The sequence below is a fragment of the Nonlabens tegetincola genome, from assembly GCF_002954355.1.
GTDB classification, from domain to species: Bacteria; Bacteroidota; Bacteroidia; order Flavobacteriales; family Flavobacteriaceae; genus Nonlabens; species Nonlabens tegetincola.
The window spans coordinates 634385-720886 of sequence record NZ_MQVV01000010.1 but is presented as its reverse complement, the minus strand read 5'-3'; the positions used below and the strand labels follow the sequence as shown (position 1 = coordinate 720886).

At 36.2% G+C, this 86502-nt stretch carries 68 protein-coding genes and 5 tRNA genes (1 of these 73 running past the window's edge); 32 read left to right on the top strand and 41 right to left on the bottom strand.

All coding sequences use genetic code 11. From position 1 onward, the window contains the following. The 17 genes from BST93_RS03700 to BST93_RS03620 all read right to left on the bottom strand — a co-directional run. Positions 1 to 415 (bottom strand): GTP-binding protein (locus BST93_RS03700; RefSeq protein WP_146104973.1); only part of this gene is annotated, 415 nt, incomplete at its 3' end. A 107-nt stretch (positions 416 to 522) separates the two neighbouring features. After that, positions 523 to 594: transfer RNA gene (locus BST93_RS03695), tRNA-Thr, on the bottom strand. A 93-nt stretch (positions 595 to 687) separates the two neighbouring features. After that, positions 688 to 760, bottom strand: a tRNA-Gly gene (locus tag BST93_RS03690). Between the two features lie 42 nt (positions 761 to 802). After that, a tRNA-Tyr gene (locus BST93_RS03685) sits at positions 803 to 883 on the bottom strand. Between the two features lie 30 nt (positions 884 to 913). Then, positions 914 to 987, bottom strand: a tRNA-Thr gene (locus tag BST93_RS03680). 96 nt (positions 988 to 1083) lie between these two features. After that, positions 1084 to 1383, bottom strand: coding sequence for a ribosome hibernation-promoting factor, HPF/YfiA family (gene hpf, locus BST93_RS03675; RefSeq protein ID WP_042279744.1), 300 nt, complete (start codon positions 1381 to 1383; stop codon positions 1084 to 1086). A gap of 21 nt (positions 1384 to 1404) precedes the next feature. Continuing rightward, positions 1405 to 2286 (bottom strand): tyrosine-type recombinase/integrase, encoded by an 882-nt coding sequence (locus BST93_RS03670; RefSeq protein ID WP_105018120.1) that lies wholly within the window; start codon positions 2284 to 2286, stop codon positions 1405 to 1407. Positions 2287 to 2353: 67 nt separating this feature from the next. Beyond that, positions 2354 to 2548, bottom strand: a complete 195-nt coding sequence (gene rpsU / locus BST93_RS03665; RefSeq protein ID WP_042279738.1) for a 30S ribosomal protein S21 — start codon at positions 2546 to 2548, stop codon at positions 2354 to 2356. A gap of 88 nt (positions 2549 to 2636) precedes the next feature. Further along, positions 2637 to 3806, bottom strand: a complete 1170-nt coding sequence (locus tag BST93_RS03660; protein WP_105018119.1) for an acyl-CoA dehydrogenase family protein — start codon at positions 3804 to 3806, stop codon at positions 2637 to 2639. Positions 3807 to 3832: 26 nt separating this feature from the next. Beyond that, a complete protein-coding gene (locus BST93_RS03655) occupies positions 3833 to 4690 on the bottom strand; it encodes a helix-hairpin-helix domain-containing protein (RefSeq protein WP_105018118.1) in 858 nt (285 codons plus the stop codon). Between the two features lie 9 nt (positions 4691 to 4699). Continuing rightward, positions 4700 to 6784 carry an amino acid carrier protein gene (locus BST93_RS03650; RefSeq protein ID WP_105018117.1) on the bottom strand — a complete coding sequence of 695 codons (2085 nt, stop codon included), beginning with the start codon at positions 6782 to 6784 and terminating at the stop codon, positions 4700 to 4702. A 75-nt stretch (positions 6785 to 6859) separates the two neighbouring features. Beyond that, positions 6860 to 7861, bottom strand: coding sequence for a potassium channel family protein (locus tag BST93_RS03645; RefSeq protein ID WP_105018116.1), 1002 nt, complete (start codon positions 7859 to 7861; stop codon positions 6860 to 6862). Positions 7862 to 7865: 4 nt separating this feature from the next. Next, positions 7866 to 8093 (bottom strand): PspC family transcriptional regulator, encoded by a 228-nt coding sequence (locus tag BST93_RS14450; protein ID WP_042279727.1) that lies wholly within the window; start codon positions 8091 to 8093, stop codon positions 7866 to 7868. Between the two features lie 15 nt (positions 8094 to 8108). Beyond that, positions 8109 to 9377, bottom strand: a complete 1269-nt coding sequence (locus BST93_RS03635) for a DUF2851 family protein (RefSeq protein ID WP_105018115.1) — start codon at positions 9375 to 9377, stop codon at positions 8109 to 8111. Between the two features lie 82 nt (positions 9378 to 9459). After that, entirely contained in the window at positions 9460 to 10476 is a 1017-nt protein-coding gene (locus BST93_RS03630) for a PLP-dependent cysteine synthase family protein (RefSeq protein WP_105018114.1), read from the bottom strand. 64 nt (positions 10477 to 10540) lie between these two features. Next, positions 10541 to 11623 (bottom strand): amidohydrolase family protein, encoded by a 1083-nt coding sequence (locus BST93_RS03625; protein ID WP_042279725.1) that lies wholly within the window; start codon positions 11621 to 11623, stop codon positions 10541 to 10543. A gap of 87 nt (positions 11624 to 11710) precedes the next feature. Further along, on the bottom strand, positions 11711 to 12496 hold the full coding sequence (locus tag BST93_RS03620; protein ID WP_105018112.1) for an SDR family oxidoreductase: 786 nt from the start codon (positions 12494 to 12496) through the stop codon (positions 11711 to 11713). A 93-nt stretch (positions 12497 to 12589) separates the two neighbouring features. On the opposite strand from BST93_RS03620, the gene map reads away from it, so the two are divergent. Together map and BST93_RS03610 are read left to right on the top strand one after the other, a co-directional pair. After that, on the top strand, positions 12590 to 13399 hold the full coding sequence (map, locus tag BST93_RS03615; protein WP_105018111.1) for a type I methionyl aminopeptidase: 810 nt from the start codon (positions 12590 to 12592) through the stop codon (positions 13397 to 13399). A 42-nt stretch (positions 13400 to 13441) separates the two neighbouring features. Beyond that, positions 13442 to 14206: a class I SAM-dependent methyltransferase gene (locus BST93_RS03610; RefSeq protein WP_105018110.1), complete on the top strand. Its 765-nt coding sequence runs from the start codon at positions 13442 to 13444 to the stop codon at positions 14204 to 14206. On the opposite strand, the gene BST93_RS03605 is transcribed toward BST93_RS03610, so the two are convergent. After that, positions 14207 to 15253: an FAD:protein FMN transferase gene (locus tag BST93_RS03605; RefSeq protein WP_105018109.1), complete on the bottom strand. Its 1047-nt coding sequence runs from the start codon at positions 15251 to 15253 to the stop codon at positions 14207 to 14209. It lies immediately after the preceding gene. Continuing rightward, positions 15250 to 15609 carry a DUF8840 domain-containing protein gene (locus BST93_RS03600; protein ID WP_060523881.1) on the bottom strand — a complete coding sequence of 120 codons (360 nt, stop codon included), beginning with the start codon at positions 15607 to 15609 and terminating at the stop codon, positions 15250 to 15252. The genes BST93_RS03605 and BST93_RS03600 overlap by 4 nt, the downstream gene beginning before the upstream one ends. A gap of 166 nt (positions 15610 to 15775) precedes the next feature. Here BST93_RS03600 and BST93_RS03595 point away from each other — a divergent pair, with 166 nt between their 5' ends. The 6 genes from BST93_RS03595 to BST93_RS03570 all read left to right on the top strand — a co-directional run bounded on the left by BST93_RS03595 (position 15776) and on the right by BST93_RS03570 (position 21916). Then, the gene (locus tag BST93_RS03595) at positions 15776 to 17224 is read left to right on the top strand and encodes an aldehyde dehydrogenase (protein WP_105018108.1); all 1449 of its coding nucleotides are present in this window, start codon (positions 15776 to 15778) and stop codon (positions 17222 to 17224) included. Positions 17225 to 17228: 4 nt separating this feature from the next. Next, positions 17229 to 18032 carry a pyrroline-5-carboxylate reductase gene (gene proC / locus BST93_RS03590; RefSeq protein WP_105018107.1) on the top strand — a complete coding sequence of 268 codons (804 nt, stop codon included), beginning with the start codon at positions 17229 to 17231 and terminating at the stop codon, positions 18030 to 18032. Then, complete coding sequence (locus BST93_RS03585; protein WP_373420728.1) at positions 18032 to 19246, top strand: BaiN/RdsA family NAD(P)/FAD-dependent oxidoreductase; 1215 nt, start codon at positions 18032 to 18034, stop codon at positions 19244 to 19246. The genes proC and BST93_RS03585 overlap by 1 nt, the downstream gene beginning before the upstream one ends. 118 nt (positions 19247 to 19364) lie before the next feature. Next, entirely contained in the window at positions 19365 to 20879 is a 1515-nt protein-coding gene (gene gpmI / locus BST93_RS03580) for a 2,3-bisphosphoglycerate-independent phosphoglycerate mutase (protein ID WP_105018105.1), read from the top strand. 18 nt (positions 20880 to 20897) lie between these two features. Beyond that, a complete protein-coding gene (locus tag BST93_RS03575; protein ID WP_105018104.1) occupies positions 20898 to 21497 on the top strand; it encodes a thioredoxin family protein in 600 nt (199 codons plus the stop codon). Positions 21498 to 21556: 59 nt separating this feature from the next. Continuing rightward, complete coding sequence (locus tag BST93_RS03570) at positions 21557 to 21916, top strand: cupin domain-containing protein (protein WP_105018103.1); 360 nt, start codon at positions 21557 to 21559, stop codon at positions 21914 to 21916. Positions 21917 to 21925: 9 nt separating this feature from the next. On the opposite strand, the gene BST93_RS03565 is transcribed toward BST93_RS03570, so the two are convergent. Further along, complete coding sequence (locus tag BST93_RS03565; RefSeq protein WP_105018102.1) at positions 21926 to 23236, bottom strand: hydroxymethylglutaryl-CoA reductase, degradative; 1311 nt, start codon at positions 23234 to 23236, stop codon at positions 21926 to 21928. Between the two features lie 126 nt (positions 23237 to 23362). On the opposite strand from BST93_RS03565, the gene BST93_RS03560 reads away from it, so the two are divergent. The 4 genes from BST93_RS03560 (at position 23363) to BST93_RS03545 (ending at position 29468) form a co-directional block, all read left to right on the top strand. Next, positions 23363 to 25516, top strand: a complete 2154-nt coding sequence (locus BST93_RS03560) for a S9 family peptidase (protein ID WP_105018149.1) — start codon at positions 23363 to 23365, stop codon at positions 25514 to 25516. 24 nt (positions 25517 to 25540) lie between these two features. Beyond that, positions 25541 to 27085 carry a peptide MFS transporter gene (locus BST93_RS03555; RefSeq protein ID WP_105018101.1) on the top strand — a complete coding sequence of 515 codons (1545 nt, stop codon included), beginning with the start codon at positions 25541 to 25543 and terminating at the stop codon, positions 27083 to 27085. A gap of 6 nt (positions 27086 to 27091) precedes the next feature. Beyond that, on the top strand, positions 27092 to 28867 hold the full coding sequence (locus BST93_RS03550) for a peptide MFS transporter (protein ID WP_085775248.1): 1776 nt from the start codon (positions 27092 to 27094) through the stop codon (positions 28865 to 28867). A 76-nt stretch (positions 28868 to 28943) separates the two neighbouring features. Next, entirely contained in the window at positions 28944 to 29468 is a 525-nt protein-coding gene (locus tag BST93_RS03545) for a thioredoxin family protein (RefSeq protein WP_105018100.1), read from the top strand. Here BST93_RS03545 and BST93_RS03540 read toward each other — a convergent pair. Genes BST93_RS03540 through surE form a run of 5 tightly spaced genes read right to left on the bottom strand, consistent with a single transcriptional unit; the run spans position 29465 to position 34438 of the window. After that, positions 29465 to 31537: a ComEC/Rec2 family competence protein gene (locus BST93_RS03540; RefSeq protein ID WP_105018099.1), complete on the bottom strand. Its 2073-nt coding sequence runs from the start codon at positions 31535 to 31537 to the stop codon at positions 29465 to 29467. The genes BST93_RS03545 and BST93_RS03540 overlap by 4 nt on opposite strands. Positions 31538 to 31560: 23 nt before the next feature. Next, positions 31561 to 32235 (bottom strand): C40 family peptidase, encoded by a 675-nt coding sequence (locus tag BST93_RS03535; RefSeq protein ID WP_181072534.1) that lies wholly within the window; start codon positions 32233 to 32235, stop codon positions 31561 to 31563. A gap of 16 nt (positions 32236 to 32251) precedes the next feature. Further along, complete coding sequence (gene lpxB / locus BST93_RS03530) at positions 32252 to 33364, bottom strand: lipid-A-disaccharide synthase (protein WP_105018097.1); 1113 nt, start codon at positions 33362 to 33364, stop codon at positions 32252 to 32254. A 2-nt stretch (positions 33365 to 33366) separates the two neighbouring features. Further along, entirely contained in the window at positions 33367 to 33666 is a 300-nt protein-coding gene (locus tag BST93_RS03525) for a hypothetical protein (protein ID WP_060523864.1), read from the bottom strand. Continuing rightward, positions 33656 to 34438, bottom strand: a complete 783-nt coding sequence (gene surE / locus BST93_RS03520) for a 5'/3'-nucleotidase SurE (RefSeq protein WP_105018096.1) — start codon at positions 34436 to 34438, stop codon at positions 33656 to 33658. Before surE ends, BST93_RS03525 begins: the two co-directional genes overlap by 11 nt. Before the next feature lie 170 nt (positions 34439 to 34608). Here surE and BST93_RS03515 point away from each other — a divergent pair, with 170 nt between their 5' ends. Genes BST93_RS03515 through BST93_RS03505 form a run of 3 tightly spaced genes read left to right on the top strand, consistent with a single transcriptional unit; the run spans position 34609 to position 38671 of the window. Beyond that, a complete protein-coding gene (locus BST93_RS03515; RefSeq protein WP_105018095.1) occupies positions 34609 to 36744 on the top strand; it encodes a carboxy terminal-processing peptidase in 2136 nt (711 codons plus the stop codon). After that, positions 36744 to 37847, top strand: coding sequence for an ABC transporter permease (locus tag BST93_RS03510; RefSeq protein ID WP_105018094.1), 1104 nt, complete (start codon positions 36744 to 36746; stop codon positions 37845 to 37847). The genes BST93_RS03515 and BST93_RS03510 overlap by 1 nt, the downstream gene beginning before the upstream one ends. A 2-nt stretch (positions 37848 to 37849) precedes the next feature. Beyond that, positions 37850 to 38671 (top strand): DNA/RNA non-specific endonuclease, encoded by an 822-nt coding sequence (locus BST93_RS03505; RefSeq protein WP_105018093.1) that lies wholly within the window; start codon positions 37850 to 37852, stop codon positions 38669 to 38671. Between the two features lie 251 nt (positions 38672 to 38922). On the opposite strand, the gene arsM is transcribed toward BST93_RS03505, so the two are convergent. From arsM to BST93_RS03485, 4 genes are all read right to left on the bottom strand, one after another. Beyond that, positions 38923 to 39891, bottom strand: a complete 969-nt coding sequence (gene arsM / locus BST93_RS03500) for an arsenosugar biosynthesis arsenite methyltransferase ArsM (RefSeq protein ID WP_085775253.1) — start codon at positions 39889 to 39891, stop codon at positions 38923 to 38925. A gap of 62 nt (positions 39892 to 39953) precedes the next feature. Next, entirely contained in the window at positions 39954 to 41018 is a 1065-nt protein-coding gene (gene arsS, locus BST93_RS03495; RefSeq protein ID WP_042279682.1) for an arsenosugar biosynthesis radical SAM (seleno)protein ArsS, read from the bottom strand. Positions 41019 to 41103: 85 nt separating this feature from the next. Then, a complete protein-coding gene (locus BST93_RS03490; protein ID WP_146104972.1) occupies positions 41104 to 41718 on the bottom strand; it encodes an HD domain-containing protein in 615 nt (204 codons plus the stop codon). A gap of 53 nt (positions 41719 to 41771) precedes the next feature. Beyond that, on the bottom strand, positions 41772 to 42107 hold the full coding sequence (locus BST93_RS03485) for an arsenosugar biosynthesis-associated peroxidase-like protein (RefSeq protein ID WP_042279680.1): 336 nt from the start codon (positions 42105 to 42107) through the stop codon (positions 41772 to 41774). Positions 42108 to 42276: 169 nt separating this feature from the next. On the opposite strand from BST93_RS03485, the gene BST93_RS03480 reads away from it, so the two are divergent. Beyond that, positions 42277 to 42498 (top strand): hypothetical protein, encoded by a 222-nt coding sequence (locus tag BST93_RS03480; protein ID WP_105018091.1) that lies wholly within the window; start codon positions 42277 to 42279, stop codon positions 42496 to 42498. 65 nt (positions 42499 to 42563) lie between these two features. On the opposite strand, the gene BST93_RS03475 is transcribed toward BST93_RS03480, so the two are convergent. The 7 genes from BST93_RS03475 to BST93_RS03445 all read right to left on the bottom strand — a co-directional run bounded on the left by BST93_RS03475 (position 42564) and on the right by BST93_RS03445 (position 53902). Continuing rightward, on the bottom strand, positions 42564 to 43994 hold the full coding sequence (locus BST93_RS03475) for an alpha-amylase family glycosyl hydrolase (protein WP_105018090.1): 1431 nt from the start codon (positions 43992 to 43994) through the stop codon (positions 42564 to 42566). Positions 43995 to 44058: 64 nt separating this feature from the next. Continuing rightward, complete coding sequence (locus BST93_RS03470) at positions 44059 to 46407, bottom strand: alpha-amylase family glycosyl hydrolase (protein WP_105018148.1); 2349 nt, start codon at positions 46405 to 46407, stop codon at positions 44059 to 44061. Between the two features lie 52 nt (positions 46408 to 46459). After that, positions 46460 to 48376: a glycoside hydrolase family 13 protein gene (locus tag BST93_RS03465; RefSeq protein WP_105018089.1), complete on the bottom strand. Its 1917-nt coding sequence runs from the start codon at positions 48374 to 48376 to the stop codon at positions 46460 to 46462. Between the two features lie 61 nt (positions 48377 to 48437). Next, positions 48438 to 50741 carry a maltose phosphorylase MdxK gene (mdxK, locus tag BST93_RS03460; protein WP_105018088.1) on the bottom strand — a complete coding sequence of 768 codons (2304 nt, stop codon included), beginning with the start codon at positions 50739 to 50741 and terminating at the stop codon, positions 48438 to 48440. Next, positions 50741 to 51406, bottom strand: a complete 666-nt coding sequence (gene pgmB, locus BST93_RS03455; RefSeq protein ID WP_105018087.1) for a beta-phosphoglucomutase — start codon at positions 51404 to 51406, stop codon at positions 50741 to 50743. Before pgmB ends, mdxK begins: the two co-directional genes overlap by 1 nt. Beyond that, complete coding sequence (locus BST93_RS03450) at positions 51406 to 52755, bottom strand: MFS transporter (protein ID WP_105018086.1); 1350 nt, start codon at positions 52753 to 52755, stop codon at positions 51406 to 51408. Before BST93_RS03450 ends, pgmB begins: the two co-directional genes overlap by 1 nt. Before the next feature lie 124 nt (positions 52756 to 52879). Further along, entirely contained in the window at positions 52880 to 53902 is a 1023-nt protein-coding gene (locus BST93_RS03445; protein WP_105018085.1) for a LacI family DNA-binding transcriptional regulator, read from the bottom strand. 223 nt (positions 53903 to 54125) lie between these two features. Here BST93_RS03445 and BST93_RS03440 point away from each other — a divergent pair, with 223 nt between their 5' ends. From BST93_RS03440 to BST93_RS03400, 9 genes are all read left to right on the top strand, one after another. Then, positions 54126 to 57011, top strand: coding sequence for a SusC/RagA family TonB-linked outer membrane protein (locus BST93_RS03440; protein ID WP_105018084.1), 2886 nt, complete (start codon positions 54126 to 54128; stop codon positions 57009 to 57011). Between the two features lie 17 nt (positions 57012 to 57028). Then, positions 57029 to 58624 carry a RagB/SusD family nutrient uptake outer membrane protein gene (locus tag BST93_RS03435; protein ID WP_105018083.1) on the top strand — a complete coding sequence of 532 codons (1596 nt, stop codon included), beginning with the start codon at positions 57029 to 57031 and terminating at the stop codon, positions 58622 to 58624. A gap of 15 nt (positions 58625 to 58639) precedes the next feature. Further along, positions 58640 to 59758 carry a SusE domain-containing protein gene (locus BST93_RS03430; protein WP_105018082.1) on the top strand — a complete coding sequence of 373 codons (1119 nt, stop codon included), beginning with the start codon at positions 58640 to 58642 and terminating at the stop codon, positions 59756 to 59758. 63 nt (positions 59759 to 59821) lie between these two features. Beyond that, positions 59822 to 62557: an alpha-amylase family glycosyl hydrolase gene (locus BST93_RS03425; RefSeq protein WP_105018081.1), complete on the top strand. Its 2736-nt coding sequence runs from the start codon at positions 59822 to 59824 to the stop codon at positions 62555 to 62557. A gap of 284 nt (positions 62558 to 62841) precedes the next feature. Beyond that, the gene (locus tag BST93_RS03420) at positions 62842 to 63834 is read left to right on the top strand and encodes a M28 family metallopeptidase (protein WP_105018080.1); all 993 of its coding nucleotides are present in this window, start codon (positions 62842 to 62844) and stop codon (positions 63832 to 63834) included. Position 63835: 1 nt separating this feature from the next. Continuing rightward, positions 63836 to 64519 (top strand): SDR family NAD(P)-dependent oxidoreductase, encoded by a 684-nt coding sequence (locus BST93_RS03415; RefSeq protein ID WP_105018079.1) that lies wholly within the window; start codon positions 63836 to 63838, stop codon positions 64517 to 64519. Between the two features lie 230 nt (positions 64520 to 64749). Then, positions 64750 to 69096 (top strand): DNA polymerase III subunit alpha, encoded by a 4347-nt coding sequence (gene dnaE, locus BST93_RS03410; RefSeq protein WP_105018078.1) that lies wholly within the window; start codon positions 64750 to 64752, stop codon positions 69094 to 69096. A gap of 108 nt (positions 69097 to 69204) precedes the next feature. Next, complete coding sequence (gene trxA / locus BST93_RS03405; protein ID WP_042279663.1) at positions 69205 to 69522, top strand: thioredoxin; 318 nt, start codon at positions 69205 to 69207, stop codon at positions 69520 to 69522. A 174-nt stretch (positions 69523 to 69696) separates the two neighbouring features. Beyond that, a complete protein-coding gene (locus tag BST93_RS03400) occupies positions 69697 to 70626 on the top strand; it encodes a DUF58 domain-containing protein (protein ID WP_105018077.1) in 930 nt (309 codons plus the stop codon). A gap of 103 nt (positions 70627 to 70729) precedes the next feature. Here BST93_RS03400 and BST93_RS03395 read toward each other — a convergent pair whose 3' ends face one another. The 5 genes from BST93_RS03395 to porU form a co-directional block, all read right to left on the bottom strand. Further along, positions 70730 to 72388 carry a pyruvate dehydrogenase complex dihydrolipoamide acetyltransferase gene (locus BST93_RS03395; protein WP_105018076.1) on the bottom strand — a complete coding sequence of 553 codons (1659 nt, stop codon included), beginning with the start codon at positions 72386 to 72388 and terminating at the stop codon, positions 70730 to 70732. A 2-nt stretch (positions 72389 to 72390) separates the two neighbouring features. Then, positions 72391 to 73389, bottom strand: a complete 999-nt coding sequence (gene pdhA / locus BST93_RS03390) for a pyruvate dehydrogenase (acetyl-transferring) E1 component subunit alpha (RefSeq protein WP_105018075.1) — start codon at positions 73387 to 73389, stop codon at positions 72391 to 72393. A 149-nt stretch (positions 73390 to 73538) separates the two neighbouring features. Then, positions 73539 to 74024, bottom strand: a complete 486-nt coding sequence (gene cdd, locus BST93_RS03385; protein ID WP_060523808.1) for a cytidine deaminase — start codon at positions 74022 to 74024, stop codon at positions 73539 to 73541. After that, entirely contained in the window at positions 74025 to 75200 is a 1176-nt protein-coding gene (gene porV, locus BST93_RS03380; protein WP_060523806.1) for a type IX secretion system outer membrane channel protein PorV, read from the bottom strand. Between the two features lie 43 nt (positions 75201 to 75243). After that, on the bottom strand, positions 75244 to 79092 hold the full coding sequence (gene porU / locus BST93_RS03375) for a type IX secretion system sortase PorU (RefSeq protein WP_105018074.1): 3849 nt from the start codon (positions 79090 to 79092) through the stop codon (positions 75244 to 75246). 198 nt (positions 79093 to 79290) lie between these two features. Between porU and gldJ the strand changes: the two genes are divergently transcribed. From gldJ to lptC, 7 genes are all read left to right on the top strand, one after another. Beyond that, the gene (gene gldJ / locus BST93_RS03370; RefSeq protein ID WP_060523801.1) at positions 79291 to 80985 is read left to right on the top strand and encodes a gliding motility lipoprotein GldJ; all 1695 of its coding nucleotides are present in this window, start codon (positions 79291 to 79293) and stop codon (positions 80983 to 80985) included. 68 nt (positions 80986 to 81053) lie between these two features. Then, positions 81054 to 82316: a UDP-N-acetylmuramoyl-tripeptide--D-alanyl-D-alanine ligase gene (locus BST93_RS03365; protein WP_105018073.1), complete on the top strand. Its 1263-nt coding sequence runs from the start codon at positions 81054 to 81056 to the stop codon at positions 82314 to 82316. A gap of 54 nt (positions 82317 to 82370) precedes the next feature. Then, positions 82371 to 82443 (top strand) — tRNA-Phe (locus tag BST93_RS03360). Positions 82444 to 82625: 182 nt separating this feature from the next. Then, entirely contained in the window at positions 82626 to 83357 is a 732-nt protein-coding gene (locus BST93_RS03355) for a type III pantothenate kinase (RefSeq protein ID WP_105018072.1), read from the top strand. Beyond that, a complete protein-coding gene (gene bamG / locus BST93_RS03350) occupies positions 83350 to 84606 on the top strand; it encodes a BamG family beta-barrel-assembly machinery protein (protein WP_258150471.1) in 1257 nt (418 codons plus the stop codon). The genes BST93_RS03355 and bamG overlap by 8 nt, the downstream gene beginning before the upstream one ends. Positions 84607 to 84625: 19 nt before the next feature. Then, positions 84626 to 85981: a hypothetical protein gene (locus BST93_RS03345; RefSeq protein WP_042279647.1), complete on the top strand. Its 1356-nt coding sequence runs from the start codon at positions 84626 to 84628 to the stop codon at positions 85979 to 85981. Then, a protein-coding gene (lptC, locus tag BST93_RS03340) for an LPS export ABC transporter periplasmic protein LptC (RefSeq protein WP_105018071.1) crosses the window boundary here: on the top strand, positions 85981 to 86502 show its 5' portion. It continues 63 nt past the right edge of the window; only the first 522 of its 585 coding nucleotides appear in the window; its start codon is at positions 85981 to 85983; its stop codon lies beyond the right edge, outside the window. The genes BST93_RS03345 and lptC overlap by 1 nt, the downstream gene beginning before the upstream one ends.

Sequence of the window (86502 nt, the reverse complement as noted above, 5' to 3'; positions counted from 1 at the left end):
CAACCTTGTTAAGGAAAACAACAATACGAGGAATACCTACCTGACGACCTAATAGGATGTGCTCACGAGTTTGTGGCATAGGACCATCAGTCGCAGCAACCACTAAAATAGCACCATCCATTTGCGCAGCACCAGTAACCATGTTCTTTACATAGTCGGCGTGACCTGGACAGTCAACGTGTGCATAGTGACGGTTTTGAGTTTGGTACTCTACGTGCGAAGAGTTAATTGTAATACCACGCTCTTTTTCTTCAGGAGCATTATCGATCTGGTCAAAGCTTCTTGCTTCAGAATAACCAGCATCAGCAAGCACCTTTGTGATAGCAGCAGTAAGAGTAGTCTTACCGTGGTCTACGTGACCAATTGTACCTACATTAAGGTGCGGTTTGGAACGATCGTACGTTTCTTTAGCCATAATTATAGTCTTAGTTTATATTAGTGTTTCAATTTAAAAACCATTTAATTTACAAAATGGCTTATACCACAAATGGCCCCTAATTGAGACCTTTTTCATCTTAATTGAGCCAATGACGAGATTTGAACTCGTGACCTCTTCCTTACCAAGGAAACGCTCTACCCCTGAGCTACACCGGCTTTTATTATGCTTTCGCGAAAGCGTAATAGCCAAAGGCATATTTTAAGCATCACATCTCGTTAATGCTACATCACACCAAGGTGCAATAATTGAGCGGGAGACCGGGTTCGAACCGGCGACATTCAGCTTGGAAGGCTGACGCTCTACCAACTGAGCTACTCCCGCTTAAAGAAATTACTTTAACATAATTTCATAATAATGTGTTTGTGGGGAGAGCAGGATTCGAACCTGCGAAGGTTGCCCAACGGAGTTACAGTCCGTCCTCGTTGACCGCTTGAGTATCTCCCCAATGCTTACACATTTATTTCAAAAAACTTGAGCCGATAGAGGGACTCGAACCCACGACCTGCTGATTACAAATCAGCTGCTCTAGCCAGCTGAGCTATATCGGCTTTAAACTCTTTTTGTCTTCACAAAAACAGCCCGTTGTTTTAACGGACTGCAAATGTAAACCTATTTTTTAATTCACAAAAAAAAATTAAAAAAAATTAATGAGAAATTAATTTTTCCTTGCGGCGCTTGAGCTGACGCTCCAATGCAGCAGCACATTCGTCAATACATTGCTCAAAAGTTTTACATGTTTTTGTAGCAACCATATCGTCTCCTGGCACGAATAACCTTACCTCAGTAATCTTATTTTCCTTATTACTAGTCTTTTGAACTTTCAAATAAACATCGGCGCTTATAATTTTATTATAATACTGCTCTAATTTATCTAACCTTTTTTGAATGAACTCAATTAACTTGATGTCCGCATCAAAATTTACTGATTGCACGTTTACTTTCATAATCTTACGTTTTTGAGGTTACTATTTCTTTGAGCGCGGATGAGCATTTTTATAAACTCCTTTTAAACTAGCCATACTAGTATGTGTATAAATTTGTGTTGACGACAAACTAGAATGACCTAAAAGCTCTTTAACCGCATTTAAATCTGCTCCTTCATCTAGTAAATGAGTTGCAAAAGTGTGCCTCAATACATGAGGACTTACTTTTATCTTACTAGACACCTTACTAAAATACGATTTTATAATTCTATAAACAAGAGACGGGTATATTTTATCACCTTTAACTGTAATCAATAATGTGTCCACATCTCGTTTATCCATAAACACCCGCAACCTTAAATAATTGTCCAACAACCAATACAAACGATCGGTTACCGGCAGGATGCGTTGCTTATTTCTTTTTCCTACAACGCGTATTGTTCTAGCAGATTGCTCAAAGGAGCTGATTTTAAGACTAATTAACTCTTCTCGGCGAATTCCTGTTAAATAAAGTAACTCAATAATTAATCTATCCCTACAATTTTCAAAATCTTCTATATCGATTTTTTCATTAAGCACCTTCAACACTTCTTCTTTGGAAAATGGCAAGGTCAATCTTTTAGAAGTCTTTATACTTTTATGATGCAATAGTGGGTTTTCCTTGATTACATCAATTCTCTTTAAAAATTGAAAGTATGTTTTAAGCGCAGTTATTTTTCTATTTACAGATTGAGCTAGCAGTCCCTCTTCTAACAAGAATGCGATATAAGATCTTATCACCTGATAATTAACCTCATTTAAATTTACACCTTCAAATTCACAAAACTGTTTAAACTGGTACAAATCTCTATCATACGCCTTTAAAGTATGGGCTGAGTATCCCTTTTCAACTGATAAGTATTCTATGAAATTTTCAATAAACATAAAAAAACCGCTAGAAAGTAAATTTAAACATTTCTTTCTAGCGGTTAAACTTTAAACTAAAGAGTTCTTAGATATTCTCTTGATCTCTTAAGTGCTGAATGTATTCAGCTTTAATCTTTTGTGCTCTTTTTGCTACAGACGGCTTTGTAAACTGTTGTCTTCTTCTTAGTTCACGCATCTTCCCTGTACGATCAAATTTTCTTTTGAAACGTTTTAGAGCTCTATCGATATTTTCTCCTTCTTTAACTGGTATTATTAACATAGTGGCATCACCTCCTTTCTTTAGCGAGTGCAAAAATACATTTATTTTTTAATTCTAGTAATAAAAGATGTATTTCCTGGCAAATAAATTATTTAGCAGCAGGTTTGTAGTCTTTACCGTCAAGTTCCATTTTTGCTATTATCTCACGCATAATTTCACTCGTACCACCACCAATAGGCCCTAAGCGACTATCTCTCCACATACGTGCAAGAGGATATTCTTCTATATATCCATAGCCACCTAAATATTGTAAGCATTGATAGATTACCTCATCTGCTATTTTAGTAGATACTAACTTTGACATACTTGCCTCTTTAACAGGATAAAGCCCTTTATCTAGCTCCTCGGCAATGTTATAATTGAAACATTTTGCCATTTCAACCTCACTTAGCATATCGGACATTTTATGGCGTAATGCCTGAAATTTGTCCAATGACTTTCCAAACGCCTGTCTATCTCTCATATATTGAGCGGTGTATTCCAGCGCGTATTCTGCTCTAGCATGAGCATTGATACCCATTATTAATCTCTCAAGAGCAAAGTGCTGCATTATGTACGCAAATCCTTTACCTTCTTCACCCATCAGGTTTTCAACTGGTACACGCACGTTATCAAAACCTATCTCACCAGTATCACTTGCTCTCCATCCCAATTTATTTAGTTTAGTAGCGCTTATACCAGGCGTCTCACGATCCATTACGAATATGCTAATACCTCTTCCTTTTGCGTCAGGATCAGTTTTTGCAGCAACAACCAGATAGTCTGAATAGACTCCATTTGTTATGAAAGTTTTTGATCCATTAATTATATAATGATCTCCTTCCTTTACAGCGGTAGTTCTCATACCAGCCACATCACTTCCTCCAAATGGTTCTGTTATACCCAAACACCCTATTTTTTCACCTGTTAAAGTAGGAACAAGATATTCTTCCTTAATTCTCTCATCACCTTCCTTAAGCAAATGCTGTGCACCTAGAAATGCTTGTACCCACATCGCTGCCGCAAACCCACCTGAGTTAATACGCTGCATTTCTTCTAAAAAAATAACAGTATAGAAAAAGTCAAGATCAAGACCTCCATATTTTTCAGGATAATAAAGACCAAAGTAGCCCATCTCTCCCATTTTTTGGAAAATCTCTCTATCAATTTGACCGGTTTCCTCCCATCGTTCAATATGAGGAAGGGCTTCTTTTTGAAGAAAATCTCTAAAACTCTGTCTGAATGCGTTGTGTTCTTCGGTAAAGTATTTTGAGTACATATAAAATTATCGTATAATATTTCTAGTTAGTCGAGCGTCAAATATAACTGAATTAGGGCCAATTTCTCTTCAGGGAAACGGGAAGTTAACAGTACTTTATCCCAGCTCTTAAATCCATCTCGTAATGTGCGTTGCTCTATTAAAGCATCAACCAAGTAGTCGTTAAAATATGGAATGCTTAACAATTCTTCTCTTGTGGCGGTATTCAATGCTATTTTAATATGAGAAGCGTTGTTTGTCAAATAGAATTTTTCTTTGATCCTTATAAAAGTAGAATCAGGCAAACCATAAACTGATTGTACTTGCAACATATCAACAAAGCCACCTAATCTATCTCTTTCATTAATTATTTTCTTTGCTGTAGCAGGCCCTACGCCATACACCGACCTCAAATCATTATTAGTAGCTTGATTTATGTTTTTGCGAACATGGGTTCGTTTATTGGTGTAAGTCCTAGTTTGGTTTTTATTTTCTGTCACCCATTTAGGGAATTTAAAAAAGGGTCTTATACTATCCAACCATTTATCACTTACACCAGTCACCTCTTTAAATTGCCTAGTAGAGTTGATCCATTTTCCGCTTTCGCGAAAGCGTAATAATCTATCTATTTCCTCAACAGTCAACCCTAATTTATAGCCTTTAAAATCTGTAATGTAATTAGGATTGAATGGATAGATGGTATCACGTTTTCTTTTTTGTAAGGCTATTAAGGAATCTATCTGACCTTGATAACCTTCAATTCTAGACACGCTTAATTGGTTAGACGATTCAGTTGATTTTGTATATCCGTAAAATCCTATCGCAATTATTAATAAGATGCTTAATACAAAAATCCCTCTGAGCTGATTTTTAGTAAAAGCAAAGAGGGATTTAAATTGATTCATAAAACTGTATTATGCATCTTTTTTCAAGCCTAATTCTCCTGATTTAAGCTTACGCCAGTATTCATTAAGATCACGTTTAACTTCACCTGACATTAGATACAATCCAATAATATTAGGGAACGACATAGCAAGTATCATCATATCTGAAAAGTCTAGAACAGCACCCAACGATACAGAAGAACCTATAACTACAAAGATTAAGAAAATCATTTTATAAGCAATCTCTACCATACGACCTTTCCCAAAAAGATAGGTCCAAGCACGCATTCCATAATAAGACCAACTTATCATTGTACTAAATGCAAAAAGGAAAATTGCTCCTGCTAAAACATATGGGAACCAAGATATAACACTACCAAAGGCATCAGAAGTAAGTTGAGCTCCTGTAAGTCCTTCTACCTCGTGCATTCCTGTGAAGATTAATACTAAAGCCGTAAGTGTACAAACCACTACAGTATCGATGAAAGGCTCTAACAATGCAACAAAACCTTCAGAAGGTGGATGATGCGTCTTTGCAGCACTGTGAGCAATTGCAGCAGACCCTACACCAGCTTCATTTGAAAAAGCCGCACGTTGAAATCCAATGATTAACACCCCAATAACACCACCTTTTAATGCCGAAGGACTAAAAGCACCATCAATGATGGCAGAAAATGCAGGCCCTACATTCTCTATATTAATAATTATAACCGCTAGCGCTGCTATTATGTAGACACTAGCCATGAATGGAACAATTTTACCTGTAACTTTTGCGATACTTTGGATACCACCAATTATTACCACACCTACTAACACTGCTGTTATTATACCAAATATAAATCCATGTCCTTCTAGGAAAGTAAATTGAGTTGCTAGACCTTCAAAAGCTTGATTAGACTGGAACATATTACCACCACCAAAGGAAGCTCCAATTGCAAGTACTGCAAATAAAACTGCCAATACTTTACCTAATCCTTTTTTATTTTGTTTTTCAAGACCATATCTCAAGTAGTTCATAGGACCACCATAAACAGCTCCTGTACTTGAAATATCTCTATATTTTACACCAAGAGTACATTCCACAAATTTTGAAGACATACCTAGTAGTCCTGCTACTATCATCCAAAATGTAGCTCCTGCTCCACCTATTGAAATTGCTACAGCTACACTCGCTATATTTCCTAATCCTACAGTTCCTGAAACTGCTGTTGCCAAAGCCTGGAAGTGAGTAACCTGACCTGGTGCTGTTGGGTCATCGTACTTTCCTTTTGCAAGATCTATGGAATGCTTAAATCCTCTAAAATTGATGAATCCCATTCTCAATGTAAAGAATAAAGCCCCTAGCACTAACCAAATTACAATAAACGGAATAGGCTTTTGTTGAACATCACCATTAGGATGAAGTAAAGGAACCTTTTCATCATACTTAACTTGTGCAAACAAATGAGCTCCTGTTTCTATAACATCGCCACTGTTTTCTCCATTATAAATAACGTCCCCAGGATTAAGGTCTTTACCACGACTTTGTAAGTGGTTAAATTCACCACTAGCTGGTGAGGAAACAACCACATCTTGACCATTTTCTACTGCTACAATAGCAACCTCATCACCTTTTTTTACTTTTTCACCGTCGTTTTTCAACCATTGTTTAAGCGTGTACTTATTTGCATCTCCAGCTTCCCAGTTAGGTATAGAAATCTTTTTTGATTCTGCATAAACAACTGGATCGTAAATTCCAATTGCCGAAAATAAATCCCAGAACAGTACATTCCCCAAAGCTCCTACAGCAGGCACGGCAGCACCATTCAAATGCTCTACTATACTTTCTGCTTTAACTTCGTATACTCCTGCCACGTTATTTCCATCGGCATCTGTTACCTCAACTGTATAATTAATCCCTTCAGTAAGTGAAGTTGCGGTATTTGATTTTAATGGAGTGGATTGATTGGACCATTTGTAAGTATATGGTGCTTTACCACCTGACACAGTAACGGTAATAGAACCATCATTTATCTCTGATGTCGGGTTAGTAGTTTGAGCCTTTAAAATAAGCTCTTGTGCGTTACCTAACGTGGTTATAAGAAAGGCAGCAACCAGTATGTAAATACTCCTCATATATTAAATTTGATTAAACAAGGCAGCAATATCTTAAAAAATATTGCTAATTAAAAATTTAAAAGTGATAAACCCTTAGTCTCCTATGCGATATACCTTTTGTAAATGTTGTATTTGATTGGTATTTCCAACTACTATTATTTTTGATCCAGGAACTAATTCTATCGAGGGATCAGGATTTACAATATAATCTCCATTAGGATTTTTATACCCAATAATTGTACAACCAGTTTCTTTTCTTAGGTTTAAATCTAGAATATTGCAAGACCTTTGGTGATCAAACATTTGCTCAAATGAAACTTGTTCTAGATTAACTCCATCATTACCACCATAACTCAAATTATCCCAAAACTCTATTAAGTCTGGACTTACAATTAATGAAGCCATATGCTGCCCGCCTATTAAGTCAGGTAGGATAACGTTATTGGCTCCTGCGAGTTTAAGTTTACGCACAGTTGTCTCTTCACTTGCTCTTGATATAATCATCAACTTACTATTCAACTGCCTAGCACTTAAAACTACAAAGAGATTATCTGCATCATCAGGAAGAGCTGATATTAAAACACTGGCACGTTCGATTCCAGCGTTAAGCAAGGTTTCATCCTCGTTAGCATTACCCCTTAAAAAGTATTTACTATCCAAGCTAGCTTCATCTATAACTTCTTGATTTTTTTCAAGAACTATAAAATCACGATTATAATCTTGTAACTTCTCAACCGCTTGACGCCCGTTGCGACCATAACCGCAAACAATAACATGATTCTCCATGTTCTTAATTTGTTTAAGTTGTCTTTTAAAAATAATATCTCGTACTGAACTTCGTGAAATTAAATACTCTGTAAAAACACTTACTGCATATCCCACTGCAACTACACTTACTAAGATAAGCGCTATGATGAATAACTTAGCTTGCGGCGATGGATTTCCAATTTCTCGATAGCCTACAGTAGTAATCGTAATCACCGTCATATATAGAGCATCGATCACGTCTAGATCCATGGTTACCATGAATCCAATCACACCAGCACAAAGAATACTAAGAAGTAAAGTAAGTGCAATTTTTATCTTCCTACTCATTAGCTTAAAGATCAAAGACAGAACTTCGCTTTACGTATACTAAGTCTTTTATTTTTAACCAAAAAGCAATAATTAAATATACCGCAAATCCAGCACCGAGCGTAGCAAACGTAAAGTATATAAAAGTAATTCTTACACTGCGCGCTCTCATCCCTAAACGATCTGCTAACCGTGTAGAAACATAAAACCCGTATTTTTCTAGATAAGTTCTTAAACTAGCTACCATTCCCATAAAGTAAAAATACTATTAATTCCTGACTAGTGAAACACCTACATCACATTGCAAACACTTATTTCTATCGCAATAGTTAGGTTTTAATTGCAACAGTGATTGTGAAGTTAATGCCGATTTTACATTAATCAACTTTTTAAATCCATTTATAACAGCGTTACTTTCTGCTTTAACGGAATCCATAAGTGCGAGTAATTCCTCGGTATTTTCCTTACCCATTTGTTGACCATAATAAAATTTTATAGGCACGATACAATTGATAATGATTAAATCTATAAAAGCCTTAGTTAATCTTTTAGGCTGGTCATTAGTCTTCTTATCAAAAACATGATGATCATCCCAGTATTTAGATGCCTTTACTTCAAATAAATCATACACATCCTCTTTAGTTACAGCAAGCAAAACCTCAGCAAATAACATAGGTTTTCTATGGTATAACATGGCCAACTGTGAAATTCTCACCGTAGGAAAATTTGCTGGTCTCAATCTGAAAAACTTCATAGGTGTGAGCGATGGCTGTATTTGATATTTCGCTTTCGCGAAAGCGTACTCTTTAACACACAATTCGTAATACCTATCTTCCTTTTTCTCATCCAATAATCCTGACTGACCTAATAGTGCACTTTCTAACTGAAAAGAATCACGAGCCAATTTGCGCACGGTAGCCTGATCGATGCTTTGTGCTAACTGTTCAAAAGCATCAGCATTTGTTTTTGTACCAAAACTGCGAGCCAATAACTGAAAAAAAGCTGCTTCCCAGTCGTTATTGGATTGTTTCAAATAGTGTTTAATCCTAGCAGATTTTTGTTGCAATCTATTTATAAATAATTTTTCCAGCCATAAGTTGAGTTTAAATTCATTTACTTGCGGTAAATCCTGCTCACAGTTTATAAACTGATTGTTTTTATGTGCAAAAAGCTTGCGGTAGGACATCACTAGATTTTCTGGAACAAATCTTGAAACTTCCAGAACAGGTATTTTAATTCCATCTCGAGTTGAAATTTCAGCATCGTGCTGCCACACCACGTGTAAAATCACGTTATCATAAGCAGGATCATCGTCGTGACCGTGAAGAAACCAATCACTAGCTTTTACATGCATTTCTACATTACCTGCCCATTGTTGATTTCCTATTTTAAGTCTAGCATTAAAGAAATCTGGACCACTTTCAAAATTATGGGAACCTAGGGATTGAATAACAAGATCAACCCCATCTGTGGTAGTTAAAGGAATACCTGATAACTTTTTAAACTTCCATAAGTAATGAATAAAATCTTCTTGCATAAAAAAAGGTCATAATCTTTGTAAACTTAGAACAAAAATTATAACCTTTAACAGTACCTCACATACCTATAGGTGAAGTAAATTATTTTTCATCTGGCAAATAACTACCATCTTCATTTAACCATCCTTTTTCTTGCATCCAGTCATCGTTAAAAAACTTACCTACGTAACGGCTTCCGTGATCATGGAATAGAATAACTACCACATCATCCTTATTGAATCCAACTTGCTCATGAATTTGGCGTAAACCTTTAATGGCCGCACCTGCACTATTTCCTAAAAACATTCCTTCTTCTGCAGCAAGTCTTCTAGTATAAACCGCTGCATCTCGATCAGTTACTTTAGTAAAACCATCGATCACTTCAAATCTTACGTTGAGTGGTAAAATATCTTCACCTATACCTTCTGTTACATAAGGATGTATCTCGTTTTCATCAAATATTCCTGTTTCATGATATTTTTTGAAAACTGATCCGTAGGTATCAATTCCCCAAACTTTGACATTTGGGTTTTGTAATTTTAAATAGGTTCCTACTCCCGAAATGGTACCACCGGTTCCTACTCCAACGACGAAATGAGTAACCTTACCTTCTGTTTGTTCCCAAATTTCTGGCCCAGTAGACTCATAATGCGCCTTACAATTAGAAGGATTATCATATTGATTAACATACCAAGAGTTAGGAGTTTCCTCGCTTAATCTCTTACTGGTAGAATAATAAGATCTAGGATCATCAGGAGCCACATCAGTTGGGCACACATGCACTTGAGCACCTACAGCTCTCAAAATATCCATTTTTTCTTTCGACTGCTTATCACTTAATACACAAACTAATTTGTAACCTTTTATGATGGCAGCGAGTGCTAGTCCCATACCTGTGTTTCCACTGGTTCCTTCAATGATAGTTCCACCTGGTTTCAGTCTTCCGTCAGCCTCCGCATCTTCTATCATTTTAAGTCCCATACGATCTTTAACGCTGTTTCCTGGATTAAAAGTTTCGTATTTAGCTAGGACTAATGCTGGAATATCCTCAACTAGCTTGTTCATTTTAACCAATGGAGTGTCACCTATCGTCCCTAAAATATTTTCTGCGTATTTCATAAATTGCATTAAGAGGTTGCAAAAATACCGTTTTAAATAACGTAATCTAGCTTTTTAAAAAGCTTTAAGAGAGTATACGCTGGTAGAATTCTTTTTTTGCGTTTTCATCTTTTCCAAACAACCATCTTACCACATGCTCATCCCACATGCCTTCATAATCAGATTGTGTTATAATCTTGCGATCAATGGCCAAATCAAGAATTTTCCCAGGATAACTACTTTGTTTTTCACTATCCATTTCTCCTAATGGATATGGATCATCCAGACCTACAAGAATTTGTTGAGCACCTTGATTTTTTACTAAAAGTTCTAGAGAACCAGTATCGTGGACTAGTGTGTCAAAGAATATATTAGGATGTCCTACACTTTTACGAGGATGTGTTTTACCCTCAAATAAATCTGGTCGACCATCAAAACCTTGAATCCTGCGACCTAAGTTCATTTGGGCTAACTGACCGCCATGTGCAAAACAAACTCTCATACCTGGGTACTTTTGGGCGTATCCATTAAGAGTTAAAAAATGATAGGCATCGGCGCATTGTGCAAGCATCCAGATAAGATGAAAACGCCATGCTGTATTTTGAAGTTTGATAAACTTCTCTCCATCATACGGATGAATTTCTACAGCTAGATTGAGCTCACTTGCAAGTTCAAAGATAGGTTCATTCTCCTCATCAAAAATACAACGCCATTGACCTATAGTATCCATATAATGAGTAGGTAAGCACAGTAATCTCATGCCTAGAACTTTTACACATCGTTCTATCTCCCACAAAGCACCACGTATAAAACCTGGATGCACTACAAATCCACAGGTGAATTTATTAGGGTGATCGTGTTGCACTCTTGCGTTAAAGTCGTTTTGAAATCGTAAGGCTTGTTTCATTTCCTCCAACCTCAAACCATTTCCATACAATTGACTTAAATTTAAAATAACCGCATGATCAATCTTGTATTTGTCCATCCACTCTAGTTTCTCTTTCAAGAAAAAGCTAGAATCCGTAACGGGTCTCTCCCAATCTTTTTGGAGCATTTTTTTACGATCCTTATCTACCCAAAAGATTCCTTTTTCACGCATGAAATCAGGTATCTCCTCTGGATAAGGAAGTAAATGTGAGTGACCGTTTATACGTAGTTTTTTGGACATAATATTGTAGATGGTTTATAAAATTAGTAAAACAGATTGCTTATTTAGAATATTAACAAAATTATTCTTCTTAAAATCTTTCTTTTGCTACAAACTCTTAGTTCGCCCACCATCGACTGGCAGATTTATACCGTTGATATATCCTGCTAGATTACTAGATAGGAACAACACAGCATTGGCTACTTCTTCCGGTTGTGCAAAACGTCTAGCAGGAACGTAATTTTTCATAATTTCTGCAGCTTGTTCCTCGCTATGACCAGCTCTATTTGCTTTACCTGCGATAATCTTGTCCAATCTTTCGGTAGCTGTAAAACCTGGTAGTACATTATTCACTGTGATACCATATGGTCCTAACTCATTACTCAATGTTTTTGCCCAATTTGCAACGGCTCCTCTTATTACATTAGATACTCCTAGAAATTCAATGGGCGCTTTTACACTTGTTGATATGATATTTATGATTCGCCCGTAGCCTGCTTCCTTCATCCCAGGAGCACATGCTTTAACTAATACTTGATTACACTTTATATGCTGTGTGAATCCATCTTCAAGCGCCTTAACCTCGGCATCTATTAAATAGCCAGGTGCAGGTCCGCCTGTATTATTGACTAAAATGTGAATTGGGTTCGCTTTCGCGAAAGCGGAAACTACCTCATCCACTTCCTTATAATTTAAAAAATCGGCAACAAGATAGGTGTGGTCATCTCTATGCGTGGTATCCAAAGTAGACAATACTTTTTGAAGTTTATTAGGATTGCGGGCGAGAAGGACAACTCTAGCACCTGCTGCAGCCATTAACCTTGCTGTAGATTCTCCTATTCCAGTACTACTACCGCATACTAGGGCGGTTTTATCTTTAAGATCTATTTTCATGTAGCGAATTTACAGAAATTAACCAGCAAACCCCTTATGTAGTTCTATGCAAATCTCTTAAATAGGAGTATTTTTGCAGTATATTTCAATCTAATGATCGTAACAAAAACAAAGGAAGAACTAGAGATAATGCGTAAAGCAGCCTTAATGGTAAGTAAAACTCTAGGAATGGTAGCAAGTGAAATTAAACCAGGTGTAACCACATTAAGACTCGATGAACTCGCTGAACAGTTTATCAGAGATCATGGTGCAATTCCAGGTTTTAAAGGATTGTACGATTGTCCTAGTACTTTACTTATTTCTCCAAATGAAGAAGTTGTCCATGGGATTCCTAAAAATGTTGAAATTAAAGAAGGTGATATACTATCTGTAGATTGTGGTGCTATCGTTGAAGGTTTTTATGGTGATCATGCTTACACCTTTGCCGTTGGAGAAATCCCACAAGAAACTCAAGATTTATTAGACCGAACTAAGAATTCTCTCTATCTAGGAATAGAGCAATTTAAAACTGGAAACCGTGTAGGTGACGTGGGATATGCCATACAGAATTATTGCGAAAGCTTCGGATACGGTGTTGTACGAGAATTAGTCGGTCATGGAATAGGTAAAGTGATGCATGAGGATCCTCAAATGCCTAACTATGGTAAAAGAGGTAGAGGCAAGAAATTTGTAGAAGGAATGACAGTAGCTATCGAACCTATGATTAATTTGGGAACCAAAAACATCAAGCACCATAGTGATGGATGGACGATAACCACACGGGATAAAAAACCAAGTGCGCATTTTGAGCACGACGTAGCTATTGTTAATGGAGAACCTAGGTTACTGAGTACTTTTGACTACATCTATGAGGTTTTAGGCATTACATCAAACGAGGAAGATCCTTATCGTTGGGTCGATTAATCGTTTACCTTGATTCTATTTAATTTTTAGATTAATCTCATATTGAAAAAACTTTTCAAATTTTTCCTTAACCTAATACCTAGAACATGGCTCATTAAAGCAAGTTATTGGGTGCGCCCAATTATTGCGTGGTGGTATAAGGGTAATAAATATGAAGATCCTATCGATGGTAAAACTTTTTCTTCATTTTTACCTTATGGGTATGAAAATGTAAGAGAAAATGTGTTGTCACCTAGCACACTTTCATTAGAAAGGCATAGGCTTCTATGGCTTTATTTAAACAGGGAATTACAAGTATTTACCAAACCTTTAAAACTATTGCATTTTGCTCCTGAGCAGTGCTTTTATAATCGTTTTCGCAATAGCGACAACATAGATTATACTACGACAGACATAGAATCACCACTTGCTGATGTTCAGGCAGATATTTGTGACTTACCCTTTGAAGATAATCAGTATGATTTAATTCTGTGTAATCATGTATTGGAACACATTACCAATGACACAAAAGCCATGCAAGAGCTTTATAGGGTTTTAAAACCAGGTGGCACCGCTGTTCTCCAAATACCGCTGGACATGAATAGAAAGGAGACCTTTGAAGATGACAGCATTACCGATCCTAAACAACGAGCCCAAATTTTTGGGCAGTATGACCACGTTCGTGTATATGGAATGGATTATTTCAATAAATTAGAATCTATTGGTTTTAAGGTGGAAGCTGTTGATTACACAACTACCCTTAATAGCAAAGAAATTGACCGTTATAGACTAGCCGCAGGTGAACTTATACCAGTTGTAAGGAAATAATTAAATCGCCTTTTTTACATACTGTTTAAATCCTGGAGTAGTTTCAAACCTTAACATACCATTTTCATCTATATACATTATTATAACCTCTATTTCGGGCAAGTTTTTAAGATGAATTCTAGATTTTTCTAATGGCATTGCCATAAAGGCTGTAGCATAACCATCAGCTAAAGTACATGAATTTGCTATCACGTTTACACCTATAACCTGTGAAGGCTGTGCTTTACCAGTTAATGGATTTACCGTGTGAACATACTCTTGACCCGAGCTTGAGTCAATTTTAAACTTGCGATAATTACCACTACCTGCCATAGCCTTATCGGTTAACTCAACAACAGATAAGTAACTGGTCTTATTCCCTTTTTTCTTAGGGTCCTCAATTCCAACGGACCAACTACCGTTGCGTTCTAGATTTTTACCTTTGGCATATACTTCTCCACCTATATCCACTAGGTAATTTTCAACTCCTTGTTTAGTGAGCCACCTAGCAATGTAGTCTACTAATGTTCCTTTACCTATAGCATTAAAATCCATGTAAACACCAGGCTTTTCTTTTTTAATATAGACACTATCTTGGATTTTTGATGGAACAAGTGACAAGTTATGAAAACCCACAAATCGCATTAAACTGTCTATTTCTTTTTCAGTAGGTATTTTTTCTTGCTCTCCATTTGCTCCAAAACCATAAGCATTTACAAGATTACCTACCGTAGGGTCAAAATACCCATCGGTTTTACGATAAATATCGCTTGCCTTTTCAAATACTTCTTTAAATGGCTTGCCTACAAGTACACTATCAACCTCGTTATTAAGTTGATTAATAAGCGAGCCCTTTCGCCAGGTACTCATAGAGGAGTTGAACATTTCAATTATACTATCCACGCTTTTTTCTACTGCTACTTCATTTTCATGAAACAGGGTAATATTATAATAGGTACCTATAGCATTACCCGAGAATTTTTGAGCTTGAATATCGTTTTCTGGTGTTTGATTCTTGCAACTTACTGTTGCTAACACCACAAGCAACAAAAAACTTAAATACCTCATTTTATTTCAATTAATCCAGCATAATTAACCACATAATCTTCATCATGGTGTACTGGAATTTCATAATTATTCGAATTTGCAAGACCTACTCCTGCATAAAAAGTACGGGCTTTAAATTTAACAGCATGATCTCTCATGGTTATCATTAAATCTTCATCATACTCTACAGGATTGTTGGGGTAACGTATTGCTCTAACTACAACAAAATGTAGCTTCCCTTTTTTTAAAGCCACAAATTGAGGATCTTTTTTAGGTTTTGAATTAATACTTAAAAACTCAAAACCTTCCTCTTCCATTTCTTTACCTACTATATTCATAGCAAGTTGATGTAATTCTTGATCTGTAAGTGGATTCATGTCACAAAAGTAAGGTTAATTCAAAGAGTATAAAGTGATATAATACAAAATGATAGTCGCAAATCTAACCTATACTTACTGTAAGGTTTTGTTTATATTTAAAGTAACATTAAGGGAAAATTCCTTGTGAGTTCATTAGCTTGCATGCCCGTGAATACAACCAATTATGGATATAAAAAATTTTATCAATAATGAAGAGCACATACCTTTAAGTGGTATGTGGATGGATAATTATGATCCTGCTACCGGTAAAATATATGGAGAGATTCCTAGCTCTAACCACACTGATGTTGAAAGCGCTTATCAAGCTGCTGCAAAGGCTTTTCCATCATGGTCTAATACACCTATTGACACTAAATCCAAAATACTTTCAAAAATAGCCGACTTAATTGAGGAAAATCTAGAAGATTTAGCTAGAGCAGAGTCTCAAGATAATGGCAAGCCCTTATGGCTTGCTCAATCAGTAGACATTCCACGAGCATCTTCAAATTTTAGATTCTTCGCTCACGCAATAACACAATATGCTAGTCAATCCCATGATAGCACAGGTAGAAATACCTTGAATTATACGTTACGCAAACCTTTGGGAGTTGTAGGCTGCATATCTCCTTGGAACTTACCGCTTTATCTTTTTACATGGAAAATAGCACCAGCCATCGCAGCAGGAAATTGCGTAATTGCAAAACCCAGTGAAGTAACTCCTGTCACTGCCTATCTTTTAGGTAATATTTGTAAAAAAGCTGGATTACCTGCTGGTGTTCTTAATATAGTACATGGAACTGGCCCAGAATGTGGACAAGCTATTGTAGAACATCCAGGTATAAAGGCTATAAGTTTCACCGGTGGCACAAATACTGGCGCTAGGATAGCAGCAACAGCAGCGCCTATGTTCAAAAAACTATCTCTAGAATTAGGAGGAAAAAATCCCAATCTTATCTTTTCAGATTGTGATTATGAAAAAATGCTACACACTACCGTAAGATCATCATTTGCAAATCAGGGACAAATATGTTTGTGTGGATCTAGAATATTTGTTCAAGAAGAAATCTACGACAAGTTTAAAATAGACTTCATTAAACTAGTTCAGGAACTTACTGTGGGACATCCCATGTCTAGTACTACCAAAGTCGGCGCCGTGGTTAGTGCTTCGCATAGAGATAAAATATTGGATTATATCGCTTTCGCGAAAGCGAACCCAGAAGAATACACCATTTTAACAGGCGGCAACACACTTCAAATACCCAATTACGAGGATGGCTATTATATTGAGCCTACTGTAATTGAAGTTTCTAACAACACTTGTAAATTGAATCAAGAGGAAATCTTTGGGCCTGTAGTTACCCTTATGACTTTTAAAGATGAAGAGGAAGCTATCACCCTTGCAAATGGTACAAGATATGGCCTAAGCGCAACTGTTTGGACAGAAAACCTCAACAGAAGCATTAAGTTAGGAAATGAGCTCGAGGCAGGAATTGTTTGGGTAAATACATGGTTAAATAGAGACTTAAGAACCGCTTTTGGTGGTGTTAAGGACAGCGGTATAGGCCGTGAAGGCGGTTTTCATGCGCTCGACTTCTTTACCGAAACAAAAAATATATGTATAGAATACAAATAGAATTATGAGAGTATTAGTTATAGGAGCAGGTAACATGGGACTTACCTATGCAATGGGTATGTCACAGTCCAGTCTTTTAGGAAATAAAAAAATACAGATTTACGACACAGACCCAGATAAAATAAAAACTCTTAAAGAAGAAGGTGTTTTTGAAGTGCACACCTCGCTTGAAGATTGTCTAGGAAAAGTTGATATCGTTTTTATAGCCGTTAAACCATATCATAGCACAAGTTTATTTGAAGAAATGAAGCCCTTAGTAAGAAATGAACAGCTATTCATTTCTCTTATGGCAGGTGTTACTATTGAAACTATACAAGAAGGATTACAAATTGATAAAGTTATTCGAACTATGCCTAATCTACCTGCCAAAGTAGGTAAAGGAGTAACCTCTTATACAGAGTCCAATAGTGTATCAAGAATTGAGTTATTGACAGCAAGACATTTGCTGGACACAACAGGTACATCAATTCATGTGGATACTGAAAAATTTATTGATGCCTCAACAGGAATATCTGGTAGTGGTCCAGCTTATGTCTTTTATTTTATGCAATCCATGCTAGAAGCGGCATTAAAAATGGGTTTTTCAGATTACGATTCAAAAGTCCTAGTGAGCAATACATTTGAAGGAGCCATTGAATTATTCAATCAATCCGATATTTCACCAGAACATTGGATTGATAAAGTAGCATCCAAAGGAGGAACAACACAAGCTGCAATTGATTCCATGGAAGACAATAATGTTAAACAACTTATTCAAGATGCTGCCTATGCCGCTTTTGATAGAGCTGTAGAATTAGGAAAAGAATAGTGAACACAAACTACACAACCATCATAATCGGAGGCGGCGCGGCTGGTTTTTTTACCGCGATCAATCTTGCAGAACAAAATCCAAATGAACGGATAGCTATATTAGAGCGAGGTAAAGAAGTGCTACAAAAAGTAAAAATTTCCGGCGGTGGTCGTTGTAATGTCACACATGCTCAATTCATTCCTAGAGAATTATCAAAAAATTATCCGCGTGGTGAGCGTGAATTACTAGGACCCTTTCACACGTTCATGACAGGCGATACCATAGCCTGGTTTGAAGAACGTGGTGTAGAATTAAAAATAGAGGACGACGGTCGCATGTTTCCTACAACAGATTCTTCACAAACGATTATAGACTGTTTCAGCTCGCTTGGGCGAAAGCACAATATCGACATCCTTACTAGTCACAATGTAACAGCCATTCAAAATTCTAACAACAACTGGGAAATCACGACAAAACAACAAACCTTTTCTGCAAAAAATCTAGTAGTTGCTGCAGGAAGTAGTCCAAAGATCTGGAAGATAATGAAAGACTTAGGACACACTATTGTTGATGCAGTTCCTTCTCTATTTACTTTTAACGTAGTTAACAAGAAAATCACACAGTTAGCTGGTATAGCAGTTAATACCCAACTAAAAATCCCAGCTCTCAAACTTAAATCAGAAGGACCGACATTAATTACTCATTGGGGATTTTCAGGACCAGGAATATTAAAAATGAGTGCTTGGGGTGCTAGAGAACTCAATGATGCGCAATACAAATTTGAACTGGTAATAAATTGGACCGGATACTACAGTGAACAAGAATGCTTTGAAGAACTTCTAGAGCAAAAGAACAGCTCTAAAAAGCTTATTTACAATGAATGGCTATTTGATCTCCCTAAAAGGTTATGGAGGTATTTAGTTGAAAAATCACAGTTAGACAGCACCAGTTGGTCACAAGCAAGTAACAAGCAATTACAACAACTAGCACAACTTTTAACAACTAGCAGTTACACCATAAATGGTAAAAGTACATTCAAAGAAGAATTTGTTACTGCTGGCGGAGTTGATTTAAAGGAAATAAATTTTAAAACATTTGGTTCTAGAATTCATAATAACCTCTATATGGCTGGTGAAATATTGAACATAGACGCCATTACTGGCGGATTTAATTTTCAAAACGCCTGGACTGGTGGTTATTTAATTGCCCAATCCATCGCAAAAAACGGGTAGTTTTTAGAGAGTTACTATAAAGGCTCAATCGGTTTCGTAAATAAAATACCTATGGATTTCTTAAAAATCAACCTTAAGAATATCGATTTGTTACTTTTGATATTTAAATCTTAAGATTTTGAACAAGAAAACCATACTCATGATACTGGACGGTTGGGGAATTACCCAAGACCCCAAAGTAAGTGCCATTGCACAAGCTCAAACTCCTTTTATAGATAGCCTTTACCTTAAATATCCCAATGCACAATTGCGAACAGATGGAGAGCATGTAGGGTTACCTGATGGACAAATGGGAAATAGCGAGGTTGGCCACATGAATTTAGGTGCTGGACGTATTGTTTATCAAGATTTAGCTAAAATAAATAAGGCCATTAATGACAATAGTCTCAAGGATAATGAGGTGTTGATTAACGCTATCACTTACGCGAAAGCTAACTCTAAAAAGATTCACTTCCTAGGATTACTATCTGATGGCGGAGTTCACGCTCACATAAATCACCTAAAGGCTTTACTGGATATAACAAAGGCTAATGAGCTAGAAGATGTTTTTATACATGCCTTTACCGATGGTAGAGATGTTGATCCAAAATCAGGTATACAACATATTCAAGAAATCGAAAAACATATAAAAGGAAGTAACGCGCAGCTAGCAACGGTCACGGGCCGTTACTTTGCCATGGATCGTGATAATAGGTGGGAACGAGTAAAAAAGGCTTATGATGTTATGGTAAATGGACTGGGTACTCCTACTCACGATGCTATTCAATCCATTAAACAATCCTATGAAGACGGTATAACCGATGAGTTTATTGAACCCATGGTCATTCTTAATGGCACTGAGCCTGTAGCTACTATCCAAGATGATGATGTCGTTATTTTCTTTAATTATAGGACCGATAGAGGTAGAGAACTTACCGACATGTTATCGCAAAGAAACTTTGAAGAGGTTAATACCAAGAAATTAAATCTACACTATGTCACAATGACCAAGTATGATGACACATTTAAGAATGTGCAAGTCATGTTTGAAAAAGACAATCTTAAAAACACACTGGGAGAAGTACTTTCAAAGGCAGGCAAAAAGCAAATTAGAATTGCCGAAACTGAAAAATATCCACATGTAACCTTCTTTTTTAATGGTGGTCAAGAAAATCCTTTTGAAGGTGAACAACGCATTATGTGTAATTCACCCAAGGTAGCCACCTATGATTTACAACCTGAAATGTCTATTAATTGCGTTCAGGATAAAATTATACCAGAGATTGAATCTCAAAAGGCAGATTTCATTTGTTTAAATTTTGCCAATCCCGATATGGTAGGCCACACTGGCTCCATGGATGCAGCCATAGCAGCTTGCGAGGCTGTGGACAGTGCAGCAAGCCATGTAATAAATAAGGCAATAGATAATAATTACTCAATTCTTGTGATTGCAGATCATGGTAATTGTGAGGTTATGATCAATCCAGATGGCTCTGTAAATACGGCTCATACTACAAATCCAGTACCTTTGATATTAATAGATCAAGATATAAAAAGCGTAAAAAATGGTATTTTGGGAGACGTCGCTCCTACTATACTAGAGTTAATGGGAATAGAACAACCTGATGAAATGACTCAAAAATCCTTACTTTAGAAATTTAAATTAGATAGAATGAAAAAGATCCTAATAGCAATAATTGCTTTGGCAACCATTTCTTGTGGAACCCAAAAGACAGCTCAAGATAATTCAACAAAACCAGTAAAAGAAACGGTAAACACTCCGGAATTTAAAAAAGCGCCTGAACCTGAAAAAAGTTTAGCACAAAAAGTAAATGGCCATCTCCTAGGTAAAGCGACTAAAGCCGATTTGATGAATAATCCATATAATACATGGTTTAATTCTAGGTACGATGCATATCAGGTTGATTCAAGCATCGCACAAGAAATCGGTACTTACATGAAGGATGTTGATGTAAGATTGTATATGGGAACCTGGTGCGGCGATTCTAAACGTGAAACACCTATGTTTTATAAGTTAATGGAGGAAGCAGGAGTAAGCGAGAGCAAGATTACACTTATAACTGTTGATCGAACAAAATCAAAACCTGTAGACCTTGTAGAAGGATATAACGTTGTAAGAGTTCCTACTATAATTTTTTATCGTGACGGACAAGAATTGGGTCGGTATGTTGAGCGCCCTAGAGAATCGCTAGAAAAAGATATTCTTAAAATAGTTTCTGGTCAAGAATACAAACACTCTTACCAAAATTAAATTCAATTTGTTATCTTTAAAAAAGAGGCTGTACGCCTCTTTTTTTTATACCGTATTTTATGCGAATCGTAAACTTAGAACAAAAACTCAACCTTTTCACAGAGACATGGACACCAAAAATTATCGGTGAACTTAATGGGCAGCATGTTAAACTAGCTAAACTTCAAGGAGAATTCGTTTGGCACAGTCATCAAAATGAAGATGAGCTGTTTTACGTCTTAAAAGGAACTTTAATCATTAAATTAAAGGATAAAACTGTTACCCTTAAACCAGGTGAAATGTATATTATTCCTAAAGGAATAGAGCATAAACCTATTGCTCATGAAGAAGTACATGTCATGTTGTTTGAACCAGCTGCAATAAAGCATACTGGTGATGTAACGCATGAACTTACAAAAGAGAAATTAGACTGGATTTAAGATTAAGTATTATCCTCTCAACTTCTCCAAACTTTCCTTAAGGCTAGAGAAACTTGGTGTTTTATCTGCGTATTCCTTTTTAAGAAGTTCCTTTTCTGGATCAGTAGCGCCTATTTGTTCAAGCATGTTTACCAAGTGCATTTTCATGTGACCAGCTTGTATTCCCGTAGTCACTAATGAATGTAAAGCTGCAAAATTTTGTGCAAGACCACATACTGCTGTATATCTCATAAGCTGCTCGGCAGTTGGGTTTTCAAGAATTTGTAAGGCCAATTTAGAAAGAGGATGTAACGAGGTTAAACCACCTACTGTTCCTAGTGCCAGAGGAAAATCAGCCTCAAAAATAAACGTGTCGTTTTCAACCCTAGCTTTAGTCAAACTTCTATATTGCCCATCTCGTGCTGCGTAAGCATGAACACCAGCCTCAACCGCTCTAAAATCATTACCAGTCGCTATGACTACTGCGTCAATTCCATTCATGATTCCCTTATTATGAGTAACAGCTCGATAAGGTTCTACAGTAGCAATTTCTACTGCTCTTGTGAATTTACGTGCAAAATCGGCTCCAGAGATTCCATTTACTTCACCTATTTCATCAATAGGACAACTTACCTCAACATGGACAACACACTCGGGTACATAATTACTTAATATACTCATAACTACCTCGGGCAACTCACCATTAAATGGTTCATAACTCACCGATAGTTCTCTAAATTTAGTTGCAATTTGTTCTAGAGTTGTGTTTATAAAATTAGCACCCATTGCGTCCTTTGTTTCAAAAGTGGCCTGCAATTGATAATACCCAGGCATGGATGCATTTTTATCGACAAGTTTCAGGTCTAAAATTCCTCCACCACGTTTTTTCATCGATGCATTTATTTGCGATAAGGAGTTAATTAGTTCCGCTTTCGCGAAAGCGAAAAAATCAACCATCACTTGTGGATCACCTTCATAGGTAAGGTGCACCTGACCCGATTTTACTGTTCCTTTTATAGTAGTTTTAAAACCGCCTCGTTTCAACCAAAACTTTGCTGCTTTACTTGCTGCCGCAACGACACTACTTTCCTCAATTGCCATGGGTATGGTTACCAATTTCCCATCTACCAAGAAATTAGGCGCTAGACCAAATGGAAAGTAAAAATTTGTTATCGTATTCTCACTGAAACCATCGTGTAATTCCTGAAGTTTGTGATCATCATTCCAGTATTGAGTGAGTATTTCTTTGACTTGTGAATCGTTAGAAAAATACTCTTGTATCAACCAGTCTATCTTTTGTGTCTTTGATAGTTTTGAGAAACCAGAAATGGGCTTGTCCATGCTTTAGGGATTTAAACAGCGGCAAAGATAAATGATATTATTATAGGGCTTTCACTAGAAATAACACCGCAATTAATTGCCATATTTTCCTTATTATTGGTGTTTTGATTTATGAAAACGATTGATATGAAAAAAATCACGGCTATTGCAGCCTTCTTCTTGCTTGTTTTTCAAACAAGCATTGCACAGCAAAACATTACTGTTGAGGACATTTACACTGGTAAATTTCGTACTGCTGGCTTACAATCCTTACGTTCTTTAAATAATGGTACCGAATATATAGTACTTAACTATAACCGCAACCGTACTCAAACACTTGATAAATACAGCTATGCTACAGGTGAAAAAACAGGAACTATCTTAAGTAGTGAGGAGATCGGGATTCCCATCTACAGTTATGAAATGAATGATAGTGAAAACAAGATTTTAATTACTTCTCAAAGCGAGTCTATTTTTAGATACAGCAGTTATGACAAAGTACATGTGTATGACCGCAACACTAAAGAACTAACCCCAATAAGCGATCACCTTGTACGCAGTGCTGCCCTGTCACCTGATGGGACTAAGGTAGCTTACGTGTTTGAAAACAACATCTATTATCAGGACTTGAAAAACAATACCACTACTCAAGTAACTAAAGATGGAAAAAACAACGAATTGATCAATGGTGTAACTGATTGGGTAAATGAAGAAGAATTCGGTTTTGTAAGAGCCTATCAATGGAGTCCAGACAGCCAGCAAATAGCTTTTTTAAGTTTTGATGAAAAAGAAGTTCCTGAATTCTCGATGGATGTGTATGGGAATGATTTATACCAATATCCGTACGTTTTTAAGTACCCAAAGGCTGGTGAAAAAAACGCTAAGGTAAAATTGCATGTATATAGTTTGCTTTCGCAAAAGCGTAAAGAAATAAACTTGAATAGAAATGAAGAGTATTACGTGGCAAGAATTAACTATGCTCCTACAGGTACTCTTACAGCACAAGTTCTTAATCGACACCAAAATGTTCTTGATTTCTATTATGTAGATACAGCTGGAAATGCTAGCATAGCATTTACTGAAAAAGATGATGCTTATGTAGATGTAAGTGACGATTTAACGTTCTTACAGGACGGGTCCTTTTTATGGACTAGTGAAAAGGATAACTGGAAACACATTTATTTATATGATAAAGACGGCAAAGAAAAACGCCAAATCACCAGTGGTGAATGGGATGTTACAGCCTATTATGGATATGATGCAAAGAAACAGCGTATCTATTTTCAAAGTACAGAAGATGGATCTATAAACCGTGGAGTTTATTCTATTTCTTTGACGGGTAAGAAAAAGAGAAAACTAAGTAATAAGATAGGAACAAATAGGGCTTCCTTCAGTAAAAACTTTACTTACTTTATAAACACTTATTCCAGCGCAACAACTCCACCAGTGTATACCTTACACAAGGCTAAAGACGGTGCATTAGTTCGTGAGATAAAGAATAATAATCAACTTAAAGAGGTTTTAAAGGATTATCAATTCTCTGAGAAGGAATTTGTTACTATTCCAGTTAATGGAAATGATCTTAACATGTGGATGATGAAACCTGTAGATTTTGATCCTAAAAAATCTTATCCTTTATTAATGTTTCAATATAGTGGTCCTGGATCACAGCAGGTTGCAAATAGCTGGTATGGAGCAAATGATTACTGGCACAGTATGCTAGCAAATGAAGGCTACATTATTGCTTGTGTTGATGGTCGAGGTACAGGATATAAAGGAGCAGACTTTAAAAAAGTTACACAAAAAGAATTAGGTAAATATGAAGTGGAAGATCAAATAGCTGCTGCCGAAGTATTAGGTGAAATGGACTACATTGATGCAAGCCGCATAGGTATTTGGGGTTGGAGCTATGGTGGATTCATGAGTTCAAATTGTATTTTAAAAGGTAATGATGTTTTTAGTACAGCAATTGCTGTTGCTCCTGTAACTAATTGGAGATTCTATGATTCAATTTATACAGAGCGTTATATGACAACTCCACAGGAAAATGCTAGTGGATATGACGAAAACAGTCCTATAAACCATGTGGATAAATTAAAAGGAAAGTATTTACTCATTCATGGTAGCGCCGATGATAATGTTCACGTACAAAATACCATGCGTATGATAGAGGCACTCGTTCAAGCAAACAAACAATTCGACTGGGCTATATATCCTGATAAAAATCACGGCATTTACGGTGGAAATACTAGAATTCACCTTTTCAACAAGATGACTAACTTTATCAAAGAAAACCTTTAAACTACTTAAACCTAAATAAAAATCATGTCAACAACCCTTAATCAAAAAGAGCTATTTGGACATCCTGTAGGTCTATATATTTTATTCCTTACTGAAATGTGGGAACGTTTCTCATATTATGGAATGAGAGCAATTCTAGTTCTTTATTTAACTAGTGAAGTGATTTCAGACAATCCTGGATTAGGATGGACTGATCCCGAGGCTTTAGCGCTTTACGGTTGGTATACTATGCTAGTTTACGTAGCCTCTATTCCAGGCGGTATTATCGCAGATAAAATTATAGGTCAAAAAAGATCTGTTTTGTATGGTGGATTATTATTGTGTGCTGGGCATGGAGTGCTTTCAATTGAACAAAATTGGGCCTTCTTAACTGGACTGGGTTTAATTGTGGCTGGAGTTGGATTGCTTAAACCTAATATTTCCACATTAGTGGGTGGTTTGTATGCTCCTGGAGACGACAGGAGAGATAAAGGGTTTAGTATTTTCTATATTGGAATTAATGTTGGAGCGGCAGTTGCTTCTATAGTAGTAGGTCTAGTTGCTAAATCGTATGGATGGCATGCTGGATTTGGGTTGGCAGCGATAGGAATGGCGCTAGGTCAAATAATTTACATGTTGGGACAAAAACATTTAAAACATGTAGGAAACAAACCTACTAAAGCTAAGAAAGATGATGGAAATGTATCAATTCCAGAGCTTTTTAAAGATATGATTAGTAATAAACTATCGCTAACCGTTTGGTTAATTTTATCAGGAATATCCATAGCATTAATTATTCTTTGGGATTGGGGTTATGGTTTATTATTCTTGTTCCTATCCTTTGTTGTTGGAATGATGATGGCCATTTATCAGGATCTAAACACTAAAATCGAAAAGGACAGATATATTGTTTTGTTGCTTAGCTTTTTAATTGTAATTGTATTCTGGGGCGCCTTTGAACAAGCTGGTGGATTAATGAACTTATATACAGAAAGTAAAACAGATCGTTTTATAGGTGGATGGGAAGTTCCTAGTGCAGTAATGCAAGCCTTCAATCCAGTTTATATTATTCTTTTTGCAATTCCAGTAGCTAGTGCCTGGATGTGGTGGAAAAATAGAGGTAAGGAAGCTTCTTCTTTATTTAAAATGGCATTTGGAGTTATCATTATGGGATTAGGTTTTGTATTCATGATAGGCGCATCTTTACAATATGAAGAGTTAGGAAAATCAGGTTTATACTGGTTAGCATTTGCTTATCTACTTCATACGCTTGGAGAATTATGCGCGTCACCGGTAGCACTTTCATTTATTACCAAACTAGCACCTGTTAGATATGGCGCTCTTATGATGGGTGTTTATTTTGCCGCTACTGGATTAGGAAATAAGGTTGCTGGAATTATTGGTGAAAGTGCCGATGGTGCTGGTGAGCTTACAGTATTTACATCTATTACTGTTTTTTGTGTTCTTTTTGGATTATTGGTTATAGCTCTTCTTAAACCTTTAAAAAGACTAACTCACGGCGCCGAAGAAAAAACTGCGGAAGAATTAGAACAAGAAAATTATGAACTTGCAGATTCAGACATTAACTAAATAGCAATGAATACTACCACTGAGAATTTTTTTAAAAACAAAGTAATGGGACACCCAGCTGGTCTGTTTGTCCTATTTTTCACCGAAATGTGGGAAAGGTTTTCCTATTATGGTATGAGAGCCATTTTAGTAATATTCCTGACAGGTGCAATTACTGGAGAAAATCCAGGTTGGGGTTGGGAAAAACCTGCTGCCTTATCACTCCTAGGAACCTATGCTATGTTTGTATACCTGACTCCTATTGTAGGTGGTTGGCTAGCCGATAATAAAATAGGTTATCGCTCTGCCGTTGTAGTTGGCGCGTTGCTTATGACTTTAGGTCACGCATCAATGGCAATTGAAACACCTACATTTCTATATATCGGAATATTTTTTCTTATCATAGGAAACGGATTTTTTAAACCGAACATGACTTCTATAATTTCAAAAATGTATGAAGGACATGATGAGAAAAAAGATGGTGCTTACAACATCTTCTATATGGGAGTCAATGCGGGAGCGTTTTTAGGTATTATGCTCTGTGGTTGGTTAGGTGAAAATGTTGGTTGGAGTTATGGTTTTGGACTAGCAGGAATTTTTATGTTATTAGGTATGATCCAATTTTATTTCGCTCAACCGTTATTTGGAAACATTGGAGAAAAGCCTAAAAATGAAAAAAAGGATATGATCGACACTCTACAAGAAGATCTTATCTCAAAAACTGAAGGAGTTAAGGAGAAACTTAATCGATTTGTTTCAATTGATTACATATTGATAGGTGCCTTTATTATTTCAGCATTAATATTTATTGTAAATGACCCTTTAAGTAAAATAGGTGATATTAATACATTAAATTTTACCGTATTTGGACTTGAAAACTCTTTATTCTTTGCATTATTGGCTGCGATATTATTTATTTTGATTCTTATAGTTCGCATTCCAAGGTATGACAAAATTGTAAGGGATAGAATGATAGCTTTTACCATCTTCTGTATTTTTACAATTTTCTTTTGGGCCGCTTTTGAGCAGGCAGCAGGATCATTACCTCTTTACACAAGAGATTATACGGATAGGGTACTAGAAGGCAATTGGGCCACGATATTCAAAATTATAGATGCAGTAGTAACAATCGTTCCTATTGCCATAATTACCTATGTCTTAATCAGTCTTTTTAGAAAGACATTTAACCGTATTAGCTTATCCAATATTGTTCTTGCCATAAGTTTTATTATTGTTTGGGGCTTAGTGGTTTATAAGCTTTGGATTAATTTTAGCGCAGAGGCTAAGGAAGTAGAAATAACTTGGTTTGCTATTCTTAACTCTTTATTTATAATAATTTTTGCTCCACTATTTACTAAATGGTGGGATAGTAAATACAATCCACCAGCATCAGTTAAATACGGTTTAGGATTAATTGTTATGGCTATTGGTTTTGGACTATTAGCATTTGCCACACGTAACGTACCATTAGGAGCAGAGTCTGCAAAATTGAGTATGGTTTGGTTGGTTTTAGCTTACTTATTCCACACTTTAGGTGAGTTATTTTTATCTCCTATGGGTTTATCGTATTTGAGCAAATTAGTGCCGGCAAGAATGATTGCATTTATGTTTGGAGTTTATTACTTGGCCATTGCAATAGGTAATAAAATGGCTCACTATGTAGGTGGTGATATTGAAAAAATCACCGAAGAAAGTGGTTTGTCCTACTTCTTCCTAATTTTTACAGTCATTCCAATTGGCTTAGGTTTAATTTCATTTGCTCTTCATCCTTTACTTAAGAGATTGATGCACGGTGTAAAATAAGCTCCTTGTAAAATATTTGAAAAACGCACCAATTATGGTGCGTTTTTTGTTTACTTAGAGTTTGTAACTTTGTGCTATGAAAAAATTGCTTTTTATTCTTTTTATCGTTCCTGTTTTTGCCACTGCTCAAGTTAATTGGATGACAATGGACGAGGCTCTCGCTGCTCAAAAAAAAGAACCTCGTAAAATCCTTCTTAAAAGTTATACAGAATGGTGTCCTAATTGTAAATGGATGGACAAGTACGCTTTTTCAAAATCAGAATTAGCAGAATTTATTAATGATAACTATTATCCAGTTGCGTTTAATGCTGAAGGAACTGAAAGCATCACTTACCAAGGAACTACATACAGTAATCCTGACAAAAGACGAAACGATAGATCACCACATCAGTTTGCTGAAAAACTTAGAATTTTTGAATATCCGACTTTAGTGTTTTTTGATGAAAATGGTCAATTCATAAGCACCGTACCTGGTAAATTGGATTCAAAAAAACTAGAAATATATGTCACTATGCTTGTGGACGATAGTTATAAATCTATAAACACAGGTAAAAAGTGGAGCGATTACCAAAAAGATTTTGAATATAAACTACAAGGTTAATACGATAGCTCTACAGCTCCTTCCTCATAGGTATTTATAAAGGGAATGTTATATTTTAAACAGGTAGATTCCCAAGTAATGAAGTTGCTTCGATAATTCGAACCATCTGCAATGATTAATGTAGGTCGAACTTCGTTAATTAATCTTTCCAAGTTCACTCTTGCTGATTGAGTAAGCAACACTATTGGTTGATTATGAGTTTTCCTGTAAAAACCATCTTCTTTTATAATTACCAATTCAAGTTCATTAATCTTGATATCATAATGTAAACTATCTCTTAAAACTTCTCTATCGCGATGCGGTTCTATCCAACGTAATCTATTCCAAGTAATAGAATCACGGTTCTCTGTCATCTTATAAAAATCAGTAAACACTTGTGCTCGATGATTGTTATAAACACTTATTGCACTACCAGCAGCCTGGTGAAGAATTAAGACCTTAGAATCCTTTGTTAAAGTACTAATGGTAGAAATTACTAAACATAACAAAACGCTGAATAAAGACAAGTGTAAAAAGTTGTTCGGTTTTATAGGAATTAATCGCTCTTTTTTACTTCTACTAAGGACAGGAGATACAAATAGGGCTGTTCCATATAAAATGAAATACAATAATATGACTTGCCAAAGTTCTAAATAGACATGTTCTATTAACAAAAAGTCCCAAGAACCTACTTTGTGTATAAAATCAATCACCCATTCTAAAATAAAGTTTAGAAGTACATCCAGTTTAAAGGCGTTACCACAGACAACTAATAATGCCATCATTAATATGGATGCGGCAAGAAATATGGGTAAAGCAGGTAGTAAGACCATATTACCAATAAGAAAACCTAACGGAAATTGATGAAAGTAAAATAAACTAATAGGTGCCACACCTATTTGAGCTGCTAGCGTAACAGTAAAAATGCTAAATAAAAATCGAAGCACTCGGTTTCTAGGAAACCACAATGACTTGAACAACGGTTGCAAGGTAACTATGGCAAAAACAGCAGCATAACTTAATTGAAAACCTACATTAAAAATTAATCTAGGATTAATTAACAAAAGCACGATTGCACTCAACATCAAACTAAAATAAGTATTAGTCCGTCTAGACAAGGTCATACCAATTGCTACAAAAGAAAACATGGTTACAGCTCTCATGATAGAAGGGCTCATCCCTGTCATTAGGGCAAAACTCCATAGCACAATTAGTATCACTATCGTTTGTAAGTATGCCCCATAGGAATTCCATCTTTGCAATGGTCTAGTTAAAAATTCAATTATTAAAAGAATGATACCTACATGTAAACCACTTAATGCAAGAATATGAATGACACCAGCTTTACGAAATGAAACAGTAATCTCTTTATCTAAATGTTTACGTTGACCCAACAGCAATGCTTCAATCATAGCGATAGGTTGCTTTGACATATCAGATGAATATAAAGCAGTCTCTAATCGTTTTCTTACTTTAATGAAAAATGAGAGATCACTTGATTTAGGTAGCTCTTGCTTTAAAATTTTATCTTTATCTATATAAATTTGACCATGTACGTTAATACCTTCTAAGTATTTAGCGTAATTGAAATCACCTGGATTTCTTGCGTTACTGGGTAAATTTATGTCGTCGTACACCCATAATTTATGACCAAGAGTAAATTCTAAGCTATCAGTCGTTTTAAAAAGAACAAGCACATTTCCTGTTGATTGAGTAGCATTAACATTACGCACTCTAGCATAATAGCGATCATTAAATTGATTGGAAGCTAATTGTTCATATAACTCTAACTCTATAACTGCTTCACTACCTATCAAACCTTGATTCACATAGTGATTTTCGGGCAAGAATTGTTCTTGTTGGACTCGCCAAAAACCTAGTGAAACAAATAAAACAATTACCGATAAAGAACCTAACCACTTAAAAGGCTTTGACCATCCTTTAAAAAATATCGTAATAGCAAGTAAGCATAAGCTCGAGGATAATAATCCATAAATAAACACGGATTGAACTTTAAAAAAAGTAGCAATTACTATACCTATTACAAATGCAATGAGCAGTTTAAAAAAGGGATAAGACAAGTATCTCACCTCATAAAAGTAGGAAAAATCTATTATTTTATCCTACCAGCTTTCAAGAAACGTGTAAACCAATAAGCTTCATTAAAGCTAGTTATGATTACTCCGCGCGAGGTAGTACTATGAATGAACTCGATTCCTGCTGGGGTAACATCAGTAACAAGACCTACGTGATTCACTTTTTTCTTATTTCTACCAGTGGCAAAAAACAACAAATCTCCTTTTTGAACTTCCTTCACCTTTATTCGGTCGGCACTTTGATACAGGGCTGCACTTGTTCTAGGCAATTGAATGTTTTCACTACCATAAGCGTTGCAAATTAAACCACTACAATCAACGCCATTTTTATCATTACCACCATATCTGTATCGAGTACCTAAGTAACCACGAGCATGCGCGATTATCCTGTCTACCTCATTAGTCACGGTCAATTCTTCTTCTATAGTCTCAACCTCTTGAGTATCTTCCTTGTCCGAAACTGTTGAAAACACAGGTGCCTTAGGTTGATTTTTATTTAATTTACGTGCTTCTTTTTTTGTAGTAACAATTTTTGGTTTTGAACTACCACAACCCGATATAAGACTAGCCGTAAATAAAATAATTAATACATGTTTAGATATTTGTAGGTATTGTTTACGCTTTCGCGAAAGCGTAAAAATGCACAACCTTTCTGACAAAAAACACATAACATCTTTTATAAATTGCATCATTACTGCGCTATTTGTCTTATTGAATAGATTCATATATCAATTGTGCGGTTTGATCGCTAGCCCCTACTCCACCTAATTTATGTTCTAGTTCATAATAATTAGCAAAAACTCGGTTACGATGAGTGGCATCTAGAATAAGAGAAAGTTCGGTGCTTAATTTTTTCTCGTTGAAATCCGATTGAATGAGTTCGGTTACCACTTCTTCATCCATAATAAGATTAACTAAAGAAATGTAATTTAGGTTTATAATTCTTTTTGCTATTTGATAGCTTATGTTACTTCCTTTGTAACATACTACCTGTGGCACTTTAAACAGGGCTGTTTCTAGCGTGGCTGTTCCACTAGTAACAAGAGCTGCGTGACATAAACTGAGTAAATCATAGGTGCGATTCATCACTAGAGTTGCAGGATAGTTTTTGAGAAATTGACTGTAAAAACTTTCATCCTGACCTGGAGCACCGGCAATTATGAATTGGTAATCTGGAAATTTATCTGCCATGCGCAACATGACTTTGAGCATTTTCTTTATTTCCTGTTTACGGCTACCTGGCAATAAGGCGATTAACGGCCTATCGTCTAATTTATAAGTTGCTAGAAATTCATTATGGTCTACGGCTTTTCGTTGGGCGATGGCGTCTATTAATGGATGGCCAACAAAATGTACTGGATAATTATGTTTTTGCTCATAGAAATCTTTCTCAAATGGCAAGATTACATACATTTTATCTACATCTCTTTTAATAGCTTTTATCCTATTTTCTTTCCAAGCCCAAATTTGTGGTGATATATAGTAATGGTTGCGGTACCCTTTAAGTCGAGCCCATTTCATGATTCTAAAGTTGAAACCAGGATAATCAATATAAATAATAACATCCGGATTAAAACTTTCAATATCTTTTTTACAAAGGTTAATATTCTTAAGAATCGTGTTTAGGTTTGATAAAACCTCAACAAACCCCATAAAAGCTAGATCTCTATAATGCTTTACAAGTGTTCCTCCTACCGCTTGCATGAGGTCACCACCCCAAAATCTAAATTGAGCATTCTCGTCTTTTGATTGAATGGATTTCATGAGATTGGATCCATGCAAATCACCACTAGCTTCTCCAGCAATTAGATAATATTTCATAATCAGAATTCAAAATATAGTACTGCTAGAGCAGCTAGCACAGTTGCTAATAATACGCCACGCGCTTCGTAAAATTGAGGTTTCTTTTGGAATTTGCCCAATTTAGTAGTCAGGAAAAAAAAGAAAAGAACTAGATTAAACACGGCTCCTAGACCAATTAATCCACCCAAGAATCCTTGTTTATAACCTGCTTCAACAGCTTCAATGAAATGACTATCGGTCATTAAATAGATATAAATATAGGTTCCCGCAAGATTTGCCAGCAGTCCTAAAATGAATCCTTTAAGTATTTTAATTATCAAAATCCCAAGTGTTTAATTCGGCAATATAATGATGCGCTGTTAAATCATATTGAGTAGGCACTATAGATATAAAATTATGTTCTAGCGCCCATTCATCTGTATCTTCTCCTTTATCATCATTAACAAATTTACCAGTAAGCCAGTAATAATCCTTACCATAAGGATTTGTGCGTTTATCAAATTCTTCTACCCAGTAAGCATTTGCTTGTCTGCAAATTTTAACTCCTTTAATTTCGTCATGAGTAGCCTTTGGAATATTCACATTAAAAACAAGTCCCTTAGGCATCCCTTTGTCTAAGACGTTTTCAATAATTTGCTTTACGTAAGGTCTAGCTGGTTCAAAATCAGCATCGGCGCTATAATCACATAATGAAAAGCCGATTGATGGAATTCCTTCAATACCTGCTTCTACAGCTGCACTCATAGTTCCACTATATATGACATTAATAGCACTGTTACTTCCATGATTTATACCACTCAAACACAAATCAGGTTTTCTATCTAAAATTTCATGGCTTGCCATTTTTACACAATCTACCGGTGTACCGCTAGTGGTGTATTCTTTGTGATTATGAGAATGAGCAGTATACTCTTTTAAATACAAGGTGTTATTAATGGTTATAGCGTGTCCCATTGCACTTTGTGGGCTATCAGGTGCAACTACAACTACATCTCCTAACTCGGTAGCAATATCAATTAATGTACGTATTCCTTTTGCTGTTATACCATCGTCGTTAGTAACGAGTATTAATGGTTTGTTTGTATTAGGCATATAATTTTGAAGAATTTTTAATGAGATAACGCAAAATAACGCACGTTAACATACACTGGGGTTAAAATTAATTAAAATGACGTGACTTGTCGAATCATATTGTTAATTTAACCCGTTCAAAAAATGGCACGATTTTTAAGTGCTAATAGAAGGAATAAATGAAGTACATAATGAATTTTCTCAAAAATAATTTTGCAATAGGTATTATAACTCTGCTCGTGGCTACCGCCAGCTGTAGCTTTACAAATACTATTGACCCTGGAGATAAAGAAAAGGAAGAAGTTTTAATTCAGTTAGTAGGACAACTACTCAAAAGAAATCACTTTTCTCCTGCTGATTTAACAGATCAGTTTTCAGCAGATGTTTACAAGAACTTCATCAATGATCTTGACCCAGGTCGCAGGTATTTTCTAGCTTCTGATATTGAAGAATTCAAAGCCTATGAATACCAAATCGATGATCAAATACGAGAAGGTAATGTAGCCTTATTTACTCTAGCCTATGAGCGACTGCTCAAAAGGCAAGATCAATCTGAAAAAATCTATTTAGAGGTGATTCAAGAACCTCTTGATTTTGATAAACAAGAAGAGATCGATACAGATTATGAGAAAATGAGTTATGCCGAAAACAAAGCACAACTCAAAGATCATTGGAGAAAATTAATAAAACTCTCAGTGCTAGGTAATTACTACGACAAGATTGAAGAACAGGCTGATCTAAAAGATCAAAGCAAAGCAAAATCTGAAGAAACACTCAAAAAAGAGGCTATTGAAGAAGTGAGAAAATCTCTTGCAGAGAGCTTTGATTTAAATGATGATGTAGAGCGCATGGATTATTTCTCTTTATTCATGAATGCGATAACTACACATTTTGATCCACATACTAACTTTTTCCCACCTAGGAACAAAGATCGCTTTGATACCTCAATGAGTGGAAAACTAGAAGGAATAGGTGCTAGACTTCAAAAGAAAATGGATTACATAAGTGTAATTGAAATCATATCAGGTGGACCAGCATGGCGCAGCGAAAAAATTGAGATAGGAGATAAAATCTTAAAAGTAAAGCAGGAGAAAGATACAGTAGCAACAAGTATTGTAGGAATGAGAATTGCCGATGCTGTTGAACTTATAAAGGGACCTAAAGGAACTAAGGTAATTCTTACTCTTAAAAAGGTAGATGGAACTGTAGAGGACTTAACACTAACTAGAGATGTGGTAGAAATTGAAGAGACCTTTGCAAAATCTATGATCATTGAAAATGAAGGTATGAATTACGGTCTTATCGACTTACCTAAGTTCTATTTTGATATGGAAGATCGCAATGGTCGCGCAGCTGGTGAAGACATCGCAAATGAAATTATTAAGCTTAAAAAGCAAGGCATGCAAGGTCTAGTACTAGACTTAAGAAATAATGGCGGTGGATCATTAGGTGAGGTGATCAAAATGGCCGGTTTATTCATTGAAGAAGGTCCGGTAGTACAAGTTGCCTATCCTAACGGAAGAACAAGAATTCATGATGACCCAGATAATGGCGAAGTTCTTTGGGATGGACCTTTAGTAATCATGGTAAATGAGTTTAGTGCAAGTGCAAGTGAAATTCTAGCAGCTGCTATGCAGGACTATGATCGTGCTGTGATATTGGGTAGTAAACAAACCTTTGGAAAAGGTACGGTTCAACAGTTTCAAGACCTTAATAGATATATTACCAATGGAAATTTAGGTGACTTTGGATTTATCAAACTAACTACTCAAAAATTCTATCGAGTAAATGGTGGAAGTACGCAATTAGAAGGTGTAAAAAGTGACGTTGTTGCTCCAGACCGTTATTCTTATATCGATCTAGGTGAAAAGGACGAACAATTCCCTTTACCTTATGATGAAATACCAGCTGCAGAATATAATCGATTTACTGGTTATTTGAATTTAAGTGAAGCTATTAAAAACTCGCAAGAGCGTATTGACAACGATCCAAAATTCCAGCTTATTGATGAAAGTGCACAATGGCTTAAAAAGCAAAGAGAGGATAACGTTATACCTCTTAATCTAGAGGCTTATAAAAATAGGTTGGAAAATTTAGAAAATCAATCAAAGCGATTTGATCAATTTGAGGATTATAAAAATGAATTATCCTTCAAACTTACACCAGCCGATGAATTTGCTACAAAACAAGATAGCATTCTTAAGAAAAAAAGAGAGCGCTGGCAAGAAGGATTACAGACTGATTTATATTTAAACGAGGCTGTTAACATCCTTAAGGATTTAAAGATGAAAAACATTAAAAACAGCAATCTTACTCTTAAAGATTAATGTCAAGAAAATCACAGTCATTAGGACATCTAGCGCTCCAAAAATTTAAAAAGAATTTTTGGGGCGTTTTGAGTTTTACAGTGATTGTAATCTATGCATTACTAGCGTTATTTGCCTATGTGATTGCTCCTGATTCCACGCGCAATGCTAATCAAATGCATCTTTCCATTCATTCGCAACCACCTGGATTTTCTACTAAAATGATGATTTTACCTATACAAAAGGAAGATTCTAATTTTTGGTCCTTTTTATCCGGTAGCACATCAACTGTAGAAGAAATTCCATTTACTAAACTTAAATTGATCGATGGTATAATTCATTATACTCCTTTTGATCCTGACAATGAGGTAAAACCTTACCAGCCAGTGATGCATGAATGGGGCAAAGTGATGGATATGACACGCTTTCGCGAAAGCGCAACCGCAACAAAGACCTTTCTACTAGGAACTGATAAATATGGCCGCGATTTATTAAGCCGTATGCTCATAGGAGCACGTATTAGCATATCAATAGGCTTTATTGCTGTTCTTATTTCATTATTAATTGGAATGTCATTAGGAGCAATTGCAGGATATTACGGCGGTAAAATAGACAACGCCATTATGTGGTTGATAAATGTAACTTGGTCTATCCCTACCCTATTGATGGTAATAGCAATAAGTATAGCCTTGGAAAAAAGTTTTTTTACCGTTTTTATAGCGGTAGGCTTAACTATGTGGGTTGAAGTTGCGAGAGTTGTACGCGGTCAAGTTATAGTAGCCAAAGAATATCAGTATGTAACCGCAGCTAGAGCTTTGGGATTTAATGACTGGCGTATTATTACCCGACACATTTTACCCAACATAACAGCGCCTATCATTGTAATAAGTGCCGCAAATTTTGCGGCAGCTATTCTCATTGAAAGCGGACTTAGTTTTCTAGGAATTGGTGCGCAGCCACCCATGCCCAGTTGGGGTAGTATGATAAAGGACCATTATCAATACATAATTCTAGATAAGGCCTATCTTGCAATTATTCCTGGTATCGCAATCATGACGCTTGTAATGGCATTCATGTTATTAGGTAATGCTCTACGTGATGCCTTGGATGTAAAAAAGATCTAACTATGAGAAAATTCGTTTATCCTATTTTAATTTTTTTATGCGCCATAGGCTTTATTCTTTGGGAACAAAAAATAGATAAACAAGAGTCACAGGATAATCTGGAACAAGAAGATTTTGCCAGTCGCGACTTTAATAATCAAGGTATTAAAAAATTGAGTAGAAAAGATTTCTTACCTACTTCTGGCAATCAGGTTGTTCATCATCACACTTATAGCTTGTCGTATAATGAATTACATGAACAAGCAGAATGGACAGCACACATTCTTAATAAAAGTGATATTAAAGAGGTTGATTTTAAAAGACCTTACTTTGAGATAGATGATAAAATCACTACTGAAGCTGCTCATTGGAAGAATTACAAGAACAGTGGTTATGACCGAGGTCATCTAGTTCCCGCAGGTGATCGCAGGGCGACAAAAGCAGCGTATGAAGAAACATTTTTAACCTCAAACATATCACCGCAAGAGCATGAATTCAACGCTGGTATATGGAATCGCCTAGAACAAAAAACAAGGTATTATGCAAAAAAGCATGACCAACTGTATGTGGTTACTGGTCCCGTATTAAAAAGAGGATTGAAAAGCATAGGGTTTGATAACGTAAGTGTACCAGAACAGTATTATAAAATATTATACCGACAAACTAACGATGGAGGAAAGATGCTAGCATTTCTTTTACCTCATCGTGCGTCAAATGAGAGTATTTATAAATATGTGAGTTCTGTGGATCAAATTGAATCGCTTACTGGAATCGATTTTTTCTCACAGCTACCAGATACTATTGAGAAGGAGCTAGAATCTAGTAGGGATACTCGTGGATGGTAATTACTTTTTATTGGACATTCTCAATTGACGCATACCAAACCAAATTGCCATTAAAAATAAAAACGCATACCATATAAAACTGCGATTTTGTTCTCCCGAAACGATGCGATAGCCTATTAAAATTAGGCATATCACACTCATTGTTATCAATAATTTATAAAACCAAGCTGGAATCATTTCTCGTTATATTTAAAAAGTAAAAGCGCAGAGAAGTAAATCTCTACGCTCTAAGTTACAATATATGTTGTCATCTAGCAGCAACCACCACCATCGTAATGGTAAGTACTTTCACTAATATAAATATCATCGCGACCTAATGCGGCAAGAGCACCAGCCGTTTTATCACAAATAGCTAGTGGCTGGTTTTGTAATAAAACATGTCCTTTACCATCATCAAACTGTCTTTCATCGCCGTAGTAAATAGCAGCTTTACCTGTGAATATACATGGTCCATCTTCTGGCATTGGATCTTTAATAGCAGCTACTTCAATACTTTCTATATAAATCAATTCATCGGTAGGATAATTTTTAGGATCCAAAATACGATAAGGTTTTCTAGCTCTTATTTCTATGGTACCGAAACCTACATCAGTCAGAGCTTTTACATATTGATCTATAGGTAATGAACCGCTTAAACAAAGTGCTCTCAACCTGTCGTCATTACGCAAGGTTTCATTCATCTCTTGCTCACATGTAGGATCGCTCATCACTAATCGACCATGCGGTTTTAATACACGGTACATTTCTTCTATAGCTTTCTTTAAATCTTCCTCCTTAAAAATATTGAACAAGCAGTTTTGCGCTGCAACGTCTATAGAGTTATCGGCAACTGGTAAGTTTAAGGCATCACCTTTGTGTAATTCAACAAATTCACTTTTGAACCAGTCGTTTTGTTCCTCGGCGATTTTAAAGTTTTTACGAGATGCTTCTAACATTTCTGGCACCACATCTACACCTACAACACCGCCTTTTTGTCTTGAGAAATAAGAGAATTGTAATAATTCCATTCCACCACCTACACCTACGTATAAAACCCTTGGACTATTTGTAAGATCCCTTGCATGAACCGTAGAACCACAACCGTAATTCATTTCTTGCATAATTCTAGGGATTTTTAGCCCTGGTAATTCCCATACTGGATTTGTAGTACAGCACAATCCCACATCTGGTGTTAGTGCTGCGTCTCTATATAATTCTTCTGTAGCGTTTAAATAACTCATTAATTTATTTTTTAATCTGTTTTGTTTACGCTTTCGCGAAAGCGTGATAAAATAATCAATAATTAGGCAACTGTTCCTTGACAGCTACTTCCTGCACCAGCGGTACATCCATAACAATGTTGAGAAATAACAATATTACGATCTAGAAGTAAATCTTCTTGATAATCTTTAATATGTTTTATTTTATGATTCACTTTAAGATCAAGCATTTGATTAAAATCACAATCGTATAACCATCCATCCCAAGACACACTAATTGTATTTGTACACATCACATTTTGTACAGCTGTAGGATTATAAGCCTCAACCAAGGCATACATGTAATCCTCATAATTTTCACTTGCTACTAAGTAATCTAAAAATCTGGATATAGGCAAGTTAGTAATTGCAAAAAGGTTATGAAACTGAATATTAAAATCTTCTAACAAAGCAGCTTTAAAATCCTTTTCCATACTCGCTTGATCACCAGGCAAAAAAGCACCACTAGGATTGTAAACCAGATCTAATTTAAGGTCGCTACCTGGCATTCCATATCCACGTTCATTGAGTTCTTGCAGCGCTTTAATGGATTTATCAAAAACACCATCACCTCTTTGCTTATCGGTTTTACCACGAGTCCAGTGTGGCATGGAGCTCACTACATGTATATTGTGTTTTTTAAAGAAATCTGGCAGATCGTAATACTTAGGATTTGCTCGTATGATAGTAAGGTTACTGCGTACGATAAAATCTTGAATACCTGCAGCGCTTGCTTGTTCTACAAACCATCTAAAATTAGGGTTCATTTCTGGGGCACCACCAGTTAAATCTAGGGTATGAGCACCAGTAGTTTTTATCACATCGAGAATTTGTGACATGGTTTCTCTAGTCATTATTTCCTTGCGATCGGGACCAGCATCTACATGACAGTGTGCACAAACCTGATTACACATATAGCCCACGTTGACTTGTAATATTTCTAACTTTTTGGGTCTAAGAGGAAACTGGTTTGTTTCTTTTATCTTATTTGCAAAAGTTGGTAACTCACCATCACTAAAAGGCTCTCCATTTAAAACCTCCATTTGTTTAGCAATTGCTGCTAGTTCACTTTCTCTCTTCTTTAAGGATACCTTAGTATTTACTGCCATATCTGCTTTTTGCTATTCTTAATTGAAAATATGTAGATAGCTGCATAGTTACAAACTACATATCACAAAATTGTAACTCTTTTTCTTAAACTAATGTTTGAAGTTCTCTCTTTAAATTTCTTTGTGCTTGTTTTTCATACTTACTTGTAAAGTAATCTGTTTGATAAATAGGTTTGTTTAGTAATGCTCTTAACACTTTTAATCTTCCTCTTCTATATAAGAAAGTAGGATATATTTGATATTCCTTTCTAATTAATCTAGTGTACTCGTCGTATTGGGAAGAAGAACTTCCTAAAACAGCTAAATCACTATCTAAAAAATACCTACTATCTGAATTAAGGGTTTTATCATGAAATTTTGTTGCTATTATCATTTCCTTGACTAAATCTACATGCTCAAAACGAGTCTTTGAAATCCTTTTTTCAAAAGCTTCTGAACTTTGCTCCTCGTTTTCTGTAGAAGTAACTTTATAAATTAAATCATGATAAAAAACTGCTAATCGAACGGAATCAATACTCTCTATAAAATCTTCAACCTCTTGTAATTCATTGAACATGTGTTGAAGATGATTCAAATTATGATAGAAACGTTTTTTATTTGAGTAGTTCTTTATTACCTCATCCCAGCACAAATTCATGTAATTTCTATCGTTACAATATTTCTCAAAGGTTTGATAAAATAAAGGTTTTAATTTTTCCAATATCAGTGTTAGGAGTTACCTGTTTTGCAGACTAGCCAAGTTTAAGGATGCATCTACATTTCTAATTTATTCACTTTATTCATCATTTGGACACCATGTACCAAAGTCGCTCCACCGCGTATAGCACCAGCTACATGAACCGCTTCCATCATTTCTTCTTTGGTTATTCCTCGCTGTAATCCATCACCTGTATAAGCATCAATACAGTAAGGGCATTGAACAGCATGAGAAACTGCTAAGGCTATTAGAGACTTTTCTCTAGCTGTGAGAGCACCTTCTTCAAATACTTTCCCGTAATAGTCAAAGAATTTTTCTCCTAGTTGCTCATTCCATTCACTTATTTTACCAAATTTCTTTAGGTCTTTAGGGTCGTAATATGTTTTTTGCATCTTAATTATAATTTTTCACTGCCAAGTTAGGGAATAGATCTCACAAATTGATGACCTCTAATCAGGAAAATGCTCTTATTTCCCACATGCCAAAACTATCTTAATATACTAACTACGAATAAAACTTTTGTCTAGTTTTAAATAATACTAACATTAACAAACCTGGATTATGAAAAAAAGTTTATTAATCGCCGGAATCACCTTATTGTGTTTAACCGCTTGCAGAGATGAAAAAACTCCTGAGGAGCAGGCTAATGATTTGATTGAAAATGCCGATGAAATTAAATCTAAAGAAGATAAGGTCAAGTTAGAAAATGAAGATGGTACAGATACTAAAATCAAGTACGATGAAGATGGTAATGTTGAAAAAATAAAAACAGACGATAATTAGTCGCTGGAACAAAAAAGGCCTGCTCGATATCGAGCAGGCCTTTTTTACTTGATAATTTTGAGCGGTTATTCATTAACTACTTCTAAAAATCTGAAGGCTCCAGAAGGCAAATCAATTATTTGATTCTCCCTTAATTGTGCTGTAGCTCCTGTCATAATATCACGCACTTTTATATCGCCCATTTTAAAGGTTGTGCTTGTTTTTACATCTGTTGGATTTCCCATAAAGTAAATAGTCGATTCACCGTTTACCCTTTTAAACGCAATAATTTCATCTCCACTTTCTTGTTGTAAGGTAATGTAATCTGCATCGTCCTTTCCACCATGTAAGGCAGGTATGGTTTCTTTAGCTTTAGCCAAAATCTCCATTTTTTTCCATACATCGCCTTTTGTTTTTGGAATAGTATCTTTTTCAAAGAATTTTAATCTATGGTCCATTCCATATTCTTGACCTGAATAAATCAACGGCATTCCAGGAATAGCATACTGAAAGGCAAGAAACAAGTTAGCCTTATTACCCATACGTTCTTTTACAGTACCATTCCAACTATTCTCATCATGATTGGTAATGAAGTTCATAAGAATATCATCGGCTTCATAGTTTTCTTTTACACGTTCCATATAATCAGACCACGCATTAGGTTTAACTTTTCCTTGAGCCATCTCATTCATAATGTGATGACCTTCCCAATTATAACCCATATCAAAAGCCTGCTTAAATAGATCTTTCTTTTCACTTTCTGCTAGCATAAATAAAGGCTTGATATTATGAAGTTGACCAGACGCTTCGTTCCAGAAGTCTGTAGGAACTTCATGTGCCACGTCACATCTAAAACCATCTACATCAAATTCTTTAACCCAATAAGACATCGCATCTATCATGGCTAATCTTAAGTTCTCGTTATCGTAATTCAAGTCTGCAGTATCGGTCCAGTCCGTTCCTTTAGGATGAATTATTTCTCCTTTTTCATTTTTTGTATAAAATTCTGGATGTTCATTAATCCACCAGTTATCCCAGCCAGTATGATTTGCTACCCAATCTAGAATAACATACATGCCATTATCATGTGCAGTGGTTATTAATTTTCTCAAATCTTCTTGTGTACCATAATCTGGATTAACAGCTTGGTAATCCGCAACGGCATAGTAACTACCTAGGTACTTTTCTCTTTCTTTAGGGTCTTTAATATCATGAACCATCAAATCACCTTTGGCCTTTCTATTTTTTTCTGAAACAGGAAAAATAGGCATTAACCATATGACTTTAACGCCTAGCTTTTTCAATTCAGGAATATCCTTAGTAAACTGATTAAATGTTCCCTCTTGAGAATACTGTCTTATGTTTGCTTCATAAATAATAGCCGTTTCTAATTCACTATCTTGAATAGGTGTATAAACCGTAGATTCTTCTTCAACGTTTACATCTTCCTTCTGTTTATCCTTTTCACAAGCTGTAAAGAGTAAACAGGCTAGAAACAAATACAATAGGTTTTTCATAGTTTTTAATTTTCTGGTATTATAAAATTGTAAGTTTAAATAGTGTAGTGCTAATATATTCCGATTATTGTTTTATTGGTACCTTTTTAGTTTGCACGATTGTAAAGGATTCAGGCTTTACCTGTATGTAATTAGGGTCTTCTATACCATTGATCACAATTTTCACCTCTTCCTTGTCATTGCGCTTGTAAGCATTTAATGAAATCTTATTTTCATTAAAGAATATATAGGTTGTTTCGTTAAAATAAGTTCTTTTTATTCCTAATATACCATTTGCATCTGATAAAATCTCGGTATCACCATACAATAGACTCATCGAATTACGTCGTAAATACACAAGTGATTTTACTTGATTTTTAAGTTCTTGTTCATTGCTTGATAGATTATCAAATTTCATCATTCTACGGTTATCAGGATCGTTTGCCCCTATACTACCATATTCATCTCCGTAATAGATTACTGGAACTCCTGGAATCGTCATATTAAAAGCGTGTAACATTGCCAGTCTACCATAAGATGATTCATCACTCATACCTATATCGCGAGTCCATCCAGCAGCTTTAGCGTCTTCTTCAAATTTCACATCACCACTTGCGTAACTTATAAAACGAGCGCGATCTTGATTACCCGAGATGTTCCCCATTAAATGGTGGTAACCGTAATAGTCGAGACCTTTTTGCAATATCTCGGTTAAATTACCGTAGGAATTGTCCGCTTTCGCGAAAGCGGAAACAGCAGCATCATACATATTGAAATCAAATTGTGCATCTAGCATACCGGTACTCACGTAGCTGCGTATAAGGTCGTAAGATCCATAAGTTTCTCCAATTTGATATATAGGCCTATTTGTTTGTTCTTTAATTTTCTTAGTTAATGTACGCCAATACAGCTCTGGAACATGCTTTGTAGCATCGTGTCTAAAACCATCTAATTGATAATTTGTCACCCAATGCAAGGCACTGTCAACCATAACCTCAGTCACCTCGGGATTCTCTAAATCCAGCGTAGGCATAAACGTATCAAACCAAGTGGTTAATCTATGATCGTCCCATCTTTCAGTATTTAAACTGCCATCTGGCAGATATAAATCAGTAGCCCATTCTGGGTGTTCTTGATAAACCGGATGTTCTTTATGAACGTGATTTGCCACATAGTCTAGTATAACATTAACATCTTGCTTGTGAGCCTCGTCAATCAATGCTTTCAAAGTTTTCTCATCACCAAATCGATAATCAATTTTTGTATTAGACACAGGCCAATAACCATGATAACCACTAAATTTAGTTTTAGGCTCTGGCCATAGACCATAAGCTCCTTCAGGGTTTTGAGTAATTGGCGACAGCCATATGGTATTGATTCCCATTTTACTGAAATAACCTTCTTTCAATTTTTGTAGCACACCTGCAAGATCTCCACCTTTATAATTTGCTTGTGGTAATATCTCTGGATCATCAACTGGTTTTGTATTACTAGTATCGCCATCTAGGAAGCGATCTACCATCATAAAATAAAGTACTTGATTATGAAAATCGCTGCGAGTTAATCTAGAAGGTTCAGTTACCACATGACCATCCTGAACAGGAATCAGTAAATCATTTGAGCGACCATTATTATCGCTTGCAAAAACGCGAACTAGTTGTGTGTGGTGAATATTGTTTGTAAAATCTTTTTTTGGCAATTTAACTTGGTACCTGTTTCCTTCTTTTTGAAAATCTATAAGTTGGTTTTCAAATAAAACAAGAACATTATCTAGTTGACCTGTTGCATTAAAGGTAAAACCACTTTCAATTACTTCACCATATTGCAATCTGGCTGGAGCAGCCTTACGACTATTATCTAGCACTCGATTGAAGCCACCCATTCCATTGCTTACCACATCTTCCTCCTGACCTGAAAGCAGTTCCTCCTGTCCATTTTTCATGAAAATATACTGAAACTTTCCTTGTGGAACAGTGGCATGATAGACTAATCTATTACCTTCTTTTTCAAGATCTACAGGCGCCCAATTAGTAAATTCTCCTTTAAGCTGTACGTTTTCATTATTAGCATCACCATAATAATTGATAGGTATAGTTTTAGACATTGACTTATAGACAGGTATATCATTGCGTATTCCATCAGTCCATAAAGTGATCAATGATACAAACGGTGCATTTTCTTCTAGAATAATCTTAATACTTTCATTGTTATCGACTTCTTCTACACCAGTTACGCCATTACCATAGGTAATACTATCAATAATAGTAACATCAGTAATGTAGTCAGTCAAAACCACTTCGGTTTTATCTTGACCAGCATAGATAGGAGTGGTAATGGTTTTTATGACACTTGATCTAGTATCGTATTGCTCTTTTTCGTTTGATGAACAACTTACGAAAAGAAAAACCAGCAATACATAAATTAAATTTTTCATAGTTTTTGGTTTAGTAAAAGACACGAGTGCCATTTAAATTTTTATTACTTTATTAGAAAAAGCGAGGTCCTTTTTTAGGTTTATCAAGATCGATGACCATACTAGTTTTACCCGAAACAGATAACGTATTTCCCATATCTATCTTTTTTCCTGAGAGTATATCTAGGCCTTCATTAACATCTTGTAATCCTTCTTTAAACCTATCTAAATTTAAAGTTACTTTTTCAGGATTGTTATTGATCACCACCATTACTCTGCTAGAATCAGAGTATCTAAAATATACATAACAATTGTTTTCTGGCACATAATGTAAAAACTTACCGTCGTGTAGAACAGGTTTTCCTTTTCTATAATTCAGTAGCTTTTTAGTAAATTCATAGAATGGTTTTTGGAACTTTGTTCTTTTTTTAAAGGCATTTACTTCATCATCCTGCCAGCCACCAGGAAAGTCGCGACGTATATCACCATCACCACTGGTATCACGATTTCCTCCCATTCCTATTTCATCGCCATAATAAATTTGAGGTATTCCACGAGCGGTAAGAACTAGTGTCAAAGCCAGTTTATAGTTATTTACATCGCCATCATATAATCCATCACCATTGATTCTATTTGTATCATGATTACCAGCGAATAGTAAAATATTGTTGACATCTGCATATAGGAAATCATTTACAAAGTTCTCATAAATTCTTACCATTCCCTTATCCCATTGCTGGTCGTTCTCTTTAAATGCTTTCATAATTGCATCGTGTAAAGTGAAGTCCATAACACTAGGTAATCCTGAATTATAACTTTGAATAGCTCCTATAGGACTATCCTTTTGCCAAAAAGCTATTTGTGATTGATCATGCATCCAGGTTTCTCCTACGATATTAAAATACGGATATTCCTTCATGATAGCTTTGGTCCAGTCTGCGATTCCTTTCTTTTCATTATAGGAATAGGTATCTACTCTGAATCCATCTAAATCTGCATACTCAATCCACCATATAGCGTTTTGGATAAGATAATTTAGAGCTAATGGTTCACTTTGATTAATATCTGGCATGGTACTTACAAACCAACCTTTCTCGGCATAGGTATCGTCAATTTGAGATTTATTTGGATCCATTTGTGTGGTTTGTCTATAGCTAGAATTTGCATACCCAGGAACTGGAAATTCCTTACCGTCGTTATCATCAAATTGATGAATCCATGTCGCCGTTGGTAAATCTTGCATCATCCAGTGCGTTGCACCCCAGTGATTTGTCACATAATCCATAATCAATTTCATATCACGCTTATGTAATTCACTGGCTAATCGTTTATAATCTTCATTGGTACCATAGCGAGGATCAATTTTATATAAATCACTTTGCGCATAGGTATGATAGGAATACTGTTTATCATTATCCTCTAGTAATGGAGTACTCCATATTGCGGTAGCTCCCAATTCACTAATGTAATCTAGATGATCAATAATACCTTGTATATCACCACCATGTCTACCACCTTTAAAACTTCTATTTAGTTTTTCAATAGTTTCTGGATGACTATCGTTTTCTGGATTTCCATTTGCAAATCGATCTGGCATTAAAAGATAAATGGCGTCACTGCTATCAAAACCTTTTCGATACTTTGAATTTAGACTGCGCTTCTTGAGTTCATATTTAGAGGTAAAGTAAGTGTCTCCTACATTCATGGTGATAGCGTATTCTCCATGATTTTGATTTGTCGTGTCAAATGTAACGAAGAGATAATTCAAGTTTTCAGTTCTTCGTATTTTAAGGATTGGTAAATCACTTTTGACCTCAGCTTTTCCAATATTTTGTCCATAAAACATTACCTCAACCTCGGCATGTTCCATATCTGCCCACCAGAATGGTGGTTCAATGCGGTCTATGGATGATTGTTGTGAGATCGCTTTCGCGAAAGCGAAAATCACAAATAATAAACTTACAATATGAACTTGTTTCAGTCTAATCATAATTCGAAAAATAAAAAACCTAGCCCATTCAAGGACTAGGTTCGGTTAAGCTAATTCATCATTAAGCGGTGATGACTTGTGGTTGTAGGGTTATTTTTTTACCGTTGACAACTACATCCTGTGGTTGATCGCCTTTAAGCTGTACTTGAGTTCCTTGCTGGGTCACTTGTACATTTAAAATTTGATCTCTAAAATTTATTTTGAATGAAAAACCTGCCCATTCCTTAGGTAATTTAGTGGTAAAATGAGGCGTGTCATCCTTAATTTGTAATCCACCAAAACCTTCTACAATACTCATCCAGGTTCCTGCCATACTAGTGATATGACAGCCTTCTTCAACTTCCTTATTGTAATCATCTAGATCTAGTCTAGAGGTACGTAAGTAGAACTCATAAGCCTGATCCATGCGATCAAGTTTTGCAGCCTGAATACTGTGTACACATGGAGAAAGTGAACTTTCATGAACCGTAAGTGGCTCATAAAAATCAAAATGCTTTTCAAGTTCTGCCTTAGAAAAATGATCTTCAAAGAAATAGAATCCTTGAAGTACATCGGCTTGTTTGATGTAACAGCTGCGTAGTATACGGTCCCACGACCATTTTTGATTAATAGGTCGTTGTGAATGATGTAATTTTGAAACTGGGATAATCTCCTTATCCATAAATCCATCTTGTTGTAGGTATACTCCATATTCTTCATCGTATGGAAAATACATACCATCAGAAACTTCTTGCCAAGAAGCACGCTCTGATCCAGTAAGTTTTGTTAGACTTATAATACGGTCATAATCTTCTGGGTAACCATCTTTCACTTTGTCTAAATGTTCAACAGCTTGGTCAATACACCATTTTGCTATGTAATTGGTATACCAGTTGTTGTTAACATTATTCTCATATTCATTAGGTCCAGTAACTCCTAATATCATGAATTTACCAGCTTTTTGAGAAAATGTAGCTCGTTGATGCCAAAACCTAGCAATTGCAATCATGACCTCTAGCCCCATTTCTGGAACATAACTGTAATCACCTGTATAACGTACATAATTGTAGATTGCAAATACCATGGCACCATTACGGTGTATTTCTTCAAAAGTGATTTCCCACTCGTTATGGCTTTCTTCACCATTCATGGTTACCATTGGGTAAAGAGCAGCACCATTTGTAAAGCCTAGTTTTTCTGCATTTTCTATTGCTTTATCTAATTGATCGTATCGGTATTTTAATAGATTACGAGCTACTTGTTGATCCTTTGTAGCCATATAAAATGGGATACAATATGCTTCAGTGTCCCAATAGGTCGAGCCTCCATATTTTTCACCTGTAAATCCTTTAGGACCAATATTTAACCTACTGTCTTTACCTAAATAAGTTTGATTTAACTGGAAAATATTGAAACGTATACCTTGTTGTGCCTTTAAATCACCATCAATAGTGATATCTGCCATTTCCCAAATATTAGACCATTCTTCTACTTGTTCATTAAACAACTTTTCATAACCATGCTCAGTTGCTAATGCTAATATCTTTTTACTTGCATCAAACAATTCGTATTTGTTATGATTAAGACTACTTACATAACCTGCATATTTTCTTAAAGTTAAGCTTTCGCCTTGAGCGATATCACCACTAGCTTCATGACGCACGGTTGTATCGTTTTGATCTAGATGAGTGGCGTATTGAATGTGTTCCTCATCTTTGAGCAATTCTGACTGCATGTAGGTTGCTACGTGAAAATTCGTCTTATTAGTGCGGCTGCGTATCATACCTTGATGTTGATCTGAGTATAACTCTTCAATAGCCCAAAATGCATCGTCCCAATTTGAATCTTCATTTGTGATACCAGCATCTATATAAGGCTGGAAGGTGATGCTTAAATCTCCTTTTACTGCAGTTACTTTATAATTTATAACTCCTAATTCATCGTGTTTAAGACTTAAGAAACGTCGTGATTCAACCTTGATTTCTTTGTCATCAGAAATTTGAGCTATAAAACTGCGCTCGTACCAACCTTCTTTCATGTTAAGCTCGCGCCTAAATTCTCTTACTTCTTGAACTTGAGCAAGATCTAGAGGTAAACCGTCTATAAAAACATCTATTCCTATGAAATTAGGAGAGTTCAATACTTTGGCAAAGTATTCTGGGTAACCATTTTTCCACCAGCCTACTCTTGTTTTATCTGGATAATACACACCTGCTACATAACTACCTTGAAATGTATCACCACTATATTGTTCTTCAAAATTTGCTCTTTGTCCCATTGCACCGTTTCCTATGGAAAAAAGGCTTTCGCTTGATTTAACCATGGAAGGACTCCATCCTTCTTCTATAATCGACCACGCATCTGGTTTAATATACTCTTGATTCATTATTTCTGTGTATTCAATAGTGTTTTTATGTAATCCGATGGCATTTCTTCAAAGGATTGAAATACAGCATCGGCTTCATTTAAGTTTGTTTGATCTCCCAATCCAATTGATATCATACCGGCAGTATTTGCAGCTTGAACTCCTGCTTGACTATCTTCAAATACGATACTATCTGCAGCCTTATATCCTAGTTGACTGCAAGCACTCAAGAAGACTTCTGGATTTGGTTTTGCCTTGGTTACGTTAGTCCCATCAACGATAACATCAAATAGGTCTATTATTCCCAACTTTTTTAGAATAGGACGAGCGTTCTTACTGGCACTACCTAAAGCAATAGGTTGAGATTTTGCCTTTAAATCCAATAAAAAAGAATGCACTCCTGGTAAAATATCGTTTACCGAGAGACCTTCAATTAAAGAGAGATACTGATTATTTTTTTCTATTAATTTTTGATCAAACTCTTCTTGCGGCAATGATTTATTACCCCATTCTAGAATTTTTTTAAGCGAGTCAACTCTAGAAACTCCTTTAAGTTGCTCGTTTTCCTTTTCTGTAAAATTTATTCCGATATCAGCCGCTAGTCGTTGCCATGCTACAAAGTGAAATTTTGCAGTGTCAACTACCACGCCGTCTAAATCAAATATGAATGCTTTTTTATTTTTCATTAGGCTGGTAAGTTTTGTGTGTCTTTAATTCTGAAGGCAAGGAATCCGGCGATGAGAAAGCTGATACCACTAACTACTAATGCATAAATCGCTTGATTGCCGTAGGCGTACTTAATTAATGGTCCACCGATGATACCGTTAATGATTTGTGGCACTACGATAAAGAAATTGAAAATACCCATGTAAACACCCATTTTTTTAGGTGAAATAGAACCAGCTAGCATGGCATAAGGCATGGATAAAATACTAGCCCAAGCAATACCAACTAATAGCATAGGTAGAATTAACCAGTTTTGATCTGGCATGACATAAATAAGCAACAGCCCTATTCCACCTAGAAGTAGGGAATAAGCGTGCGTGCGTTTTCTGGTAATGCGTTTTGCAATAACAGGTAATACGAAAGCAACTACTGCAGATACACCATTGTAAATCCCAAACAATATACCGATCCAGTTTCCAGCTTCTTGATAGCTTTCACTTTGCGTATCTGTATAAGGTAATTCATAAATGTGTTGTGCAACTGCTGGCGTTGCATAAACCCACATTCCAAAAAGTGCAAACCACGAGAAAAATTGAACCCAACTAAGCTGTTTCATCATCTCAGGCATTTTTGCAAAGTCAGAGAAGATGTCTGTTAATTTTGCCTCTCTAACTACTTCAGATTTGGCACCTGTATCGTTTACCTTTTCAAAAGCTTGCAATTCTTCTGGTGTGTATTCCTTAGTAGTAAAAATGGTAATAAGAATGGAGATCACTAAAACCAAAGCTCCTATTACAAAGGACCAAATCAAATTGTCTGGAACAGTTCCTTCTGGAGCGGTTTTTTCAACATTGAACCAATTAACTAATGCCCAAGGCAACCAGGATCCTACTACAGCACCTATTCCTATTAATACAGTTTGAATACTGAAACCTTGTGTAGCCTGCTCATCAGACAGGTTATCTGCAACTAGCGCTCTAAACGGTTCCATGGCAATGTTAAAAGAAGCATCCATGATCATTAACATTCCTGCGCCTACCCATAAAGCTGGAAGAAAGGCGATGAAAATATCTGCTTGTGGTATAAACACCATTCCTACTGAGGCTAAAACTGCTCCTAATAGAAAAAATGGTTTTCTTCTACCAAATCTGGTCCAGGTATTATCACTATAATGACCTATGATAGGTTGAACGATCAATCCCATAAAAGGAGCAATCAACCAAAACCAGGAAAGCTGGTGCACATCTGCACCAAAAATTTGAAGTATTCTACTTGCGTTTGCATTTTGTAACGCGAAACCCATTTGAATTCCCAGAAATCCGAAACTCATGTTCCACATTTCCCAGAAACCCATTCTGCGCTTTTGCATATCGTTTAATTTTAATTTAAAACGACAAGCCTATTTTATTTGTTAGACTTATCTTGGTGTGTGTGTGTGTGAAGAAAATAAGTCTGTATTTATGTAAAAACATAAACAATACAAATCTACTTTATTAAGGTGTACTTTCCCTTTCTATTAAAGAAGTTTTTACGATAACGGTTTCGTAGCGTTCCTCATCTTTTTGATCTTGTTCTAATCTATCAATTAATTTAGCCGCTGCAATCCCACCCATTTCGTACCCATTTTGACCTATAGTTGTAAGAGATGGGTTAGAGTATTTAGACAACATACCATCAGTAAAAGCAACTATAGCGACATCATCTGGGATTCTTTTTCCTTTGCGTGTTAGTATTTTACTAGCCGTTACTGCAAACAACTCATTCACAGCCACTATACCATCTAATGATGGATTATTATCTATAAACTTTTCTATCAATTCATCACAATGATCAATGTCTTCAATTTTCAAAATAAGATCTTGATTCACCTCTACACCGCGTTTCATTAAAGCCTCTGAATACCCTTGTGTACGCAATCTCCCAACATTGACATAATCTACTGTACTTAATATACCTACATTCTTTTTAGCCTTACGCATTAAGAAGTCCGTTGCCTCACTAGCAGCTGTTACATCGTCAATAATAATTTTGTCACCAGGAATATCATCGGCAACACGATCAAACATTACGATAGGCATTCCTTGATTAATCACCTCTCGCAAGTGGTGAAAATCCTGCTTTGACATTGTTTCTTTAGATAGACTTAGAATAAACCCATCAATACTTCCATTTGCCAGCATTTCCATATTAACTACTTCCTTATCAAAACTTTCACCACTTAGGCAAATAATCACTTGATAACCTTTTTCATTGGCAACATGCTCTACACCAGAAATAACAGTTGCAAAAAAGTGATGCACAATTTCAGGGATGATAATCCCTATTTTTTTCGTCTTTTGATTTTTTAAGGACAGTGCTATACTGTTAGGCTTGTAATTATACTGTTTAGCATATTCCTGAATTTTTTTTCTAGTCTCCTCACTTATTTCATAAGAGTCCCTTAGAGCTTTAGAAACTGTCGAAATGGAAACTTTAAGGTCTTGAGCTATTTTTTTTAGCGTTAATTTTTGAGCCATGCTACTTAAACAATTACTTGTAGTTCTTTACGATTATGCTAATATAAGGTGTTACGCTTTCGCGAAAGCGTAAATTCCATCTAAATATAATGATAAAATAACACTATAACGAGCCGAAAACGTTTTCGTAAAATCACAGAACGAAAACGTTCTCTTAACATTATGTTTACATAATTTCGTGGCGTGTGTGAAGAAGATTCAATACTAATTCAAACCATTATTCATGATTAGAAATTTTAAAATAGCATTACTTGCCCTATTGTTTCCAATTATTGCGCTAGCACAAAGCGCTGTAAAAGGGAAAGTTACAGATGCTCAAACCGGACTCCCAATTTTAGGAGCATCGGTTGTCGTAGAAGGTACACAAAATGGAACCTCTACCGACTTTGATGGAAATTACACCCTTAATAATGTGAGCGATGGAGCAGTTATCGTTTTCACTTACCTGGGTTACACCTCGCAAAGTGTAGCTTACACCGGTCAATCGACCATCAATGCAGCGTTGGAGGAAAGTCCTTCAGAATTAGACACTGTAGTTTTAATAGGATACGGTAGTACTACAAAAGCTAATGTTACCGCAGCTCAAACTACTGTAGACTCAGAAGAATTTAATAAAGGTGCCATTGTTTCACCGGGACAATTAATTGCTGGTAAGGCAGCTGGTGTACAAGTAACAGCCGCTAGTGGTAGTCCTGGAGATGGACCAGTTATAAGAGTACGCCCAGGTTCTACACTTGGAGGAAATGCAGATGCTCTTATAGTAGTTGATGGTGTTCCACTAGATCAACAAAATGCAAATCTTAATTCTATTAACCCAAATGATATTGAATCATTTACTATTCTTAAAGATGCCAGTGCAACGGCCATTTATGGTAATAGAGCATCAAATGGTGTAATCCTGATAACTACTAAAAAAGCTAAACTTAATAGCGATTTAAGATTATCATATGGAGTTCAATATGCTGTTGAAAAGGTGCAAAATTATATTGAAGTACTAGATGCAACAGAATTCAGACAATTGGTAGAGGATGAAGGTCGTGATACATCAATACTAGGTGATGCAAATACAGACTGGCAAAACGCCATTTATCAAAACGCAACTAGAGCTGTTCACAATATAACAGCTGAAAAGGGTTTTGAAAAAACCTCAGTACGTGCGTCATTAGGTTATACTAATGAGAATGGTACTCTTTTAAGATCTGGATACGAAAGATTGTCTTTGAGTCTAAACGCAGTTCATAGATTTAACAATGACATAAAACTAACGTTCACATCACAACTATCTCAAGAGGAACGCCGATTTGCTGATGCTGGAGCTGTAGGTGCTGCGGTGGTTTTTGACCCTACTCAACCTATCTTTAGTGGTAATGATATTTATGGTGGTTATTTTGAATTCACTAACGATTCTGGTCCAGAACCAAATGCGCCTCGTAACCCATTAGGTTTATTAAATAGCTTGGATGCTCAAAATGACAATTCACAAGCTCGTTTAAACATGAACTTAGATTATAAAATCAGCCAAATCCCAGGTTTAAGGTTTGTAGGTAACGCAGGTATCGATTACAATGAATACGATAGTTATTCTATAAGAGATGCTAATTCTGGAGCTGGTTTCAGATTTGCAAGTCAAAATTACAACAATGGGATAAGAAGAAACCAATTGCTTGATGGTCGCTTAGATTATAAACGAGCTATTGATGCAATTGACACAAAAATGGATCTTACTATAGGTGGTAGTTATCAGGACTTCTATCGTGCTGATGGTGGTAGAACACTTACAAACACCGGATTTCAAGACAATCCTTTCTCAGTAAATGAAACTACCTTGGTAACGGGTTTTGCTCGTGCTACATTCGACATTAAAGATCTTTTAATTTTATCTGGTAGTTACTCTAGAAACGGAAGTTCACGATTTTCAGAAAACAACCGTTGGGCAAACTTTTATGGTGCCAATGCTGCTATTAAATTAACTAATACTGATTTTGTTCAAAATAGTGGAGTTATTTCAAGACTTAAGATTCGTGGTGGCTATGGACAAACTGGACAACAAGATATTCCTGTGTCATTTGCCTTTTTATCTGTATTTACTCCAGGTCAAAATCAAGCACAAGTACAGTTTGGGAATGATTTTGTACAAACTATACGTCCTGAAGGAGCTATTGATCTTAAATGGGAAACAACCGATCAGTATAACGTTGGTATCGATCTAGGATTCTTTGATGACCGTTTAACTGGTACGGTTGATGCATTCTATCGAGAAACTAGTGACCTTCTTTTATTTGGACCTCTACCAGCTGGTGGATTAGAGAATGGTAGTTTTCAAAACGCAGGATCTACATTGAGTAGAGGTATTGAAGCTAGTGCAGCACTTGACGTAATACGCAATGAAAACTTTAATTGGAATGTTAGTGGTAATGTTACTTTCCAAGAAATTGAAATTACAGACCTAGCTGGTGCGACCAATGAACCTGTACAAGTAGGTGGAATATCTGGTGGAACAGGTAATAACATTCAAGAATGGGCTGTAGGATCAGACCCAACTACCTTCCATGTATTCCGTCAAGTGTACGATCAAGATGGTAATCCTTTAGATGGAGTTTTTGTAGACGTTGATCAAAACGGAATTATCAACGATGCTGATCGTATAAGATATAAAAAAGCTAACCACGATGTTTACTATGGTTTTTCATCTAGAGTAAACTATAAAAACTTTGACTTAAACTTTACTTTCAGAGGTGCTGCCGGAGGTTATAACTACAACAACGTAGCGTCAAATGCAGCAAACTTTGGTAGCGTTTTCCCAAGCAACACTCAGAACCCTATTTATCTAAATTCACCGACTGATATTCAAAACACAGAATTTAGTCAACAACGCTTGTTTTCAGATTACTACGTTCAAAAAGCTGATTTCTTAAAATTGGATAACATTTCGTTAGGATACAACTTCCCAGGCGACAAAGTTGATGTAAGAGCTTCTGTTACAGGTACTAATTTATTTGTAATTACAGATTACGATGGGATAGATCCTGAAGTATTCGGTGGTATAGATAACAATTTATTTCCAAGAAACAGAGGTTTGATTTTTGGATTAAACTTCAATATTAAATAACTCAATAAAGCAAGAATATGAAAATGTACAAATCGATAATCTTGTTATTTGTAGGAATGCTAGCTTTCACTGCATGTGATGATGCTTTGACAGTAGAGCCTAGAGATAACAGATTGACAGAACAACAGCTATTTCAAGATCCTGCAACTTACCGAGGACTAATTGCAAAGGCTTATGCCGGGTTAGCAGTTGGTGGGCAAGCAGGTGGAGATGGTGACGCTGATATTAGTGGTATCGATGGTGGTTTTTCAAATTACCTAAGATTATATTGGAACATGCAAGAGCTAACTACTGATGAAGCTATAATCGCATGGAACGATGGTACGATTAAGGATCTACACTGGCATGTATGGACAGATGGTAATGAATTTATCAACGCCATGTTCTCAAGAATTAATTACCAAATAGCAGTTTGTAATGAGTTCCTAAGACTTAGTACCGATGCTAAACTGGACGAATACAACATTCCTGCAGACTTAAGAGCTGATGTTGCTGAATACAGAGCAGAGGCAAGATTCTTAAGAGCTTACTCCTATTATCACGGTATGGACCTTTTTGGTCAAATGCCTTTTACAGATGAGAATAGCGATCCAGCGGCTTTTCCTCCAGTATTGTCAAGAACAGAGTTATTTGACTTCATTGAATCCGAATTAGTTGCTATTGAAGATCAAATGGTTGATGCTAGAGCTAATGAATATGGAAGAGCAGATAAGGGAGCTCTTTGGATGACACTAGCTAAAATTTATTTGAATAGTGAAGTTTATACTGGTAATGCACGATATGATGACGCCATTATTCAACTTAACAAAGTAATTGGAGCTGGCTATTCAATTCCTTCAGACCCTTATCATAACTTGTTTCTTGCAGACAACAATTCAAATGGTAGCCAAAATGAATTTATTTGGACCATCAATTTTGATGGATTAAACACTCAAACCTTTGGAGGTACTACTTACCTTACTCATGCGCCTATAGGTGGTGATATGAATGCTGCCAACTTTGGTGTGAATGGTGGTTGGGGTGGAATAAGAACCACAAAAGAATTTGTTGAATTGTTTCCTGGAATGGAAAATAGCGCTGATGGCCGCGAGGCATTCTTTACCGATGATCAAGAATTAGAAATTCAAGATGTTGGAAGATTCAAAGATGGTTATGCCATTGAAAAATTCCGTAATGTTACAGTAAATGGTGTGGCAGGTAGTGATCCAGTTGGCGACTTTGTTGATATCGATTTCCCTGTTTACCGACTAGCAGATGCGTATTTGATGTATGCCGAAGCAGTTGTAAGAGGTGGTTCTGGTGGTGACATCAACACTGCTGAAGGATATATAAACCAACTTAGAGAGCGAGCTTATGGAAATACAAGCGGTAACATAAGCGCGAGCAATATAGATTTAGATTTCCTTCTTGATGAAAGAGCCAGAGAATTACACTGGGAAACTCACAGAAGACAAGATTTAATTCGTTTTAACCAATTTACTACAGGAAAAGTTTGGACTTGGAAAGGAAACGTACAAAGTGGAACGACGACAGCTCCATTTAGAAACATTCTTCCTATACCTGCTCAAGAAGTAAGTCTTAACCCTAATTTAAACCAAAATCCAGGTTACTAACCTTTAATATAATTAATGATGAAAAAAATATCAGTTATAATGTTTGCATTCCTTGCCATTGCAGGAATCATATCATGTGAAGATAATGACAGTGAAGAATTCACAATCAATACTGCTCCTAGCGGAGAAGTAATGCTGTCGCCAGACGTTGTCAACTTTGAAGTTACAGAAACAAACGGTAATACTCTAGCAGAAAGATTTGTTTGGAATGATTTAGAAATGGAAGTTCCAGTTCAGGTTAATTACGAGTTACAAATGGACGTGGAAAACGGTGATTTTAGTGCACCAGAAGTAATAGGCTCTACTACTGAGAACAATTTAGCCATTCTGTACAGCACTTTAAATAATGCCGCAACTCAACTAGGTGGTGAACATGCTACACCAGGAAACTATTCTATCAGATTAGTAGCATCAGTAGCAGATCCTGCTGTTGAACCTGTTATTTCAAATTTAGTGAATGCAATTATTACTCCATTTTCTGCATACCCATTTACAGACTTATATCTAGTAGGTGCAGCAACTGCCCCAGGATGGAATAATGATAATGATAATCCTGCTCTTTACAGAGATCCAGCAAACGACAACGTTTTCTATTATTCAGGATACTTTGTAGGTGATGCTTTTAAAATTTTAACTTCACCTGGCTTCTGGCAACCACAATATGGTGAAAGCAATGGAGCTGTAGGTCTTAACGATGGTGCTGGATCTGATCCAGGAGTATTCTCAATTCCAGCAGATGGTTACTACGATTTCACTATCGACATTACAGGTGTAACTAACTCATCTCAAGGATCTTCAAGTTTCAGTATTGCCCCTAATGCAAATGGAGCAAGTGCAACTACCTATACTTCGGTAGGAATAATTGGAGATGGAACTCCTACAGGATGGGGATCTGACACAGATATGGTTCAAAGCACATTTGATCCTCATAAATGGAGCATCACAAACGTAAGTTTAATCAGTGGTTTTATGAAGTTCCGTGCAAATGATGACTGGGCTGTTAACTGGGGTTCTGATACTGAACTTACAGGTCAAGGTACTCAAGACGGGCCTAACATTCCTGTTGAGCCAGGAACATACGATATCTATTTTAATGACTTAGATGGACGTTATATCTTAATTCCTGTTAGATAATCATGTTTATTTATAACTTAAAAGGGCTGTTTATACAGCCCTTTTTTGATAACGATTAATTCTATGAAAAACTTTTACCTTTTATTAGCTGTGATTTTTGGGTTCGCTTTCGCGAAAGCGCAAGTAACCACAAACCCATCAATACCTACACAACAAGATCAAGTAACACTAATATTTGATGCAACAGGAACTCCTTTAGAAAACGAATCTGGAAATTTTTATGCTCACACAGGAGCCAACATTAATGGAACACGCTGGTCCAATGTAGTAGGAAACTGGGGTGACAACACTGCTCAACCACAGTTTGTCAATACTGGCGGTAACATGTATCAAGCAACCTTACCAGGAACTTTAGAAACTTTTTACAACGCACAGCCAGGAGACGTAATCTCAGAAATTTGTCTGGTTATAAGAAACGCTGCAGGAACTAATCAAACATCACCCGATATTTTTATAGACGTTTTCCTACCTGGTTTAAACACTTCAATCACCAGCCCACAGGACGGTGAGATTATAAATTTAAACCAAACCATAAACCTAAGTGCAGACTGTACCCAAAACGCAACATTAGATCTTGCCGTAAATGGAAATAGTGTAGCGACAACAAGTGGTTCTAGTATTTCTACTTCATACACATTTTCAAATCCAGGCAATTACACAATTGCAGTTAATGCAGATAATGGAACAACAACAGTTACCGATCAAGTATCGGTTTATGTACCAAATACTACACAAAGTATTGCTAGACCAGCAGGATTGAAAAACGGTGTGAATGAAAATGCGGACGGTAGTGTTACTTTCTTATTAGCAGCACCAGGCAAAACAGATGTAATGCTTTTAGGAAGCTTCAGCAATTGGGATTTGGATCTTCCTTATCAAATGAATAAGGATGGTGATTATTTTTGGGTTACCGTTCCTTCTACACAGTTTTCTGCAGGAACTGAGTTTGCCTATCAATACTTAGTAGATTACAGTATTAAGATAGCCGATCCATATAGTCGTTTGATTCTGGATAATGGATTTGACCAATTCATTAAGCCTGGTAATTTTGATAACATTTATCCTTATCCTACGGGAGAGACTACAGGAGATATATCGCTATGGACCTATCAAGCTACTCCTTATAATTGGAATGTGACTAATTTTCAACGTCCAGATCAAGAAAATTTAGTTATTTATGAAATTTTGGTACGAGATTTTTCTGAAAACGATAGCTACCAAGAAATAATTAATAGAATAGATTACCTAGCCGATTTAGGTATTAATGCTCTTCAATTCATGCCCCTAAATGAATTTGAAGGAGCAGATAGTTGGGGTTACAACCCTAAGTTCCACATGGCTATTGATAAAACCTACGGAACTCCTGTAAAATTTAAGGAACTGGTAGATTTATGTCATTCAAAAGGTATCGCTGTTATACTAGATGTTGTTTATAATCATGCCTTCTCTCAAAGCCCACTATGTCAAATGTGGTGGGATCAAGCAAATTTTAGACCAGCAGCAAATAATCCCTATTTAAATCCGACTGCTAGACACGATTTCAATGTAGGATATGATTTCAATCATGAAAGTAATTGGACTAGAGACTACGTTAAACAAACCCTACAATATTGGATAGATGAATATAAAATTGACGGTTTTAGATTTGATTTATCTAAAGGTTTTACCCAAAACAATACCCTAGGAAATATTGGTGCTTGGAATGCTTATGACCAAAGTAGAGTCAATATTCTGAATGATTATAAGAATACTATCTGGAACAATAATTCTAACGACATATACATGATTCTTGAACACTTAGGAGGACAAAATGAGGAAGCCGCACTAGCCAATGATGGATTTATGCTTTGGGGAAAAATGACCGACGAATTCAATCAAAACAGCATGGGATTCTCATCTAATTCCAATGTCTTTAGAAGTTATTACACATCAAGAAGTTTCAATGACCAGCATCTTATAGCCTATGCAGAGAGTCACGACGAGCAACGATTAATGTATAAAAACTTACAATTTGGTAATGCTGCAAACTCTTCTCATAACGTTCAAAATGTTCCTGTAGCATTGGATAGACAAGAAGCCATTTCAGCAATTCTTTACAGCATTCCTGGACCTAAAATGCTTTGGCAATTTGGTGAGCTAGGATATGAAATTGACATAGACCAAAATGGTAGAACAGGTCGCAAACCAGTAGCTTGGACATTAGGATACGATACTGACCAGGATCGATTAGACGTATATGATGCAACAGCTACATTTATAAACTTTAAAACCTTATATCCTGAAACTTTTAACAATACAAACAATAACTTAAATGTTTCTGGGCTGGTTAAAACCATCAATTTAAATGGACCTAATTTTGATGCAGTAGTTCTAGCAAATTTTGCAGTAACTGCGCAAACAGCAAATCCTAATTTTCAACAAACAGGAGTTTGGTATGATTACTTCAATAACAATGCGGTTGTGAACGTTACTAATACTACTACTGGAATTTCATTGCAACCTGGAGAGTACAAATTGTACACCACAACTCCTCTTAATAATCCGTTGAGTAATGAAGAAGTTCAGGAACAGTTAAAATCGTCTTTCATTATTTACCCTAATCCAGCTCAAAGTAGTTTCAACATTCAAAGCGATACTGAAATAGACCAAGTAATAATCTATAACACATTAGGTCAGGTAGTGAAAACATTTGAGCATGAAACTATAAATTATGATATCTCTGATCTTAAATCTGGACTATACTTTGTTCAAGCTAGTTTAAATGGAAGAATATCTCAAAACAAACTATATATCAAGTAATTAAACCTATAAAATTGATTTTAATCGATTTGAAAAGGCATCGATTCTACTTTTTATAGAATAAAATGATAATTAAAGAAATTCGTGTCCTGTTGGCTTGAAGCAGGGCAGCGATTCCCTAGTTCACTGATCTGTGGAAAGTCAACGCATTTCATAATTCATTTGATTATTAAAAGCTGCTATTTTAGCAGCTTTTATTTTTTCCATACTAATGTAAAATTTCTCAGCTCAGCCCTTTTCTTTAAACCTTAGTAAGTTATTATCTTTACACTCAAAACCATCCAATGAAAAAGATATTACTACTTTTTGTCGTTACAGTTTTAACGTTCTCATGCAACTCGAGCTCTAAAATAACCTCTGTAGAAAAAGCCGCAGAATCTGTAAAACAGTTATCCGAGATTAAAATCCCGATGGCAAAAAAAGAGAATTTAGAAAACATTGTTAACTATCTAGCACAAGATGAATTAGAAGGTAGAATGACAGGAACACCTGGAATTGCAAAAGCTGCAGATTACTTGGTTGATCAAATGACAATGATGGATCTAGAGCGTTACGGCGATAGTTATATTGATACATTTAGCGTTCAAGATTCTATAAAAGCCTTTAATGTAGTTGGTATTTTACCTGGCTCTGACAAAAACCTTAGTGATGAGGTTGTTGTTATAGGAGCTCATTACGATCACATTGGTATCATTAAAAATGCCCAAGGTGAAGATAAAATTGCAAATGGCGCCAATGATAATGCTACTGGTACAGCAACTGTTATGGAAATCGCTAGAATTTTCAGGCAATTAGACTTTAATAGACGAACCATTATTTTCGCCTTATTCAGTGCAGAAGAAATGGGCCTTTTAGGTTCTAAACATCTTGCTACACGTATGAAAAATGAAGGTGTAAACGTAGTGGCAATGGTCAATTTTGAAATGACAGGAACTCCTATGGTAGACAAAGATTACATTGCCTATCTTACTGGTTATGACACATCAAACATGGGTGAATTGTTCAATACCGCAAACAGTGATAAAATAGTAACTGGAAAACTTCCACAAGCTGAGCAATTCAATTTGTTTAAAAGGTCAGACAACTACCCTTTCTATGAGCAACACAACATACCAGCACAAACCTTTTGCACCTTTGATTTTACCAACTTTGATCATTATCACAAAGTAGGTGATGAAAAAGAATTAGTAAATACAGATCACATGGCACAAGTTATAAATGCTGTAACACCTGGAATCTTTCACATCGTAAACAAGACAGCACCTCAACTTAATTAAAATGAGTAAAAGAGTAATTATAACGGGCGCCAGTCGTGGGATTGGGTTTGAACTAGTAAGACAATTTTCAAACGCTGGACATGAAGTTATAGCGCTTTCGCGAAAGCTAGATTCCTTAGAAGCAATGGAACGTAATACAGTTCTAGCGATATCAACAGATCTTACTTCTACAGGTAGTATAGAGGATACAGCTAAAACCATTAAAAATAAATGGGATCATGTTGATATAGTGATTCATAATGCAGGAATGCTAGTAAACAAACCTTTTGATCAGCTTACTAATACTGATTTTCAAAATTGCTATGCTGTCAATGTATTTGGAGTTGCCGCACTTACGCAATCCTTATTGCCAATTTTAAGTAAGGATAGTCATGTAATTGCAATAAGTTCGATGGGTGGCATTCAAGGTAGTGCAAAATTTCCTGGTCTTGCAGCATACAGCAGCGCCAAAGCTGCCGTAATCACACTATTCGAATTACTAGCTGAAGAATATAAAGAAAACGGTCCCTCGTTTAACACACTTGCTCTAGGTGCGGTACAAACCGAAATGCTCGAAGAAGCTTTTCCTGGCTACAAAGCACCCTTACAGCCTGATGACATGGCCGCCTATATCATGAACTTTGCACTCACAGGTAATCAATTTTACAATGGTAAGGTACTTCAAGTAAGTAGTAGCACACCTTAAATCAAGCATTTGTTTTATTACTGATAATTGGGTCATTTCGATTAAATACATAACCCCTTATTTCATTCAAAACTGTTCATAACTATATTTTAAAAAACAGTACTTCTCTCCTATCTTTAAAAACTGCTTTTTTATATAACAAGTGTTGATTATCGATCAGATAGTCAGGTCTTTAATATAAAAGAGTTAACGCATTTTTACGCCACACAATTACCCTAGGAGAAGGATTTATGTACTTAATTTTTGATACTGAAACTACCGGTTTACCCAAACGATGGGACGCACCTATAACCGATACAGATAACTGGCCACGTGTAGTTCAAATTGCATGGCAGTTACATGATGAAATGGGTAATCTTATTGAACATGAAGATTATTTGATCAAACCTGATGGATTTGACATCCCATATGATTCAGAACGTGTACATGGAATATCGACACAACTAGCCCAAGAGCAAGGAATAGCGCTCGAGGAAATGCTAGAAAAATTCAATATTGCCCTATCAAAAACAAAATTTGTGGTAGGTCAAAACTTGAATTTTGACTTAATGGTTACTGGATCAGAGTTTGTGCGAGCACAAATAGCCAATCAGCTTCAAGAAATTCCAGTTCTAGATACCTGTACAGAACATACTGCACAGTTATGTCAAATTCCAGGTGGACGTGGAGGAAAGTTTAAACTTCCTACCCTTACCGAATTACATGAATTTTTATTTGGAGAACCATTTAGTGAAGCACACAATGCAACTGCCGATGTTGAGGCAACAACACGATGCTTCCTTGAACTGGTTAGAAAACAACAGTACACAAGGGAACAACTAGATGTTGAAGAGGATTATTTCCTTAGATTCAAACAAAGCAACCCATCTACTATCGCTCCTGTAGGATTAAAACATGTTAATCTACAAAAAGCAAGTGCTGCGCTTAAAAAGGATGAGGAACCTGTAGTATCCAATCAAGAAATAAAAGAAAATTTAGCTGAATTAAGTGATGCGCCCTTTGTTCATTTACACAATCACAGTCAATTTTCTATTCTACAATCAACAGCTAGTGTAAAAGACCTTGCCGAAGCTGCAGCAGCCAATAACATGACCGCTGTTGCCATGACCGATCATGCAAACATGATGGGTGCATTTCATTTTGTGAGAGCCATTCAAGCAGTAAATAAAACACTTGCAGATGGTGAAGAGGAGCGTGAACCGCTTAAGGCCATAATAGGTTGTGAATTTCAGGTTTGTGAAAACATGAATGACAAGTCTATTAAAGACAATGGATATCAAATCGTTATTCTTGCCAAGAATAAAAAGGGTTACCATAACCTTGCAAAACTTGCTAGTAAGGCTTTTACCGATGGGTTTTACTACGTACCGCGTATCGATAAAGAATTATTGCTTCAGTATAAGGACGACCTAATTGTGCTTACCGGTAACCTATACGGTGAGGTCCCTTCAAAAATTTTGAATATTGGTGAAAAGCAGGCTGAAGAAGCTCTGCTTTGGTGGAAACAAAACTTTGGCGATGACCTTTACATTGAGATTATGAGGCATGGTCAAGAGGATGAAACTAGAGCAAATCAAGTTTTAATTGCGCTTTCGCGAAAGCATGATATCAAAATAGTTGCAACCAATAACACGTACTACATCCACAAAGAAGATGCAAACGCTCACGATATCTTACTATGTGTAAGAGATGGAGAAAAACAATCTACACCTATAGGTCGTGGACGTGGTTACAGGTATGGTTTACCAAATAATCAATACTATTTTAAAAGCTCTGAAGAAATGAAAGAGCTTTTTAAAGACCTGCCAGATGCTATTCTTAATATCAAGGAAGTAATTGACAAAATTGAACCCTTTGAACTTGCTCGTGATGTATTATTACCTGCATTTGATATACCTGAACGTTTTATAGATCCCGATGATGCTACTAAGGGAACCAAAAATGGTGAGAACGCCTACTTAAGATTTCTTACCTATGAAGGAGCCAAAGAACGTTATGGAGAAGAATTAACTGACGACATCAAAGAACGATTAGATTTTGAACTTGATGTTATTGCCAAAACGGGTTACCCAGGTTATTTTCTTATTGTTTGGGATTTTATTAAAGCAGCAAGAGATATGGGCGTTGCCGTTGGGCCTGGACGTGGTAGTGCCGCAGGTAGTGCTGTGGCCTATTGTTTAAAAATTACCAATGTTGATCCCATACATTATGATTTACTTTTTGAGCGTTTCCTAAATCCAGATCGTGTATCAATGCCAGATATTGATATTGATTTTGATGATGAAAATCGATATAAAGTAATGGACTATGTTATTGAGAAATATGGTTCCAATCAAGTAGCCCAAATCATCACTTACGGTACGATGGCTGCAAAATCATCTATACGAGACACGGCTAGAGCACTGGATCTCCCGTTAATGGATGCTGATAGAGTAGCAAAGCTAATTCCTGATTTTGCCAAGCTTAAAAAAATGTTTGCTCTCGAGGAAAAAGAAATAGGCTCTAAATTTAGAGGAGAAGACGCTGACAATGTAAGGGAATTGTTACAGTTATCAGAAGGAAATGACCTTACTGCAGACACTATACAAAAAGCTAGAATTCTAGAAGGTTCAGTACGTAATACAGGTGTTCATGCTTGTGGTGTCATAATTACTCCCGACGATCTAACCAATTTTGTCCCTGTAGCAACAGCAAAAAACTCGGATTTATATGTTACTCAATTTGATAACGAGGTAGTAGAAAGCGCCGGTTTGTTAAAAATGGACTTCCTAGGGCTTAAAACCTTATCCCAAATAAAAGATACGGTGGCCATTATAAAGGAGCGACATGGAATTGAAATTGATATTGAGGCCATACCACTAGACGATCCAAAGACCTACGAATTATTTCAACGTGGAGAAACCACAGGTATCTTTCAATATGAAAGTGTGGGAATGCAAAAATATATGAGAGAATTGAAGCCTACTCAATTCCCTGATCTTATTGCAATGAACGCCCTTTATCGACCAGGTCCTTTGGAGTATATTCCAGAATTTATTGCTCGTAAACACGGTGATAAAGAAATCGTTTATGACCTAGAAGCGTGTGAGGAATACCTAGCAGAAACCTATGGAATTACAGTTTATCAAGAGCAGGTGATGCTCCTGTCACAAAAACTAGCTAATTTCTCAAAAGGTGATGCCGATGTCCTGCGCAAAGCAATGGGTAAAAAGCAAATGGCTACATTGATGAAGATGAAGCCTAAATTTCTAGATGCCGGAGAAAAAAATGGACACGATAGAGAAGTTCTAGAAAAGATATGGAAAGATTGGGAAGCATTTGCCTCTTACGCATTTAATAAATCGCATTCCACCTGCTATGCCTGGATTGCTTATCAAACAGCTTACCTCAAAGCCAATTATCCAGCAGAATTTATGGCAGCGACGCTATCCAATAATATGAATAATATTAAGGATGTGACTAAGTTTATGGATGAGTGCAGACGTATGGGGCTAGACGTTTTGGGACCCGATGTCAATGAATCTAATTACAAATTTACCGTGAATAAGGAAGGTGCTGTACGATTTGGTATGGGTGCGGTAAAAGGATTAGGTCATGGCGCTGTAATGACAATCATCGAAAACCGAAAAGACGGACCCTACAAAAGCATCTTTGATTTAGGTAAACGCATAGACTTGAGAGCTGCTAACAAAAAATCATTTGAAGCACTAGCTCTAAGCGGAGGTTTTGATAGCCTAGGTGGTGAAAACAGATCATTATACTTTCATGCAGCAGACAATGGTCAAACATTTCTTGAGCAAGTAATCAAGTATGCTCAGAAGTACCAAGAAAATGAAAACAGCGCTCAAATGAGCATATTTGGCGAGGCAAGCGAGGTACAAATACCAGAGCCTATGTTGCCCGTGTGTGAAAGTTGGGGCACCATGGAAAAACTTAAAAGAGAAAAAGAAGTAGTAGGTATTTACATTTCTGGACATCCGCTTGATGATTATAAAAAAGAGATGCAATTTTTTTGCAACTCAAATTTAAATGCAATGAAAGTGTTACCTGAATTGGTAGGTAAAGAACTCACCTTTGCTGGTGTAATTTCTAGCGTTAGTCACATGATGAGTAAACAAAATAAACCATGGGGAATGTTTACCCTAGAGGATTATGATGAATCTCATGAATTTAGAATGTTTGGAGAAGAATATTTAAAATTCAGGCACTTCCTTATACCTAACACATTTGTTCATTGTAAAGTCACTGTACAGCAAGGATGGATTGATAAAAAAACAGGAAAGCCTCGCGATCCTAGGTTAAGTTTTATTCAAATGCAGCAACTGCAAGATGTGATGCAGCACGCAGCAAAAAATTTAACTTTAGAATTTAGCTTAAATGAGGTGTTAGAATCTAAGATTCAAACCTTGAAGAAAGTATTAGATAAGCACTCAGGAGAACAATTCTTGTATATAAATATTAGAGATCATGAAGAAAAAATTGCATTAGACATGACCTCGAGAATGCAAAAAGTAAGCGTGAATTCAGAATTATTAGACATGCTAGATAATCTAAATATCACGTACAAGGTTGGTTAATTGGCAGCTTATTATTTAAGTAGATACTAGTATAAGCAACTATAATAAGATAAGATAAATTACGGCCTTACTTTTGCTTAACTTTGTATGTAATAAAAAATTTAGAAAATGGCACTAGAAATAACAGATGCAAACTTTGAAGAAACAGTATTAAACAGCGATAAGCCAGTAATGGTAGATTTTTGGGCAGCATGGTGTGGCCCATGTCGCATGGTTGGACCTATCATCGATGAGCTATCAAATGAGTATGATGGAAAAGCTGTTGTAGGTAAAATTGATGTTGATGCAAATCAAGAGTTTGCTGCAAAATATGGCGTACGTAATATCCCAACTGTACTAGTTTTTAAAAACGGAGAAATCGTTGATCGCCAGGTAGGTGTTGCACAAAAAAGTGTTTATGCAGAGGCTATAGACAAGCAACTATAAGTAATTATACACTAAATAAAAAAGCCCATTCTATGCAAGAATGGGCTTTTTTATTTACATGAGTTTACTACAATATTTGTGTTTTAGTTCGCTTTCGCGAAAGCGTAATTTCAAATACATAACCACTTAACCCTTTTTACAGTTGGTTATAAAACGATTGACTATATTCACAATATGAATTTACAGCAAGAACTCAATAAAACTTCAGGATTTAAAAATCTCGCTTTACTTGCCAGTCAAGTAGTAGAAGGATATATAAGCGGTATGCATAAATCTCCTTTTCACGGTTTTAGTGCAGAGTTTGCTGAGCACAAAATTTACAATCCAGGAGAAAGCACAAGACATATCGACTGGAAACTTTATGCCAAAACAGATAAATTATATACCAAACGATTTGATGAGGAAACTAATTTAAGATGTCATTTAATTGTAGATAATAGTCCTAGCATGCATTATCCACTTATCAAAGATTTTTCTCTTACGTCCTTAAATAAAATAGCATATTCCTCTCTAGCCTGTGCTGCAATTATGAACGTACTTAAAAAACAGCGCGATGCTGTAGGATTAAGTATTTATTCAGACAGTTATGAATACTATGCACCTGAAAAAGGTAGTGATCGTCACCATAACATGCTTTTAGATATATTAGGAAAAACATGTGTGCAACAACCATCAGGATCGGGAACCGACACTTATAAGTATCTTCACGAAATAGCAGAGAAAATTAAGCGCCGATCGCTCATTTTTTTATTTACCGATATGTTTCAGGGTGACACGCATGAAAATGAACTTTTTGAAGCACTCAGACACCTTAAATACAACAAGCACGATGTTGTACTTTTTCACACCTTTGATAGTACTACCGAGCTAAATTTTGATTTTCCAAATACTCCTAGCCGATTTGTAGATGTTGAAACAGGAGACCACATTAATCTTTATGCCGATAATATTAAAGAGGATTACAAAAAGGCGATTCAAGAGTATTTTAGTAGACTAAGAGTGCGCTGTGGACAAAACCGAATTAAATACATGCCTGTAGACATCAAAAAAAGCTTTGACGTAGTACTTACAACCTTTTTACTCGAAAGGCAATTATTTAAATAAATCTAACTACTAGACATATCTCGAGATAGATAGTAGTTGTTGCAATAAAAAACGCCAGTTCTAGCAAGAACTGGCGCTCATATAGCTCATCAATAATTAAACGCTATACGTACATAACGATAGGGTTTTCCATGTATTGTTTAAATGTTTGTAAGAATGCAGCTCCTGTTGCACCATCAACTGTACGGTGATCACAAGCTAAAGTGATTTTCATAGTATTACCAACTACAATCTGACCGTTCTTAACCACTGGTTTTTGAACGATAGTACCTACTGACATGATAGCACTGTTAGGCTGATTGATTATAGAAGTAAATTCTGTAATACCAAACATTCCAAGATTTGAAATAGTAAAAGTACTACCTTCCATTTCCTTAGGTTGTAATTTTTTATTACGGGCTTTAACAGCTAGCTCTTTTACTTTTGCACCTATTTGTTGCATACTCATTTGATCTGCAAACGGTAACACTGGAACCAGTAAACCATCATCAACGGCAACAGCAACTCCTACATGAATGTGCTTCGCCTGAATGGTATTTTTATCTGTCCATTGAGTATTCACCTGTGGATGTTTTCTCAATGCCATTGCAGCTGCTTTAATAACCATATCATTAAAACTCACCTTAGTATCTGGCAACTCATTAATTGCCTTTCTACTTGCAATAGCATTATCCATATCTAGTTCAATTCCTAGATAATAGTGTGGTGCTGTAAATTTGGACTGGCTCAAACGTTTTGCGATGGTCTTGCGCATTTGAGAATTTGCCATTTCAACAAATGTCTCTTCTCCAACAGCTTGAAAAGCAGGTTGAGAGGCACCTGTAGAAGTTCCAGGAGTAAAACTTTCTATATCCTTTTTAATGATACGACCATTTTCTCCAGAACCTTGAACCTGCGACAAGTCGATTCCCTTATCCTGAGCCATCTTCTTTGCTAGTGGCGATGCAAAAACACGGCCTGTATTGCTACTAGAAGTTGAGTTACTTGAATTAGAATTAGAAACAGTCTTTGTTTCTTCCTTCTTAGGCTCTTGCTTTTTTGGTTGAGATTTTGGTTCTTCTTTGGCCGGTGCTTCTTTTTTCTCTTCCTTCTTTTTTGAAGAATTAGAAGTCCCATCTAAGGATACATTGGAAACATCTGTTCCTTCAGGACCAATGATAGCTAACAAAGCGTCTACAGCAGCAGTTTCTCCTTCTTGTATACCAATTTTAAGAAGAGTTCCACTATGAAAAGACTCAAACTCCATGGTAGCCTTATCTGTTTCAATTTCTGCAAGGATATCACCTTCTTCAACTTGATCACCTTCTTTTTTCAACCAGCTTGCAACTGTACCTTCTTCCATGGTATCACTCAATCGCGGCATAGTAATAATTTCCACTCCATCAGGTAAATCATTAGAATCATCGGTTGAAGATGAAGCTTCATCGCTCTTATCTTCATTTGAATCTTGAGTATTAGAAGAATCTTCGTTTTCTGTATTGGATGAATCGCCAGCGCCATCTAGTAAAGCTTGAATATCCTCACCTTCTTCACCGATTATACATAAAAGCGAATCAACTGGTGCGGTTTCACCTTCTTGAACACCTATGTGTAATAAGGTACCACTTTGAAATGATTCAAATTCCATGGTAGCCTTGTCTGTTTCAATTTCTGCTAGAATATCACCTTCTTCAACTTGATCACCTACTTGCTTAAGCCACGCTGCCACAACACCTTCTTCCATGGTGTCGCTTAATCTTGGCATGTTTACAATTTCTGCCATAATTATAATTTTGCTGGTAAAAATGGATAGTCTTCTTGCTCGTATACTGAATCAAACATCACACTCTTTTCTGGCCAAGGTGACTCTTCGGCAAACTTTTCACATTCTGCAACACGCTCTTTCACGCGCTTGTCCATTGATTTTATTTCATCCTCACTCACACCGTGCTCTTCTATTAAACGATCTTTCACCTGCGTAATAGGATCAATTTTTTGATATTCGGCTACCTCATCTTTCGTACGGTACTTTTGAGCATCACTCATTGAGTGACCGCGGTATCGGTACGTTTTTAATTCAAGGAAAGTAGGTCCACCGCCAGATCTTGCTCGCTCAATAGCCTCATGCATCGCTTCAGCTACTTTTTCTGGATTCATCGCGTCTACCGGTCCACATGGCATTTCATATCCTAATCCTAATTTCCAGATATCAGTATGATTAGCACTGCGCTCTACACTGGTCCCCATGGCATAACCATTGTTTTCTACACAAAAAACAACTGGTAATTTCCAAAGCATCGCTAGGTTAAATGTCTCGTGAAGAGAACCTTGACGTGCTGCACCATCACCAAAAAAAGTAAGTGTTACTGCGTCATGATTGTTGTACTTATCTCCAAAAGCCATTCCAGCTCCTAGAGGGATTTGTCCTCCTACGATACCATGACCTCCAAAGAAATTATGTTCTGGTGAAAATATGTGCATGGATCCACCTAATCCTTGAGAGGTTCCAGTAGCCTTTCCATACAATTCGGCCATTACTTTTTTGGGATCTACACCTAATCCTATAGGTTGAACGTGGTTACGGTAAGCGGTAATCATACGATCCTTACCTAATTCCATAGCGTGTAAACATCCTGCAAGAATAGCTTCTTGACCGTTGTACAGGTGTAAAAACCCACGTACCTTTTGTTGGATGTAAACTTGTGCAAGTTTGTCCTCAAACTTTCTCCAGAAAAGCATTTCCTCGTACCAGTTGAGTAATACTTCTTTAGTAACTTTTTTCATTTACGTTGTCTTTGTTAGTGCGCTTTCGCGAAAGCGTAATCAAGATTCAACCTTTATTTAAGGCTACTACCTTTTATAAAAGCGAAAACAAAAATAGAGATAAAATGCCTAACCAAAAACCCATAACGACGTTAAAAACATCGCAAACGTTATAGGTAATTTTTATCAAAGCTTAAAGGAAGTAACGATTCCATTGAACTGGCCTTAACTACCTTACCGCCAGTACCCATGAAATATATCTCAATTCCATTTTCTTGACGTTTCTCATATTCACTAATTACTTGCCTACAAGCACCGCATGGTGGTACTGGTTTAAAGAAATCTGAAGACATGGGACCAGCTGTTAAAGCCATTTTTTTAACCGGCACACCGGGATATTGAGAACCTGCATAGAAAAGGGCTACACGCTCTGCACACAAACCACTAGGATAAGCAGCATTTTCTTGATTGTTCCCAGTGACTATTTCATTATTTTCTAATAAAATAGCGCAACCTACTGCAAATTCAGAATAAGGAGCATAAGCCCTAGAACGTGCTTTGACAGCGTGTTCCATCAATAAAAAATCCTCAGAAGCTAGCTCCTGAAGATTTTCATAAACCTCTAATGAGGTCGATATATTTAATTTCTTACTCATCTACCACTCATCAAATTCATCTCCAAAATTGAAGGTAAGACCGAATCTTAATGTTCCTTCTAGTGGACTTTGCACGCGACTTGTCGAGAACAAGTAAGACAGGTCAATTCCTATTTCAGAGAATTTAAATCCTGCACCTAGAGCTAAGAATTTACGCGCTCCTTTGTCATCTGCCTCGTTAAAATAACCGGTACGTAATGCAAATGCATCGTTGTATGTATATTCTGCCCCTATTGCCCATGTAAACTCTCTAAGCTCTTCTTCAAAACCACCTGGTGCATCACCAAATGACTGAAACATACCAGTAATGAAAGAAACATCGTCGTCTTGTCCAGAAATAATCTCTCTAGGAATACCATCTCCATCAGCATCACCATCTTCTCTAATCGGTGGTGTAGGAACTAATAATTTATTTACTTCGGCCATCACGGATACTTTACTAAAACCATCGTTTAAGATAAAGTCAAATCCACCACCTAAAGCTAAATTTGTTGGGATGAAGTTTTCTTGACCACCTTGATCGTAGGAAACTTTAGGACCTATATTACTTATATTGAATCCTCCACGCCAGCGACCATTAAAATCTGTGTAAGCTATTTCTTCACTTTGGTAATAACCACTAATATCAACACCAAAACTATTTGCAGCACTAGCATCATTATCTACTCCTTGTATTCTTAAATCAGAACGTAGGTAGCGACCTGTTACTGCCATAGAAAACTGTTCTGACAGCTTAAGTGCATAAGTACCATCAATAATAAATTCGTTGGGATTTTCCTCTCTTCCAGGATCATTAGGATCCTGTCTTAGGGTAATTGAACCTAAACTGAAATACCTTAGACTTCCTGAAAAAGCGCTGTATTCATTGAGTCGTTGAGCATATACTAACTGAGCTATTGCTATATCATCAACTAAATTACCTAAATAAGGTGTATAAGCAACACCTAGTTTATGCTCTCTTTCTATGAAAGCATATTTAGCTGGATTCCATTGCTGTGACCAAGCATCTGGACTAGTTGCTACTCCCATATCGCCTAATCCAGCTGCGCGTGGATCACCGGCAATTCTTAAAAATGGTAAAGCTGTTGTGATTACTCGAGTATCGTTCTCTTGTGCGCTTGTTGTGCTGGGTAATGCAAAATAAAACGCAACAAAAACTAGAAAAATTTTTTTCATCAAATACTTTTTGTGAAAGGCAAATATAGCCTATTCATTCTATTTAAATTAAGACCAGTTTCTCTATTTTACTGGCAGACTGATTAGTTAACGTGGAATTTACCGTAATCTTATAAATATACACCCCTTTTCCTAAACGTTGACCAAAATCATCTCGTCCATCCCATGTTATTTCTCGTGAGGTAAATCCAGATGTTGTAATGGTTTGATTTTTGGTCCAAACTACTTTTCCTGTAACGGTTAAAACTTGAACTTGAACATCCAGCGGCTCAAACGGTCTATTATGATTGAACCAAAATTCTGTATAATTAGTAAAGGGATTAGGGTAATTTAAAACTCTAGTAAGCTCAATTCCTTCATTTTCTGACACTAAGAATTGAATTTCTTCACATACAGAATTATTATAAACATCCCAAGCACAAACCTCAAGTGTATGCAATCCTGGCTCTATATCTCGTAAAGGAAAATACACTTGACCACTTGTGAAACTATCAACATCGGCCTCGTAGTAATCATTTAAGATAAAAGGATTAGCATCATCTCCATCTAACACTGCGGTGATATCATGACCTATCCCACTGCTGGTATTAATTCCACTATCATCACTTAAAAGAGCGAGGAGAAATGGATTAGAATCCGTGACACCACCATTGACAAAGTTTGTGTCATTCATATACAATTGCATTTGTGGTGGCATGTCGTCATTTGCGGCATTTGGATTTATACCACCAATTTGAACATCGAGAGAGTAACCATTTTGATCTTCTAGAATAGTTGACCTTTTTGAATAAAAGGAAACTCTACCAGAACCAACTGGTATTTGAGTATCTCTAGGCAAAATAAACTCAATATCAAAAACACCATTTTCCACCGTCGCTTGACCTCTAAACAAGACTTCTCCTTGTTCCGTAAAAGGGAGAATAATTAAATTTCCAGGGGAAGATTCTATATTATCATTAGCATTTGTAACCCTATCAATCAACTTATCAAATACCGTTACAGAAACAGTACCATTATAGTTATTGATTCGAGCTCCTGCAATGTCCTGAACCTCACCACTTAGTGTAACCCTATCTAAAGCTCGTAAGGTTGAAGTAGGACCAGAAACCGGCACACCGTTAACTGCGGTAAGAATCACTTGAGGTTTTGGAGAGGCTAGTTTTAACGCTGGATCTCCTACAAAGGCGACAACTCTTGCTCCAGTTAAACTACCAAAGGCAGGATCTACCTTGGCTCTTCTCAACGCCTCTGCCATGCTTACCTGCACCGTATTATTGTAATCATACAAATATTGATCGAGTACCTCGTTCAACCTTGTACCTGCACTAATTAAAATAAGTCTATTTGTCGCAACCGAGGCGATTACGCCACCATTAGGGTTAAGGTATATCACCTCTCCACCACTTTCTCGCAGTGGATTATCAAATCTAGTAAACTCACAAGTCACACTTATGAATAAAGGTAAATTATTAGGATTCCTATAATCCCTAGCAGAATTTTGAGTAATAACAAACTCACGAGCAAGTCCATCTTCATTTCCATGCCCAAAATAATTAACTACCAAAGAACCTCTTTCAAAAGCATCTTCTATATTAGATACAGCTGCAGGATACCTAGGACCACCAGCATTGTTAACCTGAATATAACTATCGAGTAAAATTTTATCAACGTTTAAGTCTGGCCTATTTGTGGCAATTTCAGTCGCTAATTGATTAACGCTTTCTTGTAGAACTCTATCACCTAATTCATCAACATCATCTGCAATTAACGTCACCCTGTTTCTCCAAGGATCAAATGCAGGTTCTTGTTGATAGGAAATTACTTTATCTACCATTTCACGTGCTTCTGTAAGATCACTTACAATCATTCTTCCTACAGCAATATCAGGCAATCCTCCATTTACACCAACATTACCTTCATTATCGTCCATTAAAACAAAAAAATCATCTAGCGCATAGCTGGTGATTAACGACACACTGGACTCACTCAAATAAATGGGAACAATATTATCTCTAACACTTATTCTATCCTTATAATCATAACTGGCATCACCAAAAAGATTTACAAATTGTAATCTATTTGCTGGTGACGATGCATTATCATAAACATACTTGATGAAATTTCTTATAGCAGAAATATCCTGCATTCCATTAGAAAACTCATCATAAATCGCCTGAAGAGTAACAACCTTTGTATTTAAATTATTCTCTAGGATATGGAAGTTAGCTAATCTATCTGCCTGAGATTTTAAAAACTGCGGAGTAATAATTAAGTAATCTATATCTTTAAAAGTACCTGCATTGTCTAAAAAAACTGTTCCTTTAAGGTTACTATTTTGTACTCTAGACTCATTCATTCTAATAACCGGGAAATAATCCCCATCCTCAACAACAACAAATTGACGTGGTGACCCTAATGAAGATTTAAAAGAAAAAGTTGATTGATTATTTGAATTGACAATTCTAGTGGTGTTAAATGGATCTGTAATATCCCAGATTTCGTTTATAGTAGCTGCATTAGATATCTGATATTCTCCAATACCGGTGTTGGTTGAAGCGTCAGTGTTTTGAAAAACGAACTGTTCACCAGTACCTTGCAATAAAGTAGGTACGTTTAACCTTATATAATTCAAAAACCCACGAGCTCCTGGATTGCCACCATTATCAAAAGATAAATCTATAATAGCTGTTCCACTCATCGGATTAAAACTTGAATTAAAAGTAGCGGTTCTTCCAGCAAAAATATTTGAACGCTGACCACCAATAACTAAGCCCGTTAAATTACTCGTCCCAATTACAGAATTGTTATAAGAAATCTCAAACGAAACAGGAGTATCAGATATAGATGCTGTTTTGACAATAACCCTGGCATCTCTAGCCGTGTTTACATTATCCAGGTCAAATTCGAAGCTTTGATCTGGTTCAAATGAAAATCTCTCACCATACCATGTCCTACCTAAAGCTGCGATATTGCGTTCATCCACCTCATGGTGATAAACCTTATCATAATCTGTATAAGTTACAGTAACATTCCCGGTAGGCTGTATAGCACTTAAAATCCTTTTTCCAGGATTACCTTGAGCTGTGATGTAATAAATAGACTCGTCGGAGTATGGATTGATAAAACTATCATTTTCCTCAACATATTCAGTATCACTCGCTGTAGCATAAAATAAAATTTCATCACCCGAATCAAAACTTCCATCAGATTCACCAATTACTCTTATAGGAATCTCCGCAGGATCGTAATATAAATTTTCATTGTTAGCTAGTGGCAATGACCTTCCGCCCTGACCGTAAATTTTTAATCTAGATGGATCTATACTATTAACATCCATACCCAAACTAGATAAAAAACCTCTAGTAATTCTGTGAACACCTGTATTATTAACCTGAAACTTAAACCATTCCCCAGATGCTAATAAGGAATTACCATAGGTAGTATTTTTAGGCAATAAAGCAGCCGTTCTTTCTCTATAGGAAATTTGAAAACCTGTTACTTTGTAATAATTTGAACCTTCCTTTAAAATTACTGGAACTTTTAGTGTGGTATAATTACGCTTTCGCGAAAGCGAAGTTTCTAAAAAAACTTCAAATTGAGAAGGAAGCGTCAACGTCCTTAAAAAACCAACATTAGAATCGGGAATGACCGTTTTTTGTACAGAAACCACCTGTGCTGATCCTGGTTGAGCAAGCGGGATATCTATATAATTTTTGTGAAACACTAACCCGGTTTCAATTAAAGAGCAGTTATCTCCACAATATGGCATGACAATATCCTCGCCATTAATAGAATAAGTATAATTATCAATCCAAGTTAGTTGTTCATCGATATTTTGAGCTTTGGGCACAAAAAAACTTAGAATTAGTAAAATTAAAGAAAAGTGCTTCATCCGAATTTTAACGATAATGCGAGTTACATATTATTTACTTTGACCAACAATTTTTAAGATATCCATAAAATAAAAACAACTGGACGACGTTATTTAGGCTTTAACGACAAAAGTAACGCGATTTATTTCAATAATTCCTTTTGAATTAATATGAAGTTGTTATATTGCGGGACTATTTTCAAAAAGTATTCTTAAAAAATGAGAAAGTATTTTGCGGTTAAAGCGTTGTTCACAGCAGTAATAGCAGCCCTATTAGTAAGCTGTGGTGGTGGCGGTAATGAATACACTACAACATCCAGAGGAACAGGCTGGGACGTTACAGGTAAAAACGGTGGTTTTGAACTTAATACTAAATACAAGGAGCAGGCAACTGGACCTGGTTTAGTCTTTATTGAAGGAGGAACCTTTACCATGGGACGTGTGAAAGATGATCCAATGCACGACTGGAACAACACACCAAATCAACAACATGTTCAATCCTTCTACATTGATGAGACTGAAGTTACCAATGGTATGTATCTTGAGATGCTTGATTGGGTTAAAACTGTATTCCCACCAGAGGATGAGGAATACCGTAAAATATATGACGGTGTTGTGCCAGACACATTAGTATGGAGAAATCGTTTGGGATACAACGAAGAAATGACTAAAAACTACCTGCGCCATCCAGCATATCAAAACTATCCTGTAGTTGGAGTATCATGGGTACAAGCAGTAGAATATGCCGACTGGAGAACCGATCGTGTTAATGAATTAATATTAAATCAAGAAGGCTACACCGCAAAAGATGCCTTGGCTAATCAAGAAGCTGGGTCTACTTTCAATACTGAAACCTACTTAAACGCACCTACTCTAACTTATGGAGGAGATGATGAAAAATTAAGAGGTGGTAAGCGCTCGCAATCTTTAGAAAAAAAGAAAACAGCAAAGGCTGCTAAAGCTGGCGATGGAACTGGAGAAGCTAGTGGTTTATATGTAACAAGAAAAGATGGAATCATTTTACCAGCATATCGTCTACCTACAGAAGCAGAATGGGAATACGCAGCATTAGCTAACGTAGGAAACAGAGAATACAATGCTATTCGTGGTAGAAAAAAATACCCATGGGATGGTCAATATACACGTAGCGGAAAACGTACAACGCGTGGTGATCATTTAGCTAACTTTAAACAAGGTGACGGAGATTACGGTGGAGTTGCTGGATGGAGTGATGACGGAGCAGACATTACAGCACCGGTTAAATTTTACAGCCCTAATGACTTTGGAGTGTATGAAATGGCAGGTAATGTGTCGGAATGGGTTGCAGACGTTTATCGTCCTATAGTTGATGATGAATTTAACGATTTTAACTACTACAGAGGTAACCAATACACTAAAAACAAAATTGGACCAGACGGAATGATTGCTGTCGTATCAACTGACTCTATTCCTTATGACACATTGAGCAATGGAAAGACGATTGCAAGAGCACTTCCTGGTCAAATACAGCAACAACCAGTTGATGAAAATGAAACTTATTTAAGAACTAATTTTGATCGTAGTGACAATCGTGATTTCCGTGATGGAGACGCTCAATCTACTAAATATTTTGATAGTAAAGATGCCTTGAGAGATGCGAATAAGCGCATGTACAACTCACCACAGCACTCTGTAGAGGCTGATTCAATTGGAAAACTAGATCGCCAATATGATTCTTCAAACAGTAGAACTACCTTAATTAACAATCAAGTACGAGTTTACAAAGGTGGATCTTGGAGAGATAGAGCTTACTGGCTAGATCCAGCAACAAGAAGATTCTATCCACAAGATATGGCTAGTGACGACATCGGATTCCGTTGTGCTATGTCACGTGTTGGTTCTAAAGCTAAAAAGACTAAGAGAGCTAGAAACTAAATAGCACTTTACATAAATCTTTAAAGACCGCTTTTTAAGCGGTCTTTTTTTGTTTCTATATTTACATTATGATTGAAGAACTCTATAAAATATTCCTAGAAAGCACAGGAATAAGTACAGACACGAGAACAATTAAAGAAGGAAATTTGTTCTTTGCATTGTCTGGAGAAAATTTTGATGGAAACACCTATGCAACTAAAGCAATAGAATTAGGAGCCAAACACGCCATAGTAAGCGATAAAGCCATCAATGGCTCCTCTTTTACAGTAGTTGATGACGTTCTAAAAACACTGCAAGATCTAGCAAGACATCATCGACACCAGCTTAAATTTCCTATTATCGGTTTAACAGGAAGTAATGGTAAAACAACCACTAAGGAGCTTATTTTATCAGTTTTAAAGCAAGAATTCAAAGTAAAAGGGACAGAAGGAAACCTAAACAATCATATAGGAGTACCACTTACTTTGTTGAGCTTTTCTAACAACCTTCAAGCAGGAGTGGTAGAAATGGGCGCAAATCATCAAAAGGAAATTTCGTTTTTATGTGGTATTGCACAACCAGATTATGGTTTAATCACTAATTACGGCAAAGCACATTTAGAAGGGTTTGGCGGTATTGAAGGCGTTAAAAAGGGTAAATCAGAACTATACGATTACTTAAGAAGTGAAAGCAAAACAGCAATAATTGGTCGATGGGATCCAGAACAAATAAGCCGAAGCACAGGTGTAAATTCAATATTAACACCAGAAAACACAAGCTTGTATAAAACAGAACCTTTCATTCAATTCACCATAGATAATCAACTTATAAAAAGCCAACTTACAGGAACTTACAATTATAAGAACGCGGTATTTGCCTACACGATAGGAAAAGAGTTAGGAGTTTCACCAGAAAAGATTGTTAGAGGAATAGAATCATACCAACCATCCAATAACCGGTCTCAAGTAATTAAAATTAACTATACCAAAATTATACTTGATGCCTACAACGCAAATCCCTCTAGCATGATGGTAGCCTTAGACAACTTAATTAATCAAAAGGCTGATAGACGAATTGCCATTTTGGGAGACATGTTTGAATTAGGAAAATACTCAGAAGTAGAACACAATAAAATTGCTCAATACGCAGCGGACAGTGCTATCGACGAGGTTATTTTAATAGGGTCTAATTTCTCTAAAGTAAACATTGACAATATTCACACCTTCACAGATTATGATGGATTCATACAAAGCGCTCATTTAATTGAAACCAATCAATCAACTATTTTAATTAAAGGATCGAGAGGAATGGCTCTCGAAAGATTAATTGAAGATTTATTCAAAAAAAATTAAAAAACACTTTGCACATTGAATTAATTAATTAAATTTGCACCCGCTATACAGCATGGTACCTTAGCTCAGTTGGTAGAGCAAAGGACTGAAAATCCTTGTGTCCCTGGTTCGATTCCTGGAGGTACCACTTAAATCCCGAGTTTACTCGGGATTTTTTGTTTTAATAATCTTTGGATTGATTTAAATAATAATCGTTTTCTTACATTTCTTATAACTCGTTTATTTACTTAATTAATAACAGTTATATAACAATTACTAAGCTCTTGCTTCTCTTATATTTGCGTCAGTTTTTAAACCATAATTTCTTCTATGTTTATAGTAGATGCAGGTAACACCTCTATTAAAACAGCTGTAATAAAAGATGACAGCTTTATCCATATCCATAGATCAAGTCATGAAGAATTCCTTCATGATTTCTTGCAACTATCTGAATTATACAGTGATTTAAAAGAAATTGCATTTTGTAACGTCGGTTTTAAAGACAACACCATCGTTAATAAACTAAAACAAGCCTTTAAAGTTTTTGAAATTAACAATAAGATTAAGCTACCCTTTGAAAATAATTACCAAAGTTCTACACTCGGTAATGACAGAATCGCACTAGTAACTGGAGCTTTAACCTTAATTAACAAAGATCAAACAGCACTAATAATTGACCTAGGAACCTGTATCACATATGACTATGTCAATATCAAAAGACAATACTTAGGAGGCGCCATAAGTCCAGGTGTTAGACTAAGATACCAATCACTACATAATTATACTGCAAAACTCCCGTTATTACTGCAAAAGGTGCCAGAACACTTCGTGGGAAATTCAACAGAAAACAGCATTCATAGCGGTGTAGTAAATGGAGTTTCAAGAGAGTTAGATGGAGTTATAAATCAATACCAAGAAATGGATGAAAATTTACAAGTTTTCCTAACAGGTGGCGATGCTAGGTTGTTGGAGAAACAACTAAAAAGCCGTTTCTTTGTCCAGCCTGATTTAATGCTCAAAGGCATTTATCAATTATACATCTATAACAACACTTATGATTAGAAGTATCATCTTCGTGATTACAGTATTAAGCATCAATTGTGCGCTAGGTCAATCTCGTACTTCATCGCCATATTCATTTTTTGGATTAGGCCAACAAACCTTTAAAGGAACAATTGAAAACCGAAGCATGGGTGGACTACGCACTCACTTGGACAGTATTCATACTACCTTGAACAACCCAGCCACCTATGGTAAAATAAAACTAATTAACTATAGCGTAGGTTTATTACACACCGAGACGTGGGCATCAACAGAAAGTGAAAATGACACTTATGATTCTACATCTTTAGAATACTTGAATGTAAGTATACCTCTAGGAAACAATGCAAAAACAGGAATAGGATTTGGATTAGTTCCCTTTAAATCCGTTGGATATACCATCGGAGACCTAACTGATACGGAGTATTACAACTTCACAGGTGAAGGAAGCATTACCAGAGCTTACTTTGGAGTTGGACATGAGCTTACAAAGAATTTAAGTATTGGTGCAGAGTTAAGGTATAATTTTGGTCAAGAAACAAACAGCTCAAGTGTACTTACAAATCAAGTCCAGTTTGGCTCTAATGAGACAAACGAAACCGACTTTAGTGGATTAAGCTACAATTTAGCCTTACACTATGAAAAAAACATTGGCGATGAACACAGCTTGCAGGCAAGTATCGTTTACAGTCCAGAGAGCAAATTAGTAGCAAAAAGCACATCGGTGCTTGCTAATTTTTCATTTACCCCAGGAACAGGAGAAAGTTTATTTAACGCTCGCGATCCACAGGAAAATGAGGAAGACCTTACACTTCCTTCTGAATTAACTGTAGGATTGAATTATGGGAAATTACGCAGTTGGATGATTGGTGGAGAGTTTTCTATGCGAGGTGAGAGCAGCTTATCTAATCGCAGCTTCAGCCCAAATAACAGTTCATTCAAAGATGCCATCTCCTTAAGAGCAGGTGGTTATTACATACCAAACTTCAATAGTTTAACAAGTTACTGGCAACGTGTTACTTATAGATTTGGAGCTCGTTTTGAAGAAACAGGTCTTGTTCTTAATAATGAGGACATCAACGAGTTTGGCATATCTTTTGGAATGGGTTTACCTATAGGAGGCAATCGCTCTTTTTCAAATGCAAATATTGGACTTGAATTAGGACAGAGAGGAACAGAAAATGCCGGTCTTATAAAAGAAACATTTGCCAGCTTATCAATTAGTTTATCGTTAAACGATCGTTGGTTTATTAAAAGAAAGTACAATTAAGATTAGAACAATAAAAATTATGAAACTTAAAAACACCATTTTATTCAGCTTAGTTGTTTTGGGATTCGCTTTCGCGAAAGCGCAATCAGGAGACTGCAACACGATGCTTAGCATCTATGCCGAAAACGCTAAAGCAAAAAATTATGATGAAGCATACAAGCAATTAGGTCAGCTAGTACAGAACTGTCCAGATGCCAGCCCTGCTATTTATCAATACGGTGAAAGAATATACGAGCACAGATTGAAGAAAAAAATCGGTGATCAAAACGAGAACGTTAAAGGTTTAATGAACATGCTTGAAACTCAAATTAACAAGTATGCCGATAAAATTAACGTTACTAAGAAAAAAGTTGAACTAGGTCGAGTAATGTACAAGTACAAACAAGGTACTCAGTCTGATCAATTTAACTATTTAAATGAAACCTTTACAAGTGGAAAGGAAGACTTTACAGATCCTAATGGATTGATAACCTATTTCAAACTTGCTGAAAAGGAATATAAGGCAAACGCTCTTAACCTTGAAGACCTTTTTAATGTTTACGATGCACTAACAGAACATTTAGACAATGTTTCTAATGAGAGAAGTAAGATAGTATCTGAACTATTAGACAAGGAAGCAGAAGGAACAATTACAGAGGACGAAAAGAAAAACATAGAAAATCAAGAAAAAAACTTGAAAAACTATGGTATCGTAATGAAAAGTGTAAATGGTACTATTGGAAGTCTTGCAGACTGTGATAACTTAATCCCACTTTACTCAAAAGATTTTGATGCAAACAAATCAAACATGTCTTGGTTAAAGAATGTACTTGGAAGGTTACAAAAGAAAGATTGTACAGAAAGTGATTTATATGTAAATTCTGTAAAAGCTTTACACGAGTTACAACCTAGTGCAATGACTGCATATGGTTTAGGTAACATCGCAAAAACTAATGCTGAAAAACTGAAGTACTGGGATGAAGCTCTTTCACTAGGGATCGACCAGAAATATGTAGCAAATATTCACTACAAAAAAGCTGAACTTTTAAGAAAGCAAGGTTCTTTTGGTAAAGCAAAAAGAGAATATATTCTTGCTAATCAAGCAAAACCATCATTTGGATTACCATTCTTAAGAATCGCAGGTATGGTAGCGCAAAGTACAAACAGCTGTGGTAACACTCCTTTTGAAAAAAGAGCTGTTAACTGGATTGCAGCAAGATATGCAAACAAAGCAGCTAGTGTAGACCCTACTTTAAGATCTACTGCTGCCAAAGCAGCAGCTAGTTACAACGGTGTTGCTCCTAGCAATCAAGATATATTCTTAGCTGGTATGGCAGGTAAGAGAATCACCTTCAGCTGTTGGGTAGGTGAATCAGTAACCGTACCTACTCCTTAATGAGTATAAAACGAAACATATATTTTAAAGCAATCACGACAATTGTCGTGATTGCTTTTTTGGTTTCTTGTGAGGATAATCTCAAACAGGTGCGTAAAATGGAAACTAGCACCAACTCGCCTATAGGTGAGGTAACAAACATGGTCATTAAACATACGGACAGTACTCGATTAAAATTGAGCATTGCTGGTCCCGTTGCCTACGATTATTCAAACGACTCCTTCCCCTTTACAGAATTCCCAAATGGTGTAGAGGTTAAAGTGTATGAGTATACTAACAACCAGCAACAGGTTACTACCATAACCGCAAACAAGGCCTATCTTTACGACATAACTGATATGATTGACATGCAAGGCGATGTTACGATAATCACTCATGACGGTAATACCTTTAATGGTGACCAGTTATACTGGGATCAAAAAAATAAATGGGTTTTTACTCACGAGCCTTGGGAAACAAGACTAGTGAAAAACAGTGATGCGTCTAATTTAGGGAACACATCGGCGACCATGCTAGATGCT

What these genes read in the sequence shown, in the direction of transcription:
- hpf (WP_042279744.1), bottom strand. Translation starts at nt 1,383, where the DNA reads ATGAAAGTAAACGTGCAATCAGTAAATTTTGATGCGGACATCAAGTTA.
- BST93_RS03670 (WP_105018120.1), bottom strand. Translation starts at nt 2,286, where the DNA reads ATGTTTATTGAAAATTTCATAGAATACTTATCAGTTGAAAAGGGATAC.
- rpsU (WP_042279738.1), bottom strand. Translation starts at nt 2,548, where the DNA reads ATGTTAATAATACCAGTTAAAGAAGGAGAAAATATCGATAGAGCTCTA.
- BST93_RS03660 (WP_105018119.1), bottom strand. Translation starts at nt 3,806, where the DNA reads ATGTACTCAAAATACTTTACCGAAGAACACAACGCATTCAGACAGAGT.
- BST93_RS03655 (WP_105018118.1), bottom strand. Translation starts at nt 4,690, where the DNA reads ATGAATCAATTTAAATCCCTCTTTGCTTTTACTAAAAATCAGCTCAGA.
- BST93_RS03650 (WP_105018117.1), bottom strand. Translation starts at nt 6,784, where the DNA reads ATGAGGAGTATTTACATACTGGTTGCTGCCTTTCTTATAACCACGTTA.
- BST93_RS03645 (WP_105018116.1), bottom strand. Translation starts at nt 7,861, where the DNA reads ATGAGTAGGAAGATAAAAATTGCACTTACTTTACTTCTTAGTATTCTT.
- BST93_RS14450 (WP_042279727.1), bottom strand. Translation starts at nt 8,093, where the DNA reads ATGGGAATGGTAGCTAGTTTAAGAACTTATCTAGAAAAATACGGGTTT.
- BST93_RS03635 (WP_105018115.1), bottom strand. Translation starts at nt 9,377, where the DNA reads ATGCAAGAAGATTTTATTCATTACTTATGGAAGTTTAAAAAGTTATCA.
- BST93_RS03630 (WP_105018114.1), bottom strand. Translation starts at nt 10,476, where the DNA reads ATGAAATACGCAGAAAATATTTTAGGGACGATAGGTGACACTCCATTG.
- BST93_RS03625 (WP_042279725.1), bottom strand. Translation starts at nt 11,623, where the DNA reads ATGTCCAAAAAACTACGTATAAACGGTCACTCACATTTACTTCCTTAT.
- BST93_RS03620 (WP_105018112.1), bottom strand. Translation starts at nt 12,496, where the DNA reads ATGAAAATAGATCTTAAAGATAAAACCGCCCTAGTATGCGGTAGTAGT.
- map (WP_105018111.1), top strand. Translation starts at nt 12,590, where the DNA reads ATGATCGTAACAAAAACAAAGGAAGAACTAGAGATAATGCGTAAAGCA.
- BST93_RS03605 (WP_105018109.1), bottom strand. Translation starts at nt 15,253, where the DNA reads ATGAGGTATTTAAGTTTTTTGTTGCTTGTGGTGTTAGCAACAGTAAGT.
- BST93_RS03600 (WP_060523881.1), bottom strand. Translation starts at nt 15,609, where the DNA reads ATGAATCCACTTACAGATCAAGAATTACATCAACTTGCTATGAATATA.
- BST93_RS03595 (WP_105018108.1), top strand. Translation starts at nt 15,776, where the DNA reads ATGGATATAAAAAATTTTATCAATAATGAAGAGCACATACCTTTAAGT.
- proC (WP_105018107.1), top strand. Translation starts at nt 17,229, where the DNA reads ATGAGAGTATTAGTTATAGGAGCAGGTAACATGGGACTTACCTATGCA.
- BST93_RS03575 (WP_105018104.1), top strand. Translation starts at nt 20,898, where the DNA reads ATGAAAAAGATCCTAATAGCAATAATTGCTTTGGCAACCATTTCTTGT.
- BST93_RS03570 (WP_105018103.1), top strand. Translation starts at nt 21,557, where the DNA reads ATGCGAATCGTAAACTTAGAACAAAAACTCAACCTTTTCACAGAGACA.
- BST93_RS03565 (WP_105018102.1), bottom strand. Translation starts at nt 23,236, where the DNA reads ATGGACAAGCCCATTTCTGGTTTCTCAAAACTATCAAAGACACAAAAG.
- BST93_RS03560 (WP_105018149.1), top strand. Translation starts at nt 23,363, where the DNA reads ATGAAAAAAATCACGGCTATTGCAGCCTTCTTCTTGCTTGTTTTTCAA.
- BST93_RS03555 (WP_105018101.1), top strand. Translation starts at nt 25,541, where the DNA reads ATGTCAACAACCCTTAATCAAAAAGAGCTATTTGGACATCCTGTAGGT.
- BST93_RS03550 (WP_085775248.1), top strand. Translation starts at nt 27,092, where the DNA reads ATGAATACTACCACTGAGAATTTTTTTAAAAACAAAGTAATGGGACAC.
- BST93_RS03545 (WP_105018100.1), top strand. Translation starts at nt 28,944, where the DNA reads ATGAAAAAATTGCTTTTTATTCTTTTTATCGTTCCTGTTTTTGCCACT.
- BST93_RS03535 (WP_181072534.1), bottom strand. Translation starts at nt 32,235, where the DNA reads ATGATGCAATTTATAAAAGATGTTATGTGTTTTTTGTCAGAAAGGTTG.
- lpxB (WP_105018097.1), bottom strand. Translation starts at nt 33,364, where the DNA reads ATGAAATATTATCTAATTGCTGGAGAAGCTAGTGGTGATTTGCATGGA.
- surE (WP_105018096.1), bottom strand. Translation starts at nt 34,438, where the DNA reads ATGCCTAATACAAACAAACCATTAATACTCGTTACTAACGACGATGGT.
- BST93_RS03515 (WP_105018095.1), top strand. Translation starts at nt 34,609, where the DNA reads ATGAATTTTCTCAAAAATAATTTTGCAATAGGTATTATAACTCTGCTC.
- BST93_RS03510 (WP_105018094.1), top strand. Translation starts at nt 36,744, where the DNA reads ATGTCAAGAAAATCACAGTCATTAGGACATCTAGCGCTCCAAAAATTT.
- BST93_RS03505 (WP_105018093.1), top strand. Translation starts at nt 37,850, where the DNA reads ATGAGAAAATTCGTTTATCCTATTTTAATTTTTTTATGCGCCATAGGC.
- arsM (WP_085775253.1), bottom strand. Translation starts at nt 39,891, where the DNA reads ATGAGTTATTTAAACGCTACAGAAGAATTATATAGAGACGCAGCACTA.
- arsS (WP_042279682.1), bottom strand. Translation starts at nt 41,018, where the DNA reads ATGGCAGTAAATACTAAGGTATCCTTAAAGAAGAGAGAAAGTGAACTA.
- BST93_RS03485 (WP_042279680.1), bottom strand. Translation starts at nt 42,107, where the DNA reads ATGCAAAAAACATATTACGACCCTAAAGACCTAAAGAAATTTGGTAAA.
- BST93_RS03480 (WP_105018091.1), top strand. Translation starts at nt 42,277, where the DNA reads ATGAAAAAAAGTTTATTAATCGCCGGAATCACCTTATTGTGTTTAACC.
- BST93_RS03475 (WP_105018090.1), bottom strand. Translation starts at nt 43,994, where the DNA reads ATGAAAAACCTATTGTATTTGTTTCTAGCCTGTTTACTCTTTACAGCT.
- BST93_RS03470 (WP_105018148.1), bottom strand. Translation starts at nt 46,407, where the DNA reads ATGAAAAATTTAATTTATGTATTGCTGGTTTTTCTTTTCGTAAGTTGT.
- BST93_RS03465 (WP_105018089.1), bottom strand. Translation starts at nt 48,376, where the DNA reads ATGATTAGACTGAAACAAGTTCATATTGTAAGTTTATTATTTGTGATT.
- mdxK (WP_105018088.1), bottom strand. Translation starts at nt 50,741, where the DNA reads ATGAATCAAGAGTATATTAAACCAGATGCGTGGTCGATTATAGAAGAA.
- pgmB (WP_105018087.1), bottom strand. Translation starts at nt 51,406, where the DNA reads ATGAAAAATAAAAAAGCATTCATATTTGATTTAGACGGCGTGGTAGTT.
- BST93_RS03450 (WP_105018086.1), bottom strand. Translation starts at nt 52,755, where the DNA reads ATGCAAAAGCGCAGAATGGGTTTCTGGGAAATGTGGAACATGAGTTTC.
- BST93_RS03445 (WP_105018085.1), bottom strand. Translation starts at nt 53,902, where the DNA reads ATGGCTCAAAAATTAACGCTAAAAAAAATAGCTCAAGACCTTAAAGTT.
- BST93_RS03440 (WP_105018084.1), top strand. Translation starts at nt 54,126, where the DNA reads ATGATTAGAAATTTTAAAATAGCATTACTTGCCCTATTGTTTCCAATT.
- BST93_RS03435 (WP_105018083.1), top strand. Translation starts at nt 57,029, where the DNA reads ATGAAAATGTACAAATCGATAATCTTGTTATTTGTAGGAATGCTAGCT.
- BST93_RS03430 (WP_105018082.1), top strand. Translation starts at nt 58,640, where the DNA reads ATGATGAAAAAAATATCAGTTATAATGTTTGCATTCCTTGCCATTGCA.
- BST93_RS03425 (WP_105018081.1), top strand. Translation starts at nt 59,822, where the DNA reads ATGAAAAACTTTTACCTTTTATTAGCTGTGATTTTTGGGTTCGCTTTC.
- BST93_RS03420 (WP_105018080.1), top strand. Translation starts at nt 62,842, where the DNA reads ATGAAAAAGATATTACTACTTTTTGTCGTTACAGTTTTAACGTTCTCA.
- BST93_RS03415 (WP_105018079.1), top strand. Translation starts at nt 63,836, where the DNA reads ATGAGTAAAAGAGTAATTATAACGGGCGCCAGTCGTGGGATTGGGTTT.
- dnaE (WP_105018078.1), top strand. Translation starts at nt 64,750, where the DNA reads ATGTACTTAATTTTTGATACTGAAACTACCGGTTTACCCAAACGATGG.
- trxA (WP_042279663.1), top strand. Translation starts at nt 69,205, where the DNA reads ATGGCACTAGAAATAACAGATGCAAACTTTGAAGAAACAGTATTAAAC.
- BST93_RS03400 (WP_105018077.1), top strand. Translation starts at nt 69,697, where the DNA reads ATGAATTTACAGCAAGAACTCAATAAAACTTCAGGATTTAAAAATCTC.
- BST93_RS03395 (WP_105018076.1), bottom strand. Translation starts at nt 72,388, where the DNA reads ATGGCAGAAATTGTAAACATGCCAAGATTAAGCGACACCATGGAAGAA.
- pdhA (WP_105018075.1), bottom strand. Translation starts at nt 73,389, where the DNA reads ATGAAAAAAGTTACTAAAGAAGTATTACTCAACTGGTACGAGGAAATG.
- cdd (WP_060523808.1), bottom strand. Translation starts at nt 74,024, where the DNA reads ATGAGTAAGAAATTAAATATATCGACCTCATTAGAGGTTTATGAAAAT.
- porV (WP_060523806.1), bottom strand. Translation starts at nt 75,200, where the DNA reads ATGAAAAAAATTTTTCTAGTTTTTGTTGCGTTTTATTTTGCATTACCC.
- porU (WP_105018074.1), bottom strand. Translation starts at nt 79,092, where the DNA reads ATGAAGCACTTTTCTTTAATTTTACTAATTCTAAGTTTTTTTGTGCCC.
- gldJ (WP_060523801.1), top strand. Translation starts at nt 79,291, where the DNA reads ATGAGAAAGTATTTTGCGGTTAAAGCGTTGTTCACAGCAGTAATAGCA.
- BST93_RS03365 (WP_105018073.1), top strand. Translation starts at nt 81,054, where the DNA reads ATGATTGAAGAACTCTATAAAATATTCCTAGAAAGCACAGGAATAAGT.
- BST93_RS03355 (WP_105018072.1), top strand. Translation starts at nt 82,626, where the DNA reads ATGTTTATAGTAGATGCAGGTAACACCTCTATTAAAACAGCTGTAATA.
- bamG (WP_258150471.1), top strand. Translation starts at nt 83,350, where the DNA reads ATGATTAGAAGTATCATCTTCGTGATTACAGTATTAAGCATCAATTGT.
- BST93_RS03345 (WP_042279647.1), top strand. Translation starts at nt 84,626, where the DNA reads ATGAAACTTAAAAACACCATTTTATTCAGCTTAGTTGTTTTGGGATTC.